The 112,392-nt window shown below is 71.9% G+C and carries 115 protein-coding genes, 1 tRNA gene and 1 pseudogene (1 of these 117 only partly in view); 27 read left to right on the top strand and 90 right to left on the bottom strand.

The genetic code is table 11. The features are described from left to right. On the bottom strand, positions 1-22 hold the 5' end (the start) of the coding sequence (locus SNE206_RS10290) for a hypothetical protein (RefSeq protein WP_407913055.1). 260 nt of this gene lie to the left of the window's left edge; 22 of the gene's 282 nt are visible here — the first part of the coding sequence; its start codon is at positions 20-22; its stop codon lies off the left edge, out of view. Positions 23-117: 95 nt separating this feature from the next. Between SNE206_RS10290 and SNE206_RS10285 the strand changes: the two are divergent. Next, positions 118-357: pseudogene (locus tag SNE206_RS10285) on the top strand (LLM class flavin-dependent oxidoreductase); the annotation flags it as partial. A gap of 49 nt (positions 358-406) precedes the next feature. On the opposite strand, the gene SNE206_RS10280 reads toward SNE206_RS10285, so the two are convergent. After that, complete coding sequence (locus SNE206_RS10280) at positions 407-808, bottom strand: DNA-binding protein (protein WP_407913054.1); 402 nt, start codon at positions 806-808, stop codon at positions 407-409. After that, positions 805-1,053: a type II toxin-antitoxin system CcdA family antitoxin gene (locus SNE206_RS10275; RefSeq protein WP_238860756.1), complete on the bottom strand. Its 249-nt coding sequence runs from the start codon at positions 1,051-1,053 to the stop codon at positions 805-807. Before SNE206_RS10275 ends, SNE206_RS10280 begins: the two co-directional genes overlap by 4 nt. A gap of 61 nt (positions 1,054-1,114) precedes the next feature. On the opposite strand from SNE206_RS10275, the gene SNE206_RS10270 reads away from it, so the two are divergent. The 11 genes from SNE206_RS10270 (at position 1,115) to SNE206_RS10220 (ending at position 12,167) form a co-directional block, all read left to right on the top strand. Next, positions 1,115-2,002 (top strand): LLM class flavin-dependent oxidoreductase, encoded by an 888-nt coding sequence (locus SNE206_RS10270; protein WP_407913053.1) that lies wholly within the window; start codon positions 1,115-1,117, stop codon positions 2,000-2,002. Between the two features lie 195 nt (positions 2,003-2,197). Next, positions 2,198-2,947, top strand: coding sequence for a DUF6585 family protein (locus SNE206_RS10265; protein WP_407913052.1), 750 nt, complete (start codon positions 2,198-2,200; stop codon positions 2,945-2,947). Between the two features lie 123 nt (positions 2,948-3,070). Further along, complete coding sequence (locus SNE206_RS10260) at positions 3,071-4,324, top strand: hypothetical protein (protein ID WP_407913051.1); 1,254 nt, start codon at positions 3,071-3,073, stop codon at positions 4,322-4,324. A gap of 216 nt (positions 4,325-4,540) precedes the next feature. Continuing rightward, the gene (locus SNE206_RS10255; protein ID WP_407913050.1) at positions 4,541-5,440 is read left to right on the top strand and encodes a hypothetical protein; all 900 of its coding nucleotides are present in this window, start codon (positions 4,541-4,543) and stop codon (positions 5,438-5,440) included. 52 nt (positions 5,441-5,492) lie between these two features. Beyond that, positions 5,493-6,482 (top strand): hypothetical protein, encoded by a 990-nt coding sequence (locus SNE206_RS10250; protein WP_407913049.1) that lies wholly within the window; start codon positions 5,493-5,495, stop codon positions 6,480-6,482. Beyond that, complete coding sequence (locus SNE206_RS10245) at positions 6,479-7,375, top strand: hypothetical protein (RefSeq protein WP_407913048.1); 897 nt, start codon at positions 6,479-6,481, stop codon at positions 7,373-7,375. Before SNE206_RS10250 ends, SNE206_RS10245 begins: the two co-directional genes overlap by 4 nt. Then, positions 7,372-8,445: a hypothetical protein gene (locus tag SNE206_RS10240; RefSeq protein ID WP_407913047.1), complete on the top strand. Its 1,074-nt coding sequence runs from the start codon at positions 7,372-7,374 to the stop codon at positions 8,443-8,445. Before SNE206_RS10245 ends, SNE206_RS10240 begins: the two co-directional genes overlap by 4 nt. Positions 8,446-8,567: 122 nt before the next feature. Beyond that, positions 8,568-9,572, top strand: a complete 1,005-nt coding sequence (locus tag SNE206_RS10235; RefSeq protein ID WP_407913046.1) for an ABC transporter ATP-binding protein — start codon at positions 8,568-8,570, stop codon at positions 9,570-9,572. After that, positions 9,556-10,461, top strand: coding sequence for an ABC transporter permease (locus SNE206_RS10230; RefSeq protein ID WP_407913045.1), 906 nt, complete (start codon positions 9,556-9,558; stop codon positions 10,459-10,461). The genes SNE206_RS10235 and SNE206_RS10230 overlap by 17 nt, the downstream gene beginning before the upstream one ends. A gap of 9 nt (positions 10,462-10,470) precedes the next feature. Beyond that, positions 10,471-11,388 (top strand): ABC transporter ATP-binding protein, encoded by a 918-nt coding sequence (locus tag SNE206_RS10225; protein WP_407913044.1) that lies wholly within the window; start codon positions 10,471-10,473, stop codon positions 11,386-11,388. A 62-nt stretch (positions 11,389-11,450) separates the two neighbouring features. Continuing rightward, positions 11,451-12,167 (top strand): ABC transporter permease, encoded by a 717-nt coding sequence (locus tag SNE206_RS10220; RefSeq protein WP_407913043.1) that lies wholly within the window; start codon positions 11,451-11,453, stop codon positions 12,165-12,167. 49 nt (positions 12,168-12,216) lie between these two features. Here SNE206_RS10220 and SNE206_RS10215 read toward each other — a convergent pair whose 3' ends face one another. Together SNE206_RS10215 and SNE206_RS10210 are read right to left on the bottom strand one after the other, a co-directional pair. Next, on the bottom strand, positions 12,217-13,458 hold the full coding sequence (locus tag SNE206_RS10215; RefSeq protein ID WP_407913042.1) for a CynX/NimT family MFS transporter: 1,242 nt from the start codon (positions 13,456-13,458) through the stop codon (positions 12,217-12,219). Positions 13,459-13,521: 63 nt separating this feature from the next. Next, entirely contained in the window at positions 13,522-14,253 is a 732-nt protein-coding gene (locus SNE206_RS10210; protein ID WP_407913041.1) for a FadR/GntR family transcriptional regulator, read from the bottom strand. 306 nt (positions 14,254-14,559) lie between these two features. Between SNE206_RS10210 and SNE206_RS10205 the strand changes: the two genes are divergently transcribed. Beyond that, positions 14,560-16,482, top strand: coding sequence for an LCP family protein (locus tag SNE206_RS10205; RefSeq protein ID WP_407913040.1), 1,923 nt, complete (start codon positions 14,560-14,562; stop codon positions 16,480-16,482). A gap of 52 nt (positions 16,483-16,534) precedes the next feature. Here SNE206_RS10205 and SNE206_RS10200 read toward each other — a convergent pair whose 3' ends face one another. The 12 genes from SNE206_RS10200 to SNE206_RS10145 all read right to left on the bottom strand — a co-directional run bounded on the left by SNE206_RS10200 (position 16,535) and on the right by SNE206_RS10145 (position 29,188). Next, the gene (locus tag SNE206_RS10200) at positions 16,535-17,359 is read right to left on the bottom strand and encodes an HAD family hydrolase (RefSeq protein ID WP_407913039.1); all 825 of its coding nucleotides are present in this window, start codon (positions 17,357-17,359) and stop codon (positions 16,535-16,537) included. Beyond that, a complete protein-coding gene (gene serS, locus SNE206_RS10195; RefSeq protein WP_405012191.1) occupies positions 17,356-18,633 on the bottom strand; it encodes a serine--tRNA ligase in 1,278 nt (425 codons plus the stop codon). The genes SNE206_RS10200 and serS overlap by 4 nt, the downstream gene beginning before the upstream one ends. Positions 18,634-19,304: 671 nt before the next feature. After that, positions 19,305-20,240 carry a prephenate dehydratase gene (gene pheA, locus SNE206_RS10190; protein WP_407913137.1) on the bottom strand — a complete coding sequence of 312 codons (936 nt, stop codon included), beginning with the start codon at positions 20,238-20,240 and terminating at the stop codon, positions 19,305-19,307. 141 nt (positions 20,241-20,381) lie between these two features. Further along, a complete protein-coding gene (locus SNE206_RS10185) occupies positions 20,382-22,403 on the bottom strand; it encodes a FixH family protein (protein WP_407913038.1) in 2,022 nt (673 codons plus the stop codon). 4 nt (positions 22,404-22,407) lie between these two features. Continuing rightward, complete coding sequence (locus tag SNE206_RS10180; RefSeq protein ID WP_407913037.1) at positions 22,408-22,881, bottom strand: copper chaperone PCu(A)C; 474 nt, start codon at positions 22,879-22,881, stop codon at positions 22,408-22,410. Further along, a complete protein-coding gene (locus tag SNE206_RS10175) occupies positions 22,878-23,561 on the bottom strand; it encodes an SCO family protein (RefSeq protein ID WP_407913036.1) in 684 nt (227 codons plus the stop codon). Before SNE206_RS10175 ends, SNE206_RS10180 begins: the two co-directional genes overlap by 4 nt. Positions 23,562-23,673: 112 nt before the next feature. Beyond that, on the bottom strand, positions 23,674-23,871 hold the full coding sequence (locus SNE206_RS10170; protein WP_407913035.1) for a hypothetical protein: 198 nt from the start codon (positions 23,869-23,871) through the stop codon (positions 23,674-23,676). Between the two features lie 218 nt (positions 23,872-24,089). Further along, entirely contained in the window at positions 24,090-24,593 is a 504-nt protein-coding gene (gene tsaE / locus SNE206_RS10165) for a tRNA (adenosine(37)-N6)-threonylcarbamoyltransferase complex ATPase subunit type 1 TsaE (RefSeq protein ID WP_407913034.1), read from the bottom strand. A gap of 42 nt (positions 24,594-24,635) precedes the next feature. Beyond that, positions 24,636-25,985 carry an alpha/beta fold hydrolase gene (locus SNE206_RS10160; RefSeq protein WP_407913033.1) on the bottom strand — a complete coding sequence of 450 codons (1,350 nt, stop codon included), beginning with the start codon at positions 25,983-25,985 and terminating at the stop codon, positions 24,636-24,638. Beyond that, positions 25,982-27,172 (bottom strand): alanine racemase, encoded by a 1,191-nt coding sequence (alr, locus tag SNE206_RS10155; protein WP_407913032.1) that lies wholly within the window; start codon positions 27,170-27,172, stop codon positions 25,982-25,984. The genes SNE206_RS10160 and alr overlap by 4 nt, the downstream gene beginning before the upstream one ends. A 150-nt stretch (positions 27,173-27,322) precedes the next feature. Beyond that, positions 27,323-28,786 (bottom strand): NAD(P)H-hydrate dehydratase, encoded by a 1,464-nt coding sequence (locus SNE206_RS10150; protein ID WP_407913031.1) that lies wholly within the window; start codon positions 28,784-28,786, stop codon positions 27,323-27,325. Positions 28,787-28,819: 33 nt separating this feature from the next. After that, positions 28,820-29,188 (bottom strand): holo-ACP synthase, encoded by a 369-nt coding sequence (locus tag SNE206_RS10145; RefSeq protein WP_407913030.1) that lies wholly within the window; start codon positions 29,186-29,188, stop codon positions 28,820-28,822. 151 nt (positions 29,189-29,339) lie between these two features. Between SNE206_RS10145 and SNE206_RS10140 the strand changes: the two genes are divergently transcribed. Beyond that, positions 29,340-29,897 carry a Uma2 family endonuclease gene (locus SNE206_RS10140; RefSeq protein ID WP_407913029.1) on the top strand — a complete coding sequence of 186 codons (558 nt, stop codon included), beginning with the start codon at positions 29,340-29,342 and terminating at the stop codon, positions 29,895-29,897. A gap of 37 nt (positions 29,898-29,934) precedes the next feature. Here the strand turns inward: SNE206_RS10140 and glmS are convergent, their stop codons facing one another. Beyond that, positions 29,935-31,791: a glutamine--fructose-6-phosphate transaminase (isomerizing) gene (glmS, locus tag SNE206_RS10135; protein ID WP_407913028.1), complete on the bottom strand. Its 1,857-nt coding sequence runs from the start codon at positions 31,789-31,791 to the stop codon at positions 29,935-29,937. 122 nt (positions 31,792-31,913) lie between these two features. Between glmS and coaA the strand changes: the two genes are divergently transcribed. Then, on the top strand, positions 31,914-32,909 hold the full coding sequence (gene coaA / locus SNE206_RS10130; protein ID WP_407913027.1) for a type I pantothenate kinase: 996 nt from the start codon (positions 31,914-31,916) through the stop codon (positions 32,907-32,909). A gap of 30 nt (positions 32,910-32,939) precedes the next feature. Here the strand turns inward: coaA and SNE206_RS10125 are convergent, their stop codons facing one another. Beyond that, positions 32,940-33,977, bottom strand: coding sequence for a glycoside hydrolase family 26 protein (locus SNE206_RS10125; RefSeq protein WP_407913026.1), 1,038 nt, complete (start codon positions 33,975-33,977; stop codon positions 32,940-32,942). Between the two features lie 3 nt (positions 33,978-33,980). After that, positions 33,981-34,712, bottom strand: coding sequence for a hypothetical protein (locus SNE206_RS10120; RefSeq protein ID WP_407913025.1), 732 nt, complete (start codon positions 34,710-34,712; stop codon positions 33,981-33,983). 531 nt (positions 34,713-35,243) lie between these two features. Here SNE206_RS10120 and SNE206_RS10115 point away from each other — a divergent pair. The 3 genes from SNE206_RS10115 to SNE206_RS10105 are packed head-to-tail and all read left to right on the top strand — an operon-like array spanning position 35,244 to position 39,420. Continuing rightward, positions 35,244-36,698 carry a glycosyltransferase family 2 protein gene (locus SNE206_RS10115; RefSeq protein WP_407913136.1) on the top strand — a complete coding sequence of 485 codons (1,455 nt, stop codon included), beginning with the start codon at positions 35,244-35,246 and terminating at the stop codon, positions 36,696-36,698. Then, positions 36,695-37,714 (top strand): glycoside hydrolase family 26 protein, encoded by a 1,020-nt coding sequence (locus SNE206_RS10110; RefSeq protein ID WP_407913024.1) that lies wholly within the window; start codon positions 36,695-36,697, stop codon positions 37,712-37,714. The genes SNE206_RS10115 and SNE206_RS10110 overlap by 4 nt, the downstream gene beginning before the upstream one ends. After that, complete coding sequence (locus SNE206_RS10105) at positions 37,714-39,420, top strand: ArnT family glycosyltransferase (protein ID WP_407913023.1); 1,707 nt, start codon at positions 37,714-37,716, stop codon at positions 39,418-39,420. The genes SNE206_RS10110 and SNE206_RS10105 overlap by 1 nt, the downstream gene beginning before the upstream one ends. 45 nt (positions 39,421-39,465) lie before the next feature. Here SNE206_RS10105 and glmM read toward each other — a convergent pair whose 3' ends face one another. From glmM to rfbB, 43 genes are all read right to left on the bottom strand, one after another. Next, positions 39,466-40,833 carry a phosphoglucosamine mutase gene (gene glmM, locus SNE206_RS10100; protein ID WP_407913022.1) on the bottom strand — a complete coding sequence of 456 codons (1,368 nt, stop codon included), beginning with the start codon at positions 40,831-40,833 and terminating at the stop codon, positions 39,466-39,468. 158 nt (positions 40,834-40,991) lie between these two features. After that, on the bottom strand, positions 40,992-41,501 hold the full coding sequence (gene rpsI, locus SNE206_RS10095) for a 30S ribosomal protein S9 (protein ID WP_407913021.1): 510 nt from the start codon (positions 41,499-41,501) through the stop codon (positions 40,992-40,994). A gap of 51 nt (positions 41,502-41,552) precedes the next feature. After that, the gene (gene rplM, locus SNE206_RS10090; protein WP_405012907.1) at positions 41,553-41,996 is read right to left on the bottom strand and encodes a 50S ribosomal protein L13; all 444 of its coding nucleotides are present in this window, start codon (positions 41,994-41,996) and stop codon (positions 41,553-41,555) included. Positions 41,997-42,208: 212 nt separating this feature from the next. Further along, positions 42,209-43,867, bottom strand: a complete 1,659-nt coding sequence (locus SNE206_RS10085; RefSeq protein ID WP_407913020.1) for an ABC-F family ATP-binding cassette domain-containing protein — start codon at positions 43,865-43,867, stop codon at positions 42,209-42,211. Between the two features lie 68 nt (positions 43,868-43,935). Next, on the bottom strand, positions 43,936-44,835 hold the full coding sequence (gene truA / locus SNE206_RS10080) for a tRNA pseudouridine(38-40) synthase TruA (protein ID WP_407913018.1): 900 nt from the start codon (positions 44,833-44,835) through the stop codon (positions 43,936-43,938). Positions 44,836-44,965: 130 nt separating this feature from the next. After that, positions 44,966-45,463 (bottom strand): 50S ribosomal protein L17, encoded by a 498-nt coding sequence (rplQ, locus tag SNE206_RS10075; protein WP_407913017.1) that lies wholly within the window; start codon positions 45,461-45,463, stop codon positions 44,966-44,968. Between the two features lie 126 nt (positions 45,464-45,589). Continuing rightward, positions 45,590-46,612, bottom strand: a complete 1,023-nt coding sequence (locus SNE206_RS10070; RefSeq protein WP_100889786.1) for a DNA-directed RNA polymerase subunit alpha — start codon at positions 46,610-46,612, stop codon at positions 45,590-45,592. A gap of 127 nt (positions 46,613-46,739) precedes the next feature. Then, positions 46,740-47,147, bottom strand: a complete 408-nt coding sequence (gene rpsK, locus SNE206_RS10065; protein WP_253797211.1) for a 30S ribosomal protein S11 — start codon at positions 47,145-47,147, stop codon at positions 46,740-46,742. Between the two features lie 72 nt (positions 47,148-47,219). Next, positions 47,220-47,600, bottom strand: a complete 381-nt coding sequence (gene rpsM / locus SNE206_RS10060) for a 30S ribosomal protein S13 (protein ID WP_407913016.1) — start codon at positions 47,598-47,600, stop codon at positions 47,220-47,222. Positions 47,601-47,776: 176 nt separating this feature from the next. Then, positions 47,777-47,890: a 50S ribosomal protein L36 gene (gene rpmJ / locus SNE206_RS10055; protein WP_003956441.1), complete on the bottom strand. Its 114-nt coding sequence runs from the start codon at positions 47,888-47,890 to the stop codon at positions 47,777-47,779. A gap of 35 nt (positions 47,891-47,925) precedes the next feature. Beyond that, positions 47,926-48,147 carry a translation initiation factor IF-1 gene (gene infA / locus SNE206_RS10050; protein WP_003956442.1) on the bottom strand — a complete coding sequence of 74 codons (222 nt, stop codon included), beginning with the start codon at positions 48,145-48,147 and terminating at the stop codon, positions 47,926-47,928. A 195-nt stretch (positions 48,148-48,342) separates the two neighbouring features. Continuing rightward, complete coding sequence (gene mscL, locus SNE206_RS10045) at positions 48,343-48,777, bottom strand: large conductance mechanosensitive channel protein MscL (protein ID WP_407913015.1); 435 nt, start codon at positions 48,775-48,777, stop codon at positions 48,343-48,345. A gap of 127 nt (positions 48,778-48,904) precedes the next feature. Then, a complete protein-coding gene (map, locus tag SNE206_RS10040) occupies positions 48,905-49,741 on the bottom strand; it encodes a type I methionyl aminopeptidase (RefSeq protein WP_407913014.1) in 837 nt (278 codons plus the stop codon). Between the two features lie 129 nt (positions 49,742-49,870). After that, a complete protein-coding gene (locus tag SNE206_RS10035) occupies positions 49,871-50,530 on the bottom strand; it encodes an adenylate kinase (protein WP_407913013.1) in 660 nt (219 codons plus the stop codon). After that, a complete protein-coding gene (gene secY, locus SNE206_RS10030; protein ID WP_407913012.1) occupies positions 50,530-51,840 on the bottom strand; it encodes a preprotein translocase subunit SecY in 1,311 nt (436 codons plus the stop codon). Before secY ends, SNE206_RS10035 begins: the two co-directional genes overlap by 1 nt. Positions 51,841-52,143: 303 nt before the next feature. Further along, entirely contained in the window at positions 52,144-52,596 is a 453-nt protein-coding gene (rplO, locus tag SNE206_RS10025) for a 50S ribosomal protein L15 (protein ID WP_407913011.1), read from the bottom strand. Between the two features lies 1 nt (position 52,597). Then, a complete protein-coding gene (rpmD, locus tag SNE206_RS10020) occupies positions 52,598-52,780 on the bottom strand; it encodes a 50S ribosomal protein L30 (RefSeq protein WP_057231310.1) in 183 nt (60 codons plus the stop codon). Next, entirely contained in the window at positions 52,780-53,400 is a 621-nt protein-coding gene (rpsE, locus tag SNE206_RS10015; protein ID WP_405012897.1) for a 30S ribosomal protein S5, read from the bottom strand. The genes rpmD and rpsE overlap by 1 nt, the downstream gene beginning before the upstream one ends. Before the next feature lie 48 nt (positions 53,401-53,448). Next, positions 53,449-53,832 carry a 50S ribosomal protein L18 gene (gene rplR, locus SNE206_RS10010; RefSeq protein ID WP_407913010.1) on the bottom strand — a complete coding sequence of 128 codons (384 nt, stop codon included), beginning with the start codon at positions 53,830-53,832 and terminating at the stop codon, positions 53,449-53,451. 3 nt (positions 53,833-53,835) lie between these two features. Next, a complete protein-coding gene (gene rplF / locus SNE206_RS10005; RefSeq protein WP_407913009.1) occupies positions 53,836-54,375 on the bottom strand; it encodes a 50S ribosomal protein L6 in 540 nt (179 codons plus the stop codon). 22 nt (positions 54,376-54,397) lie between these two features. Next, positions 54,398-54,805 (bottom strand): 30S ribosomal protein S8, encoded by a 408-nt coding sequence (gene rpsH, locus SNE206_RS10000; protein ID WP_407913008.1) that lies wholly within the window; start codon positions 54,803-54,805, stop codon positions 54,398-54,400. Positions 54,806-55,067: 262 nt separating this feature from the next. Next, positions 55,068-55,253 (bottom strand): type Z 30S ribosomal protein S14, encoded by a 186-nt coding sequence (locus SNE206_RS09995; protein ID WP_037575347.1) that lies wholly within the window; start codon positions 55,251-55,253, stop codon positions 55,068-55,070. Positions 55,254-55,256: 3 nt separating this feature from the next. Next, positions 55,257-55,826: a 50S ribosomal protein L5 gene (gene rplE, locus SNE206_RS09990; protein ID WP_405012893.1), complete on the bottom strand. Its 570-nt coding sequence runs from the start codon at positions 55,824-55,826 to the stop codon at positions 55,257-55,259. Then, positions 55,826-56,137, bottom strand: a complete 312-nt coding sequence (gene rplX, locus SNE206_RS09985; protein ID WP_345286354.1) for a 50S ribosomal protein L24 — start codon at positions 56,135-56,137, stop codon at positions 55,826-55,828. Before rplX ends, rplE begins: the two co-directional genes overlap by 1 nt. Positions 56,138-56,152: 15 nt before the next feature. Then, positions 56,153-56,524 (bottom strand): 50S ribosomal protein L14, encoded by a 372-nt coding sequence (gene rplN, locus SNE206_RS09980; RefSeq protein WP_030263487.1) that lies wholly within the window; start codon positions 56,522-56,524, stop codon positions 56,153-56,155. A gap of 99 nt (positions 56,525-56,623) precedes the next feature. Further along, entirely contained in the window at positions 56,624-56,896 is a 273-nt protein-coding gene (gene rpsQ / locus SNE206_RS09975; protein ID WP_014136278.1) for a 30S ribosomal protein S17, read from the bottom strand. Further along, on the bottom strand, positions 56,896-57,120 hold the full coding sequence (gene rpmC, locus SNE206_RS09970; protein WP_405012891.1) for a 50S ribosomal protein L29: 225 nt from the start codon (positions 57,118-57,120) through the stop codon (positions 56,896-56,898). Before rpmC ends, rpsQ begins: the two co-directional genes overlap by 1 nt. Beyond that, positions 57,120-57,539, bottom strand: coding sequence for a 50S ribosomal protein L16 (gene rplP, locus SNE206_RS09965; RefSeq protein ID WP_030232476.1), 420 nt, complete (start codon positions 57,537-57,539; stop codon positions 57,120-57,122). The genes rpmC and rplP overlap by 1 nt, the downstream gene beginning before the upstream one ends. 5 nt (positions 57,540-57,544) lie before the next feature. Beyond that, positions 57,545-58,381: a 30S ribosomal protein S3 gene (gene rpsC / locus SNE206_RS09960; protein ID WP_407913007.1), complete on the bottom strand. Its 837-nt coding sequence runs from the start codon at positions 58,379-58,381 to the stop codon at positions 57,545-57,547. Continuing rightward, positions 58,381-58,728 (bottom strand): 50S ribosomal protein L22, encoded by a 348-nt coding sequence (gene rplV, locus SNE206_RS09955; protein WP_030232471.1) that lies wholly within the window; start codon positions 58,726-58,728, stop codon positions 58,381-58,383. Before rplV ends, rpsC begins: the two co-directional genes overlap by 1 nt. Positions 58,729-58,795: 67 nt before the next feature. Continuing rightward, positions 58,796-59,077, bottom strand: coding sequence for a 30S ribosomal protein S19 (rpsS, locus tag SNE206_RS09950; protein WP_363635500.1), 282 nt, complete (start codon positions 59,075-59,077; stop codon positions 58,796-58,798). An 11-nt stretch (positions 59,078-59,088) separates the two neighbouring features. Beyond that, the gene (gene rplB / locus SNE206_RS09945; protein ID WP_405012889.1) at positions 59,089-59,925 is read right to left on the bottom strand and encodes a 50S ribosomal protein L2; all 837 of its coding nucleotides are present in this window, start codon (positions 59,923-59,925) and stop codon (positions 59,089-59,091) included. A 36-nt stretch (positions 59,926-59,961) separates the two neighbouring features. Further along, positions 59,962-60,285: a 50S ribosomal protein L23 gene (gene rplW, locus SNE206_RS09940; protein WP_405012888.1), complete on the bottom strand. Its 324-nt coding sequence runs from the start codon at positions 60,283-60,285 to the stop codon at positions 59,962-59,964. Next, positions 60,285-60,962, bottom strand: coding sequence for a 50S ribosomal protein L4 (gene rplD / locus SNE206_RS09935; protein WP_407913006.1), 678 nt, complete (start codon positions 60,960-60,962; stop codon positions 60,285-60,287). Before rplD ends, rplW begins: the two co-directional genes overlap by 1 nt. Before the next feature lie 5 nt (positions 60,963-60,967). Further along, positions 60,968-61,615, bottom strand: a complete 648-nt coding sequence (gene rplC, locus SNE206_RS09930) for a 50S ribosomal protein L3 (protein ID WP_407913005.1) — start codon at positions 61,613-61,615, stop codon at positions 60,968-60,970. Positions 61,616-61,629: 14 nt separating this feature from the next. Then, positions 61,630-61,938 carry a 30S ribosomal protein S10 gene (gene rpsJ / locus SNE206_RS09925; protein ID WP_012785157.1) on the bottom strand — a complete coding sequence of 103 codons (309 nt, stop codon included), beginning with the start codon at positions 61,936-61,938 and terminating at the stop codon, positions 61,630-61,632. Between the two features lie 475 nt (positions 61,939-62,413). Then, a complete protein-coding gene (locus SNE206_RS09920; RefSeq protein ID WP_407913004.1) occupies positions 62,414-62,965 on the bottom strand; it encodes a hypothetical protein in 552 nt (183 codons plus the stop codon). A gap of 397 nt (positions 62,966-63,362) precedes the next feature. Next, on the bottom strand, positions 63,363-64,670 hold the full coding sequence (locus SNE206_RS09915) for a lipopolysaccharide biosynthesis protein (protein WP_407913003.1): 1,308 nt from the start codon (positions 64,668-64,670) through the stop codon (positions 63,363-63,365). A gap of 3 nt (positions 64,671-64,673) precedes the next feature. Beyond that, on the bottom strand, positions 64,674-65,558 hold the full coding sequence (locus SNE206_RS09910; RefSeq protein WP_407913002.1) for a glycosyltransferase family 2 protein: 885 nt from the start codon (positions 65,556-65,558) through the stop codon (positions 64,674-64,676). A gap of 7 nt (positions 65,559-65,565) precedes the next feature. Next, positions 65,566-66,366 carry a glycosyltransferase family 2 protein gene (locus tag SNE206_RS09905; RefSeq protein WP_407913001.1) on the bottom strand — a complete coding sequence of 267 codons (801 nt, stop codon included), beginning with the start codon at positions 66,364-66,366 and terminating at the stop codon, positions 65,566-65,568. Continuing rightward, positions 66,363-66,758 (bottom strand): DUF2304 family protein, encoded by a 396-nt coding sequence (locus tag SNE206_RS09900; protein WP_405012879.1) that lies wholly within the window; start codon positions 66,756-66,758, stop codon positions 66,363-66,365. The genes SNE206_RS09905 and SNE206_RS09900 overlap by 4 nt, the downstream gene beginning before the upstream one ends. 86 nt (positions 66,759-66,844) lie before the next feature. Continuing rightward, positions 66,845-67,723, bottom strand: a complete 879-nt coding sequence (gene rfbD / locus SNE206_RS09895; protein WP_407913000.1) for a dTDP-4-dehydrorhamnose reductase — start codon at positions 67,721-67,723, stop codon at positions 66,845-66,847. Then, positions 67,720-68,694 (bottom strand): dTDP-glucose 4,6-dehydratase, encoded by a 975-nt coding sequence (gene rfbB, locus SNE206_RS09890; RefSeq protein ID WP_407912999.1) that lies wholly within the window; start codon positions 68,692-68,694, stop codon positions 67,720-67,722. Before rfbB ends, rfbD begins: the two co-directional genes overlap by 4 nt. Before the next feature lie 84 nt (positions 68,695-68,778). On the opposite strand from rfbB, the gene rfbA reads away from it, so the two are divergent. After that, positions 68,779-69,654: a glucose-1-phosphate thymidylyltransferase RfbA gene (gene rfbA, locus SNE206_RS09885; protein ID WP_407912998.1), complete on the top strand. Its 876-nt coding sequence runs from the start codon at positions 68,779-68,781 to the stop codon at positions 69,652-69,654. Positions 69,655-69,665: 11 nt separating this feature from the next. Further along, entirely contained in the window at positions 69,666-70,241 is a 576-nt protein-coding gene (rfbC, locus tag SNE206_RS09880) for a dTDP-4-dehydrorhamnose 3,5-epimerase (RefSeq protein ID WP_407912997.1), read from the top strand. A 175-nt stretch (positions 70,242-70,416) separates the two neighbouring features. Here the strand turns inward: rfbC and tuf are convergent, their stop codons facing one another. From tuf to SNE206_RS09855, 5 genes are all read right to left on the bottom strand, one after another. Further along, complete coding sequence (tuf, locus tag SNE206_RS09875; protein WP_407912996.1) at positions 70,417-71,610, bottom strand: elongation factor Tu; 1,194 nt, start codon at positions 71,608-71,610, stop codon at positions 70,417-70,419. 218 nt (positions 71,611-71,828) lie between these two features. Beyond that, entirely contained in the window at positions 71,829-73,934 is a 2,106-nt protein-coding gene (gene fusA / locus SNE206_RS09870; RefSeq protein ID WP_407912995.1) for an elongation factor G, read from the bottom strand. A 39-nt stretch (positions 73,935-73,973) separates the two neighbouring features. Further along, positions 73,974-74,444: a 30S ribosomal protein S7 gene (gene rpsG / locus SNE206_RS09865; RefSeq protein WP_405012872.1), complete on the bottom strand. Its 471-nt coding sequence runs from the start codon at positions 74,442-74,444 to the stop codon at positions 73,974-73,976. A gap of 2 nt (positions 74,445-74,446) precedes the next feature. Then, positions 74,447-74,818, bottom strand: a complete 372-nt coding sequence (gene rpsL / locus SNE206_RS09860) for a 30S ribosomal protein S12 (protein WP_014144289.1) — start codon at positions 74,816-74,818, stop codon at positions 74,447-74,449. A 383-nt stretch (positions 74,819-75,201) separates the two neighbouring features. Beyond that, positions 75,202-75,765, bottom strand: a complete 564-nt coding sequence (locus SNE206_RS09855; protein WP_407912994.1) for a DUF1707 and DUF4190 domain-containing protein — start codon at positions 75,763-75,765, stop codon at positions 75,202-75,204. Positions 75,766-76,008: 243 nt separating this feature from the next. Between SNE206_RS09855 and SNE206_RS09850 the strand changes: the two genes are divergently transcribed. Both SNE206_RS09850 and SNE206_RS09845 read left to right on the top strand, forming a co-directional pair. Further along, positions 76,009-77,316, top strand: coding sequence for a DUF2786 domain-containing protein (locus SNE206_RS09850; RefSeq protein WP_407912993.1), 1,308 nt, complete (start codon positions 76,009-76,011; stop codon positions 77,314-77,316). A 51-nt stretch (positions 77,317-77,367) separates the two neighbouring features. Next, entirely contained in the window at positions 77,368-78,408 is a 1,041-nt protein-coding gene (locus SNE206_RS09845; protein WP_407912992.1) for an ADP-ribosylglycohydrolase family protein, read from the top strand. Positions 78,409-78,481: 73 nt separating this feature from the next. Here SNE206_RS09845 and SNE206_RS09840 read toward each other — a convergent pair whose 3' ends face one another. From SNE206_RS09840 to SNE206_RS09830, 3 genes are read right to left on the bottom strand one after another with little or no spacing between them, the layout of a single operon-like run. After that, entirely contained in the window at positions 78,482-79,480 is a 999-nt protein-coding gene (locus SNE206_RS09840; protein ID WP_407912991.1) for an ADP-ribosylglycohydrolase family protein, read from the bottom strand. 20 nt (positions 79,481-79,500) lie between these two features. Beyond that, positions 79,501-80,712 (bottom strand): cytochrome P450, encoded by a 1,212-nt coding sequence (locus tag SNE206_RS09835; RefSeq protein WP_407912990.1) that lies wholly within the window; start codon positions 80,710-80,712, stop codon positions 79,501-79,503. A gap of 31 nt (positions 80,713-80,743) precedes the next feature. Beyond that, positions 80,744-81,499: an SIR2 family NAD-dependent protein deacylase gene (locus tag SNE206_RS09830; RefSeq protein ID WP_407912989.1), complete on the bottom strand. Its 756-nt coding sequence runs from the start codon at positions 81,497-81,499 to the stop codon at positions 80,744-80,746. A gap of 123 nt (positions 81,500-81,622) precedes the next feature. Here SNE206_RS09830 and SNE206_RS09825 point away from each other — a divergent pair, with 123 nt between their 5' ends. Both SNE206_RS09825 and SNE206_RS09820 read left to right on the top strand, forming a co-directional pair. Continuing rightward, positions 81,623-82,687: an ATP-binding protein gene (locus SNE206_RS09825; protein WP_407912988.1), complete on the top strand. Its 1,065-nt coding sequence runs from the start codon at positions 81,623-81,625 to the stop codon at positions 82,685-82,687. Between the two features lie 14 nt (positions 82,688-82,701). Next, complete coding sequence (locus SNE206_RS09820) at positions 82,702-84,465, top strand: DUF2201 family putative metallopeptidase (protein ID WP_407912987.1); 1,764 nt, start codon at positions 82,702-82,704, stop codon at positions 84,463-84,465. Positions 84,466-84,578: 113 nt separating this feature from the next. Here the strand turns inward: SNE206_RS09820 and SNE206_RS09815 are convergent, their stop codons facing one another. The 10 genes from SNE206_RS09815 to SNE206_RS09770 all read right to left on the bottom strand — a co-directional run bounded on the left by SNE206_RS09815 (position 84,579) and on the right by SNE206_RS09770 (position 98,365). Continuing rightward, on the bottom strand, positions 84,579-88,472 hold the full coding sequence (locus SNE206_RS09815) for a DNA-directed RNA polymerase subunit beta' (RefSeq protein ID WP_407912986.1): 3,894 nt from the start codon (positions 88,470-88,472) through the stop codon (positions 84,579-84,581). A gap of 104 nt (positions 88,473-88,576) precedes the next feature. Further along, positions 88,577-92,053 carry a DNA-directed RNA polymerase subunit beta gene (rpoB, locus tag SNE206_RS09810; RefSeq protein ID WP_407912985.1) on the bottom strand — a complete coding sequence of 1,159 codons (3,477 nt, stop codon included), beginning with the start codon at positions 92,051-92,053 and terminating at the stop codon, positions 88,577-88,579. An 810-nt stretch (positions 92,054-92,863) separates the two neighbouring features. After that, positions 92,864-93,244 carry a 50S ribosomal protein L7/L12 gene (gene rplL / locus SNE206_RS09805; protein WP_407912984.1) on the bottom strand — a complete coding sequence of 127 codons (381 nt, stop codon included), beginning with the start codon at positions 93,242-93,244 and terminating at the stop codon, positions 92,864-92,866. A gap of 89 nt (positions 93,245-93,333) precedes the next feature. Further along, the gene (gene rplJ, locus SNE206_RS09800) at positions 93,334-93,897 is read right to left on the bottom strand and encodes a 50S ribosomal protein L10 (RefSeq protein ID WP_407912983.1); all 564 of its coding nucleotides are present in this window, start codon (positions 93,895-93,897) and stop codon (positions 93,334-93,336) included. 345 nt (positions 93,898-94,242) lie between these two features. Further along, positions 94,243-95,070, bottom strand: coding sequence for a hypothetical protein (locus tag SNE206_RS09795; RefSeq protein WP_407912982.1), 828 nt, complete (start codon positions 95,068-95,070; stop codon positions 94,243-94,245). A gap of 227 nt (positions 95,071-95,297) precedes the next feature. After that, positions 95,298-96,020: a 50S ribosomal protein L1 gene (rplA, locus tag SNE206_RS09790; protein WP_405012858.1), complete on the bottom strand. Its 723-nt coding sequence runs from the start codon at positions 96,018-96,020 to the stop codon at positions 95,298-95,300. A 76-nt stretch (positions 96,021-96,096) separates the two neighbouring features. Beyond that, positions 96,097-96,531, bottom strand: coding sequence for a 50S ribosomal protein L11 (rplK, locus tag SNE206_RS09785; RefSeq protein WP_407912981.1), 435 nt, complete (start codon positions 96,529-96,531; stop codon positions 96,097-96,099). A gap of 164 nt (positions 96,532-96,695) precedes the next feature. Further along, positions 96,696-97,565, bottom strand: a complete 870-nt coding sequence (gene nusG, locus SNE206_RS09780; protein WP_407912980.1) for a transcription termination/antitermination protein NusG — start codon at positions 97,563-97,565, stop codon at positions 96,696-96,698. A 225-nt stretch (positions 97,566-97,790) separates the two neighbouring features. Further along, the gene (gene secE / locus SNE206_RS09775; protein WP_405012855.1) at positions 97,791-98,150 is read right to left on the bottom strand and encodes a preprotein translocase subunit SecE; all 360 of its coding nucleotides are present in this window, start codon (positions 98,148-98,150) and stop codon (positions 97,791-97,793) included. Between the two features lie 142 nt (positions 98,151-98,292). Continuing rightward, positions 98,293-98,365 (bottom strand) — tRNA-Trp (locus tag SNE206_RS09770). 245 nt (positions 98,366-98,610) lie between these two features. Here SNE206_RS09770 and SNE206_RS09765 point away from each other — a divergent pair. Then, positions 98,611-99,849, top strand: coding sequence for a pyridoxal phosphate-dependent aminotransferase (locus SNE206_RS09765; protein ID WP_407912979.1), 1,239 nt, complete (start codon positions 98,611-98,613; stop codon positions 99,847-99,849). A 112-nt stretch (positions 99,850-99,961) separates the two neighbouring features. Beyond that, entirely contained in the window at positions 99,962-101,101 is a 1,140-nt protein-coding gene (locus SNE206_RS09760) for an adenosine deaminase (protein ID WP_407912978.1), read from the top strand. On the opposite strand, the gene SNE206_RS09755 is transcribed toward SNE206_RS09760, so the two are convergent. Next, positions 101,015-102,055, bottom strand: a complete 1,041-nt coding sequence (locus SNE206_RS09755; RefSeq protein ID WP_407912977.1) for a UDP-N-acetylmuramate dehydrogenase — start codon at positions 102,053-102,055, stop codon at positions 101,015-101,017. The two genes, SNE206_RS09760 and SNE206_RS09755, sit on opposite strands and share 87 nt — an antisense overlap. A gap of 142 nt (positions 102,056-102,197) precedes the next feature. Here SNE206_RS09755 and SNE206_RS09750 point away from each other — a divergent pair, with 142 nt between their 5' ends. Continuing rightward, positions 102,198-102,833 carry a MerR family transcriptional regulator gene (locus tag SNE206_RS09750; protein ID WP_407912976.1) on the top strand — a complete coding sequence of 212 codons (636 nt, stop codon included), beginning with the start codon at positions 102,198-102,200 and terminating at the stop codon, positions 102,831-102,833. A gap of 85 nt (positions 102,834-102,918) precedes the next feature. On the opposite strand, the gene SNE206_RS09745 is transcribed toward SNE206_RS09750, so the two are convergent. The 8 genes from SNE206_RS09745 to SNE206_RS09710 all read right to left on the bottom strand — a co-directional run. Then, entirely contained in the window at positions 102,919-104,388 is a 1,470-nt protein-coding gene (locus tag SNE206_RS09745; RefSeq protein WP_407912975.1) for an MFS transporter, read from the bottom strand. An 83-nt stretch (positions 104,389-104,471) separates the two neighbouring features. Continuing rightward, positions 104,472-104,918, bottom strand: coding sequence for a DUF3291 domain-containing protein (locus tag SNE206_RS09740; RefSeq protein WP_407912974.1), 447 nt, complete (start codon positions 104,916-104,918; stop codon positions 104,472-104,474). Positions 104,919-105,082: 164 nt separating this feature from the next. Further along, positions 105,083-106,378: an NAD(P)/FAD-dependent oxidoreductase gene (locus tag SNE206_RS09735; protein WP_407912973.1), complete on the bottom strand. Its 1,296-nt coding sequence runs from the start codon at positions 106,376-106,378 to the stop codon at positions 105,083-105,085. Between the two features lie 19 nt (positions 106,379-106,397). Beyond that, positions 106,398-107,102, bottom strand: a complete 705-nt coding sequence (locus SNE206_RS09730) for a 4'-phosphopantetheinyl transferase family protein (protein ID WP_407912972.1) — start codon at positions 107,100-107,102, stop codon at positions 106,398-106,400. Then, a complete protein-coding gene (locus tag SNE206_RS09725) occupies positions 107,089-107,301 on the bottom strand; it encodes a hypothetical protein (RefSeq protein ID WP_405012846.1) in 213 nt (70 codons plus the stop codon). The genes SNE206_RS09730 and SNE206_RS09725 overlap by 14 nt, the downstream gene beginning before the upstream one ends. Before the next feature lie 32 nt (positions 107,302-107,333). Next, positions 107,334-109,124 carry an acyl-CoA dehydrogenase family protein gene (locus SNE206_RS09720; RefSeq protein ID WP_407912971.1) on the bottom strand — a complete coding sequence of 597 codons (1,791 nt, stop codon included), beginning with the start codon at positions 109,122-109,124 and terminating at the stop codon, positions 107,334-107,336. Positions 109,125-109,158: 34 nt separating this feature from the next. Beyond that, positions 109,159-110,874, bottom strand: a complete 1,716-nt coding sequence (locus SNE206_RS09715) for an acyl-CoA dehydrogenase family protein (protein ID WP_407912970.1) — start codon at positions 110,872-110,874, stop codon at positions 109,159-109,161. Then, a partial coding sequence (locus SNE206_RS09710) for a PfaD family polyunsaturated fatty acid/polyketide biosynthesis protein (RefSeq protein WP_407912969.1) occupies positions 110,871-112,392 on the bottom strand: 1,522 nt, incomplete at its 5' end. The genes SNE206_RS09715 and SNE206_RS09710, both read right to left, overlap by 4 nt.

Genomic DNA, 112,392 nt, shown 5'->3' with positions numbered 1-112,392 from the left:
TGCCGGGGCGCGGTGCATCCATGGAAAAACTGTAGTACATGATGTGTGAAGACGCCGGGGATCGGCCCCGACCGATCGGTCGGACCTCCGGAACCTGAACCGCGTAGGGTCGGGATCATGCGCTTGAGCACCGTGATCCTGCCCATCCACCGGTGGGCCGAGGGTCGGAAGATCTGGCGGCGGGCCGAGGACCTCGGGTTCCACGCCGCGTACACCTACGACCACCTGTCCTGGCGGACGTTCCGGGACGCGCCGTGGTTCGGTGCGGTCCCCACCCTGACGGCCGCCGCCACCGCGACCGAGCGGATCCGCCTCGGGACGCTGGTGACCTCGGTCAAGCCTCGTTCACCCATCACATGCTGACCTGCGGAAACACGGATCATGAATGCCCTGCCCCGCCCTCGAATCAGATGGCGATGAGCCGGATCCGGTCACCGCAGAGCTTGACCATGTCGTCGATGTCCGATGTCACCATGGCCACCGGACCTGGCTGGCGGAGCGCCATCTCGGCGACGGTGGCGTCGATGGCGTACTTGTGACCGTGCAGACCGGCCTGCTTGAGAAGCGCTGCGGAGGCTCTGGCCGCGTGCTCGGTCACGGGCTCGATCCTGACCTGCGAGAGCACCCAGTTCAGCCGGGCGGTGTTCGCCCTGGCGTGCCAGATCTCCACGATGGTGTTGGCGCCGATGACCAGGCCGGCCCCCATCGAGTGGAAGGCCTTGATCATCGCGAGCACCTCCCGGTCCTGCGAGATCCAGGCGGACATTCCCTGGGAGTCCAGCGCGACGGTCTCGATCCGCACACTCACGCGGCAGCCGCTCCGCTGCCCGGCTCGGACGAACCAAAGATCCTCGCGTGCGCGGCGGCGAGCTCCTCTTCCGTGAACGCGCCGTGTTGTTCCTCGTACTGGCGGAGCTCTTCCGCGACCAGTTGATGTCTGATCTGCCGGGCCACCGCTTCCGCGACGTAGCCGGAGATGTTGTCAGTGAGTTTCTTCAGCTCGGCCACCTGCTCCGTGGGCAGGGTGACCGTGATTCGTGTGGTGGCCGCCATGAAGCAAGCATACCGCCGGTATGCATGCTCCGGCTGGTCTTCGGCGGCATAGTGTCAGGCCATGCGACTGAGCACGGTGATCCTCCCCATCCACCGGTGGGCCGAGGGGCAGAAGATCTGGCGGCGGGCCGAGGACCTCGGCTTCCACGCGGCCTACACCTACGACCACCTGTCATGGCGGTCGTTCCGGGACGAGCCCTGGTTCGGGGCCGTCCCGACCCTCACCGCCGCCGCCACCGCGACCGAGCGGATCCGGCTCGGCACCCTGGTGACCTCGCCGAACTTCCGTCATCCCGTGACGCTCGCGAAGGAGCTCATCACGGTCGACGACGTGTCGGACGGGCGGCTGACGGTGGGGATCGGCGCGGGCGGGGTCGGGTTCGACGCGACGGCGATGGGCCAGGACGCGTGGTCGCCGAAGGAACGGGCCGACCGGTTCGGGGAGTTCCTGCCGCTGCTGGACAAGCTGCTGACGCAGGACTCCACCACCGAGCCGGGGAAGCACTACGCGGCGGTCGAGGCGCGGAACGTCCCGGGCTGCGTGCAGCGGCCGCGGGTGCCGTTCTACGTGGCGGCGACCGGGCCGCGCGGGCTGCGGCTGGCGGCCGGGTACGGGCAGGGCTGGGTGACGTACGGCGACCCGCGGGGTCCGGCGGACGTGCCCGTGGAGCAGGCGCCGGCCGTGATCGCGGCGCAGCTGGCGAAGCTCACCGAGGCCTGCGAGGCGCAGGGCCGGGACGTGGCGGAGCTGGAGAAGGTCCTGCTGCAGGGTTCGACCGCGGAGCGGCCGCTGTCCTCGCTCGACGCGTTCGTCGACTGGGCCGGGCGGTACCGGGACCTCGGGATCACCGAGGTGGTGATCCACTGGCCCGTGCCGGACTCGGTCTTCGAGAACGACCTGGCCGTCTTCGAGCGGATCGCGACGGAGGGCCTGGCCCAGCTGGGCTGAGCGGTGCCGCCGGGACCGCCGGTCGGGAGCCGTTCCCGGGGTTGGTCCTTCCGCCGCCGTGCCGGTGTGCGGCGGCGGGCGGGTGCCGGGTGCCTGCGATGACCGGCCTGCGTCGGGGCGGTCGGCCTGTCATATGATCCGGCAGCCGATTGACTGTCCGTGGGGGGTTCCGGGCACTGCCGAAAGAGACGAACCATGGCTGCACCTGCCGTTTCCCCTGTCGCCCCGCCCGTTCCGGAGGCCGTCACGGTCGCGGCAGCGGCCGCACGGCTCGGGGAGCACCGGGAGACGTTCCTGCCCAAGCGGCACGGCGTGGTGCGGATGGCCGGGCTGGTGCTGTTCACCCTGCTCGGCCTGGCGTGCTTCGTCCTCCCCGGCCTCGTCTTCGCCCGGATCCTCCTGCAGACCCCCAACATCTCGGGCAAGCAGGCGGCCAAGCGCCTGCACTACTTCGAGCACGGCATGGTTGTGGCCGACCGCACCGGGCCGGTCGGCGTGTTCCGCTGGGACTCGATGGCCGTGCTGCAGGAGATCACCCAGCGCTACGCCAACGGCATCTACGTCGGCACGACGTACGTCTACACGCTCTACACGCAGGACGGCGCCCCCCTCAAGCTGACCGACTTCTACGCCGAGCCGGAGCGCTGGGGATCGATCCTGCAGCAGGAGATCACGGCCTGGCAGCTGAACGGCGTCGTCGCCGCGCTGCAGCGCGGCGAGACCGTACGGTTCGGCGACCTCGCGGTCACCGGGGGCGGGATCGCCACCAAGAAGCGCGGCGCGGTCGCGTGGGACGAGATCCAGAGCGTCGAGGTCAAGAACGGCACCGTCTTCGTCGGCCGGGCCGGGAAGCTCATGGCCTGGTCGAACACCCCGGTCGCGAAGATCCCCAACTTCTTCCTGTTCCTCGCCACCGTCGACCACATCCGCAGCACGCCCCGCTGAGTGACGGGCGGTCGGATTCCGATCGCCCACCACCCACCCCCCGGCCGCCGCCGTCCGCGGCACCCCCTACGCTTCGGTCTTCGCGTCGCGGGCGCCGCGGCGACGGATGGGGAGGGGCAGCACATGAGCAGCAGCGGAGGCGGGCCGATGCCCGGGTACGGGCCGGGGGCGGGCCCTCTGCCGCCGTGGGCGTACGTGCCGCAGGTGCCCAAGCCCGGGGTGGTGCCCCTGGCGCCACTGACCGTCGGCAACGTCGTCTCCGGGGTGTTCACCGCCCTGCAGCGCTACACCGCCGCACTGTTCGTGCCGCTGGCGTGGGTGGCCCTGGGATCCACGGCGGCCCTCAGCGTCTACGCGGCCGTGGCCGTCTCCCTGCTGCGCGACGTGGGTGACGACCTCGACGCCGGCGGCGGCCTCACCGGCGAGCACCAGGCCCTGCTGACCGGTACGGCGATCGGCGGCGCCCTGCTGCTGGTCGTCGCCCTCACGGCGGCCCACGTGGTCGCCACCGCCACCTCCACCGCGGTGCTGCGTCACGCCGTGGTCGGCCGGAAGGCCTCGACGCGGCAGATCTGGGCGGAGTCGCGCCCGGTGATCGGACGGATCGTCCTCTCCGTCCTCCTGGTGAGCGTGATCGTGGCCGGCATCATGCTGGTCTCCGCCCTCCCGGCGCTGCTGCTCGGCATCGCCACCGGCGGCACCCCGCTGACCGTGCTCGCGATGCTCCTGATGGTGCCCGGCTGGCTGTTCGCGACGTACGTCCAGGTCCGGCTGGTGCTGGAGGTGCCGGTCATCGTCCTGGAGGACATGTCGGCGACCGCCGCGCTCCGGCGGGCATGGCGGCTCAACGAGGGCGCCTGGTGGCGGAGCCTCGGCATCCCGTACCTCGTCAATCTGATCGGCTCGGCCGTCGCCCAGTTCGCGCTGGTGCCCTTCGTCGTCGTGGGCGTGATCGTGCTGCTCTCCTCGTCGCACACGCCCGACGCGTACGGGGCGGAGAGCGTGCCGAGCGTGGCCGGGATCGCCGGCTTCGCCGTCTGCACGGCCGTCGGCTCGCTCGTGACGGTGATGGTCACGGCGCCGCTCACCCCGCTCACCAACGGCCTGCTGTACATCGACCGCCGTATCCGGCGGGAGAGCCTCGACGTCACGCTGGCCGCCGCGGCCGGCATCGCGCCGTGGCCGCCCACGGCCGGCCCGCCCGCCGACGTGCCGGTCCCCGCGCCTTCGGTCCCCGCGCCCTCGGCCGCCGCACCGTCCCCGGACGCGACGTCAGGTGCGCCTGTTGATGCCGCGTCGGACCGTCCCGTAAGCGCCGATCCCGCTCCCGGTGCCGGACCCGGCGCCGCTCCCGGCGCCGGACCCGCCGCGGGCTGAGACCGCGGCTGCCCTGCGGCGCCGTTGCGGTTCGATCACGACGTGTCCGACTTGGGTGGGCGTCGTGCGGATTGTCCTGAACAACTGTGTTGATGGCCGGAACTGATCGCTCTCATAATTCCTCGTACGTGCGATCAGACCTGGATCGACGGCGAGCGGGGGTGACCCGTCCCGGTCCGCACGGACGACATCCGTTCGCCTGCCAGGGGGAGTCACTTGTCCGCGCCCGAGAACGCGCCGCCCGAGTCCGTCGGGGCCGCAGTGCCTGTCGAGCCGTCGGCCGCCGACACCGCTCCTGAGGCGGCGGCCGACCGGCCCGAGACAGCCTCGGACGCGGCCGCCGTCCCGGCGCCGGGCCCGGCGCCCCGCGGTCTGCCGCGGGCGCTGCGGATCACCCTCGTGGCGGTCGGGCTGCTCGCCGTGACCGCGACCAGTGCCACCGTCACCGTGGCGGTCGGCCGGCCGGACGGCACGCCGCAGGCCGCCGCCCCGGCCGTCGCCGCCACCGCCTCCGCCTCGCCCTCGGCCTCCGCCTCGCCGTCCGCGGCGCCCTCGTCGGCCGCCCCCGCGCCCTCGCCGACGCCCACGCCGGCCAGCACCGTGCACGGCACCGTCCACGGCTCCACGCACGGCGGCGACATCCGCTTCTTCCTGCTCCCGATGCCCGGGGGCGCCGAGCCGTACGGCTCCGCCGACGGCACCAAGCTGAGCACCGACGACGTGGCCGACGAGTTCGGCAACTCCGACGAGATGCCGGAGATCCTCCGCTCGTACGGCTACAAGAACGACGCCGCCGAGCGCCGCTACCGCACCGCCGACGGCAGCCAGGAGGTGCACGTCCGCCTGCTCCGCTTCTCCAGCCGTTCGAACGCGCAGGAGTTCGCCTCCGGCATGACCTTCGGGTCGGGCGACTCCTTCCGCATCGCCGGGGACGGCAACGCCCGGGGCGTCATGCTCAAGCCCGAGCAGGAGGCCTGGACCGGCGAGATGATCGGCGTCTCCTTCTCCGGCGACATCGAGTACGAGGTCACCGTGCTGGTCAAGGGCACGCCCGACAAGGCACTGCTGGTCGACGCCATGAAGCGCCAGCGCGAACGGCTGGCCTCCGGTGGCTGAGCCCACGCCGGAGCACGAGCCGGCCCCTTTCCTCCCCGACCTGGAGCACCCCGTGACCGCCGTTCCCGAGGAGCCCTCGGCACCCGTCGAGGCCGCGCCGCCGGCGCCGCCCTCCGTGCCACCGGCCCCGTCGGACCCGCCCGCGGCGCCGCCTGCCGGCGACACGCCCGCCGGCGACACGCCCGCCGGGACCGGCAGTGACGCGACCGCGCCTGCCGAGACCGCGCCTGCCGAGACCGCGCCCGCCGGGACCGGCGACGACGCGGACGCCATCGGCAGCACCGACAGCGCCGACAGCACCGGGCAGGCGCCCGAGGATTCCGCGCAGGCCCCGGCCGCCCGCAAGCCGCGGACCGCGCGGCTGCTGATCGCCGCCCTGCTGCTGGGGACGCTGCTGGGCGGCGGCACCGGGTACGCCGTCCAGGCCGCCCGTCCCGCGACCCCGCTGCCGCCGCTCGGCGTCGGCCCGCTGCACTACCCGGCCGAGCCGCTCGACGCGGCGGCCGCCACCGCTGCGCAGGCGAAGCCGATCAACATCGACGGCGACCTGCGCAAGCTGCTGGTCGACCGGCCGGCCGACGCGAAGGAGTGGGATCCCGACCGCCACGGTGGCGTCTCCGGCTGGCTGACCGCCGGCGAACGCTCGGCGCTGTTCGGCAACTCCGAGCGGGAGTTCAAGCAGCTGCTGCAGAACCACTTCCGGCGTGACGCCGTGCTCGCCTATCACCGGGGCGATGTCGAGTACCGCATCGAGCTCATGCAGTTCGGCGAGGACGACACCGGCGCGGCGTCGTCCCTCTGGAAGATCGAGCCGCAGTCCGACACCGACCGCAGCGTGCCGATCGACGGCACCCTGAGCGGGGCCTACATGGTGCACACGCAGCCCGACCACTACAGCGACAGCACCGAGCAGTACTACTCGGCCGAGGCCGGTGCCGTCCGTGGCAGCGTCATCATGATGATCAAGATCTTCTCGCCGAAGCCGGTCGATGCCAACGAGATCAAGGACCTGTCGAAGCGTCAGTGGGAGCGCCTGAAGTGAGCGACAGCATGATGAAGAAGGCCGGGCCCGACATGACGCCCGTTCCGGAAGCCGTTCCGGAGACCGCGCCGGAGCTCGTCGTCCCCGAGCTCGTCGCCCCCGGCCCCGTTGCCGCTGCAGAGCTCCCCGCCGGGCCCGCCGTGCCGCGCGCCGCCCGGCCCGGCCCGGCCGCGCGGGCCGCCGCCGCGGTGGTGGCCGCGGCGCTGCTGGGCGTGGGCATCGGGTTCGGCATCCTCCAGGTGCGCTACGACGACGAGCCCGTGTCCGCGGCCGCGCCCGCCGCGCCGTCCGCCGGTGCGACCGGCGCGGGCCCGTCGTACGGCGCGAAGGCGAACGGCACCCACTTCGGGTCGATGCGCGACCTGCTGGTTCCGCTGCCGGCCGGTTACCGGCCCGGCCCGGACTCCGGTGCCTACGGCAACGACACCGAGCTGTCGGAGGCCCAGCGCAAGGCGTGGGTCGAGGACGAGGTACGGGGCCTGCCGTCGAAGCTCCAGGACGCGCTCCGCAAGGACTGGCAGCAGTACCCGCTCAAGGGCGGCGGTGTCCGCAGCTTCACCGCGAACGACTCCGACGCCGTGACGGCGACCGTCTGGCTGCTGCAGTACCACCAGGAGGCGGTGAAGGCCGACGACGCGTGGGTGGCGGTGCTGGGTTCGGACACCGGGCTCTTCCGGCTCGGCCCGCAGGTGCCCGGTCATGCCGAGGCGCACTGCTACCTGCCGGCGCTCGACCCCGGTGCCGAGATCGACAGCATGCACTGCTCCGCCGCCGTCGGCGATCTGCGGGTGGTCTTCAACAGCGAGGGCGTCGTCCCGCTGCCCAAGGACCGGCTCGTCACCCTGTTCGCCCAGCAGCTCGACCGGCTGGCCCTTCCCGGAGCGTCCGCATGACCGACACCACCGATTCCACGGCCGCGTCCGTACCGGCGCCCGCCGCTCCCGCGAGCCCGCCCGCCGCTCCCGCGAGCCTGCCAGCCGCTCCCGCCGCTCCCCTGGCTCTTCCCGCGGCCGCGCCCGTACCGGCGCTGCCGGGCGGGCCCGCCGGCGGGGCGTTCCCCGACGTCTGGGCCGTTCCGCCGGAGCTGGTGGAGGCGTCCGCCGGCCGCGGCGACCGCCTCGCGCTGCTGCGCCGGCCGGCCGTGCTGCGCCGCGGCGCGGTGGCGCTCGTCCTGGTGCTGGCGGCCGCGGGAACGGCGCTGGCCGTGACCGCGCCGGACCGCACCGACATCCCGGGGCTGGCCACGCCGGCCGACGGCCGGTACGTGTTCCCGCCGTTGTCGCTGCCCGCCCTGCCGTCCGGCCGGCCGGACCCGGGGCAGGCGACGTCCTCCGGGCGCCACTACGCCGACCTGCGCGGACTGCTGCTGCCGGCGCCCGCGGGGGCGTCGGTGGAGCTGTCGGCCGGTGCCTCGGCCGCCCCGTCGGCGGCGTCGGCGGCATCGGCCGCGCCCGCGGCGTCCGCGTCCGCCGCGGCGAGCGGCTCGGCCGTCCCTTCGGCGGCCGCTGCGGCACCGTACGCCGCCGTGCCGTGGGTGCCGTGCACCGACTACACGGTGGGCAACGGCATCCACGACAAGCTCGACGCCACACTGGCGGAGTACGCCTGCCGGGCCGCCACCCGCCGGACGTGGACGGCTGCCGACGGCACCCGCACCGACATCTGGCTGTTCCGGTTCGGTTCGCGGAGCGAGGCGGCGGGCCTGTTCGGCCAGCTGAACTTCTCGGCGCCGAAGGACGTGTCGGCGCTGCGCTACAGCGACATCGACGTCGACCCGTCGCTGAACTCCGGGGTGCTGATCGCGCGGGCCTCGGAGACGAAGGCGGGCGGCGAGCCGGTCGCCCGGGCGTCGTACCTGCAGTACGGGGACGTGATCGCCTCCGTGGTGATGACCAATGCTCACGGGGTGCCCGTGCAGGCCTACCGCCAGGTCACCCTGCTGCAGGCCCAGCTGCTGGGCTGACGGACCGGCGGCGGAGGGTGCACCCCCTAGGGGATGCGCCCTCCGCGTCATCCCGAAGGATCAGCACCGGCTCGTCATCCCAGCTCATTCCCGTGGGCGCCCGTCACCACTACGTTGAGGGCGTGTCCACAGTCATCGCAACGGACGGCCTCACGAAGAGGTTCCCGCGGGTCACCGCCCTGGACCAGCTGACCGTAGAGGTGCAGCCCGGGGTGGTCGGCCTGGTGGGCGCCAACGGAGCGGGCAAGTCCACTCTGATCAAGATCCTTCTCGGGCTGGCGCCCGCGACGTCCGGCACCGGGCGCGTGCTCGGCCTCGACATCGCGACCCAGGGTGCCGAGATCCGTGAACGGGTCGGCTACATGCCCGAGCACGACTGCCTGCCGCCCGACGTCTCCGCGACGGAGTTCGTGGTGCACATGGCCCGGATGAGCGGCCTGCCGGCCGCCGCGGCCCGTGAGCGCACCGCCGACATCCTGCGCCACGTCGGCCTGTACGAGGAGCGCTACCGCCCGATGGGCGGCTACTCGACGGGCATGAAGCAGCGGGTGAAGCTGGCCCAGGCGCTCGTGCACGACCCGCAGCTGGTGCTGCTGGACGAGCCGACCAACGGCCTCGACCCGGCCGGCCGCGACGAGATGCTCGCCCTGATCCGCCGGATCCACTCGGACTTCGGCATCTCGGTGCTCGTCACCACGCACCTGCTCGGCGAGCTGGAGCGCACCTGCGACCACCTCGTCGTCATCGACGGCGGACGGCTGCTGCGTTCGTCCTCCACCGCCTCCTTCACCGAGGCCACCCGCATGCTCGCGGTCGAGGTCACCGACCACCCGCAGGACGCGGTGGCCGATCCGGGCGCCGAGGTCGCCGCGCGGCTGACCGCCGCCGGGCTGACGGTGCGTCCCGACGGCTCGCACGTGCTGCTCGTCGAGATCGGCGGCGAGGACACGTACGACCTCGTCCGTGACGCCGTGGCCGACCTCGGGCTGGGGCTGGTGCGCCTGGAGCAGCGCCGCCACCGGGTCGCCGAGATCTTCACCGACCAGGCCGCGGACGACCGCGCGACGAGCGGCCTGCCGCACTCCACCCAGCCGACGGGAGGTCCCGCAGATGCCGCCGTCTCCTGACGCCCGCACCGACGCCGACACCGGTGTCATCCACAACATCGGCTACCGCGGCTACGCGGGCCCCCGGCTCGGTCGCGCCTACGCGACCCGCTCGCTGTACGTGCAGAGCCTGCGTGCCGCGTTCGGCCTGGGCCGGTCCGGCAAGTCCAAGGTGCTGCCGATGGCGATGTTCGGCCTGCCGGTGGTGATCGCGGCGGTGATGGTCTCCATCCAGATCTTCACCGGCGTGCAGGAGCCGATCGTCGACTACGCCGAGTACATCAACAACATCGGCATGCTGGTCTGGATCTTCCTGGCCTCGCAGGCGCCGGTGCTGTTCTCGCGCGACCTGCGCCACCACACGGTGCCGCTGTACTTCTCCCGGCCGATCACGCGGGCCGACTACGTGCGGGCGAAGTTCGCCGCGCTGGCGAGCGCGCTGTTCATCGTGATGGCCGTCCCGCTGCTGGTCCTGTACGTGGGGGCGCTGCTCGGCAAGCTGCCGTTCGGCCACCACACCGTGCACCTCCTCATCGGTCTGGCCGCCGCGGTGCTGTACGCGGTGCTGGAGTCGGCGATCGCGATGCTGATCGCCGCGAGCACGCCGCGCCGCGGCTTCGGCGTGGCGGCGATCATGGGTGTCCTGGTGGTCAGCAGCATCGTCGCGGGCATCGTCTACGGCATCGCGGGCGGCGAGTTCGAGTCGCCGCCGGAGAGCGCCAACTGGGCCGCGATGCTCTCCCCGGGCATGCTCGTCAACGGCTTCGTCAACCAGGTGTTCGGCCTGGTCGACCACCCGAACGTGATGCACGCCCCCGGTGCCGGGGCCGCGGTGCTGTTCGCCGCCGAGATCGTGCTGCTGACCGTCGCCAGCTACTGGTTCACCGACCGCCGCTACCGGAAGATCTGAGAGCTCGCCATGGCCGTCATCACCATCGACCGGGTCTCCCGCTGGTTCGGCAACGTCGTCGCCGTCAACGACGTCTCCATGCAGATCGGCCCCGGCGTCACCGGCCTGCTCGGCCCGAACGGCGCCGGCAAGTCGACCCTGATCCACATGATGAGCGGCTTCCTGCCGCCCTCCGCCGGCCAGGTCGCGCTGGACGGCGTGCCGATCTGGCGCAACCAGGAGGCGTACCGGGCGATCGGCCTGGTGCCCGAGCGGGAGTCGATGTACGACTACCTGACGGGCTGGGAGTTCGTGCTCGCCAACGCCGAGCTGCACGGCCTCGCCGACCCGGCGGCGGCCGCCCGGCGGGCGCTGGCCCTGGTCGAGATGGAGTACGCCCAGGACCGGAAGACCGGCACCTACTCGAAGGGCATGAAGCAGCGGGTCAAGATGGCGTCCGCGCTCGTCCACGACCCGGCCGTGCTGCTGCTCGACGAGCCCTTCAACGGCATGGACCCGCGCCAGCGGCTCCAGCTGATGGAGCTGCTGCGGCGCTTCGGCGCCGAGGGCCGCACGGTGCTCTTCTCCTCGCACATCCTGGAGGAGGTCGAGCAGCTCGCCCGGCACATCGAGGTCGTCGTGGCCGGACGCCACGCGGCGTCCGGTGACTTCCGGCGGATCCGCCGGCTGATGACCAACCGCCCGCACCGCTACCTCGTGCGCTCCAGCGACGACCGCAGCCTCGCCGCCGCGCTGATCGCCGACGGCTCCACGACGGGCATCGAGTTCGACGCCGCGGAGCGCGCGCTGCGCATCCAGGCGGTGGACTTCCAGGGCTTCACCACCCTGCTGCCGCGGGTCGCGAAGGACGCCGGCATCCGGCTGTACGCGGTCTCCCCGGCCGACGAGTCGCTGGAGAGCGTCTTCTCCTACCTCGTCGCCTCCTGACCCACCCCCGAACCACCGCCTGAACCACACCCCGAACCACCGCCCGAAGGAAGGCCGAACCCGTGAACGTGACCGTCGCCAGGCTGACCGCGCGCGGCCTGCTGGGGCGCCGCCGCGGCATCCTGCTGCTGGTCGTGCCCGCTCTGCTGCTGCTCATCGCCGTCATCGCCCGGCTGACCGCCGACGACCCGCGGGGGCTGGGCGCCACCGTCATCGGCGGGCTGGGTGTCGGCACGCTGCTGCCGATCCTCGCGCTCGTCGTGGGCACCGGGGTGATCGCCACCGAGATCGAGGACGGCTCGATCGTCTACCTGCTGGCGAAGCCGCTGCCGCGCTGGCAGATCGTCACCACCAAGCTGTCGGTGGCGGTCGCGGCGACCTGGCTGCTGTCGGGCGTGCCGATCCTGCTGGCCGGGCTGATCCTCTACGGCACCGAGGACGGCGTCGCCGTCGGCTACACCGCCGGTGCGCTGGTCGCCGGAGCCGCGTACAGCGCGCTGTTCCTGCTGCTCGGCGTCGTCACCCGGCACGCCGTGGTGGCGGGCCTGGGCTACGCGCTGGTGTGGGAGAGCCTGGTCGGCAACTTCGTGCCCGGTGCCCGCACGCTCAGCGTCCAGCAGTGGGGCCTGTCGGTGGCGAGGTCCGTCGCGGCGGAGGGCGCCATCACCGCCGACGTCTCGCTCTCGGTCGCCGTGCCGCTCCTGCTGGTGGTCGGCGTGGCGGCCACCGCACTGGCGGCCTTCCGGCTGGGCGGGCTCACGCTCGCCGGCGAGGAGTAGCCGGAGCCGCCCGCCTCCGGGCGGGCCGTCCGGAGGCGCGGGCGCCCCGTCAGACCGTACGGTCGCGGCCCGCGCCCCAGCCCGCCGCGGCCGCTGCCAGTGCCAGCGCCAGCAGCAGGGCGAGCGGGAGGTCCCAGCCGCCGGTCAGCTGGTGCAGCGCCCCGGCGCCGACCGGGCCGGCCGCCGCGAGCAGGTAGCCGACCGACTGCGACATGCCGCTCAGCCGGGCCGCGCCCGCAGGGCTGCCGGTGCGCAGCACGATGAAGGCGAGCGCCAGTCCGAGCGATCCGCCCTGGGCCACGCCGAGGACGGTGGCCGCCGCCCAGGCGCCGCCGACCGGGGCGAGCAGCAGCACCGCGATGCCGGTGGCGTTCAGGACGGCCATGGTCGCGGCGAGCGCCCGCTGCCGGCCCATCCGCCCGGCCAGCAGCGGCACCAGGAAGGCGCCGGCCACCTGCACGAGGTTGGAGAACGCGAAGACCAGGCCGGCTTCGCCGCGGTCCATGCCGTGGTCGGCGAGCACCGTGGGCATCCAGGCGACCAGGCTGTAGACCAGCAGCGACGAGATGCCCATGAACGCGCTGATCTGCCAGGCCAGCGGGGACCGCCACGGGCTCCCGCCGGCCGCCGCGCCGGTGGTCGCGCCCGCTGCCGGTACGGCCGCGGGCTGCGGACGGCGGGCGTGCAGCAGCTGCGGCAGCCACGCCAGGGCGGCCACCAGCGTGAGCAGCGACCAGGCGCCCAGCGAGGCCCGCCATCCGCCGCCGAGCGCGTGCTCCAGCGGCACGGACACGCCGGCCGCGAGGGTGGCGCCGACCAGCATGGTGGTGGAGTACACGCCGGTCATGGCGGCGGCGCGGTCCGGGAACTCCCGCTTGACCAGCGAGGGCATGGAGACGTTCAGGACGGCGATCGCCACGCCGATCACCACGCAGCCGGCGTAGAGCGCGGCCGCCGAGGGCAGCACGCGCACCAGCACGCCCGCGCCGAGGGTGAGCACCGCGCCGAGCACCACCCGCTCCGCGCCGAACCGGCGGGTCAGCCGCGGGGTGAGCGGTGCCCCGACGCCCTGGAACAGCACCGGCACGGTGGTGATGAGGCCGCTCGCGGTGGCGGAGAGCCCGAGCGAGTGCTGGATCTCGCCGACGAGCGGGGAGATCGCCGCCAGGCAGGCCCGCATGTTGAGGGCGACCAGCAGGATCCCGGCGAGCATCAGCGCCGGGTGGGCGAGGGAGGTGCGGGTACGGACGGCCGTGACGGCGGGGGACTGCGGGGTGCGGGTGACCGCCATGGCGGGAGGGGCTTCTTTCCGGACGGTGCGTGCGGGGAGGGGGAGGAGCGGGCGGTGCCCGCGTCACTTCCGGGCCGCGATGGCGGCGATCAGCTGCTCGACGGCGGCGGTCGGCCCGGCCAGCAGGGCGCGGCAGGCGGCTTCGGCGCGGTCGGGGTCGCCGCTCTCGACGGCGTCGACCAGGGCTTCGTGGGTCGCGAGGACGACCTCGGGCATCCCGTGGTCGCCGAAGGCGGCGTGCATCGCCTCGCGGACCGAGGCGCCGAAGTAGCGGTACAGCTCGGCGAGCGCCGGGTTGTGGGCGGCCTCGACGACGGCGGTGTGGAACTCCAGGTCGTGTTCGACCGTGGCCTCGCGTCCGGCCCGCTCGGGGTGGGCGGCCATGATCTCGGCCTCGCGGGCGAGCGCCGCCCGCATCCGGGCGATGTCGTGCGGGGTGTGCCGGACGGCGGCCAGCCGGGCGGCCTCCGCCTCCAGGGCGGCACGGACCTCCAGGACGTCGCGTACGTCGGAGCGCTGCACGCCGCGCAGCACGGCGGCCGGGTCGCTGGTGGAGCGGACGAAGGTGCCCTCGCCCTGGCGGGAGAGGAGCATGCCGGCGTGAACGAGCACCCGGATCGCCTCGCGCACGGTGTTGCGTCCCACGTGCAGCCGCTCGGCGAGCTCGTGCTCGGTGGGGATGCGCTCCCCCACCTGCCAGGTGCCGGCGCCGAGCTGTTCGCGCAGCTGGTCGATGGTCTCGTCGACCAGGGAGCGGCGCCCGGCGGCGTGCAGTCCGTCGGTCCGGCCGGCCATGGGCGCTCCCTTCGCGTGTTCGTGGGTCCCCTGCGCCGGGGCGCGGGTTGCCCGGTGGTGGGCTTGCCCGGTCATCCTACAACCGACCTCATCCTACAATGGCCGGACGCGTGAGCCGGTGTCCACCGGCTCGGCGTGGGAGCGCTTCCGGCCGTCGACAGAGATTGTCCGATCGTGCAATCAGCAGCCCGGGCCGTGACTCTTCAATGATGCCTTTATATGCTCCGCAGAAGCTCACGCGGCAGGACCCTGTCAGGGGTGCGTTGCTGAGGCTCGTGTTGGGCTGTGCCGGTGGAAGGTGTACGAATGTCAGGCCAGAGGGCGGGGGCGTCGGATCACGACGCCGGCTGGTGGCGGGACGACGCCTCCTTCCAGGACGGCTACGGCAACGCCGGCCAGGGCTACGGCCGGGACGGCCGGCCGGACGCCGGGCACCGCGCCGGCGGCCATGACGGGTACGGCGGCCATGACGGGTACGGCAGCCGTGGTGGTGGCCGCGGCCACGGCGGAGGCCGCCGCGACGACGGCTACGCCGAGGACCCCCGCCGCAACGACGGCTACCGCGACGACGCCTACCGCGGTCGCCGCGAGGACGACGCCTACGCGCCGCACCGCGAGGAAGCCGTGCCGCGTCCCCGCCGCGCGGCCCCGGACGAGTCCGCCCTGCCCCGGCAGGGCGGCCGGGCCGACGCCCGCCGCGGCCGCCCGGCCCCGGGCGACGACGACGGCAGCGGTGTCAGCCGGGCCGAGGCCCGCCGGGCACGGCAGCGCCCCCGCAGCCGCAAGAAGGTCGTCGTGTGGGTGGCGGTCGCCACGCTCGGCCTGGTCACCGCGGCCGGCGGCGCGCTCTACCTGAAGCTCGGCGGCAACATCCAGTCCTTCGACGGCGACGGCGTCAGCAAGAACCGCCCGGACGCCGCGACGCCGGACGCCAACGGCCACACGCCGATCAACGTCCTGCTGATCGGCTCCGACACGCGCAGCGGCGACAACAAGAGCCTGGGCGGCGGCGAGGACGGCGGCGCCCGCTCGGACACGACGATCCTGCTGCACGTCTACGCCGACCACAAGCACGCGGTCGGCGTCTCCTTCCCCCGCGACGCGCTGGTCGACATACCGCCGTGCAAGCTGCCCGACGGCTCGTGGACGAAGAAGAAGACCGACGTCATGTTCAACAGCGCGTTCTCGGTCGGCAACACCGAGACGGGCAACCCGGCCTGCACCCAGAACACCGTGGAGGCGCTGACGAACATACGCGTCGACCACACGATGGTCGTCAACTTCGAGGGCTTCTCCGCGATGACCAGCGCGGTCGGCGGCGTCAACGTCTGCCTGCCGAACGCGATCTACGAGGGCGACCTCAACCCCAACCTGGGCAAGAAGGGCAAGCAGCTCTACCCCAAGGGCGAGCAGAAGGTCGAGGGCAAGGCCGCGCTCGACTACGTACGGCTGCGGCACGGCATCGGCGACGGCTCCGACGTCGGCCGGATGAAACGCCAGCAGGCCTTCATGGCCTCCCTCATCAAGAGCGTGAAGAGCAAGGGCATGGACCCGACCACGCTGCTGCCGCTCGCCGACGCCGCCACCAAGTCGATGATCGTCGACCCGGGGCTCGACTCCCCGACGAAGCTGATCTCCTTCGCCATGCAGATGAAGAACATCGACCTGCACAACATCAAGTTCCTCACGACGCCGTGGAAGTTCGCCGGCTCGCGCATCGACCTCGTCCACCCGGACGTCGACACCCTCTGGGCCGCCCTCAAGGCCGACCGCACCCTCGACGGCCAGGACGCGAGCGCCGGCGCCGACGCGAGCCCGAGCGCCGCGGCGAGCGCTGCCCCGACCGTGCCGGCCACGGTCGACGGCACCGGCATCAAGGTCGGCGTCTACAACGGCACCCTCACCAGCGGCCTGACCACCAAGGCCGCGTCGACCCTCACCGGTTCCGACTTCACCGTCACCGGCCGGGGCAACGCCGCCACGCAGAACCACGCGACCACACTCGTCCAGTACGGCCCCGGCCAGAAGGCCTCCGCCGAGAAGGTCGCCCAGCTCTTCCCGGGCGCGACCCTCCAGTCCTCCACCAAGGCGGGCATCAGCCTCGTCCTCGGCAAGGACTACGCCTCCGGCAGCACCGCCGCCGCCGTTCCGTCCGTCCTGCCGTCCAGCATCGCCAACGACGCGCGGTCCGCGGACGACGACCCCTGCTCGAACGTCTCCTACGGCTGAGAAGCCGACGGTCCCCGGCCCACCGGGCCGGGGACCGTCGGACGGCGGCCGGTCAGACCAGGCCGAAGACCCGCTCCAGCACCAGGGCCACGCCGTCCTCGTCGTTGCCGGCCGTCACCTCGTCGGCGACGGCGCGGAGCCGCTCGTGGGCGCCCGCCATCGCGACGCCGTACGCGGCCCAGGCGAACATCGGGAGGTCGTTCGGCATGTCGCCGAACGCGATCGCCTCGGTGCGCTTCACCCCGAGCCGCAGCGACGCCACCGCGAGGCCGGTCGCCTTGGACAGCCCGGGCGGCAGCAGCTCGACGACGCCGGGCCCCGCCATCACGACACCGACCAGATCACCGGCCGCGCGCAGCGCGGCGTCCGCCAGCTCGTCGTCGGTCAGCGCCGGGTGCTGGATGTACAGCTTCGCGAGCGGGCCGGACAGCAGCTCGTCCGCGCCGACCCGGACGACCGGCAGCTCGCTGCCGATCTGCAGGCGGAAGCCCGGCCCGGCGAGCACCTGGCCGTCCAGCCCGTCCTGGTTGGCGGCCACGGCCAGCGGGCCGGTCTCGGCCTCGATCTTGGCCAGCGCCGTCGCGGCGACCCGCCGGTCCAGCGTGAGCGAGGTCAGCAGCCGGTGCGCACCGGCGTCGTACACCTGCGCGCCCTGGCCGCAGACCGCTATGCCGGTGTAGCCGATCTCGTCGAAGACCGGGCGCGCCCAGGCGGCCGACCGCCCGGTGACGACGATGTGCTGCGCCCCGGCGGCGACCACTCCGGCGAGGGCCGCACGGGTACGGTCGGAGACCGTCTCGGCCGAGGTCAGCAGGGTGCCGTCGAGGTCGGTGGCGACCAGCCGGAAGGGCAGGCCGCCACCGGGGGAGGTGCTCACTTGGCGACGGGCTCGATCACCGAGCGGCCGCCGAGGAACGGGCGCAGCGCCTGCGGCACCACGACCGAGCCGTCCGCCTGCTGGTGGTTCTCCAGGATCGCCACGATGGTGCGCGGTACGGCGACCAGGGTGCCGTTCAGCGTCGCCAGCGGGCGCACCTTGCCCTCCTCGCGGACCCGGATGGAGAGCCGGCGCGACTGGTACTCGGTGGTGTTGGAGGTCGAGGTGACCTCGCGGTACTTGCCCTGGGTGGGGATCCACGCCTCGATGTCGAACTTGCGCGCGGCCGAGGAGCCGAGGTCGCCGGAGGCGACGTCGATGACCCGGTACGGCAGCTCCAGCGCGTTGAGGAAGTCCTTCTCCCACTGGAGCAGGCGGCGGTGCTCGGCCTCGGCCTCCTCCGGCGTGGTGAAGACGAACATCTCCACCTTCTCGAACTGGTGCACCCGGATGATGCCGCGGGTGTCCTTGCCGTAGGTGCCCGCCTCGCGGCGGAAGCAGGAGGAGAAGCCCGCGTAGCGCAGCGGCAGCTGGTCGCCGTCGAGGATCTCGTCCATGTGGTACGCCGCCAGCGGCACCTCGCTGGTGCCGACGAGGTAGCGCTCCTCCTCGGCGAGGTAGTACACGTTCTCGGCGGCCTGGCCGAGGAAGCCGGTGCCGTCCATGGCGGCCGGGCGGACGAGGGCCGGGGTGATCATCGCGGTGAAGCCCGCCGCGGTGGCCTGCGCCATCGCCATGTTGACGAGGGCGAGCTCCAGCAGCGCGCCGACGCCTGTCAGGTAGTAGGAGCGGGCGCCGGCGACCTTGGCGCCGCGCTCGGTGTCGATGGCGCCGAGGATGCGGCCGAGCTCGACGTGGTCGCGGGGCTCGAAGCCCTCCGCGGCGAAGTCGCGCGGGGTGCCGATCTCCTCCAGCGTGACGAAGTCCTCCTCGCCGCCGACCGGCGCGGCCGGGTCGATGAGGTTGGCGAGCGAGCGCAGCAGGCGGTCGGCCTCGTCCTTGGCCTCGCTCTGCGCGGCGTCGGCGGCCTTCACCTCGGCGGCGAGCTCCTTGGTGCGCAGGAGCAGGGCGGCCTTCTCGTCGCCCTGCGCCTTGGCGACCTGCTTGCCGAGGGTCCTCTGTTCGTTGCGGAGCTCGTCGAAGCGACTGCCCGAGGACCGGCGCCGTTCGTCGGCGGAGAGGAGGGCGTCGACGAGGTCGACGTCCTCACCACGGACGCGCTGCGAGGCGCGCACTCGGTCGGGGTCCTCACGGAGCAGGCGAAGGTCAATCACGGGGCCAGCCTACCGGGGAGCGGGGCCCGGACCGGAACCGGATTCCCGGGGATTCGGCAGGGGATCCGGAGAGGGACCCGGCTGACGGCCCGTCGGTTTTCGTCCGCTATTCACCGCATTGAGGCCGGGCGGCAAACTCGGACGGTTATGGAGCTTCTTGTCCGGTAGTGTCCGGATCGGTGCGTGCGGGCGGCGGGGATGCCGGGCTGCGGGCCCGTGGACGGGCCCGCCGGGCCGGGCCGCGGCGGGGTGCGACGGGCTGGCGAGGCCCTGGGGATAACCCCGCCCCGCCTGTGGATAACCCCTGGGAAAAACGGGCGCCGATCCCGCTTGTCCACAGGCAGGGCCCGGATCCTGTGGACGACCGGAAAGTGAAGAGCGATGAGGCGAATCGCAAGGGAATTGAGGTTTGAAACCCGGATGAGCCTTCTCGGGTGAGGGAATTCGCTCGCTCGCGCAGGTGATTCGATGGCAGAAGGGTGACTCTGGTCCGATTAGTCACCTCTGTGGACGGGTGTGATGATCCGACCAGGCTTGTCGGTGGCTATACCGCTTTGTCGACTCGGGCCGCTCCTTGTGGATAACCTCCGTCGGGCCGCAGCCTGTGGACGAAGCTCCGGCCCTGTGGATGAACAGGCGGCCCCACGGCCGCCCGTCCCCACCGGAAGCGGTCAGATCTCCCCGCGGCCGTCCAGGCAGCGGGACAGCCAGTCCGCCGCCGCCGAGAAGTCAGCGTCGGTCGTGCCGGGCCGCACCGACCGCTGCGGGCCGGCGTCCGCCCGCGGGTACGAGCCGAGGAAACGCACCTGCGGGCAGATCCGCTTCAGGCCCATCAGTGCCTCGCTCACCCGGCGCTCGCTGAGGTGCCCCTCGCAGTCGATCAGGAAGCAGTAGTTGCCCATGCCCTCGCCGGTCGGCCGCGACTCGATGCGCATCAGGTTGATGCCGCGCACCGCGAACTCCTGCAGCAGCTCCAGCAGCGCACCCGGGTGGTCGTCCGGCAGCCAGACGACCATCGAGGTCTTGTCCAGCCCGGTCGGCGACGACACCCGGCCCGGCCGGCCGACCAGCAGGAAGCGGGTCGTGGCGTTCGCGGCGTCGTGGATGTCGAGCACCAGCGGCTCCAGCCCGTACAGCGGCGCCGCGAACTCGCCCGCGAACGCGCCGTCGAACCGGCCCTCCTGCACCAGCCGGGCGCCGTCCGCGTTGGACGCCGCCGCCTCCCACTGGGCCTCCGGGAGGTTGGCCGCCAGCCAGCGGCGCACCTGCGGCTGGGCCACCGGGTGGCTCGTCACCGTCTTCACGTCCGCCAGCGCGGTGCCCGGACGCACCAGCAGCGCGAAGGTGATCGGCAGCAGCACCTCGCGGTAGATCATCAGCGGCGCGCCGGAGGCCAGCTCGTCGCTGGTCGCCGTGACCGCGCCCTCCACCGAGTTCTCCACCGGCACGAACGCGCCCGCGGCGTCGCCGGCCCGCACCGCGTCCAGCGCCGCCGGCACGGACGCCAGCGGCACGAGCTCGCGGGTCGCCGCCTCCGGCAGGGTGCGCAGGGCGGCCTCGGTGAACGTGCCTTCCGGCCCGAGATAGGTGTAGCGGGTCGCCGACATGCCGCCTCCGTACGCAAGGGTGGTGCTGAGCAGGACTCGGCCTGCCACGATAGTCACTCCCGGCGCCCGGCCGGGCGCCGTCCCGCCTGCTGGTCCCCCGGCCCGGGGTCGTGCACCGTGCATCGGGCCGGGGGAGCGGGGTCAGCCGACCTTCAGCTGCTCCGTCGCCGTGGACTGGTCGATGTCGGAGGAGCGCACCGTCACCGACACCACCCAGTTTCCGGCCAGCGGGAGCTGCGCGGTACCCGTCCAGCGTCCCGTGCCCTGCGCGGCGAGCGTCACCGGCAGCGGGCCGAGGTCGCGGTCGGGCAGGGTGAAGGCGAGCTGCACCTCGGGCACGGTCACCGGTGCGCCCGTGCTGTCGTCGAGCTTCAGCGTCACCTGGTTGGGGCCGGTGGCGACCGGGTTGACCGTCACCGTCGCGGTGCCCTTGGCGTTGGGCGTGCTGCCGCCGGTGTCGTAGGGCAGTTTCAGCTCCGTCGTCCGGCCCGGCACGGAGCTCGCCCCGGGCGCGGCCGGCGTCTGCGCGGTGGCGGCGACGGCCTCCGCGACCCGCCCGGGCGGCGCGTTGGTCAGCATCGTGGTGACGACCAGCACGGCGACCGCCACCACGCTCTCCACCAGCACGGTGCGGCGCAGCCCGGCCCGCGCCGGACCGCCGTCCCGGCTGCGCCGCTCGCCGGCGGCGGCCCGGGCGGCCTGCTGCCGCCGGAGCTGCGCGCGCCGTACGGGGTCGTCCCCGGCCCCGCCGGAAGCCTCCGCGGGGCCCTCCGCGGGGCCCTCCACGGGGCTCTCCACGGCGGTCTTCGCGGCGTCCGCGGCGGTTCCCACGACGGCGTCCGCGGTGGGCCCCGCCGGGGCGGCCCGGAGCCGGGCGACCCACGCCCGGGAGATCCAGGCCAGCCCGACCATCGCGGCCACGCAGCCGACCTTGATCAGCAGCAGCCGCCCGTACTCGGTGTCCACCAGCGCGCTCCAGCTGCCGAGGCCGCGCCAGGCCTGGTAGACGCCGGTGGCGGTGAGCACCGTGACGGCGGCCAGCGCCAGCTTGGAGAACCGCTCGACGGCCGCCGTCGGCACGGCGTGCCGCAGCCCCACGAGCAGGGTGGCCAGGCCGCCGAGCCAGACCGCGGTCGCCAGCAGGTGCAGGGCGGCGGTCGGCAGGGCCAGCGGCACCTGGATGCCCACCGAGGAGTGGTCGGCGCCGACCCAGGTCGCGGTCAGGGCGACGGCGAGCACCGCCCCGGCGACCCCCAGGCCGAGGCGGGCGTCGCGCAGCGGGCGTTCGGCGGCGCGTCGCTCCAGCGCGCGCAGCTCGTCCTCCTCGCCGCCCGCGGGGGCCGGGCCCGTCCCGGTGTCCGCCGGGTCCTCCCCGGGCTCCTCCTGGCCGAGGCGGCCGACCAGCAGCGACAGGAAGACGCCGCCCGCGGCGAGGAGCAGCAGCCGGGCGGCGAGCGCGGTGCCGATCCGCTCGTCGAGGGTGGCGCGCACCAGCGTCAGGTCGAAGGCCTGCCCGAGGCCGGTGCCCCGCTCGTACGGGCCGCGCAGCAGCAGCACCGCCACGGTGGAGACCAGCAGGGCGATCCAGCCGGTCATCAGCAGCCGCTGCACGGCGTGCACGGCCGCGCCCCGCGGCCAGCAGACCAGCACGAAGACCGCGGAGCCGACCAGCAGCGCGAACGCGGCGTACGCGATCGTGCGGGCGGTGCCGTACGCCGCGGCGACCACGGCGTCGGGCTCGGCGCCCTGCACGGCGGAGGCGGGGACGGTGGTGTCGGAGGGAGCGCCGATGGAGAAGGTGAACGCGCCGCCGACGGGGTGGGAGTCCTCCGAGACGGCCCGCCAGGCGACGGTGTAGGTGCCGTTGCCCAGGCCGGTGCGGAGGGTGACCCGGGCGGTGGCGTCCTTGCCGTCGGCGTGGGCGGCGTCGCCGTTGTCCACCTGCTGCCCGGCGGGGTCGAGCACCCGCACCGAGTCGGTGGTGAGCGAGACGCCCTCGCTGAAGGTGAGGGTGACGGCGGCGGGGGCGGTGGCGGTCACCGCACCCTGGGCCGGGTCGGTGGCGACCAGGGCGGCGTGCGCGGCGGCGGTGCCGGCGCCGCCCAGCAGCACGGCGGCCGCCGCGGCGAGGACGGCGAGCAGCGCGGCGGCTCTCCTCAGCATGGTGTCAGCTCCCGGGCCGGTAGGTGAGCGGCTTGACCGGCACGGTGACCGTGATGGTGCCGCTCCTGGCGAAGGTGAGGTCGAGTTCGAGTACGTCGCCGACGGCGGGCTGCTTCTGCCATCCCATGATCATGAGGTGGTTGCCGCCGCGGCCCAGCTCCAGCTCGCCGTGCGCGGGCACCGGCAGGCTCTCGACCGAGGTCATGGTGGTGGCGCCGGAGGTGTGCATGGTGACCGAGCCGGCGTCCGGGCTGGTCACGGCGAGGAGCCGGTCGCCCGCGCCGCCGTCGTTGCGGACGGTCAGGTAGCCCGCCCCCGCGCCGCCCGGCAGGGCGGGCAGCGGGACGTAGCTGTCGCTGACCCGCAGCACCGCGTCGTCCCCGGAGCCTGCGCCGCAGGAGACGAGTATCAGGCCGCCGGTCAGCGCGGTGGCCAGCCCGGCGCCGACCAGGGCGGAGCGGCGGAACCCGAGGCTCACGCCGCCACCCCCCGGGCGAGCAGCGGGAGGTCGTGGGCGAACGTCGCCACCGAGCTGTCACCGAGGTAGAGCAGGTGGGCCTTGTCGTCGGAGGGCAGGAAGGCCAGCACCTGGGCGCCGTGCGCGGAGGTGACCGTGCCGTCCGTGTTGACGACCGGGTCCTGCACGGCGACGCCGACGCCGAGGGCGGCGGTCTTCACCTTCGCGAGGTCGCCGGTGAGGCCGATGAAGCCGGTGCCCATGGAGTCGAGCCAGGTGCGCAGCACCTTGGGGGTGTCGCGCTCGGGGTCGGTGGAGACGAAGACGACGTCGATCTTCTTCTGCTCCTCGGCCGTCAGCTTGGCCATGGCGACCCCGATGTCGCCCATGGTGGTCGGGCAGACGTCCGGGCAGCTGGTGTAGCCGAAGAAGAGGAGCACGGAGCGGCCCGCGGTCTGCTTGCGCAGGTCGAAGGGCTGCCCGGAGGTGTCGGTCAGCACGAGGTCGGGCTTGGCGAAGTGCTTGCTCAGCACGCTGCCCTGGTAGGCGGAGCTGCGGCTCTCCTTGCGCACCGTGGCGGCGCCGCCGTTGCTGCTGCTGCCGCCGGACGAGCAGGAGGTGAGCGCGAGCGAGCCGGCCAGGGCCAGGGCCAGGGCGGCCACGGCGGGCAGCCGGGTCCTCGGACGGGAGGCGTGGGACATGGTGACGGTGTTCCGATCGTGCGCGGGGCGGGCGGGGCCGGCCCGGCGGGCCGCACCGCGGAGGTGCGGCCCGCCGGGCGGCCGTCCCGCGGCGGCCGGGCGGCCCGCCGGGTCAGGCGGCCCGCGGCGGGGCGGACGGCTCCGGGCGGGCCGGTGCGGGCGCCGGGCGCGCGGGCGGGGTGGAGACGGCTGCGGCGGACGCGCAGGCCGCCAGCAGTGCCCGCATCGGGACTCCGGCCGGGGCCGCGGTCGCGGTCCGCTCGGGCCGGTCCTGCGGCGTGGGTGCCGCAGCGGGGGTGGTGCTCGACATGGGGCGCCTCCCTAGTTAGGCGGACCTAACCTCGGAGTCCATCCCATCACGAGCAGCCGCCGCGCCGCAACACCTTGCCGACACCGTGTCGGTAACCGTCGGCCCACCGCGGCCGGGACGAAGGCTGGGGCGAAGGCCGGGACGCCCGCCCGGCGGAGCGGCCGGGAGCAGGCCGGGGGCGGGCCGGGAGGCACCCGGACGGGTGGTGCGGGTGCGGCTCAGCCCTCGCCCAGCACCGTGAGGTCGGCGCCGCCCCAGCGGGCGCCGAGCCCGGTCACCGTCACGCGGCGCGGGTCGAGGTCGTCGTCGGCGGCCTCGGCGCCGATCGCCCGTTCGATCCGCACCTCCAGGCGCTCGTCGCTGAGCTGCTCGACCTTGCCCTCGCCCCACTCCACGACCACCACCGACTCCGGCAGCGAGACGTCCAGGTCGAGGTCCTCCATCTCGTCCAGCCCGCCGCCGAGCCGGTACGCGTCGACGTGCACCAGCGCCGGGCCGCCGGTCAGCGACGGGTGCACCCGGGCGATGACGAAGGTCGGCGAGGTCACCGCCCCGCGGACGCCCAGGCCCAGGCCCAGGCCGCGGGTGAGCGTGGTCTTGCCGGCGCCCAGCTCCCCGGAGAGCAGCACCAGGTCACCGGGGCGCAGCAGCGCGGCGAGGCCCCGGCCGAGCCGGCCCATCCGCTCGGGGGTGGCGACGGTGAGGGTGAGCTGGTTGCCCATGGCGGTGTCGGTGTCCTTCCGGTGGCGGCGCGCGGCGAGGGGTCAGCGTTCGGGGCGCGGGGCGGGCGGCGGGGCGGCGTGGGCGTGCCCGGCCGCGCGGTGGAGCAGTTCGAGCAGGTGCAGGTCGACCGCTTCGGGGCGTTCCAGCATCAGCAGGTGCCCGGTGTCGGGCAGCACGACGAGCGCGGCCCCGGGCAGGGCCCGGGCGATGTCCTCGCTGTGCGACGGCGGGGTGAGGAGGTCCTCGGTGCCGGCGAGGACGAGCACTGGGATGCCGTCCAGCGCGGCGAGCGCCGCCTTCTTGTCGTGCAGGCCGAACGCCGGGTAGAACTCGGCGACCACGTCGATCGGCGTGGCGTCGAGCAGCTGCTCGGCGAACCTCGCGACCTGCGGGTCGACGTCGTTCGAGCCGAAGGAGAACCGGCGGTAGAAGATCGCGGCGACGTCCGCGCCGAACCGTCGGGTGGCCTCCACGATCTCGACCTGGCGGCCGAGCAGCTTCACGGTGAGGGGGGCGATCCGGCGGAGCAGCTTGGCGCCGATCGGCGGGAGGCCGAGGGTGACGGAGTCCCAGTCGCCGGCGAGGGTGCCGACGAGGGCGACCCCGGCGACCCGCTCGCGGAACAGCTCCGGGTGCTGGTCGGCGAGCGCCATGACCGTCATGCCGCCCATGGAGTGCCCGACCAGCACGACCGGGCCCTCGGGCACGGCCGCGTCGAGCACGGCCTTCAGGTCGCCGCCGAGCTGGTCGATGGAGGCCGGCTCACCGGCGAGGTACGAACGGGAGCGCTCCGAGCGGCCGTGGCTGCGGTGGTCCCAGAAGACCAGCCGCATGCCGTCGCGCAGGGCGGCGCGCTGGAAGTGCCAGCTGTCCTGGCTGAGGCAGTAGCCGTGGCAGAAGACGACGGTCAGCGGCGGGGCGGCGGGGCCGGGCGCGCCCGGGGCGGCGCCCTGGGCGGCCCGGGCGAGTGCGCCGGTGCCGGCGAGCAGGCCGGGCAGGCCGCTGCGGTCGACCGGGCCGCCGCGGCGGCGGGCGAACCAGCCGCGCCGCGCACGGCCGTCCTCCTCGGGCCGGACGGGCGGCTCGGCGCCGGGTTCGGGCCAGCCGGTGCCGTCCAGCTCGACGTAGAGCTCGGTGCCGTCGGGGGCTGCGACGGTGCGCGGGCGGCCGCGCAGCGAGCCGTACGGGGCGGCGGCGTCGAGCTCCTCGCGGGCCCGGCGGCGCATCGACCGGCCGACGGTGAGGCGTTCGATCGCCACGCCGGCGGCGGCACCGGCCGCGACCACGCCCAGGGAGATGCCGATCAGACCGGCGCGGCTGACGCCGGAGGAGGCCGACCCGGCGACCCGGGCCGCCGCGACGACGGGGTTGGTGCCGGCCGGCTCCGTCATGAGGTCCCGGCCCCGGCGGCGCCCACGTAGCGGCGCGGCACCCGGGATCCGATCCGGGTGATGATCTCGTAGCTGAGGGTGCCGGAGGCCCGGCCCCAGTCCTCGGCCGTCGGCTCGCCGTGCTCGCCGCTGCCGAACACCAGGACCTCGGTGCCGACCTCGGGCGCGTCGCCGCCGAGGTCGACGACGAACTGGTCCATCGCGACCCGGCCGGCGACCGTGCGCCACTTGCCGCCGATCTGCACCGGGCCGGTGTTGGAGGCGTGCCGCGGGATGCCGTCGGCGTACCCGACCGGGACGAGGCCCAGGGTGGTGTCGCCCGGGGTCGTGTAGTGGTGGCCGTAGCTGACGCCGTGGCCGCCGGGCACCGTCTTGACGAGGGCCAGCCGGGCGGTCAGCGACATCACCGGGCGCAGCCCGAAGTCGGCGGGGCCGCCGACGTCCGGCACCGGCGACAGCCCGTACATGGCGAGGCCGGGCCGGACGAGGTCGTAGTGCGACTGCGGGAGCAGCAGCGTCGCCGGCGAGTTCGCGAGGTGCCGCACCTCGGGGCGGACGCCCTGGGCCTCGGCGTACGCGACGGCATCGGCGAAGCCGTCCAGCTGCGCCTGGATCGAGGGGTGGCCGGGCTCGTCGGCGGCGGCGAAGTGCGACCAGAGGCCGACGATCTCGACGAGGCCCTCGGCCTGTGCGCGCAGCGCGGCGGCGACGAGGTCGGGCCAGTCGTGCGGCTGGCAGCCGTTGCGGCCGAGCCCGGTGTCGGCCTTGAGGTGGATGCGGCCCGGCACGCCCGTCTCGCGCACGGCGGGAAGCAGCTCGTCGAGCGCCCACAGGCCGCTGACGGCCACGTCGACGTGCGAGCGCAGCGCCTGCTGCCACGGGCCGCCCGGTGTCCACAGCCAGCAGAGGATGCGGGCCTGCTCGGGGCGGATGCCGGCGGCGCGCAGCGCCAGCGCCTCCTCGGGGGTGGCCGTGCCCAGCCAGCGGACGCCCGCGGCGATCGCCTCGCGGGCGCAGGGCAGCGCGCCGTGGCCGTAGGCGTCCGCCTTGACCACGGCCATCAGTGCGGCATCGGTGCGCGCCCCGAGCGCGGAGAGGTTGTCGCGCAGGGCGGCCAGATCGATGGCGGCCTCGGCGCGGACCCCGTTCGTCAGGGCGGCGGTCCCGGTCGTCTTCGCAGTTGTCATCGCGTATCAGTCTCCCAGACCGGCGCCGCTGCCCGGCTCACGACCCCGGCCGGGCACGGCGGTCGTCAGGGGAAGACGCCCGAAACGGAACGGATGGTTCCGCCCCGTTCGGCCGTTCGGGCCGGTACGGAGCGGACGGTTCCGCCCAGGTCAGGCGTTCGGACCGGTACGGACCGCCCGCCAGGCCGCCGGCAGCGCCCGGGCGATGCCGAGGGCGGTGGCGGGCGCGCCGTCAGCGGCGGCCCGGCCCGCCAGCCCGTGCAGGTACGCGGCCGCCGAGGCGGCGTCGAACGGGGAGAGGCCGGTGGCGAGGAGCGCCCCCGCGAGGCCCGAGAGCACGTCGCCGCTGCCGGCGGTGGCCAGCCAGGACGTGCCGGTCGGATTCACCCGGACGGCACCGTCGGGCGCGGCGACCACCGTGGTGGAGCCCTTGAGGAGCACGGTCGCCCGGTAGGCGGCGGCGATCCGCCGGGCGGTCGCGAGACGGGCCGCGGCCAGGTCGTCCGCGGCGGGCGGCGGCCCCCCGTCGGCCCCGGCGAGCAGCCGGGCGGCCTCGCCGGTGTGCGGGGTGAGCAGCACGGGCGCGCTCCGCCCGGCCAGCGCGGACGGGCCGGTCCGGGCGAGTTCGGTGAGACCGTCGGCGTCGACCAGCACGGGCACGTCCGAGGCCAGGGCCTCGCCGAGCACGTCCGCGGCGCCCTCCCCGGAGCCCGGGCCCGCCACCCACGCCTGCACCCGGCCGGCGTCCCGGGGACCGCCTCCGGTCACCAGGGCCTCCGGGAAGCGCCGCACGACCTCGGCGGCGGCCGTGCCCGCGTAGCGCACCGCGCCCGCGCCGCCGTGCAGGGCGCCCGCCACGGCGAGCAGCGCCGCCCCCGGGTAGCGCGCCGACCCGGCCGCGACACCGACGACGCCCCGCCGGTACTTGTCGCTCTCCGCGCCCGGCACCGGGAGCAGCGCCGCGACGTCCGCGTGCTGGAGGGCGGCCACGGCGGGCTCCGGCAGGTCGAGGCCGATCCCGACCAGTTGCACCACCCCGGCGTACGAGGCGCCCGGGTCGACGAGCAGCCCGGGCTTGTACGTGCCGAAGCAGACCGTGACGTCGGCGCGGAGGGCGGCCCCGGCGACCTCGCCGGTGTCCGCGTCGACACCGCTGGGCACGTCGACCGCGACGAGCCGGCCGCGCCGCGGCAGCACCGCGTACGGCTGCGCCTCGGGCCGCAGCCCGCCCCGCCCGCCGATGCCGACGATGCCGTCGAGCACGAGGTCGGCCCGCTCGAACGCGGCGGGGCCGTCCGGCCCGGCGGTCACCCGTCCGCCCGCGGCGCGCAGCGCGGCGAGGCCGCCCGGGTGCGCGCGGCCGGGCGACAGCAGGACGGCGGAGACCCGGGCGCCGCGGCGGGCGAGCGCGGCACCGGCGTACAGCGCGTCACCGCCGTTGTCGCCGCTGCCGGCGAGGACGTGCACCCGGGCGCCGTACACGCGGGGCAGGAGGCGGGCGCAGGTCGCGGCGAGGCCGGCCGCGGCGCGCTGCATCAGGGTGCCCTCGGGGAGGCGGGCCATCAGGGCGGCCTCGGCGGCGCGGACGTGTTCGGCGGTGTGTGCGTGGCGCATGCGGGGCCCTCCTCGGACGCGCCCGGCGGCGCGTCAGCCTTCGGCGATCACTACCGCCGACGCTACGCCCGCGTCGTGACTGAGCGACACGTGCCACGAACGGACGCCGAGTTCGGCGGCGCGGGCGGCGACGGTGCCGGTGACCCGCAGCACGGGCCGGCCGGAGTCCTCGGTGTGCACCTCGGCGTCGGTCCAGTGCAGGCCGGCGGGCGCACCGAGCGCCTTCGCGAGGGCCTCCTTCGCGGCGAAGCGGGCGGCGAGCGAGGCGGTGCCGCGGCGGGCGCCCGACGGCAGGTGCAGCTCGGCCTCGGTGAACAGCCGGTCCGCGAGCTGCGGGGTGCGTTCCAGCGACTCCCCGAACCGCTCGATCTCCGCGACGTCGATGCCGACCCCGATGATCACCCGCGCACTCCTTCACGACACCGTCCGACACCGTCCGATGCCGGGGACTGTACGGCACACTTTCGGGTGAGTACCGCTTCGATCACCCTCCCGGACCGGTCCGTACGCCTACCGTGCGGTGCGGCACCGATCGGCAGGAGGGAGAAGGGCCATGGTCGCCATGCCAGCCGTCGAGCACCCGCTGCCTGCGGACGACCTGCTCCGCGCGTTCCTGGAGCTGGACACCCCGCCGGGCTTCAAGGCCGAGCTCATCGAAGGGGAGATCGTCGTGACACCGCCGCCGGACGGATCGCACGAGACCGCGTTCGCACTGCTCAACCGGCAGTTCATGCGCAGATCCGCGGTCGAGCTCGACCTCGCCGGGACGAAGGGCCTCGTCACCCCGGGCGGCCGGTTCGTCCCGGACGGCACGCTCAGCCCGGTGGGGCACTTCGAGGACAGCGCGCCGTGGGCGGACGCGTCGGGCGTGCTGCTGGTCTTCGAGATCACGTCCACCAACCCGGCCAGGGACCGGGAGGCCAAGCGCCGGGGCTACGCAGCTGCGGGTGTGCCCTGTTACCTGCTGATCGACCGCAGCAGGGCGGACGTGGTGCTCTTCACCGACCCGGAGGACGGCGACTACACCGCGCACGTCCAGGTGTCGTTCGGCAAGCCGCTGGACCTGCCGGCCCCGTTCTCGTTCGCGCTCGACACGGGGCCCCTGCGGTAGGGCGCAGCCGCCGCAGGGGCCCCGTGCCGGACGTCGGCTACTCGACGGTGACGGACTTCGCGAGGTTGCGCGGCTGGTCGACCTCGTGGCCCTTGGCGGTGGCCAGCTCGCAGGCGAACACCTGCAGCGGCACCGTCGACACCAGCGGCTGGAGCAGCACCGGGGTCGCCGGGATGCGGATCAGGTGGTCGGCGTACGGCACGACCGCCTCGTCGCCCTCCTCGGCGATCACGATGGTGCGCGCGCCGCGGGCCCGGATCTCCTGGATGTTGGAGACGATCTTGTCGTGCAGGATCGAGCGGCCGCGCGGCGACGGCACGACCACGACGACCGGCAGGCCCTCCTCGATCAGGGCGATCGGACCGTGCTTGAGCTCGCCGGCGGCGAAGCCCTCGGCGTGCATGTACGCGAGCTCCTTGAGCTTCAGCGCGCCCTCCAGGGCGACCGGGAAGCCCACGTGGCGGCCGAGGAAGAGCACCGACTTCGCGTCGGCCAGCGAGCGCGCCAGCTCGCGGACGGGCTCCATGGTCTCCAGCACCTGCTCGATGGCCCTGGGGGCGTCGCCGAGCTCGCGGATGATGCCGACGATCTCGTCGCCCCACTTGGTGCCGCGCACCTGGCCGAGGTAGAGCGCCACGAGGTAGCAGGCGACCAGCTGGGTGAGGAACGCCTTGGTCGAGGCGACCGCGACCTCCGGGCCGGCGTGCGTGTAGAGCACCGCGTCGGACTCGCGCGGGATCGTCGAGCCGTTGGTGTTGCAGATCGCCAGCACCTTGGCGCCCTGCTCGCGGGCGTGGCGCAGCGCCATCAGGGTGTCCATGGTCTCGCCGGACTGCGAGATGGCGACGACCAGGGTGCGGTCGTCCATGATCGGGTCGCGGTAGCGGAACTCGCTGGCGACCTCGACCTCGCAGGGGATGCGGGTCCAGTGCTCGATCGCGTACTTGGCGATCATGCCGGCGTGGAAGGCGGTGCCGCAGGCGACGATGACGACCTTGTCGACCTCGCGCAGCACCTGGTCGGGGATGCGCAGCTCGTCGAGGTGCAGGCGGCCGTCGGTGCCGATGCGGCCGAGGAGGGTGTCGGCGACGGCCTTCGGCTGCTCGGCGATCTCCTTGAGCATGAAGTAGTCGTAGCCGCCCTTCTCGGCGGCGGAGGCGTCCCAGTCGACGTGGTACTCGCGCACCTCGGCCGGGGTGCCGTCGAAGTTCGTCACGAGGACGCCCTCGCGGCGCAGCTCGACGACCTGGTCCTGGCCGAGCTCGATCGCCTCACGGGTGTGCGCGATGAAGGCGGAGACGTCGGAGGCGAGGAAGTTCTCGCCCTCGCCGCGGCCGACGACCAGCGGGGAGTTGCGGCGGGCGCCGACGACGACGTCCGGGGCGTCGGCGTGCACGGCGACGAGGGTGAAGGCGCCGTCCAGGCGGCGGCAGACGGCCCGCATGGCCTCCGCCAGGTCACCGTCGTAGGCCTCGCCCAGCAGGTGGGCGACGACCTCGGTGTCGGTCTCCGAGCGCAGGGTGTGGCCGCGCCCGGCGATCTCGGCGCGCAGCTGCGCGAAGTTCTCGATGATGCCGTTGTGGACGACCGCGACCTTGCGGTCGTCGTCCAGGTGGGGGTGGGCGTTGGCGTCCGTCGGACCGCCGTGGGTGGCCCACCGGGTGTGGCCGATGCCCGTGGTGCCGGCCGGGAGAGGGGTCTCGGCCAGCGACTTCTCAAGGTTGGCGAGCTTGCCCGCCCGCTTGTCCGTGGCGAGGCTCCACTGCCCGTCGAGCCCCTGGGTCTGCACGGCCACACCGGCGGAGTCGTACCCGCGGTACTCCAGCCGTTGCAGACCTGCGATCACTACGTCGAGGGCCGTCTGGGACCCCACATATCCAACGATTCCGCACATGCGTGCCAGCATATGCGGCGTTCCGTTCACGCAGCCCACGCATGCCGCTCACCCCGGCCACGCCGTCCGGCAACCGCGCGTGACCGACACCACAGCACCCGCCGGGGCCGCTTCGGCCCACAATGGAGGATGTGCTGACCGAACTCTGTACGCGGGGCGCCCCCACCCAGGCGCCCACCCCCTCCCCGTACGTGGATCTGGACCGGGCCGAGTGGAGCGCTCTGCGCGAGCGCACCCCGATGCCCCTGACCGCCGAGGAGGTCGAACGGCTGCGCGGCCTGGGCACCGCCCTCGACCTCGACGAGGTGCGCGACGTCTACCTGCCGCTCTCCCGGCTGCTCAACCTGTACATCCATGCGACGCACGAGCTGCGCAGCACCGTCGGCACCTTCCTGGACACCCCGGACACCGAACGCATCCGCACGCCGTTCGTCATCGGCGTGGCCGGCTCGGTGGCGGTCGGCAAGTCGACCACCGCGCGTCTGCTGAAGGCCCTGCTGGCCCGCTGGCCCGAGCACCCCCGGGTGGAGCTCGTCACCACCGACGGCTTCCTGCTGCCCAACGCCGAGCTGCGGCGCCGCGGCCTGATGGCCCGCAAGGGGTTCCCCGAGTCGTACGACCGGCGGGCCCTGATGCGCTTCGTCGCCGACGTGAAGGCCGGCAAGGAGCGGGTGACGGCCCCGGTCTACTCGCACCTGGTGTACGACATCGTGCCGGACCGGCGGCTCACCGTGGAGCGCCCCGACATCCTCATCGTCGAGGGCCTGAACGTGCTGCAGCCCGCGCTGCCCGGCAGCGACGGCCGCACCCGCCTGGCCGTCGCCGACTACTTCGACTTCTCGATCTACGTCGACGCGCGCACCGACGACATCGAGACCTGGTACCTCGACCGCTTCCGCAAACTGCGCGAGACGGCGTTCCAGGACCCGAGCTCCTACTTCCGCCGCTTCACCGAGGTGCCGGAGGAGGAGGCGATGGACTACGGCCGCCAGGTGTGGCGCACCATCAACAAGCCCAACCTCGTGGAGAACGTCCTGCCGACCCGCGGCCGGGCGACCCTGGTGCTGCAGAAGGGCGGCGACCACAAGGTGCGCCGCGCCCTGCTCCGCAAGCTCTGACCCCGGGTGCGGCGCCGCCGTCCGCCCGGTTCAGGGTTGCGGTGCCGCCGGCCACCGCCGGAGGGGGAGAGTGGCGATCCCCGACCGGAAGGCCGCGCGGGCCTCGGGGTCGGCGGCGAAGCGGTAGTCGAACTTGCCGCCCTGGGCGACGCTGTGCTCGAACCAGACGAAGCCGAGCATCTGCGGGTGCGCCTTCAGCCACCGGAAGAGGTCTGCGATCCAGGCGGGTTTGCCCGTCCCCGGCCTCGCCCCGGTCTCGGCGATGATCAACGGCTTGGAAGTGATCTTCCGGAGGGCCGCGTAGGTGGGGTCGAGCACCTCCGACGCGGTGGCCTCACCGAAGCCGTACGCATCCATGCCCACCCAGTCGACGTAGTCGTCGCCCGGATAGAGCGGGGCGAGGTCGGCCGTGGTGCCGCGAAGCACGTTCGGGCTCCAGAGCCAGATCACGTTGTCGACCTTCTCGCGGGCGAAGACGTCGTGCACGTGCCGCCAGGCGGCGGCGAGATCGCCGGACCGGTTGCCGTTGACGTTGCTGCCCCAGGGATACCAGTCGCCGTTCATCTCGTGGGCGAACCGCAGCACCACCGGCCACCGCTGGTCGCGCACGGAGCGGGCGAAGCGGGTGATGTAGGCGTCGAAGTCTCCCGAGGTGATCCGCCGGGGCGCGTACCACGGCTGGCTCGCGTCGTACGGAGCGTCCCCCGGCTCCCAGGTGAGCATGGGAACGGCACCCTGGTGGTAGATCTCGCGGACGGTCTCCGGGTCGAACTCCTTCCGCCAGTCGAGGAAGTACTGGAGCATCGTCGGCTTCTGCCCGGCCGCGGCGGCGACCGCCGCCGTCTCCTCGGCCGAGGGCGTCCGGAAGGTGCTGACGCCGAAGTACTGGCCGGCGGAACGCCTGATGTCCGCAGCCGCCGGCGGCTGCACCTCCTGCGCCACCTTGTCGGCCTGGCGGGTCGGCGCGACCTGCATCCGCGGGCCCCCCGCCGAGGAGGAACAGGCCGAGGCCACCGCAACCAGCAGGACGCACACGACAGCGCGCAGCCACCGGCTGCTCATGGTCATCCGTCAGCCCTTGTCTGCGCCGGCGTCCTTGGCGAGGGCTTCGCCGAAGTACGTTGCCAGCTCCTGCCCCGCCGTCCGCGCGATCGGGTTCTGGTCCCCGGCCGACCCGTTGAGCGGTCCTGCCACCGTGAGGTAGACGTAGCGGCCGGTGACGGCATGCGTCGTCGGGCAGGCCACGTTGCGGCAGAACTTGTTGACGCCGTCCTTGCCGTCCAGCGACTGGATCTGCCCCTTGAAGGCGTTCTCGGTCTTGCGCGCCTCGGCCTCGCTCTTGAACACGGCGACGCCCACGGTGATCGCCGTGCTGCCCGAGAAATAGGTGGCCCGCATGACCTGGGAGCAGTTGTTCGCGGTCAGCACGTCACCGAGGCCGAAGGCCGACGCCTTCCAGCACGGGATGTCCGTGATGACGGTCTTCCGGACGTAGTTGTGACCGCCCAGGTCGAAGGCGGCCTTGCCGAACAGCTGGTTGGCGGACACGGCGGGCTTGAGCGGCGCGCTGGACACAGGTGCGGGCGAAGGGGAGCCCTTGCCGGGCGAAGCGCTCGCGGACGCCGTCGAAGTCGGCGCCGGGTCGCCGCCCCGGGTCAGCAGGACCGCGGCAACGGCACCTCCCCCCAGGACGAGGACGCCTGCACCGACGCCCACACCGATGAGGAGGCGCCGGCGCTTCGCCCGCTCCTCGTGCTGCTGCGCCAGCAGCTGCCAGTCGGGCTCGGCGGGCTGAGGGAGCATGTGGTGCACCGGCGGCCACTGGGGCTGCTGGAAGGGCGGAGGGGAGCCGGCTCCCGGCTGATTCCCCCCCTGCTGCGGGACGCCGAACGGCTGCGGCGGCTGTCCCCCTGGAGTGTTCGGCGTCTGCGGTGCACCCGTCCCATCGCTCATGTGGCGGAATGCTAGGGCATTTCCACCCGGCCGAACCGCCCTGCCCGCCCACTGCCCCCTTTGCCCCGGTTCGGGATCGGGGGCCCCGGCCTTCGTGATTCAACCGTCACACGGGCCTTCAAGGGCCACCGTTGGCGTCCTATAAAATCCCCGGGGCACTTCGTCCGCACGACAACCGGCAGATCCGCCCGGACGGTCACACCACCGGGCCTGGGGGAAATCTTGTCCAGCAGTACCGATTCCGCGCACGGCACCGGGCGTCGCTCAGCACCCGCCCGCGGACGGAGGCGCAGGTCCGAGACCGCCGCTCCACAGCTGGGACTCCTGCCACGGCCTCCGGACGACCTCGAGAAGCACTCCTACGCCAAGCGGCACCTCTGGGTGCTCTCGGCAGCCTCCCTCATCAGCTTCTCCTGCCTGACCGTCAGCCAGGTCGGCCTGGTGGCGGCGACCCCCTGGCTCTGGGCGTACGCACCGTTCCTCGCGTTCACCATCGTCTACTACCTCATCTCGCTGAAGGTGACCGGATTCACCGGCGATTTCGACGCGAAGGGTCACCGCAGACTCGTACGCACCTGGCGCCCGGACACCTATCCCAGCATCGACGTCTTCCTCCCGGTGTGCGGCGAACCCATCGAGGTGCTGCACAACACCTGGTCACACGTCCGCATCCTCGCCGACCAGTACCCGGGCATCTGCCGGCCGTACGTGCTCGACGACTCCGACAGCCCGGAACTCGCCGCCATGGCAGCCGATTTCGGCTTCCGCTACGGCACCCGGCCTGATCGCGGCTGGTTCAAGAAGGCCGGCAACCTGCACTACGGGTTCGCGAACTCCGACGGCGAGTTCATCCTCGTCCTGGACGCGGACTTCACCCCCCGCGCAGACCTCCTGCAGGAACTGCTCCCGCACATGGCCGCCGATCCGCGGCTGGGCATCGTGCAGTCCCCGCAGTACTTCCGGGTGCTCGACTCCCAGAACTGGATCGAGCGCGGCGCCGGCGCCGTGCAGGAACTCTTCTACCGGTCCGTCCAGGTCTCCCGGCAGAGCAGGGACGGCGCCATCTGCGTGGGCAGCTGTGCCGTCTACCGCAGGGCCGCGCTCGACGACAACGGCGGGACGACACTCATCGAGCACTCCGAGGACGTCCACACCGGGTTCGACCTCCGCCGGCTGGGCTGGAACCTCAAGTACGTGCCGCTCGCACTCGCCACCGGGGTCTGCCCGGACACCGCCGGCGCCTTCTACAACCAGCAGTACCGCTGGTGCTCCGGTTCGATGAGCCTGCTCGGCAGCAAGAAGTTCTGGGACACCAAGCTGCGCTGGAGCAGCCGGCTCTGCTACATGTCCGGCTTCTTCTACTACATCCACACGGCGTTGTTCATCTTCCTGGCACCCGTCATCCCGCTGTCACTGCTGCTCTGGCTCCCGGAGACGTTCCTCGTCGACCGGCTGTGGCTGATCCTGCCCAGCCTGCTCTACACCACCATGATCTTCCCCATGTGGCACAAGGTCCCCTACCGGCTGGAGGCGTGGTCCTGCCGGATGATGTACGGCTGGGCCCACTTCTTCGCGATCTGGGACATCGTGCGCCGCAAGCGGATGGCCTGGCAGCCCACCGGCTCCACCGGCGCGAAGAAGAACAGGACCCGCCGGCTCTGGATCGGCCTCTGGGCCTGGGGCGGCGGCACGGCGATGCTGTGGGTCGGACTCTCGGTCTGGCGGATGGCCACCCTGTACCCGCCGGACTTCGCGGTCGTCCTGGCATCCGGCCTCTTCTACGCCCTGGTCGTCGGCCGCACCCTCATCCAACCCCGAAGCGAGAAGGTCACATGAGCCTGCTCCCGTCGCTCCGAGCGAAGGCCGCGGGGCTCGTCCTGGCGGTGGCCCTCACCGCACTCGCGGGCTGCGACCGCCCGGCGTCCGCGGGGAACCCCCGCGAGGCACTCGACGCGGGGGCCGTCCAGGAAGCCCCTGCCGCGGGCAAGCCGCAGGACGCGGTGGACATCACCCCCCTCCTGCAACCGTCGAAGAAGTACCTCGGCGTGGCGCTCGACGGCGCCCCGGCCTCCATGGACCCGGTGAAGTCGTACACGGCGATGGTGGGCAAACAACCCAACATCATCGAGAACTACGCGGCCTGGGGCGACCAGTTCGACGCCGCAGGCAGCCGGCTGAGCTGGCAGAACGGTGCCCTCCCGTACATCGCCTGGGAACCGTTCAAGACCCCCCTCGCCGACATCGCCGGCGGCTCCTCGGACGCCTACGTCAAGAACTTCGCCTCGGCCGTCCAGAAGGCGAAGGTCCCGGTCGCCATCAGCTTCGCGCACGAGATGAACGGCCACTGGTACGACTGGGGCACCAAGTCCAACAGCCCCGAGGACTTCGTCAAGGCCTGGCGGCGGATCCACGACATCTTCCAGGACCGCGGCGCGAGCAACGTGATCTGGGTGTGGAGTCCGAACATCGTCAACCCCGTGCCCAAGATCCCGTTGAAGCCCTACTACCCCGGTGACGGGTACGTGGACTGGGTCGGCATGGTCGGCTACTGGACCCAGTGCTGCGACCGCACCTTCGAGGGGCTGTACGGCCCCACCATGACCCAGATCCGCACCTTCAGCGCCAAGCCGCTCGTGATCAGCGAGACCGCGGCCGAACCGGGCAAGCGGGCCCCCGCCTTCGTCGACGAACTCTTCTCCGGCGTGGAGAAGCGCGAGGACATCGTCGGACTCATCTGGTTCAACATCACCAAGCGGGCCGACTGGCGCCTGGAGAAGGCCCCGACCACTCTCACCCAGTTCAAGCTCAGGGCCGCCGACGCGGCCTACGGTTTCGACCCGAGAAATCCCTGATGACGCATCAGCGAGACACCTTCATTCCCGGCCAGGCATCCGCCGCGCCCCAGGACCACTCCTTCAGCTGGTTCGACGACCAGCAGATGTTCCGGGAGCCCGAGCAGGCGGACGTCCCGAAGCAGGAACCGGGTCCGGGATACGTGCTCCCCCCCGTGCCCGACGTCGGCTGGGATCCACTGCCGAGCAGCCGCCGCGCATGGCTCAGCAGGGTGCTGATGGTCGGCATCCTCGTCGCCCAGAGCCTGCTCACGCTCCGGCTGGGCAACAGCGCCTTCGAGGACGAGGCGCTCTACCTCTACGCCGGTCACCTGCAGCTCGACCACATGCACGGAGGGCCCCCGCCGCCGGCCTCCTTCGCGGCCTACTTCTCCGGATCGCCCCTGCTCTACCCGCCGTTGGCGGCCGCCGTCGACAACCTGCTCGGGCTCTCCGGGGCACGGGCCCTGTCGCTCGTCTTCATGCTCGCCACCACCACGCTGCTGTACATGCTGGCGCGGCGGCTCTTCAACGAGCGGGTCGGCCTCGTCGCCGCCGCCTGCTTCGCGGTGACCCAGTCCACGCTCTTCCTCGGCGCGCTGGCCACGTACGACGCCATGGCCCTCTGCCTGACGGCCGTCGCGGCGTGGCTGGCCGTCCGCACCGCCCGGAACCGTGCCTGGCTCTGCGCCCTCACCATCCCGCCGATCCTGGTCCTGGCCACTGCGGTGAAGTACGCCGCCCTGATGTACGCCCCGGCCGTCGTCCTCCTCGCCGTCCTCGCCGCCGTGCCGTACCACGCCTGGTGGTCGCTGTCGCGACTGGTCCTCATCCCGGGCGTCGCGGTCGGCGCCACGTACGGCGCGCTCAGGCTCAGCGGCTCCAACGTCCTGGAAGGTCTGCGCAGCACCACCACGGAACGTGCTGCGGGCCACGGTGTACCGGTGGACATGCTGCGCGACTGCGCCGAGTGGGGCGGCCTGCTCTTCGCCCTCGCGGTCACCGGCAGTCTGCTGTACGCCTGGAAGGGCCGCATGAACGAGGCACCGCTCCTCGTCACCGTCCGCGTGCCGCGCAGGCTCTGGCGGGCCCTCATCGGCCTGCTGCTGACCGGCACCGCCCTGCTGGCACCGGTCTACCAGATCTACCTGCGGGAGCCGGTCTCGCTGCACAAGCACATCGGCTACGGTCTGCTGTTCGCCGCTCCGATGGCGGCCATCGGCATCACCCGCATCGTCGGCTCGCACTTCCGCCACCCGCAGCTCGGCATCCTGGCATGGGTGGCGATGCTGGTCCTCGGCATGGTCCAGTCGGCCGACCTGTACCACGCCTGGCCGAACTCCGAGGCGCTGGTCAGCACCGTGCGCAAGCAGCTCGTGCCCGACGGGCACTACCTCGTCGAAGCCAACTCCGCGCCTCGCTACTACCTGCGGGACGACGTCGCGTTCGAGCAGTGGACATCGACCTACACGATCAGCTACCGCACCCAGGAGAAGAAGATCCTCACCGGGGAGGCCGGGTTCCGCGCCGCCCTGAAGGACCGGTACTTCGACATCATCGTCTTCGACCGCACCGTCACCAGGCCCCTGGACGACAAGCTGACCCAGCAGCTGCGCGTGGAGGGCACCTACCGCCTGCTGGTCAGCCTGCCGTACCACAACAGCTACGGCGACGGCTTCTACCAGGTCTGGATACCGGTGAAGAAGAAGTCCCCGGACGTCCACTGACGGCATGTCGGGGGATCACCGCACCGGCGGGAATCCCCCGACAGCTCAGCCCAGATACGTGCGGACGGCCTCGGCGAGGCGGTCCGCGACATCACGGGCCTGGGTCTCGTCGGCGGCCTCGACCATGACGCGGACGAGCGGCTCGGTGCCCGACGGGCGCAGCAACACCCGTCCGGTGGCGCCGAGTTCGGCCTCCGCGGCGGCGACGGCGGCGTTGAGCTCGACGCAGCTGGCGACCCGGGTGCGGTCGACGCCCTTGACGTTGACGAGCACCTGCGGCAGACGGGTCATCACGGCGGCGAGGTCGGCGAGCGGCTGCTTGGTCGCGGCGAGGCGGGCGCCCAGCATCAGACCCGTCAGGGTGCCGTCGCCGGTGGTGGCGTGGTCGAGCAGGATGACGTGCCCGGACTGCTCGCCGCCGAGGGCGAAGCCCTGCTGCTTCATCGCCTCCAGCACGTACCGGTCGCCGACGGCGGTCTGCACCAGGTCGATGCCCTCGCGCTCCATCGCCAGCTTGAAGCCCAGGTTCGACATCACGGTGGCGACCGCGGTGTTGCCGCGCAGCGTGCCGGCCTCCTTCATCGCGAGGGCGAGGACGGCGATGATCTGGTCGCCGTCGACCTCGTTGCCGTCGGCGTCGGCGGCCAGGCACCGGTCGGCGTCGCCGTCGAGGGCGATGCCGAGGTCGGCGCGGTGCTCGCGCATGGCGGTGCGCAGCTTGTCGAGGTGGGTGGAGCCGACGCCGTCGTTGATGTTGAGGCCGTTCGGCTCGGCGCCCAGGGTGTAGACGACCTCGGCGCCCGCGCGGGCGAAGGCCTCGGGGGCGACCCGGGCGGCGGCGCCGTGCGCGCCGTCGATGACGACGCGCACGCCGTCGAGCCGGTTCGGGAGGACGGCGACGAGGTGGGCGACGTACTTGTCGAAGCCCTCGGTGTACTGGCGGACGCGGCCGACGGCGGCGCCGGTGGGGCGCTTCCAGTCCTCGTCGGTGCCGACGCCGTAGCGGTGGTAGTGCTCCTCGATGGCGTCCTCGATGGCGTCGTCGAGCTTGTGGCCGCCGCGCGCGAGGAACTTGATGCCGTTGTCGGGCATCGCGTTGTGGCTGGCGGAGAGCATCACGCCGAAGTCGGCGCCGAGGGCGCCGGTGAGGTAGGCGACGGCCGGGGTGGGCAGCACGCCGACCCGCAGGACGTCGACGCCGGCGCTGGCCAGGCCGGCGATGACCGCGGCCTCCAGGAACTCTCCGGAGGCCCTCGGGTCGCGGCCCACCACGGCGACCGGCCGGTGCCCGTCGAAGGCGCCGGCGTCACCGAGCACATGCGCCGCGGCGACCGACAGGCCGAGGGCCAGTTCGGCGGTCAGGCCCTCGTTGGCCACACCGCGTACCCCGTCCGTACCGAAGAGTCGTCCCACTGTTCCGTCCTAAAAGTCGCCCTGCTCGATGTCCATCGCCGTCCCGCCGTCCGCACCGGCGGGAGAGCACGACGCCCCGGAGTACACGAGGTACTCCGGGGCGTACGGGTTGCACCGGGATGCGTACCACCGGAGCGGCACGCACCCCCGGGGTGCAATTAGCGCTTGCTGTACTGCGGCGCCTTGCGGGCCTTCTTGAGACCGGCCTTCTTGCGCTCGACGGCGCGCGAGTCACGGGTCAGGAAGCCGGCCTTCTTGAGGGCGGCGCGGTTGTTGTCCACGTCGGCCTCGTTCAGGGCGCGGGCCACGCCGAGGCGCAGCGCGTAGGCCTGACCGGAGGTGCCGCCACCCGCGATGCGGGCCACGACGTCGTAGCGGCCGTCGAGCTCAAGGAGCTTGAACGGCTCGTTGACGGTCTGCTGGTGCACCTTGTTGGGGAAGTAGTTCTCCAGGGTGCGACCGTTGATCTTCCACTTGCCGGTGCCCGGGACGATCCGCACGCGGGCGATCGCCTCCTTGCGGCGGCCGAGGCCGGCGCCGGGGACGGCCTCGCCGAAGCGGCCGGCCAGGGACTCGGAGGTGTACTCGGTCTCCGAGGTGTACTCTTCGACGTTCTCGTTCTCGTCGAACTCGACCTCGAGGGTGTTCTCGATGGCAGTCTCGGCCACGGTGTTCCTCAGCTCCTGCTGTAAATCAGTGATGTGGTGGGGTGGCCGAAATTACTGCGCGACCTGGGTGATCTCGAACGGCACCGGCTGCTGCGCAGCGTGCGGGTGCTGGTCGCCCGAGTAGACCTTCAGCTTCGAGAGCATCTGACGGCCCAGGCTGTTCTTGGGGATCATGCCCTTGATGGCCTTCTCGACGGCCTTCTCCGGGTTCTTCGCGAGGAGGTCGTCGTAGCGGACCGAGCGGAGACCGCCCGGGAAGCCGCTGTGGCGGTAGGCCAGCTTCTGGGTCTTCTTGTTACCCGAGAGGTGCACCTTGTCGGCGTTGATGATGATGACGAAGTCACCGGTGTCAACGTGCGGCGCGTAGATCGCCTTGTGCTTGCCCCGGAGGAGGTTGGCGGCCTGGGAGGCCAGGCGGCCGAGCACGACGTCGGACGCGTCGATGACGTGCCACTGACGCTGGACGTCGCCGGGCTTGGGGCTGTACGTACGCACGGTCGTAGCCTTCGCTTTTCAGTGAGTGGGTCCTGACAGGAGCACCTGGCCGACGTGATCAGCCTGGTCACCCCTGGACGCAATTCAGGGGCGAGCCGCTGGTCATCGACCGGGCAGTCTCCGGCGTACCGACCTCTCACGTGAGATGGAGCGAGCCAATACGCACAACAAGCGCCCAGCCTACCGGGCGCTCCGCGAAGGGTCAAAAACGCTCAGCGGTCGCGTACGACGCGCGTCTCGTCCCAGACCGGTTCCGGCGACTCGTACACGCGCCCGTCGGAGCCGAAGACCAGGAAGCGGTCGAAGGTCCGGGCGAACCACCGGTCGTGCGTCACGCACAGCACGGTGCCGTCGAAGGCCTCCAGGCCCTGCTGCAGCGCCTCGGCGCTCTCCAGGTCCAGGTTGTCCGTCGGCTCGTCCAGCAGCAGCGCCGTGACGCCGGAGAGCTCCAGCTTGAGGATCATCAGCCGGGCCTGCTGGCCGCCGGAGAGCGACTCGAACTTCTGCTCCTCCTGGCGGTCGAGCTCGTAGCGGCGCAGTGCGCCCATCGCGGCGCCGCGGCTGAGCGCGTGCTCCTCCTCGACGATCGAGCGGACGGTGCGGCCCATCAGCTCGGGGTGGGCGTGGGTCTGCCGGAAGTGCCCGGGCACCACGCGGGCGCCGAGCTTCCAGCTGCCGCCGTGCTTCACGGTGCCGTCGCCGGCCAGCAGCCGCAGGAAGTGCGACTTGCCGGAGCCGTTGGAGCCGAGCACGCCGATCCGCTCGCCGTAGAAGACCTCCAGGTCGAAGGGCTTCATGAGGCCGCTGAGCTCCAGCTTCTCCATGGTGAAGGCGCGGACGCCGGTGCGGCCGCCCTTGAGCCGCATGGTGATGGACTGCTCGCGCGGCGGCGCCTCGGGCGGGCCGGCGTCCTCGAACTTCTTCAGCCGGGTCTGGGAGGCGGCGTAGCGGGAGGCCATCTCGTGGCTGACCGCGGCGGCCTGGCGGAGGTTGACGACGAGCTTCTTGAGCTTGGCGTGTTCTTCGTCCCAGCGGCGGCGCAGTTCCTCGAAGCGCTCGAAGCGGGCGCGGCGGGCGTCGTGGAAGGAGTCGAAGCCGCCGCCGTGCACCCAGACGCTGGAGCCGGCCGCGCCGGTCTCGACGCTGATGATCTTCTCGGCGGTGCGGGAGAGCAGCTCGCGGTCGTGCGAGATGTAGAGCACGGTCTTGCCGGTGGCCTTGATCGCCTCCTCCAGCCAGCGCTTGCCCGGCACGTCGAGGTAGTTGTCCGGCTCGTCGAGCAGGAGCACCTCCTCGGGGCCGCGCAGCAGCGCCTCCAGGACGAGGCGCTTCTGCTCGCCGCCGGAGAGGGTGTTGAGGCCGCGGAACTGCGCCCGGTCGAAGGGCATCCCGAGCGCTGCCGTGGTGCAGACGTCCCAGGTGGTCTCGTAGTCGTAGCCGTCGGCGTCGGCCCAGTCGGCGAGCGCCTGCGCGTACCGCATCTGGGTCTTCTCGTCGTCCTGCGCGAGCATCGCGAGCTCGGCGGCGTCGACCGCGCGGGCCGCGACGGCGATCCGGGCGGGGGCGACGGAGACCAGCAGGTCGCGGACGGAGGCGTCGGCGGGCAGGGCGCCCGGGGTGTCGCGGGTGTCCTCGCGGCCGGTCGTGCCGACGAACTGGCGCATCACGCCGAGGCCGCCGGTGACCGTGACGGTGCCGCCGTGCGGCTGGACGTCCCCGGCGATCATGCGCAGCAGCGTGGTCTTGCCGGCGCCGTTCGCGCCGACCAGCGCGACGGCGGCGCCCTCGCCGACCCGGAAGGACGCGTCGTCGAACAGCACCCGCCCGTCGGGCAGGTAGTACTCAAGGTGTGAAATCTCGACGTGTCCCATGGCCCGGATTGTGCCAAGCGGGCGGCCCGGATCCCAAACCGTTATTGCGCGCCCGCTCCGGCCGGGCGTCAGTCCTGGCCGGGCAGGGTGCGCATCCGGCGGGAGGCCCGGTTGCGCTCGGCGAGGAGGTCGTCGGCGGGGTAGCCGACCTCCTCCAGCGTCAGCCCGTACGGGCGGACGACGTTGACGGCGGAGTTGCGCACCCGTCCGGCCAGCACCTCGCCGGGGAACTCCGGCGACCGGTGGCCGTCGCCGACCAGCAGCATGGCGCCGACGAGCGAGCGCACCATGTTGTGGCAGAAGGCGTCGGCGCGCACGGTGGCGACGGCCAGCGTGCCCTCCTGGGCGGCGTACGGGTCGACGGGCACCCGGTCCCAGCGGAGTTCGAGCAGGGTGCGGATGGTGGTGGCGCCCTCGCGCTTCTTGCAGTACGCGGCGAAGTCGTGCTCGCCGAGCAGGAGCCGGGCGGCCTCGTTCATCCGGTCGACGTCGAGCGGGCGGTCGTGCCAGAGCACGTGGCCGCGCAGCAGCGGGTCGACGCCGCCGGGCTGGTCGGCGACCCGGTAGGCGTAGCGGCGCCAGACGGCGGCGAAGCGGGCGTCGAAGCCGTGCGGGGCCTCGGAGACCCGGTGGATCCGGACGTCGGCCGGCAGGCGGCCGGCGAGGCGGCGCAGCAGCTTCTCGCCGTGCTCGGCCCAGAGGTCCTCGGGGAGGTCGACGTGGGCGACCTGGCCGCGGGCGTGCACGCCGGCGTCGGTGCGGCCGGCGACGGTCAGTGCGAACGGGAGGGCGCTGCGGGTGACGATCTGCAGGGCGCTCTCGATCTCCTCCTGCACGGTGCGCCGGCCGCGCTGGCGGGCCCAGCCGGAGAACTCGGCACCGTGGTAGGCCAGGTCGAACCTGATCCGGCGGTACCCGTCGGCCGGTCCGTCCTTGACGGGGGCCGGCTCGGCACAGTCGTTGACCACATCTGCTCCTGGGGGAACGGCCGGCGGCGGCCGGGAGATCGGCGGCCGGGAGGAACGGCCTGCGGGAACTGCTCGGGCCCGCCCTCCCCACGGATGGGGAGGGCGGGCCCGGGTGTGACACCTGGCGGCGTCAGGCCTCGGTGGTCTCCGCGGCCTCGGCCTCGTCGGCCTTGGTCTCCTCGACCTTGGTCTCCTCGACCTTGGCGTCGGACTCCTTGACCGCGCGCTTGGCGGCGGCCTCGGCCTCGGCGACGGTCGCCTTGGTGGCGATCTCGCCCTCGACCAGCTCGATCACGGCCATCGGCGCGTTGTCGCCGCGACGGCCGCCGATCTTGGTGATGCGGGTGTAGCCACCGGGACGGTTCTCGTAGCGCGGCGCGATCTCGGTGAAGAGGGTGTGCAGCACGGAGACGTCGGTGATCGTCTTGCGGACGAGGCGACGGTTGTGGATGTCGCCCTTCTTCGCCTTGGTGATCAGCTTCTCGGCCAGCGGGCGCATCCGACGGGCCTTGGCCTCGGTCGTGGTGATGCGGCCGTACTGGAACAGCTCCCGGCACAGACCGGCGAGCAGCAGCGGCTCGTGGTGCGGGCCGCCGCCGAGGCGGGCACCCTTGGTGGGACGCGGCATGGATGACTCCTTGGATCTCCGACTACGGCCGTATCAGGTACCGCAGCGGGCGTCCGGGCACTGTGCCCGGACGGCTTGGCATCGAAGCGGGGGCGATCCGCGAGGACCGCCCCCGACCCCAAATTCTTAGTACTGCTCGGTCTCCGCGTAGCCCTGGTCGTCCAGGTCGTCGGCGCCGAAGGCGTCGGCGGCGGCGGTCGGGTCGAACCCGGGCGGGCTGTCCTTGAGGGCCAGGCCCATGCCGGCCAGCTTCGCCTTGACCTCGTCGATCGACTTCGCACCGAAGTTGCGGATGTCGAGCAGGTCGGCCTCGGAGCGGGCGACGAGCTCACCCACGGTGTGGATGCCCTCGCGCTTGAGGCAGTTGTACGACCGAACGGTGAGCTCCAGCTCCTCGATCGGCAGCGCCAGGTCGGCGGCCAGGGCGGCGTCCGTCGGGGACGGGCCCATGTCGATGCCCTCGGCGTCGATGTTCAGCTCGCGGGCGAGACCGAACAGCTCCACCAGGGTCTTGCCGGCCGAGGCCATGGCGTCACGGGGGCGCATGGCGGGCTTCGTCTCGACGTCGACGATGAGCTTGTCGAAGTCGGTCCGCTGCTCGACTCGGGTGGCCTCGACCTTGTAGGTGACCTTCAGCACGGGGCTGTAGATCGAGTCGACCGGGATGCGGCCGATCTCCTGGCCGGAGGCCTTGTTCTGCACGGCGGAGACGTAGCCGCGACCGCGCTCGACGGTCAGCTCCATCTCCAGCTTGCCCTTGCCGTTGAGCGTGGCGAGGACGAGCTCGGGGTTGTGCACCTCGACACCGGCCGGGGGCGCGATGTCGGCGGCGGTGACCACACCCGGGCCCTGCTTGCGCAGGTACATCACGACCGGCTCGTCGTGCTCCGAGGAGACGACCAGCTGCTTGATGTTGAGGATGAGGTCGGTGACGTCCTCCTTGACGCCCGGCACGGTGGTGAACTCGTGCAGGACACCGTCGACCCGGATGCTGGTGACGGCGGCACCGGGGATCGAGGAGAGGAGCGTGCGGCGGAGCGAGTTGCCGAGGGTGTAGCCGAAGCCGGGCTCCAGGGGCTCGATCACGAACCGGGAGCGGAATTCGTCGACGACCTCTTCGGTCAGCGAGGGGCGCTGAGCGATCAGCATGAGAGGTGTTCCTCCAATTGTCTTCGGCACCCACTATTTGATGCCGACAGGACCAAGCGTACGGGGTCCTGCGCGAAGCAGGACCCCGTACGAGGTTTACATCACCCGCGTGCCCGAAGGCACCGCGTCAGACGCGGCGGCGCTTCGGCGGACGGCAGCCGTTGTGCGGGGTGGGGGTGACGTCCTGGATCGAGCCGACCTCCAGGCCGGTGGCCTGGAGCGAGCGGATCGCGGTCTCGCGGCCGGAGCCCGGACCCTTCACGAAGACGTCGACCTTGCGCATGCCGTGCTCCTGCGCACGACGCGCGGCGGACTCGGCGGCCATCTGCGCGGCGAACGGGGTGGACTTGCGCGAGCCCTTGAAGCCGACGTGGCCGGCAGAGGCCCAGGAGATCACGTTGCCCGCGGGGTCCGTGATCGAAACGATGGTGTTGTTGAACGTGCTCTTGATGTGAGCGTGCCCGTGGGCGACGTTCTTCTTCTCCTTGCGGCGGATCTTCTTCGCGCCGGCAGCCTGACGACCCTTGGGGGGCATAAGTCTGTTCTCCTACTGAGGTGGTCGGTCCGCTAACCCGCGGGCCGGAGGGATGTCCGGTGACGGGACGGACTACTTCTTGCCCGGCTTCTTCTTGCCGGCAATCGCGCGACGCGGGCCCTTGCGGGTACGCGCGTTGGTGTGGGTGCGCTGACCGCGCACCGGCAGGCCACGACGGTGACGCAGACCCTCGTAGCAGCCGATCTCGACCTTGCGGCGGATGTCGGCGGCCACCGAACGGCGGAGGTCACCCTCCACCTCGAAGTTCGCGTCGATGTACTTCTGCAGCTTGACGAGGTCTTCCTCGGTGATCTCGCGGACGCGGACGTCCGGGTTCACCCCGGTCTCGGCAAGAGTCTGCTCGGCGCGGGTGCGACCGATGCCGTACACGTAGGTGAGGGCGATCTCGATCCGCTTCTCGCGGGGGAGATCAACGCCGGCAAGGCGTGCCATTCATGGCTCCTGTGGTTCTTCAGAGGTCTTGCGTGCCGCCTACTCCGTCGCCTCTCGGCGAGGGAGCCCCGGCCTCTGACCGGGGGTGGCAGTCCGTCCCCTGGGGACGGATCGGGCAGCCCGCGTATGACGTTGTTGCGCGTCGCGCGAAGTACTACGAGAAATGCTGGAGAGCGTCAGCCCTGGCGCTGCTTGTGGCGCAGGTTGTCGCAGATCACCATGACCCGGCCGTGACGGCGGATCACCTTGCACTTGTCGCAGATCTTCTTGACGCTCGGCTTGACCTTCATCGTTCAGGTTCTCCGGGTCTCGATCTGACGGGTCTTTACTTGTAGCGGTAAACGATCCGGCCACGCGTCAGGTCATAGGGGCTGAGCTCCACCACGACCCGGTCGTCCGGGAGGATCCGGATGTAGTGCATCCGCATCTTTCCGCTGATGTGCGCGAGGACCTTGTGACCGTTCTGCAGCTCGACCTTGAACATGGCGTTCGGAAGAGACTCGATCACGGTGCCCTCGATCTCAATGGCGCCTTGCTTCTTTGCCATGAACTGCGAGATCCACCTTCCGGGGCCGGCTACCGCATGCGGCACGCTCGTGCGAGCCTGGGTCCACCCCACCCCTGCCGGAGAATGCCCTTGCGGGATCCCGATCGGGAAGAGGACGTGCCGAAGCACGCTACGAGTGAGCCGACGCATCAGTCTACGACAGCCCCCAAGCGGACGCCAAAACGGCTCGGACGGTCACGCCCGGTGCTGCAGCGGCAGCGCCGCGACGGGCTGCACCTGGGCGGTGCACGCCGAGCAGCGGCTGGCGGCCTGCGGGATCTCCGTCAGGCACTCCGGGCAGGGCCGCTTCGGCGTGGCGGGCTTCTTCGGCAGGTACCGCGCAGTGGCCTTCGTCACCGGCAGCACCACGCAGAAGTACAGGACCGCGGCGGTCAGCACGAAGGCCATCATCGCGTTGAGGAACTGCCCGTACGGGAACTCCACCCCGCCCAGGTGGGCCTTCTTGCCGCCGAAGTCGCCGGCCGCGCCCACCGCCACACCGACCAGCGGGGTGAGGAAGGCGGAGACGAAGCCGGTCACCACACCGGTGAAGGCGGCGCCGATCACGACACCGACCGCGAGGTCGATGACGTTGCCGCGCATCAGGAAGTCCCGGAACCCCTTGAACACTCTTCTTCTCCTTCGTCGCCACGCGTGGCCGCGCTGTCCACCGATCGCTGTCCGCCGATAAAAATAGGACAAAGGGCCTGGAGAGCGAAACCTCCAGGCCCTTCGGACGTCCTGCCGGCCGACCGGCTCAGCCCAGCGGGTCCGGCGCGGCCACCACGCCGTACTTGGCCAGCTCCGCGCGGCCGCCGTCGAAGGCGGTCAGCACGAGCGGGCCCTGCTCGGTGACGGCCACCGAGTGCTCCCAGTGCGAGGCCCAGGTGCCGTCGTTGGTGACGACCGTCCAGTCGTCCTCCAGCACGGCGGAGTGCGGGGTGCCGAGCGTCACCATCGGCTCGATCGCGAGCACCGTGCCGGGGATCAGCTTGGGGCCCTTGCCGCGGCCCGCGACGTAGTTGAGCACGTGCGGCTCCATGTGCATGGCGGTGCCGATGCCGTGGCCCCCGTAGCCCTCCACGATGCCCCACTTGCCCTTGGGGGGCAGCGGCTGGCGGCGGATGAAGCCCTCGATCGCCTTGGAGACGTCGACCAGCCGGTTGTTCCTCTTCATCTGGGCGATGCCGGCCCACATGGAGCCCTCGGTGACCCGGCTCAGCAGGGTGTGCTCCGCCGCGGCCTCGCCCACCCCCACGGTGATGGCCGCGTCGCCGTGCCAGCCGTCGAGGATGGCCCCGCAGTCGATCGAGACGAGGTCGCCCTCCTGCAGCACCCGCTCGCCGGGGATGCCGTGGACGATCTCGTTGTTCACCGAGGCGCAGATCACACCGGGGAACCAGAGGCCCCCGTGGTGCGCCCGGAAGTTCGAGGTCGCGCCGTGGTCGGTGATGACCTTGTCCGCGATGTCGTTGAGCTCCTGCGTGGTGACGCCCGGGACGACCGCCTCCCGGCAGGCCTTGAGCGCTTCGGCGACGACCAGCCCGGCCGCCCGCATCTTCGCGATCTGCTCGGGGGTCTTGATCTCCACCATCTGGTCACGCCTTCCACTGTCGGACGCCGCCCGGTCCTTGCCGGGCGGCCGTGCACTCGTTACCACCGTACGACGCCGCAACGGCCGGGACGCCCCGCGAGTGGGGCTTCCCGGCCGTTGCGGACCGTCTCAGGCGCTCTTCTTCTGCTCCAGGGCGGAGACAGCGCGCTCGGTCACCTCGTCCACCTTGCCGAGGGCGGAGATGGTGACCAGCAGGCCCTGCTCCTCGTAGTAGCCGATGATCGGCTCCGTCTTGGAGTGGTACTCCTCCAGGCGGACCCGCACGGCCTCCTCGGTGTCGTCGGAGCGCTGGTACAGCTCGCCGCCGCACTCGTCGCAGACACCTTCGGCGGTGGGCTGGTTGTACACCACGTGGAACACGTGGCTGCCGTTGTTGCGGCACAGCCGGCGACCGGCGATGCGCTTGACGACCTCGTCCTCGGGGACCTCCAGGTCGAGAACGCCGTCGAGGGCGATGCCCTCCTCGGCGAGGATCTCGTCCAGAGCCTTGGCCTGGCCGAGGTTCCGCGGGAAGCCGTCGAGCAGGAAGCCGTTGGCGGCGTCCGGCTGCAGCATGCGGTCCTTGGCCATGCCGATGGTGACCTCATCCGGTACCAGTCGGCCTGCGTCCATGTACGCCTTGGCCTCGAGCCCCAAAGGGGTGCCCTGGCTGATGTTGGCGCGGAACAGGTCACCGGTGGAGATGTGCGGGATGGACAGGGTCTTGGCGAGCACGTGCGCCTGAGTACCCTTCCCGGCCCCGGGAGGTCCGACGAGGACGATACGCATCAGCGGAGGAACCCTTCGTAATTACGCTGCTGGAGCTGGCTCTCGATCTGCTTCACAGTTTCGAGTCCGACGCCGACGACGATGAGCACGCTGGTGCCGCCGAACGGGAAGTTCTGGTTCGCGTTGAAGGCAACCAGGGCGATCATCGGGATCAACGCGATCAGGCCCAGGTAGAGCGATCCTGGCCACGTGATGCGGGTGAGCACGTAGTTCAGGTACTCGGCCGTCGGTCGGCCGGCCCGGATGCCCGGGATGAACCCACCATACTTCTTCATATTGTCCGCAACTTCTTCGGGGTTGAAGGAGATGGCCACGTAGAAGAAGGCGAAGAAGACGATGAGGACGAAGTAGGTCGCCATGTAGACCGGGTGGTCACCCTTGACGAAGTTCTTCTGGATCCAGCCGGCCCAGCCGGAGTTGCTGTTGGTGAGCTGCACCAGCAGGGCCGGGATGTAGAGGAGCGACGAGGCGAAGATGACCGGGATCACACCCGCCTGGTTGACCTTCAACGGGATGTAGGTCGAGGTGCCGCCGAAGGCGCGGCGCCCGATCATCCGCTTCGCGTACTGGACCGGGATCCGGCGCTGGGCCTGCTCGACGAAGATGACGAGGCAGACGACCACGATGCCGATCGCGATGACGCTGAAGAACTCCACCCAGCCGCCGCCGATGGTGCCGGACTGCTTGATCGCCCACATCGAGCCGGGGAAGCCGGCCGCGATGGAGGTGAAGATCAGGATGGACATGCCGTTGCCGATGCCGCGGTCGGTGATGAGCTCGCCGAGCCACATGATCACCGTGGTGCCGGCGGTCATCGTGATGACCATGGTGGCCACCCGGAAGACGCCGGTGTCCGGCACGACATCGCCGGCCACGGAGCAACCCGAGAACAGCGCGCCGCTGGAGGCCGTCGCGACGATGCCGGTGCCCTGGAGCACGGCGAGCGCGATGGTCAGGTAACGGGTGTACTGGGTGATCTTCGCGGTGCCGGCCTGGCCCTCCTTCTTCAGCGCCTCGAGTCGCGGGATCACGACCGTGAGGAGCTGGAGGATGATGCTGGCCGTGATGTACGGCATGATGCCGAGCGCGAAGATCGTCAGCTGCAGCAGCGCGTTGCCGCTGAACAGGTTGACCAGGCCGAACAGGCTGTTGGACGAGGTGTCCTTGAGACACTGGTTGACGGCCACGAAGTTCACGCCCGGAATGGGAACGTGTGCGCCCAGCCGGAACAGCACCATGATGCCCAGCGTGAACAGCAGCTTCTTGCGCAGGTCGGGCGTCTGGAACGCCCGCGCGAACGCACTGAGCACGGTGCCTCCTGCGCCTCCCGCACGTCGTCGGCGGGAGGGTCGGTCCTGATGGGGGGGTGGGTCCTTCTCGGCTCCCGTGCGCCTGCACAGACATGCCTGTGCCGCAGCGTACAAGGGAACTCCACGGACTCTAACAGTGTGCGGCGACGCTGGAGAAGCGCGTCAGGGCGCCATCCCCCGGCCGCGAGCCGGGATGCCCGGTTTTGGCCGGTGTTGAGCACACGTCAGTTTTCCCGGAGCCGCCGGAAAAGCAGCGGGCCCGCACCTCCCGGAAGAGGTGCGGGCCCGCTGGGGTCAACGAGTTCAGAGGAGCTCGGTGACGGTGCCGCCTGCGGCGGTGATCTTCTCCGCGGCGGAGCCGGAGACGGCGTCGACCGTCACCTGCAGCGCCACGGCGATGTCGCCCTGGCCGAGGACCTTGACGAGCTCGTTCTTGCGAACGGCGCCCTTCGCGATCAGGTCGACCACGGTGACCTCGCCACCGTTCGGGTAGAGCTCGGCCAGCTTGTCCAGGTTCACGACCTGGAACTGCTTGTGGGCCGGGTTCTTGAAGCCCTTCAGCTTCGGCAGGCGCATGTGGAGGGGCATCTGGCCACCCTCGAAGCGCTGCGGAACCTGGTAACGGGCCTTGGTGCCCTTGGTACCACGACCGGCGGTCTTACCCTTGGAACCCTCACCGCGACCCACACGGGTCTTCTCGGTCTTGGCGCCGGGGGCGGGCCGCAGGTTGTGGATCTTGATCGGCGAGTCCGCCATGTCAGTCCACCTCCTCGACCGTGACGAGGTGACGAACGGTCTGGACCATGCCGCGGATCTCCGGGCGGTCCTCCTTCACCACGGTGTCGTTCAGCCGCTTGAGGCCGAGCGAACGCAGGGTGTCACGGTGGTTCTGCTTGCTACCGATGTAGGACTTGGTCTGCGTGACCTTGAGGCGAGCCATCAGGAGCTCACCCCAGCCGCGCGGGCCCGCAGCAGAGCGGCGGGAGCCACGTCCTCCAGCGGCAGACCACGACGGGCCGCGATCTCCTCGGGGCGCACGAGGCCCTTCAGAGCAGCCACCGTGGCGTGCACGATGTTGATCGCGTTGTCCGAGCCGAGCGACTTCGACAGGATGTCGTGGACGCCGGCGCACTCGAGGACGGCACGCACCGGGCCACCGGCGATGACGCCGGTACCGGGGGACGCCGGCTTCAGCAGCACGACGCCGGCCGCCTTCTCGCCCTGAATGGGGTGCGGGATGGTGCCCTGGATACGGGGGACCTTGAAGAAGCTCTTCTTGGCCTCCTCAACACCCTTGGCGATGGCGGCCGGAACCTCCTTCGCCTTGCCGTAACCGACACCCACGGTGCCGTCACCGTCGCCCACCACGACCAGCGCGGTGAAGCTGAAACGACGACCACCCTTGACTACCTTGGCGACACGGTTGATCGCAACGACACGCTCGACGTAAGCAGTCTTCTCGACGGCGGGGGCGTTGCCCCGGTCGTCACGCTTACGGTCGCGCCGCTCGCCGCCGGTGCCACCGCCGGCGCCGCTACCGCGGCGCTGGGGTCCAGCCATTGGAATTACCTCTCTCGTTTACGTCCGTCGACAGAGCCGACGAGCGGCTTAGAAGTCGAGCCCGGCCTCACGGGCCGCGTCCGCCAGGGCGGCGATGCGGCCGGCGTACCGGTTGCCCGCGCGGTCGAAGACGACCGCTTCGATGCCGGCGGCCTTGGCGCGCTCGGCGACCAGGCTCCCGACCTTCTTGGCCAGCTCGGTCTTGTCGCCCTCGGTGCCACGGATGGACACGTCGAGGGTGGACGCCGACGCCAGGGTGTAACCCTTGGCGTCGTCGATGACCTGGGCGACCATGTGACGGTTCGAACGCGTCACGACGAGGCGCGGACGCACCTCGGTGCCGACGACGCGCTTGCGAACGCGGATGGCGCGGCGCTTGCGGGCGGCGTTCTTGTAGGCGTTGCCCTTGCCGATCTTGACAGAGACGCTCATCGCTTACTTACCACTCTTTCCGACCTTGCGGCGGATGACCTCGCCCGCGTACTTGACGCCCTTGGCCTTGTACGGGTCGGGCTTGCGAAGCTTGCGGATCTTGGCAGCGACCTCGCCGACCTTCTGCTTGTCGATGCCGTCCACGTGGAACTTGGTGGGCGTCTCGACGACGAAGGAGATGCCCTCCGGGGCCTCGACGAGGATCGGGTGGCTGTAGCCGAGCGAGAACTCCATGTCGGAGCCCTTCGCCGCGACACGGTAACCAACACCGCTGATCTCGAGCGACTTGCGGTAGCCCGCGGTCACGCCGGTGATCATGTTCGCCACCAGCGTGCGGCTCAGGCCGTGCAGGGCCTTCGACTGACGCTCGTCGTTCGGACGCGAGACGATCAGCTTGCCGTCCTCGTCCTTGCCGATCTCGATCGGCGCGGCGACGACATGGGTGAGCGAGCCCTTGGGGCCCTTCACCGAGACCGCCTGGCCCTCGATGGTGACGTCCACGCCGGCGGGAACCGGGATGGGCAGCCGTCCAATGCGCGACATTGCTGTACCTCCGTTTCCCGAATTACCAGACGTAGGCGAGAACTTCTCCGCCTACGCCCTTCTTGGCGGCCTGCTTGTCGGTCAGGAGGCCGGAGGACGTGGAGATGATCGCCACGCCCAGGCCGCCGAGAACCTTCGGCAGGTTGGTGGACTTTGCGTACACACGCAGACCCGGCTTGCTGATGCGCTTGATGCCGGCGATGGAACGCTCGCGGTTGGGACCGAACTTGAGCTCGATGGTCAGCTTCTTGCCGACCTCGCCCTCGGTGGGGTCCTCGACCTGGTAGGAGGAGATGTAACCCTCCTGCTGCAGGATCTCGGCGACGTGCGCCTTGATCTTGCTCGACGGCATCACGACGGAGTCGTGGTACGCCGAGTTGGCGTTACGCAGACGGGTGAGCATGTCTGCGATGGGGTCGGTCATGGTCATGGTGGCCTCAGGCCTCTCCCGCCGTGGTTTCTCCGCGCCAGGTCCCCCTGCCGCACTCACGGGGAGTGCGGAAGGGGCACAAACGCAGGGGACCTGCGACGTAGTAAGACATGGGTGTGAGCCCTCACTAGAGAGCCGCGAGCATCCATGGAGATGCCGCGGCAGGGGCCCGACCCCACCACCTTACGGGATTCCGAACGGAAGCCCAAAAGTGCGGGGGCCGGGCACGCTGCTCATCGATGGTGTGCCGTGGGCGCCTGGACTACCAGGAGCTCTTGGTCACGCCCGGCAGCTCGCCGCGGTGTGCCATCTCACGGAGGCAGACACGGCACAGGCCGAACTTGCGGTACACCGAGTGCGGGCGACCGCAGCGCTGGCACCGGGTGTAACCCCGGACGCCGAACTTCGGCTTACGCTCGGCCTTTGCGATCAGGGCCTTCTTCGCCATGGCTCACGCCTCCTTGAACGGGAAGCCCAGAGCGCGCAGGAGCGCCCGGCCCTCATCGTCGGTCTGAGCGGTGGTCACGACGGTGATGTCCATACCGCGCTGACGGTCGACCTTGTCCTGGTCGATCTCGTGGAACATGACCTGCTCGGTCAGACCGAAGGTGTAGTTTCCACGGCCGTCGAACTGCTTGGGCGAGAGGCCGCGGAAGTCACGGATACGCGGCAGAGCCAGCGACACCAGACGGTCCACGAACTCCCACATGCGGTCACCACGGAGGGTGACGTGGGCGCCGATCGGCTGACCCTCGCGCAGCTTGAACTGCGCGATGGACTTGCGGGCCTTGGTCACGGCCGGCTTCTGGCCGGTGATCGCGGTCAGGTCCTTGATCGCGCCCTCGATCAGCTTGCTGTCACGGGCTGCCTCGCCGACACCCATGTTGACCACGACCTTGACCAGGCCGGGGATCAGCATGACGTTCTCGTACGAGAACTCCTCGTGCAGCTGGCCCTTGATCTCGGAGTTGTAACGCTCCTTGAGACGGGGGGCCACCTTCTCAACAGTCGTCTCAGACATCAGATGTCCTCACCGGTTCGCTTGGCAACGCGGATCTTGTTGCCCTCGTCGTCGAAGCGGTAGCCAACGCGGGTGACGACCTTCTTGCCGTCCTTCTCCACGACCAGCTGGACGTTGGAGACGTGCACGGGGGCCTCGACGGTGACAATGCCACCCTGGGTGCCCGGGCCCGGCTTGGTGTGCTTCTTGACCCGGTTGACACCCTCGACCAGGACCTTGTTCTCGGCGGGGATGGCCTGGATGACCTTGCCCTGCTTGCCCTTGTCCTTGCCGGTGATGACCTGGACCAGGTCACCCTTCTTGATCTTCATGCTGTTCGCCATGGGTTAGAGCACCTCCGGCGCCAGCGAGATGATCTTCATGAACTTCTTGTCACGCAGCTCGCGGCCCACCGGGCCGAAGATGCGGGTACCACGGGGGTCACCATCGGTGTTCTTGAGAACGACAGCGGCGTTCTCGTCGAAACGGATGTAGGAACCGTCCGGACGACGGCGCTCCTTGACGGTGCGGACGATGACGCACTTGACGACGTCACCCTTCTTCACCGAACCGCCGGGGATCGCGTCCTTCACGGTGGCGACGATGACGTCCCCGATACCGGCGTAGCGGCGACCGGAGCCACCGAGAACGCGGATGCAGAGAATCTCCTTGGCACCCGTGTTGTCGGCGACGCGCAGTCGCGACTCCTGCTGGATCACAGCTTTCTCCTGATCGTCAACGAGAGTCGACGGGCCGGCCGCTGCTCACTCGATCGCATCGCTGCATCGAGCACATACGGCCGTACCACATCGGCTTCGTTACTTGGCCTTCTCGAGGATCTCGACGACGCGCCAGCGCTTCGTCGCGGACAGCGGCCGGGTCTCCATGAGGAGGACACGGTCGCCGACACCGCACGCGTTCTGCTCGTCGTGCGCCTTCAGCTTGTTCGTACGGCGGATGACCTTGCCGTACAGCGCGTGCTTGACGCGGTCCTCGACGGCGACGACGACGGTCTTGTCCATCTTGTCGCTGACGACGAGACCCTCACGGGTCTTGCGGAAACCGCGCGTCTCGTTGGTGTTCTCAGTCATCAGGCGTTCTCCACCGTCTCGATGCCCAGCTCGCGCTCGCGCATCAGGGTGTAGATCCGCGCGATGTCCTTACGGACCAGCTTCAGCCGGCCGTGGTTGTCGAGCTGCCCGGTCGCCGCCTGGAAGCGGAGGTTGAACAGCTCCTCCTTGGCCTCACGCAGCTTGGCAACGAGGCCCTCGTTGTCCAGCTGACGAAGCTCAGCAGCCTTGATAGCGGCCGACATCAGCTCTCACCGTCCTCGCGCCGGACGATCCGGCACTTCATCGGCAGCTTGTGCGCGGCGCGGGTGAGCGCCTCGCGAGCAACCTTCTCATTCGGGTACGACAGCTCGAACATGACCCGACCCGGGTGCACGTTCGCGATCCACCACTCCGGCGAACCCTTACCGGAACCCATGCGGGTCTCGGCGGGCTTCTTGGTGAGGGGACGGTCCGGGTAGATGTTGATCCAGACCTTGCCGCCACGGCGGATGTGACGGGTGATCGCGATACGAGCGGACTCGATCTGACGGTTCGTCACGTACGCCGGGGTGACGGCCTGGATGCCGAACTGGCCGAAGGCCAGCTCCGTACCGCCCTTGGCCGCGCCACGCCGCTTGGGGTGGTGCTGCTTGCGGTGCTTGACCCTACGGGGGATCAGCATGGGGGTCAGGCCTCCGTTCCGGTGTTCTCGGCAGCCGGAGCCTCGACCGCGGCGGCCGCAGGGGCCTCGGCGGCGGGACGACGGCCACCACGGCCACCACGCTCGCCGCCGCGCTCGCCACCACGGCGCTCGCCACCGCGGGCGGGACGACCACCCTCGGGACGGGCCGGGCGGTTGCCCGAACGGGCAGCGGCGTTCTCGGCGCGGACCTCGGCGATGTTCTTGACGTCGCCCTTGTAGATCCAGACCTTCACGCCGATGCGGCCGAAGGTGGTCTTGGCCTCGAAGAAGCCGTAGTCGACGTTCGCACGAAGGGTGTGCAGCGGCACACGGCCCTCGCGGTAGAACTCCGAACGGCTCATCTCGGCGCCGCCGAGACGACCGGAGCACTGGACCTTGATGCCCTTGGCGCCGGACTTCATGGTGCCCTGCATCGACTTGCGCATGGCACGGCGGAACGACACGCGGGAGGACAGCTGCTCCGCGACGCCCTGAGCCACGAGCTGGGCGTCCAGCTCGGGGTTCTTGACCTCAAGGATGTTCAGCTGGACCTGCTTGCCGGTCAGCTTCTCGAGGTCGCCGCGGATGCGGTCGGCCTCGGTGCCACGCCGGCCGATGACGATGCCGGGGCGGGCGGTGTGGATGTCAACGCGGACGCGGTCGCGGGTGCGCTCGATCTCGACCTTGGAGATGCCGGCGCGCTCCATGCCCTTCGTCATCATGCGACGAATGGCAACGTCTTCCTTGACGTAGTCCTTGTACAGCTTGTCGGCATACCAGCGGGACTTGAAGTCCGTGCTGATGCCGAGACGGAACCCGTGCGGGTTAACCTTCTGGCCCATTACCGGGTCCCTTCCTTGCTGCTGACGACCACGGTGATGTGGCTGGTCCGCTTGCGGATCCGGTAGGCACGGCCCTGAGCGCGCGGACGGAACCGCTTCAGGGTCGGACCCTCGTCAACGTACGCCTCAGAGATGTAGAGGTCGTCCACGTTGGAGTGGTTGTAGTTGTGTGCGGCGTTGGCGATGGCGCTGTCGAGCACCTTGCCGACCGGCACGGTGGCGGCCTGCGGAGCGAAACGCAGGACCGCCTGGGCCTCCGTGGCGTTCAGGCCACGGATGAGGTCCACCACGCGGCGGGCCTTCATGGGCGTGACGCGGATGTACCGCGCCTGGGCCCTGGCTTCCATGGTTGTCCCCTTAATGGAGTAAGTCATTGAGTCGTTCTGGCGCTAAAGCTCAAGCTCAGCGGAGCGACTAGCGACGCTTCGACTTGCGGTCATCCTTCACGTGCCCCTTGAAGGTGCGCGTGGGAGCGAACTCGCCGAGCTTGTGGCCGACCATCGACTCGGTGACGAACACCGGGACGTGCTTACGGCCATCGTGGACCGCGATCGTGTGACCCAGCATGGCCGGGGAGATCACGGAACGACGGGACCAGGTCTTGATGACGTTCTGCGTGCCCGCCTCGTTCTGGACATCCACCTTCTTCTGAAGGTGGTCGTCGATGAAGGGGCCCTTCTTGAGACTGCGCGGCATCTGACCTGCTCCTAGCGCTTCTTGTTGGTCTTGCGGCGGCGCACGATGAGCTTGTCCGACGCCTTGTTCGGGCGACGGGTACGGCCCTCGGGCTTGCCCCACGGCGAGACCGGGTGGCGACCACCGGAGGTCTTACCCTCACCACCACCGTGCGGGTGGTCGATCGGGTTCATGGCCACACCACGCACGGTCGGGCGGACGCCCTTCCAGCGCATACGGCCGGCCTTGCCCCAGTTGATGTTCGACTGCTCGGCGTTGCCGACCTCGCCGATGGTGGCGCGGCAGCGGGCGTCGACCAGACGGGTCTCACCCGACGGCATGCGCAGGGTCGCCATGCGGCCCTCACGCGCCAGCAGCTGGATGCCGGAACCGGCGGAGCGGGCCAGCTTGGCACCGCCACCGGGACGCAGCTCCACGGCGTGGATGGTGGTACCGACCGGGATGTTGCGCAGCGGCAGGTTGTTGCCCGGCTTGATGTCGGCCCCGGGGCCGTTCTCGATCCGGTCGCCCTGAGCAATGCCACGCGGCGCGATGATGTAGCGCTTCTCGCCGTCGAGGTAGTGCAGGAGCGCGATGCGCGCAGTGCGGTTGGGGTCGTACTCGATGTGAGCGACCTTGGCCGGCACGCCGTCCTTGTCGTGACGACGGAAGTCGATCACGCGGTAGGCGCGCTTGTGACCGCCACCCTGGTGGCGAGCGGTGATACGACCGGCGTTGTTACGGCCGCCCTTGCTGTGCAGGGGGCGAACCAGCGACTTCTCCGGCGTGGACCGCGTGATTTCGACGAAGTCGGCCACGCTGGAGCCACGGCGGCCCGGCGTAGTCGGCTTGTACTTGCGGATACCCATTTTCGTCCTCGTCCTTAACGACGATCACGTTCCCCGTCAGGCGGAGACCGGACCACCGAAGATGTCGATGCGGTTGCCCTCGGCCAGCGTCACGATGGCGCGCTTGGTGTCCTTGCGCTTGCCAAAGCCCGTCTTGGAGCGCTTGCGCTTGCCCTGACGGTTGAGCGTGTTGACGGCCTCGACCTTGACCGAGAAGACCGCCTCGACGGCCTGCTTGATCTGGGTCTTGTTGGCACCGGGCGCCACGACGAACGTGTACTTGTTCTCGTCGAGGAGCGAGTAGCTCTTCTCCGAGATAACCGGCTTGACCAGGACGTCACGGGGGTCCGTGTACGTCTTGCTCGTGATCTCCGCGGCCATCAGGCAGCGCTCCCTTCGAGCTCGCCCTCAGAGGCGACAGCCTTGGCGGACGCGGCCGGACCGGCCACGAAACGCTCGAAGGCGGCCTGGGTGAAGACCACGTCGTCAGCGACGAGCACGTCGTAGGTGTTCAGCTGGCCGGCGTCCAGAATGTGCACGTTCGGCAGGTTGCGAGCGGACTTCAGGCCCAGCTCGTCCTCGCGCTCGACGACCAGGAGGACGCTCTTGCGCTCGGAGATCTTGCCGATCAGGCTCTTCGCGGCCTTGGTCGACGGCGTCTCGGTCGCGGTCACGCCGGTGATGACGTGAATGCGGTCGTGGCGGGCCCGGTCGGTGAGGGCACCGCGGAGCGCGGCGACGATCATCTTCTTCGGGGTCCGCTGCGAGTAGTCGCGCGGCACGGGACCGTGCACGACGCCACCGCCGGCGAACTGCGGCGCACGGGTCGAGCCCTGACGGGCGCGGCCGGTGCCCTTCTGGCGGTACGGCTTCTTGCCGCCACCACGGACCTCGCCGCGGCGCTTCACCTTGTGCGTGCCCTGACGGGCAGCGGCGAGCTGTGCGACGACGACCTGGTGCATCAGCGGAATGCTGACCTTGGCGTCGAAGATCTCGGCGGGCAGCTCGACGCTGCCGGCCTTGTCGCCGGCCGGCGACAGGATGTCAATGGTGGTCATATCCTTCACAGCCCCTTCGCCGCGGTGCGGACGAGGACGAGGCCGCCGTTGGGGCCCGGGATTGCGCCCTTGATGAGCAGCAGGCCCTTCTCCGCGTCGACCGCGTGCACGGTCAGGTTCTGGGTGGTCACACGCTCGTGGCCCATCCGACCCGCCATGCGCATGCCCTTGAACACGCGACCCGGGGTGGCGCAGCCACCGATGGAACCGGGCGAACGGTGCTTGCGCTGGGTGCCGTGACCGGCGCCGAGGCCCTTGAAGTTGTGACGCTTCATGACACCGGCGAAGCCCTTGCCCTTGGAGGTGCCGGTCACGTCGACCTTGACACCCGCCTCGAACAGCTCAGCGGTGATCTCCTGGCCGAGGGTGTACTCGGACGCGTCCGTCGTACGGATCTCGACCAGGTGGCGGCGCGGGGTGACACCGGCCTTGGCGAAGTGACCCACGAGGGGCTTGTTCACCTTGCGGGGGTCGATCTCGCCGAAGCCGAGCTGCACGGCGTCGTAGCCGGAAGCGCTGTCGGCGGTGTGGACCTGGGTCACGACATTCGGCCCAGCCTTGACGACGGTCACCGGGACGACCCGGTTGTTCTCGTCCCAGACCTGGGTCATGCCGAGCTTCTCGCCCAGGATGCCCTTAATCTGCTTAGCCATCTTCGGTGCGCCTCTCAGAGCTTGATCTCGATGTCGACGCCGGCCGGCAGGTCGAGACGCATGAGCGAGTCAACCGTCTTCGGCGTGGGGTCGAGGATGTCGATCAGACGCTTGTGAGTACGCATCTCGAAGTGCTCGCGCGAGTCCTTGTACTTGTGCGGCGAGCGGATGACGCAGTACACGTTCTTCTCAGTGGGCAGCGGCACCGGGCCTGCGACCTGCGCACCAGTACGAATCACCGTCTCGACGATCTTCTTCGCCGAGGAGTCGATGACCTCGTGGTCGTAGGCCTTGAGCCGGATGCGGATCTTCTGTCCCGCCATGGCTACTCAGTAGTCCTTTGTGTCGTTTGCTGCTACTGCGACCGGCTGGGTCCGGGTGGACTCGTCCGGCGGCGCCCCCGGGTGGTTACCTCGCGGTCTCCCTCCGACCCCCGCGGTCGGGCGTGTCGCCCTACCGCTTGCAAAAAACCAAAGAGGTTTCACACCCTCTTCGGTTCCAGCTCCGGGATCGGTGAGGTCTTGCACCCACCAGGCGCCGGGTCGAGGCCCCGTCCACGCTTCCCGGAAGATTCCCGTACGTCCGCCCCGCAGCTGCCGCGGTGTCGCTTACACACCACTGCGTCCACATACAGCACGTGAACACATGAACGGCCATCACGGGAACGACGAGTACATGGGACTCGCTTCCGGTCCTCCCGGCGGGAGGCGCGCAGCATCGGCACTCAACCGAGCAACTTGGACATACTGCCATACGGCGGAGCCCAAACGCCAATCGGGCGCTTTTCTGCGGCGCCCGTCACTCCCCGGCAGGGGGCTGCCCGCACACCCGGGCGTCCGGCCCTCCCGGCCCGTCCAGGCCGAGGTCCACGGACTCGGTGCCCGCCGTCCCGCCGCGCACCGCCCCGACCTCCAGGGCGCCCCGCAGGTCGCCCGGCAGGGTCACCGCGTAGACGGTGCGGGCACCGTCGCCGGCCGGGGCGCCGCCCGCTTCCCGGAAGGGCAGGTACGTGCCGCCGCAGGCCACGCCGGTGACCCGCTCGCCGTCGGCGGCGAGCAGCAGGCGCCACCCGCCGGGCCCGGCCGCCGGGCCGAACACCCGGACGGTGCGCGGCTCCCGGCCCGCGGGCAGGTCGGCGGCGGCCCGGACGGCGCGGTCCAGCTCGGGATCGGCCGGGGGCGCGGCCGACGCGGCCGCGCCCCCTGACGTCGCGCGCTCCGGCGTGACCGGGGCGGACGCTCCCCCGTCGCCGGTGCGTCCCGGGGCGCAGCCCGCGGCCAGGACGGCCGCCACCGCCACCGCGACGACGGCCGCGGGACGGGCGGTGCGGGAGGGCGTACGGAAGCGCATGGGTCACGTCCGGGGGGCAGGAGGTCGGGGTCCGGGTCCGGGTCCGGGGGCGACGGTACCCGGCCCCGCCGTACGGGCCCGCACGGCGGGGCGGGGCAGGGCAGGGCAGGCCCGGTCAGCCGGAGCGCCGCTGCCAGCCGGAGCGCCGCTGCCAGCCGGAGTCCAGCCCGGCCGGGCCCGGCGTGCGTCCGGCCCGGCCCGTCCACCGCTGCCGCCGTCCGTGCTCCGATGTCATCGCTCTCCCCCGTCGCTCCCCCGCCGCCCGTGCGGACGGCCTCACCCATCCAGACGCTGCGGGCGGCACTCCGGGTCGCACCCCAGGCCGACTGTTCGCGCACGTCCGTGGTCCGGGCCCGGACGGCTCGGGGGTGCGGCCGGGCGATGCGGGGGCCGCCGGTCAGGCGGAGGGGATCGGCTCCGCCTCGGCGCCGGCAGGGGCCGAGGCCGAGGGGCGGCGCGGAACGGCGCCGCGCAGGCTCCACAGCATGCCGGCGGCACAGGCGAGCGGGCCGGCGGCGAAGGCGACGCAGACCCGGCCCTCGATCGGCCCCGGCACCAGGGTGACGCCGACCAGGACGGCGGTGCCGAACAGCCAGCAGAGCAGCTGGGCGCGGTGCCGGTGCAGCACGATGAGCGCCTGGCCGAGGACCATGGCGAGCAGGTAGCCGAAGGCACCGAGGCACAGGCAGAGGAAGTCGGCGCGGTCGAGCACCTCGGGTGCGGCGAACAGCAGGTGGATCAGCCACGGCCCGAGCACGACGGCGGGCACGGAGATCGCGACGCACAGCAGGGTGACCGCCGCGCACGCCCTGCGCAGCATGGCCAGGAAGTCGGCGTGCCGGCCGGCCGCCGCGGCGCCGGCCAGGCCGGACAGCAGCGACGCCTGGAGCGCGCCGAACACGAAGATCGGCACCCGGGCGAGGACGAGGGCGCTGAGCAGCGCGGCGACGAGGTCGACCTGGTCCGGTTCCAGGAGCTGGACGCTCATCACGGCGGCGCTGACCATCCACTGCGCGAGCAGGGTCGAGACCATGAGCGGGCCGAGGCCGCGGACGAGGCCGGGCCAGGGCTGCGGCGGTCCGGGGCGGACGGCGCGGACGGTGGCGGGCAGCGTCGCGAGCAGCGCCAGCAGGGGCGCGACGGTCATGATCAGGCTGAACGCGAGGGCGGAGTGCAGGCCCGCGGCGGCGCACCCGAACGCGAGCAGCATCCGCAGCGCGCCGTCGACGGCCAGTTGGGTGCCGTACGGCGTGAAGCGGCCGAGGCCGGCGAGGATGCCGCGGGTGAGGTAGCAGAACGCCATGGCGGCGAAGGCGCTGCCGAGGGCCGCGACGAGGGCGGTGTCCCCGTGCAGCAGGAGGTCCGCCAGGGGGCGGGCGAACGCCGCCATCAGGGCGAGGATGACGCCGAGGATGCCGCAGGTGAGCAGTGTCGCGCGGCGCAGGACGGGCCGGGCGCCCTCGCCGCGGACGGTGCGGGCCGCGACGATCCGGGTGAGTTCCTGTTCGAGCGGGAGGAACAGCCCGATGCCGACGGACATGACGATCGTCCACAGCACGGAGACGCCGGCCATGGCCTCGGTGGTGAGGCTGTGCCCGGCGACGGCCAGTTGCAGGTAGGAGGCGACGCCGAGGACGGCGGTGCCGACGGCGACCGTCCGGATGCCGGCCGGCAGGGCGGTGGCGAGGCTGCGCAGGCGCTTCATGGGTCAGCGGGCCGCGTGCTTGATCATGGCGTTGACTCCCGGGCGGCCGGCGTGCCGGGCGGCGCCCGGGAGCAGGGTGATGGCGTGCAGGCGGGAGGACAGGTGCAGCCGGGAGACCTTGGCGGCGCGGTGCCAGCCGAGGGCGTCGAGGCGGTCGGCGGTCTCCCGGAAGAAGCGCTTGGCCTCCTCGAAGCGGCTGCCGGTGTACGCCGTGGCCGAGGACTCGCTGCCGGCGTGCCGGCGGTAGCTGAAGCAGACCTCGGGGGCGGTGGCCAGGGACTCCCCCGCGACGAGCAGGTCGACGACGAGCGCGAGGTCCTGGATGACGCCGAGGTCGGCGCGGAAGCCGTACGGGCGGACGGCTTCGGTGCGCCAGCAGATCGACGGGAAGTAGAGCCAGTTGCCGCGCAGCAGGCTGACGGCGAGGTCCTCGCCGCCGAGGAGGTCGCGGCCGGGGCCCTTCGGGGCGTACAGGCGGCGCTTGGTGCGGTCGACGAGGGTGTCGTACGGCTGCCCGTCGGTGCCGACGACCTCGACGCCGGGCTGGATCATCGCGGCCCGGGGCTCGCGGGCCACGGCGGCGCGGACGACGTCGAGGTAGGTCGGGTGCATGAGGTCGTCGCAGCCCATGAGCACGAGGTACTCGTACTCGGCGAGGGCGACGCAGCGGTTGAAGTTGCCGGTGACGCCGAGGTTGGCGTCGTTGCGGAAGTACCGCACGCGCGGGTCGGCCAGGGCCTCGAACCACTCGGGCACGCCGGGCTCCTTGCCGTCGTCCACGACGGTGAGGCGCCAGTCGTCGCCGCTCTGCGCGAGGACGCTGTGCACGGCGTCCTGCATGAGTCGGACGTCGCCGTAGTACGGCAGGAGGATCTCGTAGCGGGACACGTGGCTCCTAGACCTCGGCCTCGGCGGGGACGGCCGCGGGCGTCCGCCGGGCGGCGAAGGCCCGGTAGAAGTCGGACCCGGGGGCGAAGTCCCGGACGTGGCGGGGCATCCGGCGGATCACGGCGAGGAGCAGGACGAGCCCGGCGCGGACGAGGTAGACCATCGCCTTGAGCGGCGAGGCGCTGGGGCGGCCGGTGGTGCGGGCGCGCATCGCGACCGGCACCTGGCGGACGGTGAAGCCGCAGCGGGCGGCGCCGACCAGGCTCTCGACGGTGTCGCCGAGGTACTCGACGGGGTACCAGCGGGCGAAGAACTCGATCAGCGGCCGGTTGCAGGCGCGGAAGCCCGAGGTGGTGTCGGTCAGCCGGGCGCCGGCGATGCGGGAGAGCACGAGGGAGAGCAGCTTCATCGCCCAGCGGCGCGGCCCGCGCACCCGGTAGTCGCCCTCGCCGTCGAAGCGGGCGCCGATGACGAGGTCGGCGTCGGCCAGGCGCTCCAGCAGGAGCGGCACGTAGAACGGGTCGTGCTGGCCGTCCGCGTCGACCTGGACGGCGACGTCGTAGTCGTGCTGCTGCGCGTAGCGGTAGCCGAGGCGCATGGCGCCGCCGACGCCGAGGTTGAACGGCAGCCGGGCGACGGCGGAGCCCGCCGCGGCGGCGACCTCGGCGGTGCGGTCGGTGGATCCGTCGTCGACGACGAGCGTGTCGACGTGCGGCAGCTGGCGCTTGATCTCGCCCAGCACGGCGGGCAGGCCGTCGGCCTCGTTCCAGGCGGGCAGGATGATCAGGACGCGCTGGCCAGTGGTCACGGCGTGGCCTCCGGGGTGGTGGCGGGGAGGGAGGCGTGCTGGGGGCCGGTGAGGATGCCCTGTTCGGCGAGCTGGGCGCGTATCAGGGCGACGTCCTCGGCGAGGGTGCGGGTCTCCGCCTCAAGGCGGCTCGCCTCCCAGCTGAGGTGGAGGCTGACCAGCAGGACGAGCACGAAGCCGGCGAAGAGCACGAGGCTCACGCCGGACGCGACGCCGAGCCGGCGGGCGGTGGAGTCGAGCAGCGAGGGGAAGAAGCCGAGGGGCGCTATGGCGAGGCCGATGGTCAGCCATATCGCCGCGTACTTCTCGCGGAGCTGCTGGCGGCGCAGCAGCTCCAGGATGTAGGCGAGCACCACCACGCCGGTGATCGAGGTGAGGATGGAGAGTTGCACTGCCGGCGCCTTCCGTGCGCGGGGCGGTCCCCGTGGGTGGCCAACAGCCTAAGGCAGCGGCCCCACGCACTCGAACGGGTGGTCGGCTAGGTGCCGGGGGTGACGAGGTCGCGGAAGGCGGGGCGGCGCAGGGCGGCGGCGAGCGAGTCCCGCCAGTCCGGCAGCGGTGCGAGGCCCGCGGCGGCCCACCGGTCGTGGCCGAGCACGCTCCAGGCGGGCCGTACGGCCGGGCGGGGGAACGCGGCCGAGGTGGTCGGCCTGATCCGCTCGGGGTCGAGCCCGGCGAGGGCGTACGCCTCGCGGGCGAGCCCGTACCACGTGGTGCGGCCCGCGGCGGTGCCGTGGTAGACGCCGGCCGGGGCGTGCGGGGCGCGGCCGAGGGCGAGCAGCTGCCGGGCGAGGTCGTGCGACCAGGTGGGCTGTCCGTGCTGGTCGTCGACGACGTCGACGGTGGCGCGGACGGCGGCGAGCTTCAGCATGGTGGCCACGAAGTTCGGCCCGTGCTCGCCGTACAGCCATGCGGTGCGCACGACGTAGCCGGTGCCGGGGAGGAGTTCCAGCACCGCCTGCTCCCCGGCGAGCTTGGAGCGGCCGTAGGCGTTGACGGGTCCGGTCGCGGCGGACTCCGGGCAGGGCCGGTCGGTGTCGCCGGGGAGGACGTAGTCGGTGGAGACCTGGAGGAGCCGGGCACCGGCCTCGCGGCAGGCGAGGGCGAGGTGGCGCGCGCCGGCGCCGTTGACGGCGGTGGCGGCGGCCTCGGCGCTCTCCGCGCCGTCGACGTCCGTCCAGGCCGCGCAGTTCACGACCACCTCGTGGCCGTGCACGGCCTCGCGGACGGCCTGCGCGTCGGTGACGTCGAGCGCGGACCGGTCGAGCCCGGTGGCCTTCTCGCCGGCCTCGTCGAGCACGGCCAGCAGGTCGCGCCCGAGCATGCCGCCGGCGCCGGTGACGAGCCAGGTCGTCATGCGAGGGCCGCCCGGGCCTTGAGCGGCTCCCACCAGGCGCGGTTCTCGCGGTACCAGGCGATGGTGTCGGCGAGGCCGTCGGCGAAGGAGACCTGCGGCTCGTAGCCGAGCTCCTCGCGGATGCGGGTGATGTCGAGCGAGTAGCGCAGGTCGTGGCCCTTGCGGTCCTCGACGTGCTCGACCATGTCCCATCCGGCGCCCGCGGCCTCCAGCAGGAGGCCGGTGAGCTCCTTGTTGGTGATCTCGGTGCCGCCGCCGATGTTGTAGACCCGGCCGGCCCGGCCGCCGCGCAGGGCGAGGTCGATGCCCCGGCAGTGGTCGGAGACGTGCAGCCAGTCGCGGACGTTGCCGCCCTCGCCGTACAGCGGCACCTTCCGCCCGTCGAGGAGGTTGGTGGTGAACAGCGGGACGACCTTCTCCGGGAACTGGTGGTGCCCGTAGTTGTTGGAGCAGCGGGTGACCACCACGTCCATGCCGTGGGTGCGGTGGTAGGCGAGCGCCAGCAGGTCGGAGGAGGCCTTGGAGGCCGAGTACGGGGAGTTCGGCGCCAGCGGCCAGTCCTCGGTCCAGGAGCCCTCGCTGATCGAGCCGTACACCTCGTCGGTGGAGACGTGGACGAAGCGGCCGACGCCGTGGTGGCGCGCGGCGTCGAGCAGCACCTGGGTGCCGACGACGTTGGTCCGCACGAACGGTCCGGCGCCCTCGATGGACCGGTCGACGTGCGACTCGGCGGCGAAGTGGACGACCACGTCGTGGCCGGCCATCGCGGCGTCCACCGCCTCGGGGTCGCAGATGTCGGCCCGGACGAAGCGGTAGCCCGGGTGGTCGGCGACCGGTGCGAGGTTGGCCTCGACGCCCGAGTAGGTGAGCTTGTCGAGCACGGTGATGCGGGCCGAGGCGTCGGCCCGGAGCTGCGAACGGACGAACTCGGAGCCGATGAAACCGGCGCCGCCGGTGACCAAGATGCGCATAGTGCGCGCAGTCTACCGGCGGGCCCCGGCCGGCCCGAGGACGTCCGCCAGGGAGGCCGGACGGGCTCCCGTAGGCTGCTGCCCATGCGTGGAATCCTGCTGGCCGGCGGTACCGGCTCCCGCCTGTGGCCGCTCACCCGGGCCGTCTCGAAACAGCTGCTCCCGGTCTTCGACAAGCCGATGGTCTACTACCCGCTGTCCACCCTGGTGATGGCGGGCATCGACGAGATCCTCATCGTCACGACCGCGGAGGACCAGCCGCAGTTCCACCGGCTGCTCGGCGACGGCTCCCAGCTCGGCCTGAGGCTGCAGTACGCCGTCCAGGAGCGGCCGGAGGGCATCGCGCAGGCCTTCGTGCTGGGCGCGGACTTCATCGGCGACGCACCGGTGGCCCTGATCCTGGGCGACAACATCTTCCACGGCAGCGGGCTCGGCACCCGGCTCGCCCAGCACACGGATCCCAAGGGCGGGCTGGTCTTCGCCTACCCGGTCGCCGACCCGACGGCGTACGGCGTGGTGGAGTTCGACGGGGACGGCCGGGTGCTGTCGATCGAGGAGAAGCCGCAGCAGCCGAAGTCGCGGTACGCGGTGCCCGGGCTGTACTTCTACGACAACCGCGTCGTGGAGATCGCGCGCGGCCTGAGGCCCAGCGCCCGGGGCGAGCTGGAGATCACCGCGGTCAACGACGCCTACCTGCGGTCCGGCGAGCTGCAGGTGACGAAGCTGGACCGCGGCACGGCCTGGCTGGACACCGGGACGTTCGTCTCGATGGTGCAGGCCTCGGAGTTCGTCCGGGTCATCGAGGAGCGCCAGGGCCTCAAGATCGGCTGCATCGAGGAGGCCTGCTGGCGGGCCGGCCTGATCGACTCGGACCGGCTGCGCGCACTCGCCGAACCGTTGACGAAGAGCGGGTACGGCCAGTACCTGCTGCACCTGCTGCAGGAAGAGAACTCCCGGTGAAGTTCCGCGCGTTGGCCATTCCAGGCGCCTTCGAGATCACGCCCCGGCTGCACGGCGACCCGCGCGGCCTGTTCACCGAGTGGTACCGCTTCGACCGGCTCGCCGAACACGTCGGCCACCCGTTGCGCCTCGCCCAGGCCAACCTCTCGGTGTCGGCCCGCGGCGTCGTGCGCGGCATCCACTTCGCGGACGTGCCGCCCGGCCAGGCCAAGTACGTGAGCTGCGTCCGGGGCGCGGTGCTGGACGTGCTGGTGGACCTGCGCACCGGCTCCCCCGCCTTCGGGCGCTGGGAGGGCGTGCGGCTGGACGACACCGACCGCCGCGCGGTCTACGTCCCGGAGGGCGTCGGCCACGGCTTCTGCGCGCTCACCGACGACGCCACGCTGTCGTACCTCTGCTCGGAGGCGTACAACCCGGTCGGCGAGCACGCCGTGCACCCGCTCGACCCGGACCTCGGCATCGCCTGGCCCGCCGACGCCCCGCAGCTGTCCGACCGCGACGCGGCCGCGCCCTCGCTGGCCGAGGCGCTCGCGTCCGGCCTGCTGCCCTCCTACGAGGCCTGCCGGGCGTACACCGCCGGCCTCTGACACCCCGGCGCGGGCGGCGGCCGCCACCGGGCCGCCGCCCGGTGGCGACGGCGGCCGCCGGGAACCCGGCACCGGACATGCGAGAGGGCCCGCCCTCCCGTCCTTGCGGACGGAGGAGCGGGCCCTCTCGTTGCCTTGCGGCGAGCCTGCCGAACGGCGGGCCGGGGTCAGATCATCACTTGATGATCTTGGTGACCTGGCCGGCGCCGACGGTGCGGCCACCCTCACGGATGGCGAACTTGAGGCCCTCCTCCATGGCGATGGGCTGGATCAGCGCAACGGTCATGGCGGTGTTGTCGCCCGGCATGACCATCTCGGTGCCCTCGGGGAGGGTCACGACGCCGGTCACGTCCGTGGTACGGAAGTAGAACTGCGGGCGGTAGTTGTTGAAGAACGGGGTGTGACGGCCACCCTCGTCCTTCGACAGGATGTACGACTGGGCCTCGAAGTCGGTGTGCGGCGTGACCGAACCCGGCTTGATGATGACCTGGCCGCGCTCGACATCCTCGCGCTTGATGCCACGGAGGAGCAGACCGACGTTCTCGCCCGCCTGGCCCTCGTCGAGCAGCTTGCGGAACATCTCGATACCGGTGACCGTGGTGGTGGTCTTGGTGGTCTTGATGCCGATGATGTCGACGGTCTCGTTGACCTTGAGGACACCACGCTCGATGCGACCGGTGACGACGGTGCCACGACCGGTGATCGTGAAGACGTCCTCGATCGGCATCAGGAACGGGAGCTCGGTGGCGCGCGCCGGGGTCGGGATCGACTCGTCGACGGCGGCCATCAGGCCGAGGAGCTTCTGGCCCCACTCGGCGTCGCCCTCGAGCGCCTTCAGCGCCGAGACGCGCACGACCGGCAGGTCGTCGCCCGGGAACTCGTACTCGGAGAGGAGCTCACGGACCTCGAGCTCGACGAGCTCCAGGATCTCCTCGTCGTCCACCATGTCGGCCTTGTTCAGGGCGACGACGATGTAGGGGACGCCGACCTGGCGGGCCAGGAGGACGTGCTCCTTGGTCTGCGGCATCGGGCCGTCGGTGGCGGCGACGACGAGGATCGCACCGTCCATCTGGGCCGCACCGGTGATCATGTTCTTGATGTAGTCCGCGTGACCCGGGCAGTCGACGTGGGCGTAGTGACGCGCCTCGGTCTGGTACTCGACGTGCGCGATGGAGATGGTGATACCGCGCTGCCGCTCCTCCGGCGCCTTGTCGATCTGGTCGAACGGCGTGAAGGGGTTGATCTCCGGGTAAGCGTCGTGCAGCACCTTGGTGATCGCCGCGGTCAGCGTGGTCTTACCGTGGTCGATGTGACCGATGGTGCCGATGTTGACGTGGGGCTTCGTCCGCTCGAACTTCGCCTTCGCCACTGCAGTCCTCCTGAGGACAGTTCTGTACGCCGTACGACGTCAGTTGGTCTGGATCGGGTTTGGGAACGTGGCGCCGGTAGCGCCCCGTGCCGTCCCGCGGGGTGGGGTGCCGGAGGGCCCGGGGGGATCTGGGGAGATCCCCCCGAGTTTCCTCCTTCTAGCCTAAGGGGTCGGGAAAGTCCCGTATGTCGGCAGCATGCGCCGCCGGCACGGTGGAACTACTCGCCCTTGGACTTGGCGATGATGTCGTCCGCCACGTTCCGCGGAACCTCGGCGTACGAGTCGAACTGCATCGAGTAGCTTGCGCGACCAGAGGTCTTGCTGCGCAGGTCACCGACGTAGCCGAACATCTCGGAGAGCGGGACGAGCGCCGAAACGACGCGGGCGCCGTGACGCTCGTCCATGGAACGGATCTGACCGCGACGGGAGTTGATGTCGCCGATCACGTCGCCCATGTAGTCCTCGGGCGTGGTGACCTCGACGGCCATCATCGGCTCCAGGATGGCCGGGGAGGCCTTCCGGGCGCCTTCCTTGAACGCCATCGAACCGGCGATCTTGAACGCGAGCTCGGACGAGTCGACGTCGTGCGACGCACCGTCGAGCAGGGTCACGCGAACGCCCTGGAGCGGGTACCCGGCGAGGACACCGAACTCCATGGCCTCCTGGCAGCCGGCGTCGACCGAAGGGATGTACTCCTTCGGCACGCGGCCACCGGTGACCTTGTTGACGAACTCGTAGCCCTCGCCGGACTCGAGCGGCTCGATCGCGATCTGGATCTTCGCGAACTGGCCCGAGCCACCGGTCTGCTTCTTGTGCGTGTAGTCGATGCGCTCGACGCCCTTGCGGATCGTCTCGCGGTACGCGACCTGCGGCTTGCCGACGTTGGCCTCGACCTTGAACTCACGCTTCATACGGTCGACCAGCACCTCGAGGTGCAGCTCGCCCATACCCGCGATGATGGTCTGGCCGGTCTCCTCGTCCGTGTTGACCTGGAAGGACGGGTCCTCCTCGGCCAGGCGCTGGATGGCGGTACCGAGCCGCTCCTGGTCGCCCTTGGACTTCGGCTCGATCGCGACGCGGATGACCGGGGCCGGGAAGTCCATGGACTCCAGGATGACCGGCTGCTTCTCGTCGGACAGGGTCTCGCCGGTGGTGGTCTGCTTGAGACCCATGACGGCGACGATGTCGCCGGCGCCCACCGAGTCGATCTCCTCACGCTTGTTCGCGTGCATGCGGTAGATCTTGCCGATGCGCTCCTTGCGGCCCTTCACCGCGTTGAGGACGGCGGTGCCGGCCTCAAGGCGCCCGGAGTAGATCCGGACGAAGGTGAGCTTGCCCAGGTGCGGGTCGGACATGATCTTGAACGCGAGCGCGGCGAGCGGCTCGTCGTCCGAGGCCTTGCGCGAGATCTTCACCGAGTCGTCGCCGGGCTTGGTGCCCTCGATGGACTCGATGTCCAGCGGCGACGGCAGGTACTTCACGACGGCGTCGAGCAGGGGCTGAACGCCCTTGTTCTTGAACGCGGTGCCGCAGAAGATCGGCGTGAAGGCGGACTCCAGCGTGCCCTTGCGGATCGCGGCGATCAGCAGCTCCTCGGGGATGTCGTCGCCCTCCAGGGCGAGCTCCATCACCTCGTCGCTGACGTTCGACACGGTGTCGAGCAGCGCCTCGCGGTACTCGGCCGCCTTGTCGGCGAGCTCGGCCGGGATGTCGACGACGTCGTACATCTCGCCCTTGGTCGCCTCGGGCGACCAGACCAGGGCCTTCATCTTCACCAGGTCGACGACGCCGACGAAGTCGGACTCCGCGCCGATCGGCAGCTGCATGACCAGCGGGGTCGCGCCGAGGCGGTCCACGATGGTCTGCACGCAGAAGTAGAAGTCGGCGCCCGTGCGGTCCAGCTTGTTGATGAAGCAGATGCGCGGGACGCCGTAGCGGTCAGCCTGCCGCCACACGGTCTCGGACTGGGGCTCGACGCCGGCGACGCCGTCGAACACCGTCACCGCACCGTCGAGCACGCGGAGCGAACGCTCCACCTCGACGGTGAAGTCGACGTGGCCCGGGGTGTCGATGATGTTGATGGTGTTGTCGACGCCGTCGAGCGTCCAGTGACAGGTCGTCGCGGCCGACGTGATCGTGATGCCGCGCTCCTGCTCCTGCTCCATCCAGTCCATCGTGGCAGCGCCGTCGTGGACCTCACCGATCTTGTACGAGACACCGGTGTAGAACAGGATCCGCTCGGTGGTGGTGGTCTTGCCCGCGTCGATGTGCGCCATGATCCCGATGTTGCGGACCCTGGCGAGGTCAAGGGAGGTTGCAGCCATGGTGGCTCGTTCTCTCTCTGTCTAGTGACGGGGTTAGGACTACCAGCGGTAGTGCGCGAAGGCCTTGTTGGACTCGGCCATCTTGTGGGTGTCCTCGCGACGCTTCACCGAGGCGCCCAGACCGTTGCTCGCGTCCAGGATCTCGTTGAGCAGGCGCTCGGTCATGGTCTTCTCGCGGCGGGCGCGGGAGTAGCCGACGAGCCAGCGCAGGGCCAGCGTGTTGGCGCGGCCGGGCTTGACCTCGATCGGGACCTGGTAGGTCGCGCCACCGACACGGCGGGACTTGACCTCAAGGGTCGGCTTGACGTTCTCCAGGGCGCGCTTGAGCGCGACCACCGGGTCGGCGCCGGTCTTCTCGCGGACGCCCTCAAGGGCGCCGTACACGATCCGCTCGGCGGTGGAGCGCTTGCCGTGCAGCAGGATCTTGTTGACCAGCGAGGTCACCAGCGGGGAGCCGTAAACCGGGTCGATGATGACCGGGCGCTTCGGGGCGGGGCCCTTACGAGGCATGGTTACTTCTCCTTCTTGGCGCCGTAGCGGCTGCGGGCCTGCTTGCGGTTCTTGACACCCTGGGTGTCGAGGGAACCGCGGATGATCTTGTAGCGGACACCAGGAAGGTCCTTCACACGGCCACCGCGGACCAGCACGATGGAGTGCTCCTGCAGGTTGTGGCCCTCGCCCGGAATGTAAGCGGTGACCTCGATCCCGCTGGTGAGGCGCACACGGGCGACCTTACGAAGCGCCGAGTTCGGCTTCTTCGGGGTGGTCGTGTACACACGCGTGCAGACGCCGCGTCGCTGCGGCGAGCCCTTGAGGGCGGGCGTCTTGTTCTTCTCGACCTTGTCCTGCCGGCCCTTTCGGACCAGCTGCTGGATCGTAGGCACCGTTTCTCCGTTTTCTGTGTGCCAAGGCTGCGTAAAACTAACCTGGGGCGAACCCAACCCTCCGACCCACGCGGTCGGGTGTGTTGGGCCTCCTGACGGAGGACGCGCGGAATCCCATGAGCTAGGGCAGCGTCGGCGCTCGCACGGCAAGAGCGGGATAGCGCTCTGCTACGGCGGCCGGTCTGCTGGCACGCACAAGGACCCGGGGACACCCCAGGCACGAAACAGAGCGTACCTAGCGCATCGGCGGCGGTCAAAACAAATGGAACGCCGCAGCTCACCCGGGACGGCGCAAGATCAGCCGGACGACGGGAAAATGTCCCGCCGTCCTATCACACACACCACCCCTCCGCCACCGGAGCGGGCCGGGAGCCGGACCCCGGTCAGACCGAGGAGGCAAGCGCCAGCAGGATCATCATCGCCCATCCGCCGATCGACAGCCACCCGATCACCAGGCCGGCGGTGGCCATCCCGTCGCCCTCCTCGTGCCCCTGCTTCAGCTGCGACTTCGCCATGTGCCCGGTCACCACCGCGGGGACGCCCAGCATCCCGAAGGTCGGCAGGCAGAGCAGCCCGAGCACCATCGAGGCGATCGCCAGACCGTTCGTCCGCACCGGGACGTACGGCATCGGCGGCGGCAGGAAGGCCTGCGGCACGACCGGTCCCACCTGGGAGATCTGCGGCGCGACCATCGGCCCGGACGGCAGGTCGCCGACCAGGTGGGAGAGCTGCCCGTACGTCTGCGCGCGGTGCGCGGCGTCGAAGCGCTGCGAGTACTCCTCGGCCGTCAGCCGGCCCTCCGCGTACGCGGCCTTCAGGACGTCGACCGTCCGCTCGCGGTCCGCGTGGGCGGCGCGCATCGCGGACTGGGGGGACTGCGCGGGCTGCCACGGCTGCGGCTGCTGCCCGTACGGCTGCTGCGGCTGCCCCCACGGCTGTACGGCCATCCCGGCCACCTCCCTGACGCCCCGTCGCGCGCTGTGCGCACGCTGTGCCCCTACAGAATGCAGGACGAGTGGGCGGGGCGAGTAGTTGCCGGTGCGGCCCCACGGATTCACCGGCCGCGGCCGCACGCCCGTACGGGCACCCCGCGGTGTGACGCACGCCGCACGCCCCGGGCCGCCCCGGCCGCTCCGGCATCATGGACGGGCCGGGTCGGCAGTCGGACGGCGGTGGACGGAAGAGGCACAGTGGGCAAGCGCAGCAGCAGGGACGGGCAGGGTACGGCCGTCGACGGACTGCTGGCACAGGCGGTCGGGCAGGTGGTCGCGGCGTCCCCGGACGGCCTCGACTACGCGCTCGACGTCGGGGCGTCGCTGCTGGCGGCGTCCGCGGAGCAGTGGCCCGAGGTGAGCCGGGCGCTCCTCGCGCACACGGAGCGGACCGTCGGACGGTGCTGGAGCGCCGGGTGGCGGCCGGCCGACGTGGTGCGGGTGGTGCGCCGCAGCCTCGGACCTGCGCACCTGGCGCTCGCCGTCGACCTGATCGCCGCCGAGGGCCGGCGGCACCCGGCGTCCTCGCTGGACCGCCGCTGGCACGAGCAGCTGCGCGAGCTGGCCGTCGAGGTGTGGTGGGACCGCGATGCGGCCTTCCTGTCGGCGTTCGCGGAACGCCACCGGCTCGACCGCTTCGCCCTGGCGACGGCCGCGCTGGAGGTGCTGCGGACCTGGTCGCTGCTGCCGCCGGTCGCGCCCGTCGGCCCGGTGCCGGGGCAGGGCGCGCCGTCCGCCCGGCCGTTCGCCGGGGCGGCCGTCCGGTCGGCGGGCGAGCCGCGGATGCTCGGACGGATCCGGGCCCTCCTCGCGAAGGCCGAGTCGACCGAGTTCCCGGACGAGGCCGAGGCACTGAGCGCCAAGGCGCAGCAGCTGATGGCGCAGTACTCGATCGACGAGGCGCTGCTGGCCGTCGGCGCGCGGGCCGAGGACGCGCCCGCCGCGCTGCGGATCGGGGTCGACAACCCGTACGAGAGCCCGAAGGCGATGCTGCTGGACGCGGTCGCGGCGGCCAACCGCTGCCGGGTGGTGTGGGCGAAGGAGTTCGGCTTCTGCACGGTGATCGGCTTCGACGCCGACCTGGACGCGGTGGAGCTGCTCTACACCTCGCTGCTCGTCCAGGCGACGGCGGCGATGAGCCGCGCCGGCAGCCGGAAGCACAAGGACGGCGCGCCCCGGACGAAGGCGTTCCGCCAGTCGTTCCTGATCTCCTATGCTGCGCGGATCCGCGAGCGGCTGACCGAGGCCACCGAGCGGACGACCGCGGAGGCCGCGGCCGGACGGCACCTGCGCGAGGACGGCACCTCCGAGCAACTCGTGCCGGACGAACGGCTGCTGCCCGCGCTGGCCGCCCGCGGGCAGGCCGTGGACGAGACCGTGGGGCAGATGTTCCCGAAGCTGGTCTCGCAGCGCGTGCGGGTCAGCGACGGCGAGGGCTGGGCGGCCGGCCGGGCCGCCGCCGACCGGGCGGCGATCCACGGGCGCGCCGGGGCCATCGGGCACTGAGCCGGACGCCACCGGGCGGACGGTACGGGCGGACCACACGGGGGGGCGGGCATGGCAGCAGGCGCGGACAGCGGTACGGAGCGGTTCCGCGACAGGGTGCGGGGGGCGCTGCTGGGCGGGGCGGTGGGCGACGCCCTGGGGTGGCCGGTGGAGTTCCTGCGGCTGGAGGCGATCCGGCAGCGGTTCGGCCCCGCGGGGGTGACCGGCCTGCAGGGCGACCAGGTCACGGACGACACCCAGATGACCCTGTTCACCGCGGAGGGCCTGCTGCGCGGCGGGCACCCGGAGGCGCTGAAGGCGGCGTACCACCGCTGGCTGCTCACGCAGCGCCTGTCGGCCCCCGAACGGCAGCCGGACGGCTGGCTGCTGGGGCACGCCTTCCTGTACGCCTCGCGCTCCCCCGGCACGGCCTGCCTGACCGGGCTGACGGAGCATCCGCGCTACGAGCCGGCGGCGGAGCTCGGCCGGCCCGGGCCGGTCAACCCGCACTCCAAGGGGTGCGGCACGGTGATGCGTTCGGCACCGTTCGGACTGCTGGGGCTGGGGGTGGAGGACGCGTTCCGGCAGGCGGCCCTGGCCGCGCAGCTGACCCACGGTCACCCGACGGGCTACCTCGCGGCGGGCGCCTTCGCCGCACTGGTCGAGCGGCTGGCCGCCGGGGTTCCCCTGCCGTCGGCGGTCGCGGGGACGACCGCCCAGGTGGCCGCCCTGCCGGGCGCCGGGGAGACCGTGGCGGCACTGGAGCGGGCGGTGCGCGTCGCCGCCGAGGGCCCCGGGTCGGCGGAGGCGGTGGAGCGGGTCGGCCTCGGCTGGATCGCCGAGGAGTGCCTGGCGATCGCGGTGTACTGCGCCCTGGTCGCGGGCCCGCGGGAGGCCCTGCTGCTGTCGGTGAACCACTCCGGCGACAGCGACTCGACGGGCGCGGTCTGCGGCAACCTCGTCGGCGCGGCGCACGGTCTCACGGCACTGCCCGCGGAGTGGACGGGCGCGGTGGAGGGCCGGGAGGTGCTGCTGCAGGTCGCGGACGACCTGGTCGCGCAGGCCGGGGGCGACCGCGCGGCGCTGGCGGGACGGTACCCGGTGCAGGCCTGAGCCCGGAGGAGGCCGCGGCGGACGCCCGCACCCCCGGCGTCCCGGGGTGGCGGCCGGCCCGGGCCTGCGGCGCTCAGTCCCAGAGGGCGCCGAAGGCGAGCAGCTCGTCGCGGTACTCGATGCGCTCCACCCAGTCGCCGGGCCAGGCCTCCTCGCCGTGGTGCGCCCCCGCGAACGCGCCGGTGAGACAGGCGACGGAGTCGGAGTCGCCGGAGGAGAAGGCCGCGCGGCGGACCGCGGCGACCGGGTCCTCCGGCAGCAGCAGGAAGCAGAGCAGGCCGGTGGCGAAGGCCTCCTCGGCGATCCAGCCGGCGCCGGTGATCTCGCACGGGTCGGTGTCGAGCGACGGCCGGGCGAGGGCCGCGTCGAGCCGGTCCAGCACGAGCAGGCAGTCGTCCCAGCCGCGGGCGGTGAACTCCTCCGGCGCATGGTCCTGGGCGTGCGCGGCGAGGTCGCCGAGCCAGAACGCGTCGTGCCGGGTGCGGTTGCGCAGCGCGTACTGCCGCAGCAGGCCGGGCAGTTCGCCGGGTGCGGTGCCCTCGGCGAGCAGCCGCACGGTGTACGCGGTGAGGTCGCTCGCCGCGAGCGCGGTCGGGTGGCCGTGGGTGAGGCCGGACTGCAGCTGGGCGGCGCCGGCCAGCTGGCGTTCGGTCAGGGAGCGGACCAGGCCGAGCGGGGCGACCCGCATGTTGGCGCCGCAGCCCTTGGAACCGGTGTCGGTCGCCTCCTGCCAGGGCCGGTCGGGCCTGCTGAGCCGCTGGCAGGACTTCAGGCAGGTCATGCCGGGCGCGCGGTTGTTCTGGGGCGAGCGCCACCAGTCGACGAACTCCTCGCGCACCGGCCGCTCCAGGCGCAGCGGGGTGAGCGGACCGCGCTCCAGGGCGGTGCGCAGGCCGCGGGCCAGCGCGAGGGTCATCTGGGTGTCGTCGGTGACGCGGGCCGGGGCGGGCAGCGGGAGACCGCGCCAGTCGGGGCAGTGCGCGGCGATCTCGTCGAAGGTCTCGAACTCGGTCGGGTGGCCGAGGGCGTCGCCGATCGCCAGGCCCAGCAGTGCTCCGGTGGCAGCGCCCATGTGTCCCCCTCGGTCCGGTCCTAGATCTCGACCGCCAGCTCTTCGAGTCCGCGGATCACGTACCCCGGCTGCCAGACGGGCTCGCGGAGCAGCCGCATCCCGGGGGCCCGCCGCAGCAGTGCGCCGTACGACTCCGTGAGCTCCATTCTGGCGAGCGGGGCGCCGAGACAGAAGTGGATTCCGGCGCCGAAGGTGATGTGCGGGTTGTCGGTGCGGCCGACGTCGAGGCGGTCGGGGTCGGCGAAGCGGGCCGGGTCGCGGTTGGCGGAGCCGAAGAGCAGGGCGACCTCGCTGCCGCGGGGCACGGTGGTGCCGTCGATCTCGATGTCGTCCAGCACCCAGCGTTCGAACATCTGCAGCGGGGTGTCGTGACGCATCAGCTCCTCGACGGCGGTGGGCAGGAGTTCGTCCACCGCGCCGCGCAGCCGGGCGAGTTCGCCGGGGTTGCGGAAGAGCGCCCACCAGCCGTTGCCGGTGGTGTTGACGGTGGCCTCGTGCCCCGCGTTGAGCAGCAGCACGCAGGTGGAGACCATCTCCTGCTCGCTGAGCACGTCGGTGCCGTCGGCGACCTGCACGAGGGCGCTGACGAGGTCGTCGCCGGGGGTGGTGCGGCGGGCGCGGATCAGCGCGCGCAGGTAGTCGGAGAACTCGGTGCTGGCGCGGACGGCGCGCCGCGCGGTCTCCTCGGACGGGTTGAGCTCGAACATCCCGGTGATGGCCGCCGACCACGGGCGCAGCAGCGGCCGGTCGCCCTCCGGGACACCCAGCATCTCGGCGATGACGGCGACCGGCAGGGGCTCGGCGACGGCGGCGACGAGGTCGCCTCCGCCGTCCGCGAGGAGGCCGGTGACGAGGTCGTCGGCGAGCCGGGCGACGGTGGGCTGCAGCGCGGCGACCATGCGCGGGGTGAAGGCCTTGGCGACGAGCCGGCGGATCCGGGTGTGGTCGGGGGCCTCCAGGTCGAGGAGTCCGTGGTCGTTGAGGGTGTGGAACGGCTCGTGCGCGGGGTCGGGCGCGGACCGGCCGAACTCCTCGTGGCCGAAGCGGTGGGTGTAGGTGCGTCCGAGCCGGCGGTCGCGGAGCAGCGCGGAGACGTCGGCGTACCGGGGCACCAGCCACTGGCCGGTGGGTTCGTAGAAGTGGACGGCCCCCTCGTCGCGCAGCGCCGCGTAGGCGTCGTACGGGTGCGCGACGAACGCGGGGGACCACGGGTCGAAGTGTGCAGCCGTCATGTCCGCTCCCTGCCGTTCGGGTGCCGCCATGCTATGCGGCGCCGGCGGTGAGGTCCCCCGCGACGATCCGGCGGACCAGGGCGGGCAGTGCGGCGGAGATCGGCTCGCGGATCAGCTCGTCCGCGAGCGGGTCGTACGGGGTGGGCTCGGCGTTGACGATGATCAGCCGGGCGCCGTTCTGCACCGCGAGCTCCGCGAGGCCCGCCGCGGGGTGGACCTGCAGCAGGGTGCCGACGGCGACGAACACCTCGCAGGCCCGGGCGACGGACGCGGCGGTGCCGAGCACGGTCGCGTCGAGGGCCTCGCCGAACATCACGGTGCACGGCCTCAGGATTCCGCCGCAGGCGCGGCAGGCCGGGTCGTCCTCGCCGGCGGCGACCCGTGTCAGGGCCTCGTCCATGTCGCTGCGCACGCGGCAGCGCACGCACTGCACCCGCTGTGCGGTGCCGTGGAGTTCGAGCACCTTGCGTTCCGGCAGGCCCGAACGCCGGTGCAGGCCGTCGACGTTCTGGGTGAGGACGCGCATCGGCACGCCGCTGCGCTCCAGTTCGACCAGTGCCAGGTGGCCGGCGTTGGGTTCGGCGCCGACGGCGCCGACCTCCTGCCGCATCCGCCACGACCGGCGCCGGACGTCCGGGTCGGCGAGGTACGGGCCGATGGTCACGAGGTCCTGCGCCGCCGGGTCGCGCTGCCAGAGTCCTTGCGGGCCACGGTAGTCGGGGATGCCGGAGTCGGTGGAGATCCCGGCGCCGGTCAGGACGGCGACCAGGGGGCGCTTGGCGTTCATGGGCGGGACCGTACGCGGCGGGGCGGGCCCGCGCCACCGGAAAACCGCCGCCGGAAAACCGGGTGCGCGGCGGCGGCGGCCCGCGCACACTGACCGCGAACCCGTCCTCGTCGAAGGAGTCCCGTGCAGGGTGCCGTCACCGTCTCGCCGTCCCAGGTGCCCGAGCTGCTGCTGGGTCTGGCGATCACCCGGCCGGTCTTCCTGTGGGGCGCCCCGGGCATCGGGAAGTCGTCGCTGGTACGGGAGTTCGCCGACTCGCTGGGCCTGGAGTGCGTCAGCCTGATCGGCACGCAGCTGGCGCCGGAGGATCTCGTGGGTGTCCCGCAGATCACCCCGGACGGCCGGTCGCGGTTCTGCCCGCCGGAGTCGATCGCCCGTGACACCCCGTACTGCCTGTTCCTCGACGAGCTCAACGCGGCCTCCCCGGACGTGCAGAAGGCCTTCTACTCGCTGATCCTGGACCGCCGGATCGGCTCGTACGAGCTGCCGCCCGGCTCGATCGTGATCGGTGCGGGCAACCGGGCGACCGACGGGGCGCTGGCCCGGCCGATGGCGTCGGCGCTGGTCAACCGGCTGGTGCACGTGCACCTGCGGGCCAGTGCGACCGACTGGCTCCGGTGGGCGGCGGGGAGCGGCGTCCACCCGTGGGTGCTGGACCACCTGGCGGACCGTCCGGACCACCTGTGGTCGGCGCCGCCGAAGACGGAGGAGCCGTTCTCCACCCCCCGGTCCTGGCACATGCTGTCGGACGCGCTGCACTCCTTCGGCCCGGACGTGGACGAGCAGACGCTCGCGGTGCTCGCCCACGGCCTGCTCTCCCCGTCGCACGCGGTGGCGTTCTGCGGCTACGCCAAGATCGTGCGGCACGCGTACGGTCTGGACGCCATCCTCAGGGGCGACGCCCGCTGGCCGCACCGGCCGGAGGACCGCGACCTGCTGTACTACCTGGCCGACGGTTTCCGCGGGCGGCTGGCGAAGGAGCTGCCGGCCCGCAAGGAGCAGGCCTCCCCCGCGCTGCGGCAGACGGCCTTCCGGGCGAAGTCGCTGCTCGTGCAGCTCGCGGAGATCTCCGTCGAGGTCGCCCAGACGGTCATCGCGGACGGGTCGGACGGCAACCCGGTGCTGCCGTCGTGGTTCCTGGTCGAGGCCGCGCGCGACCTGCCCAGGCTGGTCGAGGCCCGCCGGTGAGGGCCCGCTCCCGCGTGCCGGAGCCGAGGCCCGACCCCGCGCTGGAGGCGTTCACCGCGGGCCTGGCGGCGGTGCGGGGCAACCCTGCGCTCGCCGCCGTGGGCGGCGACGTCTGCCGGGAGGAGGCCTGCGCCCCGGCCGGCGGCTGGGCGGCCGTCGACTCGAACGGCGCCGTGCACGTGAACGTCCGCCGCCGGGCCGAACCCGCCGAGTGGGCCTGGGTGCTGGCGCACTGCCTGCTGCACCTGGGCTTCGGCCACGTGCCCGCCGCGCACGGCAGCCGCACCGGCCCCGACGCGGACGACCTGGCGGCCCGCTGCGCGGTCGTGCACCGCTTCCAGGCGGGGTTCCCGCTCGGCCGGGCCCCGTACGAGGTGCCCGTGGTGCCGGCCGGCGACGAGGAGGAGCTCGCCGCCCGACGGCGGCGCGGGGACCTGCCGCCCGTGCCGGGCACCGCCGGGCCGCACGGACCCGACCAGCGGCTGGTGCCCTGGCATCCGCACGTCGACCCGCCGGACTGGACGGCCGCGTTCGCCGCCGCCCTCACCCGCACCGTCTCCGCCGCCATGGACGCCGCGGGCGGGCGCTCCGGCGGGCTCACCGCGGCAGGGCTGCCGGTCCGGCCCTGGGACCGCGCACTCTCCTGGTTCGTGTCCTCCTACCCGCTGCTCGGCGGCATCGCGGCCGGGCTCACCCTTGTCGCCGACGCCGAACTCGCCCGCGCCCACGGCATCTCCGTGGCCGCCGTCAACACCGCGGCCGGCGAGATCTACGTCAACCCGCTGCTGCGGTTCACCGACGAGGAGTGGCGCTTCGTCCTGGGCCACGAGATGCTGCACGCCGCGCTGCGGCACGGCGAACGCTGCGGGGCGCGTGACCCGTACCTCTTCAACGTCGCCTGCGACTACGTCGTCAACGGCTGGCTGCTGGAGATGGGCGTCGGCACCATGCCGGGCGGGCTGCTGCACGACCCGCAGCTCAAGGGGCTGTCCGCCGAGGAGGTGTACGACCGCGTCGTCCGCGACGAGCGGCGGATCCGGCGGCTGGCCACCCTCGCCGGCAAGGGCCGCCCGGACGTGCTGGGCGAGCCGCTGGGCCCCCCGCGCGACTACGTCGACCTGGACGCCTTCTACCGGCGCGGCCTCCAGCAGGGCTTCGACCTGCACCGGCGCGACGACCGCGGCCTGCTGCCCGCCGGGCTGGTGGAGGAGATCCGTGCCCTCGCCCATCCCCCGCTCCCGTGGGACGCGCGCCTCGCCCGCTGGTTCGACGAGTTCGTCCCGTCGCCGCGGACCGTCCGGAGCTACGCCCGCCCCTCGCGCCGGCAGGCGTCCACGCCCGGCGTCCCGCGGGCCGGCCGGTACCGGCCGGAGGAGGAGGTCGCCCGCTGCACCTTCGGCGTGGTGCTCGACACCTCCGGCTCGATGAGCCGGGTGCTGCTGGGCAAGGCGCTCGGCGCGATCGCCTCGTACGCCGCGGCCCGTGACGTCACCGCCGCCCGTGTCGTGTTCTGCGACGCCGCCGCGTACGACGCGGGGTACCTGCCCGCCGAGGACATCGCCGGCCGGGTGCGGATCCGCGGCCGGGGCGGCACCGTGCTGCAGCCCGGCGTCGACCTGCTGGAGCGTGCCGAGGACTTCCCGTCCACCGCGCCGGTGCTGGTCGTCACCGACGGCTGGTGCGACGTGCTGCGGGTGCGCCGCGAGCACGCCTACCTCGTCCCCCACGGGGCGGTGCTGCCGTTCACCGCCCGCGGGCCGGTCTTCCGGATGCGCTGACCGGACGCACCGGCTGCGCGGCGGACCCGTCCGGGCGGCCCTGGGCCGGGGCGGGAACGCCGCAGGGCGGCCACCCCTTCCGGGGTGACCGCCCTGCGCTCGTGACCTGACCGTCAGCCGCTGTACGGGCCGTAGTCGTAGTCGTCCAGCGGGACCGCCTGGCCGGAGCCGGCGCCGAAGGGCGACAGGTCGTAGTCGTCGTAGCCGACGGCCGAGTACATCGCGGCCTTGGCCTCCTCGGTCGGCTCGACCCGGATGTTGCGGTAGCGGGGCAGACCCGTACCGGCCGGGATGAGCTTGCCGAGGATGACGTTCTCCTTGAGGCCCAGCAGCGGGTCCGACTTGGCGTGGATCGCCGCGTCGGTGAGCACCCGGGTCGTCTCCTGGAAGGAGGCGGCCGACAGCCAGGACTCGGTGGCCAGCGAGGCCTTGGTGATACCCATCAGCTGCGGACGGCCCGAGGCGGGGTGACCGCTCTCGGAGACCACGCGACGGTTCTCGGTCTCGAAGCGGCCGCGCTCGACGAGCTCGCCCGGGAGCAGCTCGGCGTCGCCCGACTCGATGATCGTCACGCGGCGGAGCATCTGCCGGATGATGATCTCGATGTGCTTGTCGTGGATCGACACGCCCTGCGAGTTGTAGACCTTCTGGACCTCGGCCACCAGGTGGATCTGGACGGCACGCTGGCCCATGATGCGCAGGACGTCGTGCGGGTTGGTGGCACCGACGGTCAGCTTCTGGCCGACCTCCACCGCCTCGCCCTCGGAGACCAGCAGCTTCACGCGCTTGGAGACCGGGTAGGCGATCTCGTCGCTGCCGTCGTCGGGGGTGACGACGACCTTGCGGGTCTTCTCGGTGTCCTCGATGCGGACCCGGCCCGCGGCCTCCGAGATCGGGGCCACACCCTTGGGGGTACGGGCCTCGAAGAGCTCGACGACACGGGGCAGACCCTGGGTGATGTCGTCACCGGCCACACCACCGGTGTGGAAGGTGCGCATGGTCAGCTGGGTGCCGGGCTCACCGATGGACTGGGCGGCGATGATGCCGACCGCCTCACCGATGTCGACCAGCTTGCCCGTGGCCAGCGAACGGCCGTAGCACATGGCGCAGGTGCCGACCGCGGACTCGCAGGTGAGGATCGAGCGGGTCTTGACCTCGCCGATGTTGTGGCGGATCAGCTCGTCGATCAGGACGTCGCCGAGGTCGGTGTTGACCGTGGCCAGCAGCTTGCCGTCGACGGTGATGTCCTCGGCGAGCATGCGGGCGTAGACGCTGGTCTCGACGTCGTCCGTCTTGCGCAGGACGCCGTCGGCACCGACCGTGCCGATCGCCAGCTTGAGGCCGCGCTCGGTGCCGCAGTCCTCCTCGCGGATGATGACGTCCTGGGAGACGTCGACCAGACGACGGGTGAGGTAGCCGGAGTCGGCGGTGCGCAGGGCGGTGTCGGCGAGGCCCTTACGGGCACCGTGGGTGGAGATGAAGTACTCCAGCACGGACAGGCCCTCACGGAACGAGGCCTTGATGGGACGCGGGATCGTCTCGTTCTTGGCGTTCGAGACCAGACCACGCATACCGGCGATCTGACGCATCTGCATCATGTTTCCGCGCGCACCCGAGTCCACCATCATGAAGATGGGGTTGGTCTTCGGGAAGTTCGCGTTCATGGCCTCGGCGACCTCGTTGGTCGCCCGGGTCCAGATGCCGATGAGCTCGCTCTTGCGCTCGTCGTTGGTGATCAGGCCGCGCTCGTACTGCCGCTGGACCTTCTCCGCCTGCGCCTCGTAGCCCTCGAGGATCTGGGGCTTGCTCGGCGGGACGACGACGTCGGAGATCGAGACGGTGACGCCGGAACGGGTCGACCAGTGGAAGCCGGAGGCCTTCAGGTTGTCGAGCGTCGCGGCGACGGTGACCTTGGGGTAGCGCTCCGCCAGGTCGTTGACGATGGCCGAGAGCTGCTTCTTGCCGATCTCGTAGTCGACGAACGGGTAGTCCTCGGGCAGCAGCTCGTTGAAGAGCGCGCGGCCCAGGGTCGTGGTGAGCCGGAAGGGCTCGCCCTCGAACCAGGTGGTCTGGCCGTCCTCGTCGACCGGGGCGGTCCAGCCGCGCGGCGGCACCGTGCCGGCGGGCAGGCGCAGCTCGATCGGGGCCTGGACGTCCAGCTCGCGGGCGTCGAAGGCCATGATCGCCTCGGCGGTGGAGGAGAAGGAGCGGCCGGCGCCCTTCACCTCGTCGCGGTCCGAGGTGAGGAAGAACAGACCGAGCACCATGTCCTGGGTCGGCATGGTGACCGGGCGGCCGTCGGCCGGCTTCAGGATGTTGTTCGAGGACAGCATCAGGATGCGGGCCTCGGCCTGCGCCTCCGCGGAGAGCGGCAGGTGGACGGCCATCTGGTCACCGTCGAAGTCCGCGTTGAACGCGGTGCAGACGAGCGGGTGGATCTGGATGGCCTTGCCCTCGACCAGCTGGGGCTCGAAGGCCTGGATGCCGAGGCGGTGCAGGGTGGGCGCGCGGTTCAGCAGCACCGGGTGCTCGGCGATGACCTCTTCGAGGACGTCCCACACGACCGGGCGGGCGCGCTCGACCATGCGCTTGGCCGACTTGATGTTCTGCGCGTGGTTCAGGTCGACCAGGCGCTTCATCACGAACGGCTTGAAGAGTTCCAGCGCCATGGCCTTGGGCAGGCCGCACTGGTGCAGCTTGAGCTGCGGGCCGACGACGATGACCGAACGGGCCGAGTAGTCGACGCGCTTGCCGAGCAGGTTCTGGCGGAAACGACCCTGCTTGCCCTTGAGCATGTCGGAGAGCGACTTCAGCGGACGGTTGCCGGGGCCCGTGACCGGGCGGCCGCGGCGGCCGTTGTCGAAGAGCGCGTCGACGGCCTCCTGGAGCATGCGCTTCTCGTTGTTCACGATGATCTCGGGGGCACCGAGGTCGAGGAGGCGCTTCAGGCGGTTGTTGCGGTTGATGACGCGGCGGTACAGGTCGTTCAGGTCGGAGGTCGCGAAGCGGCCGCCGTCCAGCTGCACCATCGGACGCAGGTCCGGCGGGATGACCGGGACGCAGTCCAGCACCATGCCCTTGGGCTTGTTGGTGGTCTGCAGGAACGCGGAGACGACCTTGAGGCGCTTGAGCGCGCGGGTCTTCTTCTGGCCCTTGCCGGTGCGGATGATCTCGCGGAGGCGCTCGGACTCCTCCGCCAGGTCGAAGGACTCCAGGCGGTCCTTGAGCGCCGCGGCGCCCATCGAGCCGGAGAAGTACGTGCCGAAGCGGTCGCGGAGCTCGCGGTAGAGCAGCTCGTCGCCCTCCAGGTCCTGGACCTTGAGGTTCTTGAAGCGGCTCCACACCTCGTCGAGGCGGTCCAGCTCGCGCTGGGCACGGTCGCGGAGCTGCTTCATCTCACGCTCGGCGCCCTCGCGGACCTTGCGGCGGACGTCGGCCTTGGCGCCCTCGGCCTCCAGCTCGGCCAGGTCGGTCTCGGCCTTCTTGGCACGGCCTTCGAGGTCGGCGTCGCGGCGGTTCTCGATCTGCTGCCGCTCGACGGAGACGTGCGCCTCCAGGGAGGGCAGGTCGCGCTGGCGGCGCTCGTCGTCGACCCAGGTGATCATGTAGGCGGCGAAGTAGATGACCTTCTCGAGGTCCTTCGGCGCCAGGTCGAGCAGGTAGCCCAGGCGGGACGGGACACCCTTGAAGTACCAGATGTGGGTGACCGGGGCGGCGAGCTCGATGTGGCCCATCCGCTCGCGGCGCACCTTGGCGCGGGTCACCTCGACGCCGCAGCGCTCACAGATGATGCCCTTGAAGCGGACGCGCTTGTACTTGCCGCAGTAGCACTCCCAGTCCCGGGTGGGGCCGAAGATCTTCTCGCAGAAGAGTCCGTCCTTCTCGGGCTTCAGGGTGCGGTAGTTGATGGTCTCCGGCTTCTTGACCTCGCCGTGGGACCACTGGCGGATGTCGTCGGCGGTGGCCAGGCCGATGCGGAGCTCGTCGAAGAAGTTGACGTCAAGCACTGGTCGTCAAGCCCTCTTTCGTGATTCGAGAGTTTGTCTGTGGTCTGAGGGGGGCCTGGGGGCGGGCCGGCTGCCTGGTTCAGGGGCAGCCGGCCCCACCTCCGTCAGACCTCTTCGACGCTGCTCGGCTCGCGCCGGGACAGGTCAATGCCGAGCTCCTCGGCGGCGCGGAACACGTCTTCGTCGGAGTCGCGCATCTCGATGGACTGGCCGTCCGAGGACAGCACCTCCACGTTGAGGCAGAGCGACTGCATTTCCTTGATGAGGACCTTGAAGGACTCGGGAATGCCGGGCTCGGGGATGTTCTCGCCCTTGACGATGGCCTCGTAGACCTTCACACGGCCGAGGACGTCGTCGGACTTGATGGTGAGCAGCTCCTGCAGCGCGTACGCGGCTCCGTACGCTTCGAGGGCCCACACCTCCATCTCACCGAATCGCTGACCACCGAACTGCGCCTTACCACCGAGCGGCTGCTGGGTGATCATCGAGTACGGGCCGGTCGAACGGGCGTGGAGCTTGTCGTCGACCAGGTGGTGCAGCTTGAGGATGTACATGTAGCCGACCGAGACCGGCATCGGGAACGGCTCGCCGGAGCGGCCGTCGTACAGCCGGGCCTTGCCGGTGGAGTTCACCAGGCGCTCGCCGTCACGGGTGAGCGTGGTGTGGTCCAGCAGGCCGGTGATCTCGTCCTCGCGGGCGCCGTCGAAGACCGGGGTGGCGAGGTTGGTGCCGCCCTCGACCTTGTCCGCGCCGATCGCCTGGAGGCGCTGGGCCCACTCCTCCGCGAGGCCGGAGACGTCCCAGCCCTGCTTCGAGAGCCAGCCGAGGTGGATCTCCAGCACCTGTCCCGGGTTCATGCGGGACGGGACACCCAGCGGGTTGAGGATGATGTCGACCGGGGTGCCGTCCTCCAGGAACGGCATGTCCTCGACCGGCAGGATCTTCGAGATGACGCCCTTGTTGCCGTGGCGGCCGGCGAGCTTGTCACCGTTGGTGATCTTGCGCTTCTGGGCCACGTAGACGCGGACGAGCTGGTTGACGCCGGGGGGCAGCTCGTCGCCCTCCTCGCGGTCGAAGACGCGGACGCCGATGACCTTGCCGGACTCGCCGTGCGGCACCTTCAGCGAGGTGTCGCGGACCTCGCGGGCCTTCTCGCCGAAGATCGCGCGGAGCAGGCGCTCCTCCGGGGTCAGCTCGGTCTCGCCCTTGGGCGTGACCTTGCCGACCAGGATGTCGCCGGTGACGACGTCCGCGCCGATGCGGATGATGCCGCGCTCGTCGAGGTCGGCGAGGACCTCCTCGGAGACGTTCGGGATGTCCCGGGTGATCTCCTCGGGGCCCAGCTTGGTGTCACGGGCGTCGACCTCGTGCTCCTCGATGTGGATCGAGGAGAGGACGTCGTCCTGCACGAGGCGCTGCGACAGGATGATCGCGTCCTCGTAGTTGTGGCCCTCCCACGACATGAACGCCACGAGGAGGTTCTTGCCGAGGGCCATCTCGCCCTCGTCGGTGCAGGGGCCGTCGGCCAGCACCTGGTTGACCTCCACCCGGGCGCCCTCGTCCACGAGCACCTTCTGGTTGAAGGCGGTGCCCTGGTTCGAGCGGGTGAACTTGGCGGCGCGGTACGTGGTGTACGTGCCGTCGTCGTTCGCCACGGTGACGTAGTCGGCCGAGACCTCCTGCACCACGCCGGACTTCTCGGCGGTGATGACGTCGGCGGCGTCGACGGCGCAGCGGTACTCCATGCCGGTGCCGACCAGCGGTGCCTCGCTCTTCAGCAGCGGCACGGCCTGGCGCATCATGTTCGAGCCCATGAGCGCGCGGTTGGCGTCGTCGTGCTCCAGGAACGGGATCATGGCGGTCGCGACCGACACCATCTGGCGCGGCGAGACGTCCATGTAGTCGATCTCGGTGCCGGGGATGTAGTCGATCTCGCCGCCGCGGCGGCGGACGAGGACGCGCGGCTCCGCGAAGGTCAGCTCCGCGGTGAGCGGGGCGTTGGCCTGCGCGATGACGTAGCGGTCCTCCTCGTCGGCGGTGAGGTAGTCGACCTGCTCGGTGACGACACCGTCGATGACCTTGCGGTACGGGGTCTCGATGAAGCCGAAGGCGTTCACCCGGCCGTACGACGCGAGCGAGCCGATCAGACCGATGTTCGGGCCTTCGGGGGTCTCGATCGGACACATGCGGCCGTAGTGCGAGGGGTGCACGTCACGGACCTCGAAGCCGGCCCGCTCGCGGGACAGACCACCGGGGCCGAGCGCGGACAGACGGCGCTTGTGGGTCAGGCCCGACAGCGGGTTCGTCTGGTCCATGAACTGCGACAGCTGGCTGGTGCCGAAGAACTCCTTGATGGAGGCGACGACCGGCCGGATGTTGATCAGGGTCTGCGGCGTGATCGCCTCGACGTCCTGGGTGGTCATGCGCTCGCGCACGACGCGCTCCATGCGGGCGAGACCCGTACGGACCTGGTTCTGGATCAGCTCGCCGACGTTGCGCAGGCGCCGGTTGCCGAAGTGGTCGATGTCGTCGACCTCGATGACGATGTCGCGGCCCTCGTCGTCGCGCCAGTCGGTCTCGCCGGCATGCAGCTTCACCAGGTACTTGATGGTGTTGATGATGTCGGGCTCGGTGAGCACGCCGGAGTCCAGGGACTCGCCGTTGCCGAGCTTCCGGTTGACCTTGTAGCGGCCGACCTTCGCGAGGTCGTAGCGCTTCGGGTTGAAGTAGAGGTTCTCGAGCAGCGTCTGCGCGGCCTCACGCGTGGGCGGCTCGCCGGGGCGCAGCTTGCGGTAGATGTCGAGGAGCGCGTCGTCCTGGCCCTGGGTGTGGTCCTTCTCCAGGGTGGCGCGCATCGACTCGTACTCGCCGAACTCCTCCAGGATCATCTCGGTGGTCCAGCCGAGGGCCTTGAGGAGGACGGTGACCGACTGCTTGCGCTTGCGGTCGATGCGGACACCGACCATGTCGCGCTTGTCGATCTCCATCTCCAGCCAGGCACCGCGGGAGGGGATGATCTTGGCGGAGTAGATGTCCTTGTCGGACACCTTGTCCAGGGTGGAGTCGAAGTACACGCCGGGGGAACGGACCAGCTGCGACACGACGACGCGCTCGGTGCCGTTGATCACGAACGTGCCCTTGTGGGTCATGAGCGGGAAGTCGCCCATGAAGACCGTCTGGGACTTGATCTCACCGGTCTCGTTGTTGGTGAACTCGGCCGTGACGAAGAGCGGGGCCGCGAACGTGAAGTCGCGGTCCTTGCACTCGTCAATGGAGTTCTTCGGCGGCTCGAAACGGTGGTCGCGGAAGGTCAGCGACATCGACCCGCTGAAGTCCTCGATCGGGGAGATCTCCTCGAAGATCTCCTCCAGACCGGACTTCGTGGGGACGTCCTGACCACTGTCCAGTGCCGCCTCGACCCGGGACTTCCAGGCCGCATTGCCGAGCAGCCAGTCAAAGCTCTCGGTCTGCAGGGCCAGGAGGTTCGGGACCTCAAGGGGCTCCTTGATCTTCGCGAACGAGACGCGGAGCGGGGCGGTGGATGCGGCGGAATTGTTCGAGGCGTTGCGCGGCGCGGCCAAGAGGGGGGTCCTTCCGAGGGCTCGGAGCTCACTACGCGCGTACCGGCCGGGCCATGACGGGAGCCGATCCCACCTCCGGACACCTGCCCGGCCGGAGGATGAATCCCCAGGTCGGAACCGGTCTACGGAGGCGGTGCCAGACCCCAACAGGGCAGCGCAGACTCCGGGCGACGAGTCACGGAGCAGCTAACAGGCAGCGCAAAGGGACAGTGTAGCCAATGGCGACACTGCTGACAAGCCCTGATTCGGAGACCGAATCGGACACTCCCTCCGGTCGCATCCCGTACGCCCCGAACCCCCTCCCGGGGGGCGGTGCGCAGGGGTGCCCCTGCTTTCGTACAACCCAGTGGCCCGGGAACACCCGGACCACCGCACCTCTACTCGGAGTCACTTCCCGCTGGGGCCTCTGAATATGCATCCAGGGCCGCTCCAACCGGGGCGGACGTCTCCGAGTGCGGCGCGCGAATCGAGAATCGCGCGCCTGCTCCCGCTCGTCAAGGCCCCCACCGCAGTGCGGACCTCGTGCACCTCATCGCTCCGGGCTCCGGCGGCGTTACAGAGTCCGTGGTCGGGGGCGTGCACGGTGACGGTGATCACCCTACCCGCCGCCACCGACAGGGGCCGGGTGCGCTGCGGGCGGGTGCGGCGAGCCCCCGGGGGCGCGGGCGGCGCCGGCTCCCGGCGGGGCTCCGGACGCCCCGGCCGGGCCCGTGCGGGGCCCTCGGAGGGCCCCGGAACGCAAAAAGGCCGGGCCGGCCACCCCGAAGGGTGACCGGCCCGGCCGTACGCCCCCTCGGAGGGGGCGTGGAGTCACTTGACGGTGACCTTGGCGCCGGCGCCCTCAAGGGCGGCCTTGGCCTTCTCCGCGGCGTCCTTGGCAACCTTCTCCAGGACGACGGCGGGGGTGCCGTCAACGAGGTCCTTGGCCTCCTTCAGGCCGAGGGAGGTCAGGGCGCGCACCTCCTTGATGACCTGGATCTTCTTGTCACCGGCGGACTCGAGGACGACGTCGAACTCGTCCTGCTCCTCGACGGCCTCGGCGACCGGGGCAACCGGACCGCCGGCGATGGCGACCGGGGCGGCAGCCTTGACGTCGAACTTCTCCTCGAACGCCTTCACGAACTCGGAGAGCTCGATGAGGGTCAGGGTCTCGAACTGCGCGAGCAGCTCGTCCTGGGACAGCTTCGCCATGGTGGCGTCCTTCCACTAAATCGGCAGGTGGTGCCGGATGTACGGGATGGCGGGCGTACGGGCCCGCAGCGAGGCAGGAGCCCGCGGAACTACTCCGCGGCCTCGTCCTCGGCGGCGGGAGCCGGCGTACCGGCACCGCCCTGCTCGACCTTCGCCCGCAGCGCCTCGGCGGTGCGGACGAACTCCACCAGCGGAGCCTGGAAGGTCGCCGCGGCCTTGGCCATGGACGCCTTCAGGCCGCCGGCCAGCTTGGCGAGCAGCACCTCGCGGGACTCGAGGTCCGCGAGCTTCTTGATCTCATCGGCGGACAGCGCCTTACCGTCAAGGACACCGCCCTTGATGATGAGAGCGGGGTTCTCCTTGGCGAAGTCACGCAGAGCCTTCGCCGACTCCACCGGGTCACCGGTGACGAAGGCGACAGCCGTCGGACCCGCGAACAGGTCGTCCAGCTCGGAGATCCCGGCCTCGTTGGCCGCGATCTTGGTCAGCGTGTTCTTCACCACGGCGTACTGGGCGTTCTCCCCCAGCGAGCGACGCAGATTCTTCATCTGCTTCACCGTCAGACCGCGGTACTCGGTCAGCACGGCCGCGTTCGAGGCACGGAACTTGTCCGTGATCTCCGCGACGTCAGCAGCCTTGTCGGGCCTTGCCATAGGCTTACGCCTCCTTCCGTGATGTCGAAGTCGGGCCGACCATGGAGCAGTCGACCATGCAACGCCTCGACACACCGGCCGGAAGGAAGCCTCAGCAAAAACAGTGAGAGCCCCAGTGCGCAGGCGCACGGGGCTCCATCGACCTCGACGGCCGGGCGCGACGAATCGCGACGGACGGAAGTCCAAGCTCCAAACACTCCTGCGCGGGCCGTCTGCGGCAATTCGCAGATCCTTCGGTCGCCCGTCCTCCTTGCGAAGGCAGGGCAACAACCAGCGGTCTTTGGCAGACACCACCGTAACCGACACCCCGGGCCGTGGCCAAATCGCCCACGGCGGGCACCGCGGCTACAGCGGGGGCAGGCTCCGGCCGGCGGCGTCCCAGGTGTCGGCCTCCGCCGGGGCCTGGACGGAGAGCGGCCCCCCGAAGTCCTCGAACCGCAGCGTGTCGTCGACCCGGCCGGCCGTGCCGGACCCGGTGCGGTGCAGCTGGACGACCTGGTCGCGGTCGTTCAGCCACAGGTCCAGCGTGACCACGCCGTCGCCGCCCAGCGCCGCCCGCAGGGCCTCGCGGCGGGCGGGTGTCAGCAGGACCTGCGCGCCGGCGTAGTCCGCGGCCGTGAGGGCCACCCGGTAGTGCTCGACCGCGGTGTCGTCGAGCTCCTCCTCGCCGACCCGCTCCGGGGCCGCCGCGGTGGCGGCCGCCGTGACGGCCACCAGCGGGCTGAGCCGGTCGACGGTGTCCGCGTACGGCACGGTGAGCTCGCCGCCCGGTCCCGCCGGCCCGGTGTACTTCCGCCAGTGCGGGCCGCCGAGCAGCGCCGCGGTGGCGGTGTCCCCGCCGCGGTAGGCGGTGGTGTCGAGCACGACGAGCTGCTCGGTGGTGCCGGGGCGCTTCAGCTGGAGCACCGTCTTCGGCGCCCAGAAGAGCAGGCCCGCCACCGAGTCGCTCCCGAGGTTGCCGCCGAACCGCGCCCGGCGGGCGGTGTGCATCGCCAGCTGGGCGGCGAGCAGCACCCCGTGCGGGGAGCGGTCGGTCGGGGTGGCGAGGACGGTGGGGTCGGCCGTGGCGCTGGGCGACGCCGCGGACGTGCCGCCGTGGCCGCCGCCGCAGGCGGTCAGCAGCAGGACGAGGGCCGTGGCCGTGGCCGCCCTGCGGGCCTTCCGTGGCGCCATGCCGCCGCCTCCCTCCGTGTGCCGTCCGCCGTGTGCCGTCCGCGGTGTGCCCGGGTGCCGTGTGTCCGGGTGCCCACCCTGTCATGCCGTGCGCCCGCCGGTCCGGGGGCCCCGTGGTCCGGCGGGCGTACGCCGACGGGCCCGCGCCCTCTGCCGGAGAGGGTGCGGGCCCGTCGGGACGGACTGCGCCTGCGCACAGGACGCGGCTACGGTCGGAGCACGGGGGCTCAGACGGCGGCCGGGTCCTCCTCGACGAGGAGGTTGCGGGTGCGGTTCGGGTCCACCAGGATGCCGGGGCCCATGGTGGTCGAGAAGGCGATCTTCTTGATGTAGCGGCCCTTGGCAGCGGCCGGCTTGCTCCGGAGGACCTCGTCGAGCGCGGCGCCGTAGTTCTCGACCAGCTGCTCGTCGGTGAAGGAGGCCTTACCGATGATCAGGTGCAGGTTCGAGTGCTTGTCGACGCGGAACTCGATCTTGCCGCCCTTGATGTCGTTGACGGCCTTCACGACATCGGGGGTGACGGTGCCGGTCTTCGGGTTCGGCATCAGGCCACGGGGGCCGAGCACGCGGCCGAGGCGGCCGACCTTGCCCATGAGGTCCGGGGTGGCGACGACGGCGTCGAAGTCGAGGCGGCCCTTGGCGACCTCGTCGATGAGCTCGTCGGAGCCGACGATGTCGGCGCCTGCAGCACGCGCGGCCTCGGCACGGTCGCCGGTCGCGAAGACCAGGACCCGGGCGGTCTTACCGGTGCCGTGCGGGAGGATCACGGTGCTGCGGACCATCTGGTCGGCCTTGCGCGGGTCGACACCCAGGCGCATGGCGATCTCGACGGTCGCGTCGAACTTGGTGGTGGACGTCTCGCGGGCGAGGCGGACGGCCTCGAGCGGGGCGTAGATGCGGCTGCGGTCGACCTTGGCGTCCGCGGCCTTGAGAGCCTTGCTGCGCTTCACTGCGTCTCCTGGAGGTGATGGAGTTCGTGGTGGGAACGGGCCGCGCTGGGCCCTACCACGGGGACGACTGGGCTGATCAGCCCTCGACGGTGATGCCCATCGACCGGGCGGTGCCGGCGATGATCTTCGCCGCCGCGTCCAGGTCGTTGGCGTTCAGGTCGGGGAGCTTCACGGTGGCGATCTCGCGGACCTGGGCGCTGGTGAGCTTCGCGACCTTGGTCTTGTGCGGCTCGCTGGAGCCCTTGTCCACGCCGGCGGCCTTCAGGATGAGGCGCGCGGCCGGCGGCGTCTTCGTGATGAAGGTGAAGGAGCGGTCGTCGTAGACCGTGATCTCCACCGGCACGATCATGCCGCGCTGCGACTCGGTCGCAGCGTTGTAGGCCTTGCAGAACTCCATGATGTTGACGCCGTGCTGACCGAGCGCGGGGCCGACCGGCGGCGCCGGGTTGGCCGCACCGGCGTTGATCTGGAGCTTGATGAGCCCCGTGATCTTCTTCTTCTTGGGAGGCATTTCTCTCCGGGTCCTTCCGAGAGGCGATTGCTGGTGCGCGCATCGGCCGGGGCGACACCCGGCCGCCGGCACACACATCGGACCAGGCTAACCGCTGATGCGGCCCTGGACCAAAACGGCTGCGGGGCGGGGCCGTGGCCCCGCCCCGCAGCCGACGGCGTGGGTCAGTTCTTCTGGATCTGGTCGAACGACAGCTCGACCGGGGTCTCGCGGCCGAAGATCTCGACGAGGCCCTTGACCTTCTTCGAGTCCGGGTTGATCTCGTTGATGGTCGCCTGCAGGGTGGCGAACGGGCCGTCGGTGACGGTGACCGAGTCGCCGACCTCGAAGTCGAGCACCTGGACCTCGACCGGGCGGACGGGCGAGGCCTTGCCGGCCTCCTTCGCCGCGGCGCGCTGGACGTCCGGGGCGAGCATGTTGACGACCTCGTCCAGGGTCAGCGGGTACGGGTCGTAGGCGTTGCCCACGAACCCGGTGACACCGGGCGTGTTGCGCACGACGCCCCAGGACTCGGCGTCCAGCTCCATGCGGACCAGGACGTAGCCGGGCAGCTTGTTCTGGCGGATGGTCTTGCGGTCGCCGTTCTTGATCTGGACGACCTCTTCCTGCGGCACGGCCGACTCGAAGATGCGGTCCTCGACGTTCAGCGAGACCGAGCGCTGCTCGAGGTTCTGCTTCACGCGGTTCTCGTAGCCGGCGTAGGTGTGGATGACGTACCACTCGCCGGGGGCCAGGCGGAGCTTCTCGCGGAACTCGACGACCGGGTCGACCTCCACCTCCTCGACGGGCTCGGCCTCGTCGTCGGCCTCGGACACCTCGTCGTCGGCGGCGGTCTCGTCGTCGGCGGAGACCTCGTGCAGCGCGTCGACCTCGGCCGGCTCGCCCGCCTCCGCCTCGTCCGAAGCCTCGACCTCGTCCTCGTCGGCGTCCGCGGCGTCGAGGATCTGCTCCACGGCCTCGGTGTCGGCAGCCTCGGCCGCGACATCCGCCTCGGTGACGGTCTCGTCGGCGTCGTACAGGGGGGACTCAGACACGGGCGCTGCTTCTTTCCTGGGATGTGGAACGGATACCTCAACAGTACCGAGTCAACGGTAGCGGGCCTGCCCGGTCTGCGCCGAAAGCCCGCCTTCGCCGCTCACCCCGCACCGGGCGCGGGGCCTGGTGTCGATCGGGTGTGCGGGCGGGCGGGCTTCCGGGGGCGTCGTCCGGCAGGCCGGAGGCGTCCGACGAGGAGAGGTCGGCCGGTCCGGCGGCGGGGATCAGCCGAAGATGACGAGGCTGAGCTTCGCGAAGCCGGTGTCCATGCCGTAGACGGCCAGCATGACCACCACGACGAACACCACCACGACGGTGGTGTACTGGAGCAGCTCGTTGCGGCTCGGCCAGACGACCTTGCGGAGCTCGGCGATGATCTGGCGGTAGAAGATCGCGATGCGGGCGAACAGGCCCTTCTTGGCCCGCTTGCCCGACTTGCGCTCGCCGCCCTCGCCCTTGCGGGCACGCTTGCGGTCGCGACGGGAGAGAGCCTTGTCATCGCCCTCAGGCGTGGCGGCAGCGCCGTCGGCACCCTCGGGGTTGCCGCTCTCAGGCGTCGCGGTGGAGCCCGTGGTCTCCGTCACTCGTCCTCACCTGAATCCGGGTCCTGCCGAGGGGCGCGCCCTGGAGGCACGACCTGTCCGGCGAATGCGTAGCTGGCGGGGCCCTCTCCGCATCAAGCCCGCTCGCTCTGCGGAGCGAACGGGCTCGGTACGGATCAAGCAGCAGGGCACGAGGGACTCGAACCCCCAACCGCCGGTTTTGGAGACCGGTGCTCTACCAATTGAGCTAGTGCCCTACGGTGCCTCGCGGCCCCGGAGTTGACCCCCAACCTACCGTATCCGGGACGCTGCGTGGTGGACGCATCGGCGGAACCGCACTTCGGGGGCCATCGAGCGACGAGCATACGGGTTCTTGAGCGTTTGGTCGAACCTCATTCCGCCGTGATCCCGTCGCCGACGGCGTCCGCCCGGGCCGCGGAACGGCCGGTACACATGCCGGAACGCCCGTGACCGGCCCCGACCCCTCTGCGACCATGCACCCATGAGCGCTCCCACCCCCGCCCACACCAGTCCTGCCGACCGCCGGGTGTCCGCCCGGATCGGCGCCATCGCGGAGTCCGCCACGCTCGCCGTGGACGCCCGGGCCAAGGCCCTCAGGGCCGCCGGCCGTCCGGTCATCGGCTTCGGGGCGGGCGAGCCCGACTTCCCGACGCCCGGCTACGTCGTCGACGCCGCCGTCGCCGCCTGCCAGGACCCGGAGAACCACCGGTACACCCCGGCCGGCGGACTGCCCGAGCTGAAGGCCGCGATCGCCGCCAAGACGCTGCGCGACTCCGGCTACGCGGTCGACGCCTCGCAGGTGCTCGTGACCAACGGCGGCAAGCAGGCCATCTACGAGGCGTTCGCCGCGATCCTCGACCCGGGCGACGAGGTCGTCGTCCCGGCCCCGTACTGGACGACCTACCCGGAGGCGATCCGGCTCGCGGGCGGTGTGCCGGTCGAGGTCGTCACCGACGAGACCACCGGCTACAAGGCCTCGGTGGAGCAGCTGGAGGCGGCCCGCACCCCCCGGACCAAGGTCGTGCTGTTCGTCTCGCCGTCCAACCCGACCGGCGCGGTCTACACCCGCGGGGAGACCGAGGCGATCGGCCGCTGGGCCGCCGGGCACGGCCTGTGGGTGCTGACGGACGAGATCTACGAGCACCTGGTCTACGGCGACGCGGAGTTCACCTCGCTGCCGGCCCTGCTGCCCGAGCTGCGCGACCGGTGCATCGTGGTCAACGGCGTGGCGAAGACGTACGCGATGACGGGGTGGCGGGTGGGCTGGCTGATCGGCCCGGCGGACGTCGTGAAGGCCGCGGCCAACCTGCAGTCGCACGCCACCTCGAACGTCGCGAACGTGTCGCAGCGGGCCGCGCTCGCCGCCGTGGCGGGCGACCTGTCGGCCGTCGACGAGATGCGGGCGGCCTTCGACCGCCGCCGCCGGACCATCGTGGCGATGCTCAACGCGATCGACGGCGTGGTCTGCCCCGAGCCCGAGGGCGCGTTCTACGTCTACCCCTCGGTGAAGGGCCTGCTGGGCCGCGAGATCCGCGGCAGCCGGCCGGGGACCTCGGCGGAGCTGGCCGCGCTGATCCTGGACGAGGCCGAGGTCGCGGTCGTGCCCGGGGAGGCCTTCGGCACCCCCGGCTACCTGCGGCTGTCGTACGCCCTGGGCGACGCCGACCTCGTCGAGGGGGTCACCCGGCTGCAGCAGCTGCTGGCCGAGGCGCGCGGCTGAGACCGGCCCCCGGGCCGTTGCCGCCCCCCTGACATCCCGTCGAAACTCATTCTTTCGAGGGATGTCAGGGGGGCGGCTCCCGTTCGGCCCCCGGATGCGGCAGGATCGGTGGATGGATCGCCTTTCCGTCCCGCGCGACGTCGCCGCCCTCCCCAAGGCCCACCTCCACCTGCACTTCACCGGGTCGATGCGTCCGGCCACCCTGCTGGAGCTGGCGGACAAGCACGGCGTGCGACTGCCGGAGGCGCTCAGCTCGGGCGAGCCCCCGCAGCTGCGGGCGACCGACGAGCGAGGCTGGTTCCGGTTCCAGCGCCTCTACGACACCGCCCGCTCGGTGCTGCGCGACGAGTCGGACATCCGCCGGCTCGTCCGGGAGACCGCCGAGGACGAGCGGAGCGACGGCTCCCGCTGGCTGGAGATCCAGGTCGACCCGACCTCGTACGCGCCGCGGCTCGGCGGGCTGATCCCGGCGCTGGAGCTGATCCTCGACGCGGTGCGGGAGGCCTCCGCGGCGACCGGCGTGGGCATCCGGGTCGTCGTCGCCGCGAACCGGATGAAGTCGCCGATGGACGCCCGCACGCTGGCCCGGCTCGCCGTGCGCTACACCGACCAGGGCGTGATCGGCTTCGGGCTCTCCAACGACGAGCGGCGCGGCTTCGCCCGCGACTTCGACCGCGCCTTCGCCATCGCCCGCAGCGGCGGGCTGCTGGCCGCTCCGCACGGCGGCGAGCTGGCGGGCCCGGAGTCGGTGCGCGACTGCCTGGACGACCTGGGCGCCGGCCGGGTCGGGCACGGCGTGCGCTCCGCCGAGGACCGCCGCCTGCTCGACCGGCTCGCCGACCGCGGTGTCACCTGCGAGGTGTGCCCGGCCTCCAACGTCGCGCTCGGCGTCTACGAGCGCCCCGAGGACGTGCCGCTGCGGACGCTCTTCGAGGCCGGGGTGCCGCTCGCGCTGGGCGCCGACGACCCGCTGCTGTTCGGCTCCCGGCTCGCCGCCCAGTACGACGCGGCGCGCACCGTGCACGGCTTCGGCGACACCGAGCTCGCCGAGCTGGCCCGGCAGTCGGTGCGCGGCTCGGTGGCGCCGGAGTCGGTGCGCAAGGAGCTGCTGGCCGGCATCGACGCCTGGCTGGACGGCGCCGACACCCCGGCGGCGGCGGCCGCGCTAGAGTGCGACGCCCACCATCACGGGCTCGTTCACCAGCTCCACGCCGAAGGCGGCGCGCACGCCGTCGCGGATCTCGCGGGCTAGCGCCAGCAGGTCGGCGGTGGTGGCCGCGCCACGGTTGGTGAGGGCCAGCGTGTGCTTGGTGGAGAGGGTCGCCGGGCCGTCGCCGTAGCCCTTGGTGAAGCCGGCGTTGTCGATCAGCCAGGCCGCCGAGGTCTTGGTGCAGCCGTCCGGCGCCGGGTAGGCGGGGGCGTCGGGGCCCCCCGGGCGGGCCGTGAAGGCGGCGTACTGCTCGGCGGTGAGCACCGGGTTGGTGAAGAACGAACCCGCCGACCAGGTGTCGTGGTCGGCCTCGTCGAGCACCATGCCCTTGCCCGCCCGCAGCCGCAGGACGGTCTTGGCGGCGGTGGCGAGGTCGACCCGCTCGCCGGCCAGGACGCCGAGCGTCCGGGCGACCTCCGCGTACTTCACCGGGGAGGACTGCCCGGCGGCGTCCTCCAGCCCGAAGCGCACCCGCAGCACGACGTACCGGTCCGGGTCGGCCTTGAAGCGGCTGTGCCGGTAGGAGAAGGCGCACTCGGCGCCGGTGAGGGTGACCGTGTCGCCCAGGTGGCGGTCGTAGGCGGTGACCGAGGTGACCGTCCCGGCGACCTCCTGGCCGTAGGCGCCGACGTTCTGCACGGGGGTGGCGCCCGCCGAGCCGGGGATGCCGGACAGGAACTCGATGCCCGCCAGGCCCGCGTCGACCGTACGGGCGACCGCCTCGGCCCAGACCTCGCCGGCGGCCAGCTCCAGGCCGGTGCCGTCGAGGACGAAGCCGCGGGTGGCGATCCGCAGCACGGTGCCCTCGAAGCCCGCGTCGCCGATCACCAGGTTGGAGCCGCCGCCGAGGACGAGGAGCGGCTCGCCCGCCGCGTCGGCCTCGCGGACGACCGCGACGACCTCCTCGTCGGTCGTGGCGGTGACCAGCCGGCGGGCCGGGCCGCCGAGCCGGAGGGTGGTCAGCGGGGCGAGCGGAGCGTTCTGGAGTACCTGCACGCGCTCCACGGTATACGGGACGCCGGGCCGTCCGGGCGGGTGCTCCGTCCGGGCCCGCGGGGCATTTTGGAGACGTATGCTATCCATATCGGTCCGCGGCCCACCCGCACGGACCACGGGAGCACTCGGGAGACGGGACGCGATGCGCATCGGAGAGCTGAGCCGGCGGACCGGGGTGCCGGTGCCGACCATCAAGTACTACCTGCGGGAGGGCCTGATCCCCGGCGGCGAGCTGACCAGCCCGAACCAGGCGCAGTACGGCGAGGCGCACGTGCACCGGCTGAAGCTCGTCCGCGCGATGGTCGACGTCGGCAAGCTCTCGGTCGCCGCCACCCGCGACGTGCTCAACGCCGTCGACGAACCGGGCCTCAGCCTGCACCGCGTGCTCGGCATCGCCCAGGCCGCCGTCACGCCGGAACCCGTCGCGGCCGACCCGGACGCCTGGGCACGGGCCGAGCAGCTGGTCGACGCCCTCGTGGAGCGGCACGGGTGGGAGGTCAAGCCGGACAATCCGGCCCGGCGTGCCCTCGCCCAGCTGGTCGTGACCTTCCGCGACCTCCGCCAGGACGACCTGCTCGACCTCTTCGACGACTACGCGGTCGCCGCGGAGCGGCTCTCCACCGCCGAACTCGCGATGATCGGCCGCCGCGAGGGCCTGGACAGCAAGGTCGAGGGGGCGGTGCTGGGCACGGTGCTGGGCGACGCCCTGATCGGTGCGATGCGCCGGCTCGCCCAGGCGGACGCCTCGCACCGGGCGTTCGAGGCCGCCCGCGGCTGAGGGCGACGGCTCGGGCCCGCGGCCCGCACACGCGCAGGCCCCCCGGAGCGTTCCGGGGGGCCTGCGGGCGTACGGGGCGGACCGGTCAGGCGACGACCGGGGCGGGCTCGTCCGCGGGCACCTCGGCCGGCGCCCCGGCGGCCGGCCGCGGCGGGCGCGGGATGAAGAGGGCGCAGACGCCGCCGGCGACCACGACCGCGACGCCGACCCAGACCGCCGGGTGCAGGCCGTCGACGAAGTGCTGGGCGGAGTCCGGGCTGCCGTACTCCAGGAACACGCTGCTCAGCACCGCGATGCCGAGCGCGCCGCCGATCTCCCGGACGGTGGTGTTGGCGCCCGAGGCCTTGCCGCGGTGCTCCGGGCCGACGGCGCCGAGCACGACGGCGGCGGTCGGGGCGATCGCGAAGCCCATGCCGGCGCCGGCCAGGAGCATCGCGCCGACCAGACGGGAGTACGGGGTGTCGTCGGTGGCGGCCAGGTTGATCCAGGCGAGGCCGGCGGCCTGCAGGAAGAGGCCGAGGGCCATCAGCCGCCCGCCGCCGACCCGGTCGGTGAGCGCCCCGGCGATCGGGGCGATGACCATCGGCATCAGCGTCCAGGCGAGGGTGAGCACGCCGGCGTGGAGGGGGGTGCGGTACGGGGCGATCTGCAGGTACTGGGAGAGGAAGAAGATCGACCCGAAGACGCCGAAGTACATGGAGGCGGAGACGATGTTGGTCAGGGTGAAGGCGCGGATCCGGTAGAAGCCGAGCGGGAGCAACGGGTGCTCGACGCGGCGCTCCCAGAGGACGAAGGCGACGAGCAGGACCGCTCCGGCGACGAAGGCGCCGACGATCCGGGCGGAGGTCCAGCCGTGCTCGGCGCCGTTGACGATGCCCCAGACGAGGGCGAGCAGGCCGGCGGAGGCGAGCAGCATGCCGAGGACGTCGAGGCTCGCGCGCTCGCCGCGGCTCTCGCGGAGGACCTTGAGGACGAGCGGGACGGCGAGCAGGCCGACGGGCACGTTGATCCAGAAGATCCACTCCCAGGCGAGGCCGTCGACGACGGCGCCGCCCACGACCGGGCCGAGGGCGATGGCGAGGCCGCTGACGGCGCCCCAGAGGCCGAGCGCGAGGCTGCGGAGGCGCTCGGGCACGGCCTGCGAGAGGAGGGTCAGCGAGAGCGGCATGACGGCGGCGGCGCCGAAGCCCTGCACGGTGCGGGCGGCGATGAGCTGGGCGCTGGTGTCGGCGAGGCCGCAGGCGATCGAGGAGAGGGTGAAGATCGCGATGCCGATGGTGAAGACCTTGCGGCGGCCGAAGCGGTCACCGAGGGCGGCGCCGGTGAGCAGGAGGCAGGAGAAGCTGAGGACGTAGGCGTTGACGAACCACTGGAGGTCCTGGGTGTCGGCCTTGAGGTCGACGGCGAGGGTGTGCAGGGCGGTCGAGACGACCAGGTTGTCGAGCGCGACCATGAACATCGGCACGCTGCACGCGACGATCGAGAGCCAGAGCGGGACCGTGGGGCCGGGGTCGGCCGGTGCGGGGCGGGACCCCGTCATTGCTGTCGAGGACATGACACCTATCTCCTTCGGGTGTGGTGCGACGGGGCCCCGCAGGGCCGGAACAGGGAGGGGCCGGGCACGGACCCCGACCGGCCTCAGCCCTCGGCCGCACCCCCGGCGGCAGAACCCTCGGCGGCCGCGGCGGCGTCGGCCTGCCGCTGCTCGGCCAGCCGGCGCCGCGCGTCCGGCCAGAGGATCGGGAGCTCCTCCACCGGCACCTCCCAGAAGGTGAAGGTGGAGTCGCGCATGGTCGACCGCAGCGAGGTCATGATCGAGTAGTGCGGCTCGGTCTTGGCGTAGGTGTACAGGGCCTCGCGGGTCTCCCATGCGGAGAGCGTCCAGAAGGTGCGCTTCAGCGGCTCGGCGATGAGCGAGGCGCCGAGGGCGCCGGGGGCGGTGCGCACCTGCTTCCAGGCGGCGAGGGACTTCAGGAAGAAGCGCGGCACGTCGGAGAGCGAGCGGACCTCCAGCCGGGAGGCCATCACGAGAGCACGGGTCTGCGGCCGAGGGGCGTTCGGCGTGATCCAGGGGAGTGTGGGCATGGAGGGAGCCTTCCTCGGTCGCCGGCCCGGCGAACCACCCCGGGGCGGTCCGCCGGTACCGATAATGGCACCTTGCACTATCCACTATAGAGAGTGGAGATGTCCGATGCCAGTTTTTTCGGCGACCGGTGCGCCCCGACGGCCGGACGCCCCGCGGAGACCGCTCAGCGGCCGAGCTCCCGCAGCAGCTGCTCCGCCGCCTCCAGCCCCGAGGAGAACCCCGCCTCGTGCGAACCGATCTGGTCGTAGTGCAGCTGCTTGGAGTGGAAGTACGAACCGGCCAGCTTGATCCGGGTGCCCTCGTTGACGCGGTAGATCGTCTTCTGCAGGGTGCGCAGATCGAGGTCGATGACCGGGTGCTCGTAGCGGAGCTCGCGGATCACCGTCTCCTCCCGCACGGGCAGCGGGTAGTCGAGGGTCACGAAGTAGTCGCGCTCGGAGGTGAATCCGTGCAGCCGGTTCATGTAGTACGCGACGTACGGGCGGCTCCCGCCGTCGGCCGTGACCTTGCCGTAGTTCCAGTTGTCCCAGCGCGACCGGTCGGCGGGCATCACCGACGGGTCGGTGTGCAGCACCGCCACGGACGCGTTGTAGCGGATGCGCGCGAGCGTCTCGCCCTGCAGCGCACTCGGCTCGGTGAGGAGCCGGCGGGCCTGGTCGCCGTGCACGGCCACCACCGCGTGGTCGAAGCGCTCCGCGCCCGCCGCCGTCGACACGGTGACGCCGTCCGGCTGCTCGGTGACCGACAGCACCGGCTCGCCGAGCCGCAGCTTCGGGTCGATCGCCGCCACCGCCCGCCGCACGTACGAGATCGAACCGCCCTCCACCGTCTGCCAGTCGACGCGCCGGCCGCCGAGCCCGCCCTCGTCGTGCGCCATGAAGAAGGCGATGACCGTCGTCGCCGGCATCTCCCAGATCAGCTCGGCCGGCACCGACCACACCGCCGTGCACAGCAGGATGACGTAGCCGTACCGGAACTCGGCGCTGTAGCCGCCCCGGTCGAGGTACTCCCCCAGCGGCACGTCGGTGCGCTTGCGCAGGAAGTCCTTGCGGCCCTCCTGGTGGAAGCGGTGCGCCTCCCGCCAGATGGTGTGGAACTCCGCGGGGTAGCGGGCCAGCACCTCGTCCTCCGGCAGCGCCATCTCCTCGGTGCCGTACTGGAGTCCGGTGTCCAGGTCGAAGAAGTTGAAGCCGCCCTCGTGGCGGCGGGTGGGAACGCCCAGCTCGGTGAAGAACCGGCTGAGGTTCGGGTAGCTCGGCTTGTTGAAGACCACGAACGCGGTGTCGATGCCGAGCAGCCGTCCGGCGTCCTCGACCTCGATCGTGTTCGCGTGGCCGCCCGGACGGGGCTCCTCGTCGAAGAGGGTGATCTCGGCGTGCTCGCGCAGCCGGTACGCGGCGGACAGGCCGGCCACTCCGGCGCCGACGACCGCGACCCGGGGCTTGGTGGGAGCAGACATGCGGGGGTTCCTTCGCAGGCTAGGAGGCGATCAGGGTGCGGTGGATCCGGCCGCCGCGGCCGCCCTGCACCGCGGCGGCGAGGACGAAACCCGGAGCGGGACTGAGCAGTTCGAAATGCCAGGCGGCGTTCTCGGCGACCGGCCGGAGCGGGTCGGTCAGCCGGATGGGCGTGACGGCCGGCGGGCTGAACGAGAAGCCGGAGAGCTCCCGGCGCAGCCCGGTGCCGACGGCCTTCAGGTAGGCCTCCTTCAGCACCCAGTACGCGGCGATCCCCGCCGGCCGCTCGCCCTCCGGCAGGACGGCGAGAGCGGCCCGCTCGGCCGGCGCGAAGTGCCGCGGCAGGTGGCGGACGGCGTCCGGCCCGGCCACCGAGGGTTCGACGTCGACCCCGCAGGTGCCGCCCGCCGTGACCAGGCACGCCACCATGCCGTCGGTGTGCGAGAGGTTGAAGCGCAGGCCGTCGCCGGCCGGTTCGGGTTCCGGCCGGCCGTCGTCACCGGCCCGCACCCGCCAGCCGTCCAGCGGACGGCCCGAACGGGCGCTCAGCGCGTACCGGGCGAGCACCCGGCCGCCGAGGAAGCGCCGCCGGGAGGCCTCGCGGCGCAGCCGGGCCAGATGCGTCCGCTCGTCCGGGCCGAGCAGGGCGGCCCCGCCGTGCCGGGCCGCGAACGCCTCCACGGCGGGCTCGGGAAGCAGCCAGAGGTGGCCGTCACGTGCGGACATCACGCCTCCGCCGGGGCCGGGGCGCCGGGGCGGTGCCCAGCACGCCCATGCCGACGAGCTGCTTCAGCCACTCCGACATCTCCCAGCGCAGCCGCTCCCGGCAGGGCGGGCAGACCTTGAGATCCGGGTCGAGCCGGTCGCGTGATCCGCCCGCCCCGCAGGACGGGCAGGCCGCGCGGGTCCGGGGGTGTCGTGCCATGGGCGGGCTCCTTCCGGTGCGCGTTCACGGGGTCATCCGTCGGCGGGGCCGGGGCCGGTGCGCTCGGCCAGCGGGAACGGCCGGTGCGAGAACAGCCGGTTCTCCCAGTAGAGGCGGCGCAGCACGTCCATCACCTCGTCGACGACGGCGCTGTCGGTGACGGCCTCGTGCGGGTACCAGTGGCGGCGCAGCCGCTCCAGCTGGAGGAGCAGCAGGGCGCCGCTGGGCAGCGGGTCCTCCAGGGCCTCCGCCGAGTGGACGTGGGTGTGCACGCAGGCGGCGACGGCGTGCAGCAGGCAGTACTCCTTGGCGAGGTCGAACAGCTCGGCGGACTGCCCGTAGTCGCGGCCGAGTTCGGCGCGCAGGGCGAGGCACCGGCTGCGCAGGCCGCGGGCCCGGCCGAGGAGGTCCCCGGCGGTGTCGGCGGCGCGGGTGAGGCGGTCGCGCTCGTCGCCCTTGGCCTCCTCCGCGAGGCGGCGGAGGGCGGCGAGGGAGGCGGGTGCGGCGAGCAGGGCGTCGTCCCGGCCGCGGCTGTACAGCTCCTGGTCCCAGGGGCGGTAGAGCGGCAGCGGGGTGTCGAGGCCGTACAGGGTGCGGACGCGTTCCTCCGCGTCGGCGGCCGCGGCGGCGGGCGGCTCGACGGCGGCGGCGAGCAGGGCGTCCAGCTGGAGGGCGAGGTTCTTGAGGTTGACGACGGTGTTGCCGTCGGCGAAGTTGGCCACCAGGAGGTCGCGGAGCATCTTCTGGTGGATGCCGTAGTGCGGCAGGCCGCGGAGGTAGAAGCGGGCGCCGAGCACGATGTTGAGCTGCGACATGGTGCGTTCGAGCGTCGTCGGCACCAGGTACTTCGCCACCGACGACCACACGCTGGCCTGTTCCGGCACGAGCTGGAGGCTGCGGACCGCGCCGAGGCTGACCGCGTCGGCGACCATCAGGTCGGCGAAGCACTCGGCCAGCTGGCGCCGGGAGTACGGGATGTCGCTGACCGTGCGGCCGAAGATGACCCGGTGCTCGGTGAAGTCGAGGGTGACCCGCAGGGCGGTGTCGACGGCGGAGAGGGCGATGGAGCCGATGAGGGTCCGGGCGACCTGGGAGGTCTGCAGGGCGATCTCCAGGCCGGCGCCCTCGGCGCCGAGGCGGTTCGCCTCGGGCACGAAGACGCCGTCGACCCGGATGCCGCTCATGTCGAGGGCGCGCAGGCCGTGCAGCCGCTCGTTGGGCAGTTCCTCGACGGCGCCCGCCGGGGTGCGGCGCTTCTCCAGCAGGAGGATGGAGTATCCGGCGGGGCCGCCCGACTCCTTGGTGCGGGCGAAGACGGTGAGGCCGTCGGCGACGCGGGCGTTGCCGATCAGCCACTTCTCGCCGGTCAGCAGGTAGCCGCCGTCGACGCGTTCGGCGCGCATCTCGTTGCTGAGCACGTCGCTGCCGTGGTTGCGTTCGGACAGGCCCCAGGCGTAGCGGCTGCCCTGCTTCATGGCGTCGACGAGGTACTGCTTCTGCTCGTCGGTGCCGGCGATCCAGGCGGGCAGGAACGCCAGGCTGGTGATGATGAGGGCGGTGGCGGTGGTCGGGTCGCGGCGGGCGATGAGGCGCAGCAGGTTGAAGCCGGTCTCGACGTCGCCGGCCCGGCCGCCCTGCGCCTCGGGGATGTTGTACTCGTGCACCCCCCAGCGCTGCAGCAGGTTGACGAAGGCGTACGGGTACTCCTCGCGTTCGTCGTGGTCGAGGATCCGCTCGAACGGCATGCGGCTCGCCGGATCGTGCGGATCTCCCAGGTGGTTTTCCAACTCTGATGCGAGCCGTTCGAGTTCTGACTTCGACACCGGTCTCCTCCGGTCACGTGAGGGCAGGGGGCGGTCAGGCCAGCGCCGCGGGCGCGGCCGCGTACATCCGGCCCGCCGCGGTGAGGTCGAGCACGGTGTCGAGGGCCGGGGCGAGCAGCTCGGCCGCGCGGCGCGGCGGCCGGCCGTCGGCCCGGGCCAGCAGGTAGGCCAGGCAGGCGCCGAGCCAGCCGGCGGAGCCCGGCTTCTGCCCGTACAGCGGCAGGTGCCGGCTCGCCCACCACAGCTGCAGGCAGCAGGCCCCGGCCTGCAGCCAGGCGAACCGTTCGGCGAGGTCGACGAGTTCGTTGCCGGGCCGGGCCTGCTCCGCCTCGGCGGGCAGCGCGAGCAGGGCGGCGTGCAGCTGTTCGGCGAGGGCCGCGACCGCGGGTGCGCCGCCCTCCGCGAGGGCGGCCGCGGCGGGCGCCGCGACCGCACCGAGCGTGCCGGTCGGCAGGTCGCGGCCGCGCGCGTTGAGGTCGAGCCGGGCCGGGTCGTACGGCGGCAGCGGCGCGTCGAGCGCGAAGACCGCCCGGGCGCGGTCGTCGTCCGCCGTCACCGTCCCCGCCCGTGCCAGGGCGGGCAGTTGGCCGCTGAACGACCGCAGGTTGGCGAGCGTGCTGGTGTCGACCACGCGCACCAGGGCGGCGTCGCGCTGCAGCTTCTGGAAGAGGCCGCCGCCCGGGCCCTCGGCCCGCAGCACCGCCCGGGTCGCCAGCGTCGCGCCGCAGCGGGCGACGGCGTCCTCGACGGCCTCCGCGACGACGTGCTTCGCCGCGCAGCCCCAGACGCTGAACTGCTCGGGCGCCGCGTGGATGCCGCGGGCCGCGGCCAGCGCCACCGCGTCGGCGGCGAGCAGCGCGGCCGACGCCACCGCCAGCTCCCGCCGCTGGTACGGGGTGTCCAGGAGGACGGCCCTCCCGGTACGGCGTCCGGCGGCGAAGCCGAGGGTGAGGCGCAGCGCGGTGTCGGCGCAGCCGAGGCTGCCCGCGGTGGACATCAGCCGCACCACCTGCTGCGCCTTGACCGCCACCTCCAGCGCCTCGCCGGGCCGGCCCACGACCTGCTCCGCGGCGACCGGCAGGCGGTCGAAGCGCAGGTGCGCGAAGTCGATGCCGCGCATGCCGCCCGTGGGCACGGGCGCGCCGCGGTCCAGGCCCGGCCCGGCGGTGGCGAGGTCGAGCAGCACGGCGGTGAACGCCCCCGGCCCGCGCTCGCCGGTGCGGGCGACGACGTACGCGGCGTCGCACCGCTGCCCGAGGCCGACCATCCACTTCTCGCCGGTCAGCAGGTGGCCGCCGCCCGCCGGATCGGGCACCAGGCGGGTCGTGTTGGCCAGCAGGTCGCTGCCGTGCTCGGCCTCCGACAGGGCGAACGCCACCGCGCCGCCCGCCCGCAGCAGTCCGGCGACCTGCGCCTGCTGCGCGGCGGACCCGTGCAGGCGTACGCAGGTGGCGGCGGTGACGGAGAACATCGTCGCCGGCATCGCGTTGAGGTCGCGGCGGGCCGCGGCCCGCACGAGGAGCAGGCTGCGGTCGAAGGAGGCGAAGGTGCCGCCCATCCCGGCCGGCAGGTAGTCGAGGTGGAAGCCGGCCGAGCGGAGCGCCGCGGCCAGGTCGTCGGGGTAGGCGCCGGCGTCGTCGCGGCGGGCCGCGGCGGCGAAGCCGTACGGGTTGGCGGGGTCGTCGGCGGGGCCGAGCCGCTGCTCCAGCTGCTCGGCGGGCGCCGCCAGCCGGTCGAGGACGTCGGTCATCTCGCCCCCTCCAGGGAGCCGACCGACGACTCCAGCGGCACCGGCCGGTAGTCGGCCGCGGCGGCGGGCACGTGCACGCCCGCCGTGCGGAGCTGCGCCAGCCGGGTGTGGAACGCCGCGCCGCGCATCAGGTGGTGCGCGACCTCGGCGACGCGCCGGCTGCCGGGCGCCTTGAGGTAGCTGGCGGTCACCCAGTCGTTGAAGCTGCCCATCGCCGGGCCGCACCAGATCTGGTAGTCGAGCGTGCGGTCGGGGTCGCCGACGGTCGCCCAGCGCGAGGACATCCCGAGGTACCAGCGGAAGACCAGTGCCATCCGCCGCTTCGGGTTGTCCGCGGCCCGGGCGAGCTGCGCGGGGTCGCGGCGCTCGAAGTAGCCGACGCACTCGTCCCACACGTCGGCCAGCGGCCGCCGGAACACCTGCGCCTCCAGCCGGGCCCGCTCCCCCTCGGGCAGCGCCTCCAGGCCGTCGTAGGCCTGGTAGAGCTCGTACAGCTTCTTGGCCCGCATCGGGAAGAGCGTGCCCTTCTTCAGCACCTGCAGCTCGACGCCGAGCTCGAACATGTCGGCGGCCGGCGCCATCTCGAAGTCGGCGATGCCGGCCTCGGCGAGCAGCGTCTTCGTCGCCCGGGACGCCCCGGACTCCACGCACGACTGGTTGACCGAGCCGGTGACGACGTACGCGGCGCCCATCGCGAACGCCGCGGCGAGGGCGAGCGGCGTGCCGAGCCCGCCCGCCGCACCGACCCGGATCGGCACCGGGTAGCGGTGCTCGCGCTGCACGGTGTCGCGCAGCCGCAGGATGCTCGGCAGCAGCGCGGGCAGCGGACGGCGGTCGGTGTGGCCGCCGGAGTCGGCCTCCACCGTGATGTCGTCGGCCATCGGCACGTACTTCGCGAGGTCGGCCTGGAGCGGGGTGATCAGGCCCTGCTCCAGCAGGGCGCTGACGGTGGCGGCCGGGGCGGGCCGCATGAACCGCTCGGCGGTCTCGGTGCGGGAGATCTTGGCGATCACCCGGTGCTCGGCGACGGCCTGGCCGTCCGGGCCCTGCCGCAGGCCGGCCAGCCGGTAGCGCACGACGTGCGGGCTCAGCGCCATGAACGCGGACGCCTCGACGCAGCGCACGCCGTGCCGCAGGAAGAGTTCGACGGCCTCCCGCTCCAGCCGCTCCTCGCTGGGGCTGTGGATGAGGTTGACGGCGAACGGCCGGCCGGGGATCTCCGCCGCGAACCGGGCGAGCGCCTTCTCGATGGTCTCCGGCAGCAGTCCGGCCGCGCCGAACGAGCCGAGGTATCCCTCGCGGGCGAGGGCGATGACCATGTCGGCGGAGGCGATGCCGCCCGCCATGGCCCCGGCGAGGTAGGGCTGGCACACGCCGTGCGCGGCCAGGAACGCGGCCGAGCCGAGCCGCTGCGGGACCAGCGGCGGGGCCGCCGCGCGCCGGGGGCGGGCCGGCGGGCGGCCGCCCCCGGGGGCGGCCCCCCCCCCGGGGGCGGCGGCCCTGCCCGGCGGGGGGCGG

Source organism: Kitasatospora sp. NE20-6, from assembly GCF_045862635.1.
Note: the sequence above shows the minus strand (reverse complement) of the source record. Positions and strands in the feature narration are given on the sequence as shown.

Coding starts and splice junctions, on each gene's coding strand:
- SNE206_RS10275 (WP_238860756.1), bottom strand. CDS start 1,053: ATGGCGGCCACCACACGAATCACGGTCACCCTGCCCACGGAGCAGGTG.
- SNE206_RS10270 (WP_407913053.1), top strand. CDS start 1,115: ATGCGACTGAGCACGGTGATCCTCCCCATCCACCGGTGGGCCGAGGGG.
- SNE206_RS10265 (WP_407913052.1), top strand. CDS start 2,198: ATGGCTGCACCTGCCGTTTCCCCTGTCGCCCCGCCCGTTCCGGAGGCC.
- SNE206_RS10260 (WP_407913051.1), top strand. CDS start 3,071: ATGAGCAGCAGCGGAGGCGGGCCGATGCCCGGGTACGGGCCGGGGGCG.
- SNE206_RS10240 (WP_407913047.1), top strand. CDS start 7,372: ATGACCGACACCACCGATTCCACGGCCGCGTCCGTACCGGCGCCCGCC.
- SNE206_RS10230 (WP_407913045.1), top strand. CDS start 9,556: ATGCCGCCGTCTCCTGACGCCCGCACCGACGCCGACACCGGTGTCATC.
- SNE206_RS10225 (WP_407913044.1), top strand. CDS start 10,471: ATGGCCGTCATCACCATCGACCGGGTCTCCCGCTGGTTCGGCAACGTC.
- SNE206_RS10215 (WP_407913042.1), bottom strand. CDS start 13,458: ATGGCGGTCACCCGCACCCCGCAGTCCCCCGCCGTCACGGCCGTCCGT.
- SNE206_RS10210 (WP_407913041.1), bottom strand. CDS start 14,253: ATGGCCGGCCGGACCGACGGACTGCACGCCGCCGGGCGCCGCTCCCTG.
- SNE206_RS10205 (WP_407913040.1), top strand. CDS start 14,560: ATGTCAGGCCAGAGGGCGGGGGCGTCGGATCACGACGCCGGCTGGTGG.
- pheA (WP_407913137.1), bottom strand. CDS start 20,240: ATGTCGGCGACCCGCTACACCTATCTCGGGCCGGAAGGCACGTTCACC.
- SNE206_RS10185 (WP_407913038.1), bottom strand. CDS start 22,403: ATGCTGAGGAGAGCCGCCGCGCTGCTCGCCGTCCTCGCCGCGGCGGCC.
- SNE206_RS10175 (WP_407913036.1), bottom strand. CDS start 23,561: ATGTCCCACGCCTCCCGTCCGAGGACCCGGCTGCCCGCCGTGGCCGCC.
- SNE206_RS10170 (WP_407913035.1), bottom strand. CDS start 23,871: ATGTCGAGCACCACCCCCGCTGCGGCACCCACGCCGCAGGACCGGCCC.
- tsaE (WP_407913034.1), bottom strand. CDS start 24,593: ATGGGCAACCAGCTCACCCTCACCGTCGCCACCCCCGAGCGGATGGGC.
- SNE206_RS10160 (WP_407913033.1), bottom strand. CDS start 25,985: ATGACGGAGCCGGCCGGCACCAACCCCGTCGTCGCGGCGGCCCGGGTC.
- alr (WP_407913032.1), bottom strand. CDS start 27,172: ATGACAACTGCGAAGACGACCGGGACCGCCGCCCTGACGAACGGGGTC.
- SNE206_RS10150 (WP_407913031.1), bottom strand. CDS start 28,786: ATGCGCCACGCACACACCGCCGAACACGTCCGCGCCGCCGAGGCCGCC.
- SNE206_RS10140 (WP_407913029.1), top strand. CDS start 29,340: ATGGTCGCCATGCCAGCCGTCGAGCACCCGCTGCCTGCGGACGACCTG.
- glmS (WP_407913028.1), bottom strand. CDS start 31,791: ATGTGCGGAATCGTTGGATATGTGGGGTCCCAGACGGCCCTCGACGTA.
- coaA (WP_407913027.1), top strand. CDS start 31,914: ATGGAGGATGTGCTGACCGAACTCTGTACGCGGGGCGCCCCCACCCAG.
- SNE206_RS10125 (WP_407913026.1), bottom strand. CDS start 33,977: ATGACCATGAGCAGCCGGTGGCTGCGCGCTGTCGTGTGCGTCCTGCTG.
- SNE206_RS10120 (WP_407913025.1), bottom strand. CDS start 34,712: ATGCTCCCTCAGCCCGCCGAGCCCGACTGGCAGCTGCTGGCGCAGCAG.
- SNE206_RS10110 (WP_407913024.1), top strand. CDS start 36,695: ATGAGCCTGCTCCCGTCGCTCCGAGCGAAGGCCGCGGGGCTCGTCCTG.
- SNE206_RS10105 (WP_407913023.1), top strand. CDS start 37,714: ATGACGCATCAGCGAGACACCTTCATTCCCGGCCAGGCATCCGCCGCG.
- SNE206_RS10085 (WP_407913020.1), bottom strand. CDS start 43,867: ATGGGACACGTCGAGATTTCACACCTTGAGTACTACCTGCCCGACGGG.
- rplQ (WP_407913017.1), bottom strand. CDS start 45,463: ATGCCGCGTCCCACCAAGGGTGCCCGCCTCGGCGGCGGCCCGCACCAC.
- SNE206_RS10070 (WP_100889786.1), bottom strand. CDS start 46,612: ATGCTGATCGCTCAGCGCCCCTCGCTGACCGAAGAGGTCGTCGACGAA.
- rpsK (WP_253797211.1), bottom strand. CDS start 47,147: ATGCCCCCCAAGGGTCGTCAGGCTGCCGGCGCGAAGAAGATCCGCCGC.
- rpsM (WP_407913016.1), bottom strand. CDS start 47,600: ATGGCACGCCTTGCCGGCGTTGATCTCCCCCGCGAGAAGCGGATCGAG.
- rpmJ (WP_003956441.1), bottom strand. CDS start 47,890: ATGAAGGTCAAGCCGAGCGTCAAGAAGATCTGCGACAAGTGCAAGGTG.
- infA (WP_003956442.1), bottom strand. CDS start 48,147: ATGGCAAAGAAGCAAGGCGCCATTGAGATCGAGGGCACCGTGATCGAG.
- map (WP_407913014.1), bottom strand. CDS start 49,741: ATGGTGGAGATCAAGACCCCCGAGCAGATCGCGAAGATGCGGGCGGCC.
- SNE206_RS10035 (WP_407913013.1), bottom strand. CDS start 50,530: ATGCGTATCGTCCTCGTCGGACCTCCCGGGGCCGGGAAGGGTACTCAG.
- rplO (WP_407913011.1), bottom strand. CDS start 52,596: ATGGCGGACTCGCCGATCAAGATCCACAACCTGCGGCCCGCCCCCGGC.
- rpmD (WP_057231310.1), bottom strand. CDS start 52,780: ATGGCTCGCCTCAAGGTCACGCAGACCAAGTCCTACATCGGTAGCAAG.
- rpsE (WP_405012897.1), bottom strand. CDS start 53,400: ATGGCTGGACCCCAGCGCCGCGGTAGCGGCGCCGGCGGTGGCACCGGC.
- rplR (WP_407913010.1), bottom strand. CDS start 53,832: ATGAGCGTCTCTGTCAAGATCGGCAAGGGCAACGCCTACAAGAACGCC.
- rplF (WP_407913009.1), bottom strand. CDS start 54,375: ATGTCGCGCATTGGACGGCTGCCCATCCCGGTTCCCGCCGGCGTGGAC.
- rpsH (WP_407913008.1), bottom strand. CDS start 54,805: ATGACCATGACCGACCCCATCGCAGACATGCTCACCCGTCTGCGTAAC.
- SNE206_RS09995 (WP_037575347.1), bottom strand. CDS start 55,253: ATGGCGAAGAAGGCCCTGATCGCAAAGGCCGAGCGTAAGCCGAAGTTC.
- rplE (WP_405012893.1), bottom strand. CDS start 55,826: ATGTCTGAGACGACTGTTGAGAAGGTGGCCCCCCGTCTCAAGGAGCGT.
- rplX (WP_345286354.1), bottom strand. CDS start 56,137: ATGAAGATCAAGAAGGGTGACCTGGTCCAGGTCATCACCGGCAAGGAC.
- rpsQ (WP_014136278.1), bottom strand. CDS start 56,896: ATGACTGAGAACACCAACGAGACGCGCGGTTTCCGCAAGACCCGTGAG.
- rpmC (WP_405012891.1), bottom strand. CDS start 57,120: ATGTCGGCCGCTATCAAGGCTGCTGAGCTTCGTCAGCTGGACAACGAG.
- rplP (WP_030232476.1), bottom strand. CDS start 57,539: ATGCTGATCCCCCGTAGGGTCAAGCACCGCAAGCAGCACCACCCCAAG.
- rpsC (WP_407913007.1), bottom strand. CDS start 58,381: ATGGGCCAGAAGGTTAACCCGCACGGGTTCCGTCTCGGCATCAGCACG.
- rplV (WP_030232471.1), bottom strand. CDS start 58,728: ATGGAAGCCAGGGCCCAGGCGCGGTACATCCGCGTCACGCCCATGAAG.
- rpsS (WP_363635500.1), bottom strand. CDS start 59,077: ATGCCGCGCAGTCTCAAGAAGGGCCCCTTCATCGACGACCACCTTCAG.
- rplB (WP_405012889.1), bottom strand. CDS start 59,925: ATGGGTATCCGCAAGTACAAGCCGACTACGCCGGGCCGCCGTGGCTCC.
- rplW (WP_405012888.1), bottom strand. CDS start 60,285: ATGGCCGCGGAGATCACGAGCAAGACGTACACGGACCCCCGTGACGTC.
- rplD (WP_407913006.1), bottom strand. CDS start 60,962: ATGACCACCATTGACATCCTGTCGCCGGCCGGCGACAAGGCCGGCAGC.
- rplC (WP_407913005.1), bottom strand. CDS start 61,615: ATGGCTAAGCAGATTAAGGGCATCCTGGGCGAGAAGCTCGGCATGACC.
- rpsJ (WP_012785157.1), bottom strand. CDS start 61,938: ATGGCGGGACAGAAGATCCGCATCCGGCTCAAGGCCTACGACCACGAG.
- SNE206_RS09920 (WP_407913004.1), bottom strand. CDS start 62,965: ATGCGCTTCCGTACGCCCTCCCGCACCGCCCGTCCCGCGGCCGTCGTC.
- SNE206_RS09915 (WP_407913003.1), bottom strand. CDS start 64,670: ATGAAGCGCCTGCGCAGCCTCGCCACCGCCCTGCCGGCCGGCATCCGG.
- rfbD (WP_407913000.1), bottom strand. CDS start 67,723: ATGACGACCTGGCTCGTCACCGGCGCCGGCGGCATGCTCGGGCGCGAC.
- rfbB (WP_407912999.1), bottom strand. CDS start 68,694: ATGCGCATCTTGGTCACCGGCGGCGCCGGTTTCATCGGCTCCGAGTTC.
- rfbA (WP_407912998.1), top strand. CDS start 68,779: ATGCGTGGAATCCTGCTGGCCGGCGGTACCGGCTCCCGCCTGTGGCCG.
- fusA (WP_407912995.1), bottom strand. CDS start 73,934: ATGGCTGCAACCTCCCTTGACCTCGCCAGGGTCCGCAACATCGGGATC.
- rpsG (WP_405012872.1), bottom strand. CDS start 74,444: ATGCCTCGTAAGGGCCCCGCCCCGAAGCGCCCGGTCATCATCGACCCG.
- SNE206_RS09855 (WP_407912994.1), bottom strand. CDS start 75,765: ATGGCCGTACAGCCGTGGGGGCAGCCGCAGCAGCCGTACGGGCAGCAG.
- SNE206_RS09845 (WP_407912992.1), top strand. CDS start 77,368: ATGGCAGCAGGCGCGGACAGCGGTACGGAGCGGTTCCGCGACAGGGTG.
- SNE206_RS09840 (WP_407912991.1), bottom strand. CDS start 79,480: ATGGGCGCTGCCACCGGAGCACTGCTGGGCCTGGCGATCGGCGACGCC.
- SNE206_RS09835 (WP_407912990.1), bottom strand. CDS start 80,712: ATGACGGCTGCACACTTCGACCCGTGGTCCCCCGCGTTCGTCGCGCAC.
- SNE206_RS09830 (WP_407912989.1), bottom strand. CDS start 81,499: ATGAACGCCAAGCGCCCCCTGGTCGCCGTCCTGACCGGCGCCGGGATC.
- rplL (WP_407912984.1), bottom strand. CDS start 93,244: ATGGCGAAGCTGTCCCAGGACGAGCTGCTCGCGCAGTTCGAGACCCTG.
- rplJ (WP_407912983.1), bottom strand. CDS start 93,897: ATGGCAAGGCCCGACAAGGCTGCTGACGTCGCGGAGATCACGGACAAG.
- SNE206_RS09795 (WP_407912982.1), bottom strand. CDS start 95,070: ATGGCGCCACGGAAGGCCCGCAGGGCGGCCACGGCCACGGCCCTCGTC.
- rplK (WP_407912981.1), bottom strand. CDS start 96,531: ATGCCTCCCAAGAAGAAGAAGATCACGGGGCTCATCAAGCTCCAGATC.
- SNE206_RS09765 (WP_407912979.1), top strand. CDS start 98,611: ATGAGCGCTCCCACCCCCGCCCACACCAGTCCTGCCGACCGCCGGGTG.
- SNE206_RS09760 (WP_407912978.1), top strand. CDS start 99,962: ATGGATCGCCTTTCCGTCCCGCGCGACGTCGCCGCCCTCCCCAAGGCC.
- SNE206_RS09750 (WP_407912976.1), top strand. CDS start 102,198: ATGCGCATCGGAGAGCTGAGCCGGCGGACCGGGGTGCCGGTGCCGACC.
- SNE206_RS09745 (WP_407912975.1), bottom strand. CDS start 104,388: ATGTCCTCGACAGCAATGACGGGGTCCCGCCCCGCACCGGCCGACCCC.
- SNE206_RS09740 (WP_407912974.1), bottom strand. CDS start 104,918: ATGCCCACACTCCCCTGGATCACGCCGAACGCCCCTCGGCCGCAGACC.
- SNE206_RS09735 (WP_407912973.1), bottom strand. CDS start 106,378: ATGTCTGCTCCCACCAAGCCCCGGGTCGCGGTCGTCGGCGCCGGAGTG.
- SNE206_RS09730 (WP_407912972.1), bottom strand. CDS start 107,102: ATGTCCGCACGTGACGGCCACCTCTGGCTGCTTCCCGAGCCCGCCGTG.
- SNE206_RS09725 (WP_405012846.1), bottom strand. CDS start 107,301: ATGGCACGACACCCCCGGACCCGCGCGGCCTGCCCGTCCTGCGGGGCG.
- SNE206_RS09715 (WP_407912970.1), bottom strand. CDS start 110,874: ATGACCGACGTCCTCGACCGGCTGGCGGCGCCCGCCGAGCAGCTGGAG.